Annotated in this window: 52 protein-coding genes, 3 tRNA genes and 3 rRNA genes (2 of these 58 cut by a window edge); 11 read left to right on the forward strand and 47 right to left on the reverse strand. The window is 58.7% G+C overall.

The genetic code is table 11. The annotated features are described in order from the left end of the window. From AAY81_RS10465 to AAY81_RS07505, 6 genes are all read right to left on the reverse strand, one after another. Positions 1-15,962, reverse strand: the 5' end (the start) of a protein-coding gene (locus AAY81_RS10465; RefSeq protein ID WP_066663396.1) for a BspA family leucine-rich repeat surface protein. It extends 16,669 nt beyond the left edge of the window; the window shows 15,962 of its 32,631 coding nt (coding positions 1-15,962); its start codon is at positions 15,960-15,962; its stop codon lies beyond the left edge, outside the window. Positions 15,963-16,901: 939 nt separating this feature from the next. Continuing rightward, positions 16,902-38,780: an LPXTG cell wall anchor domain-containing protein gene (locus AAY81_RS07485; protein WP_143117347.1), complete on the reverse strand. Its 21,879-nt coding sequence runs from the start codon at positions 38,778-38,780 to the stop codon at positions 16,902-16,904. Between the two features lie 340 nt (positions 38,781-39,120). After that, positions 39,121-40,620: an ATP-binding protein gene (locus AAY81_RS07490; RefSeq protein WP_066663400.1), complete on the reverse strand. Its 1,500-nt coding sequence runs from the start codon at positions 40,618-40,620 to the stop codon at positions 39,121-39,123. A 723-nt stretch (positions 40,621-41,343) separates the two neighbouring features. Continuing rightward, complete coding sequence (locus tag AAY81_RS07495; RefSeq protein WP_066663402.1) at positions 41,344-42,690, reverse strand: citrate/2-methylcitrate synthase; 1,347 nt, start codon at positions 42,688-42,690, stop codon at positions 41,344-41,346. A 180-nt stretch (positions 42,691-42,870) separates the two neighbouring features. Beyond that, complete coding sequence (locus tag AAY81_RS07500; protein ID WP_066663405.1) at positions 42,871-44,202, reverse strand: NRAMP family divalent metal transporter; 1,332 nt, start codon at positions 44,200-44,202, stop codon at positions 42,871-42,873. A 3-nt stretch (positions 44,203-44,205) separates the two neighbouring features. Next, entirely contained in the window at positions 44,206-45,555 is a 1,350-nt protein-coding gene (locus AAY81_RS07505) for a magnesium transporter (RefSeq protein ID WP_066663407.1), read from the reverse strand. A 324-nt stretch (positions 45,556-45,879) separates the two neighbouring features. Here AAY81_RS07505 and AAY81_RS07510 point away from each other — a divergent pair. Beyond that, positions 45,880-45,956: transfer RNA gene (locus AAY81_RS07510), tRNA-Arg, on the forward strand. 616 nt (positions 45,957-46,572) lie between these two features. On the opposite strand, the gene AAY81_RS07515 is transcribed toward AAY81_RS07510, so the two are convergent. Continuing rightward, on the reverse strand, positions 46,573-47,265 hold the full coding sequence (locus AAY81_RS07515) for a queuosine precursor transporter (RefSeq protein WP_066663410.1): 693 nt from the start codon (positions 47,263-47,265) through the stop codon (positions 46,573-46,575). Between the two features lie 505 nt (positions 47,266-47,770). On the opposite strand from AAY81_RS07515, the gene AAY81_RS07520 reads away from it, so the two are divergent. After that, positions 47,771-47,847 (forward strand) — tRNA-Arg (locus tag AAY81_RS07520). A gap of 96 nt (positions 47,848-47,943) precedes the next feature. On the opposite strand, the gene queC is transcribed toward AAY81_RS07520, so the two are convergent. The 13 genes from queC to AAY81_RS07585 form a co-directional block, all read right to left on the reverse strand. Continuing rightward, positions 47,944-48,648 (reverse strand): 7-cyano-7-deazaguanine synthase QueC, encoded by a 705-nt coding sequence (gene queC, locus AAY81_RS07525; RefSeq protein ID WP_066663413.1) that lies wholly within the window; start codon positions 48,646-48,648, stop codon positions 47,944-47,946. Continuing rightward, positions 48,645-49,136, reverse strand: coding sequence for a preQ(1) synthase (gene queF, locus AAY81_RS07530; protein ID WP_066663418.1), 492 nt, complete (start codon positions 49,134-49,136; stop codon positions 48,645-48,647). Before queF ends, queC begins: the two co-directional genes overlap by 4 nt. Positions 49,137-49,228: 92 nt before the next feature. Then, complete coding sequence (gene gatB, locus AAY81_RS07535) at positions 49,229-50,794, reverse strand: Asp-tRNA(Asn)/Glu-tRNA(Gln) amidotransferase subunit GatB (protein WP_066663421.1); 1,566 nt, start codon at positions 50,792-50,794, stop codon at positions 49,229-49,231. Further along, positions 50,794-52,281, reverse strand: coding sequence for an Asp-tRNA(Asn)/Glu-tRNA(Gln) amidotransferase subunit GatA (gene gatA / locus AAY81_RS07540; protein WP_066663424.1), 1,488 nt, complete (start codon positions 52,279-52,281; stop codon positions 50,794-50,796). Before gatA ends, gatB begins: the two co-directional genes overlap by 1 nt. Then, positions 52,282-52,587, reverse strand: coding sequence for an Asp-tRNA(Asn)/Glu-tRNA(Gln) amidotransferase subunit GatC (gene gatC / locus AAY81_RS07545; protein WP_066663427.1), 306 nt, complete (start codon positions 52,585-52,587; stop codon positions 52,282-52,284). Between the two features lie 226 nt (positions 52,588-52,813). Further along, positions 52,814-53,878, reverse strand: a complete 1,065-nt coding sequence (ychF, locus tag AAY81_RS07550) for a redox-regulated ATPase YchF (RefSeq protein WP_066663430.1) — start codon at positions 53,876-53,878, stop codon at positions 52,814-52,816. Between the two features lie 135 nt (positions 53,879-54,013). Beyond that, entirely contained in the window at positions 54,014-56,536 is a 2,523-nt protein-coding gene (locus tag AAY81_RS10610) for an InlB B-repeat-containing protein (RefSeq protein ID WP_205630818.1), read from the reverse strand. A gap of 557 nt (positions 56,537-57,093) precedes the next feature. Then, entirely contained in the window at positions 57,094-59,220 is a 2,127-nt protein-coding gene (locus AAY81_RS07560) for a HelD family protein (protein ID WP_240480571.1), read from the reverse strand. A gap of 217 nt (positions 59,221-59,437) precedes the next feature. Beyond that, positions 59,438-61,990 (reverse strand): EAL domain-containing protein, encoded by a 2,553-nt coding sequence (locus tag AAY81_RS07565; RefSeq protein ID WP_066663435.1) that lies wholly within the window; start codon positions 61,988-61,990, stop codon positions 59,438-59,440. A gap of 210 nt (positions 61,991-62,200) precedes the next feature. Then, positions 62,201-63,334, reverse strand: coding sequence for a branched-chain amino acid aminotransferase (locus tag AAY81_RS07570; RefSeq protein WP_338030608.1), 1,134 nt, complete (start codon positions 63,332-63,334; stop codon positions 62,201-62,203). A 784-nt stretch (positions 63,335-64,118) separates the two neighbouring features. Continuing rightward, positions 64,119-64,838, reverse strand: a complete 720-nt coding sequence (locus AAY81_RS07575) for a LutC/YkgG family protein (protein ID WP_066663440.1) — start codon at positions 64,836-64,838, stop codon at positions 64,119-64,121. Continuing rightward, on the reverse strand, positions 64,835-66,331 hold the full coding sequence (locus AAY81_RS07580; protein ID WP_066663443.1) for a LutB/LldF family L-lactate oxidation iron-sulfur protein: 1,497 nt from the start codon (positions 66,329-66,331) through the stop codon (positions 64,835-64,837). Before AAY81_RS07580 ends, AAY81_RS07575 begins: the two co-directional genes overlap by 4 nt. A gap of 3 nt (positions 66,332-66,334) precedes the next feature. Beyond that, on the reverse strand, positions 66,335-67,084 hold the full coding sequence (locus tag AAY81_RS07585; protein WP_066663447.1) for a (Fe-S)-binding protein: 750 nt from the start codon (positions 67,082-67,084) through the stop codon (positions 66,335-66,337). A gap of 294 nt (positions 67,085-67,378) precedes the next feature. On the opposite strand from AAY81_RS07585, the gene AAY81_RS07590 reads away from it, so the two are divergent. Beyond that, entirely contained in the window at positions 67,379-67,927 is a 549-nt protein-coding gene (locus AAY81_RS07590) for an HdeD family acid-resistance protein (protein ID WP_066663450.1), read from the forward strand. Positions 67,928-67,975: 48 nt separating this feature from the next. On the opposite strand, the gene AAY81_RS07595 is transcribed toward AAY81_RS07590, so the two are convergent. From AAY81_RS07595 to AAY81_RS07630, 8 genes are all read right to left on the reverse strand, one after another. Then, on the reverse strand, positions 67,976-69,535 hold the full coding sequence (locus AAY81_RS07595; protein WP_066663453.1) for a LuxR C-terminal-related transcriptional regulator: 1,560 nt from the start codon (positions 69,533-69,535) through the stop codon (positions 67,976-67,978). 94 nt (positions 69,536-69,629) lie between these two features. After that, positions 69,630-70,328: a TorD/DmsD family molecular chaperone gene (locus AAY81_RS07600; RefSeq protein ID WP_066663456.1), complete on the reverse strand. Its 699-nt coding sequence runs from the start codon at positions 70,326-70,328 to the stop codon at positions 69,630-69,632. Between the two features lie 47 nt (positions 70,329-70,375). Next, the gene (locus tag AAY81_RS07605; RefSeq protein WP_066663459.1) at positions 70,376-71,251 is read right to left on the reverse strand and encodes a 4Fe-4S binding protein; all 876 of its coding nucleotides are present in this window, start codon (positions 71,249-71,251) and stop codon (positions 70,376-70,378) included. Between the two features lie 5 nt (positions 71,252-71,256). Further along, on the reverse strand, positions 71,257-71,871 hold the full coding sequence (locus AAY81_RS07610) for a 4Fe-4S dicluster domain-containing protein (RefSeq protein WP_066663462.1): 615 nt from the start codon (positions 71,869-71,871) through the stop codon (positions 71,257-71,259). 104 nt (positions 71,872-71,975) lie between these two features. After that, complete coding sequence (locus AAY81_RS07615; RefSeq protein ID WP_066663464.1) at positions 71,976-72,776, reverse strand: dimethyl sulfoxide reductase anchor subunit family protein; 801 nt, start codon at positions 72,774-72,776, stop codon at positions 71,976-71,978. Continuing rightward, a complete protein-coding gene (locus tag AAY81_RS07620; RefSeq protein ID WP_066663476.1) occupies positions 72,776-73,363 on the reverse strand; it encodes a 4Fe-4S dicluster domain-containing protein in 588 nt (195 codons plus the stop codon). The genes AAY81_RS07615 and AAY81_RS07620 overlap by 1 nt, the downstream gene beginning before the upstream one ends. Further along, on the reverse strand, positions 73,353-76,148 hold the full coding sequence (locus tag AAY81_RS07625; protein ID WP_066663479.1) for a molybdopterin-containing oxidoreductase family protein: 2,796 nt from the start codon (positions 76,146-76,148) through the stop codon (positions 73,353-73,355). Before AAY81_RS07625 ends, AAY81_RS07620 begins: the two co-directional genes overlap by 11 nt. Positions 76,149-76,307: 159 nt before the next feature. Then, entirely contained in the window at positions 76,308-77,183 is an 876-nt protein-coding gene (locus AAY81_RS07630) for a hypothetical protein (RefSeq protein ID WP_066663483.1), read from the reverse strand. 392 nt (positions 77,184-77,575) lie between these two features. Here AAY81_RS07630 and eat point away from each other — a divergent pair, with 392 nt between their 5' ends. The 4 genes from eat (at position 77,576) to AAY81_RS07650 (ending at position 81,827) form a co-directional block, all read left to right on the forward strand. Next, the gene (gene eat / locus AAY81_RS07635; RefSeq protein ID WP_066663487.1) at positions 77,576-79,015 is read left to right on the forward strand and encodes an ethanolamine permease; all 1,440 of its coding nucleotides are present in this window, start codon (positions 77,576-77,578) and stop codon (positions 79,013-79,015) included. A gap of 66 nt (positions 79,016-79,081) precedes the next feature. After that, the gene (locus AAY81_RS07640) at positions 79,082-80,443 is read left to right on the forward strand and encodes an aspartate aminotransferase family protein (protein ID WP_066663494.1); all 1,362 of its coding nucleotides are present in this window, start codon (positions 79,082-79,084) and stop codon (positions 80,441-80,443) included. A gap of 12 nt (positions 80,444-80,455) precedes the next feature. Next, on the forward strand, positions 80,456-81,454 hold the full coding sequence (locus tag AAY81_RS07645) for a phosphotransferase enzyme family protein (RefSeq protein ID WP_066663496.1): 999 nt from the start codon (positions 80,456-80,458) through the stop codon (positions 81,452-81,454). Positions 81,455-81,485: 31 nt separating this feature from the next. After that, positions 81,486-81,827 carry a P-II family nitrogen regulator gene (locus AAY81_RS07650; RefSeq protein WP_066663499.1) on the forward strand — a complete coding sequence of 114 codons (342 nt, stop codon included), beginning with the start codon at positions 81,486-81,488 and terminating at the stop codon, positions 81,825-81,827. A gap of 151 nt (positions 81,828-81,978) precedes the next feature. Here AAY81_RS07650 and AAY81_RS07655 read toward each other — a convergent pair whose 3' ends face one another. The 13 genes from AAY81_RS07655 to AAY81_RS07715 form a co-directional block, all read right to left on the reverse strand. Further along, on the reverse strand, positions 81,979-83,421 hold the full coding sequence (locus AAY81_RS07655; protein WP_066663502.1) for a glutamate synthase subunit beta: 1,443 nt from the start codon (positions 83,419-83,421) through the stop codon (positions 81,979-81,981). Beyond that, positions 83,414-88,120, reverse strand: a complete 4,707-nt coding sequence (gene gltB, locus AAY81_RS07660) for a glutamate synthase large subunit (RefSeq protein ID WP_205630819.1) — start codon at positions 88,118-88,120, stop codon at positions 83,414-83,416. The genes AAY81_RS07655 and gltB overlap by 8 nt, the downstream gene beginning before the upstream one ends. A gap of 191 nt (positions 88,121-88,311) precedes the next feature. Continuing rightward, positions 88,312-89,103 (reverse strand): N-acetylmuramoyl-L-alanine amidase, encoded by a 792-nt coding sequence (locus AAY81_RS07665; protein ID WP_066663504.1) that lies wholly within the window; start codon positions 89,101-89,103, stop codon positions 88,312-88,314. 241 nt (positions 89,104-89,344) lie between these two features. Continuing rightward, a 5S ribosomal RNA gene (gene rrf / locus AAY81_RS07670) occupies positions 89,345-89,458 on the reverse strand. A 114-nt stretch (positions 89,459-89,572) separates the two neighbouring features. After that, positions 89,573-92,542 (reverse strand): 23S ribosomal RNA (locus AAY81_RS07675). A gap of 257 nt (positions 92,543-92,799) precedes the next feature. After that, positions 92,800-94,305: ribosomal RNA gene (locus AAY81_RS07680) — 16S ribosomal RNA — on the reverse strand. Together the 16S, 23S and 5S rRNA genes form the textbook arrangement of a ribosomal RNA operon. A gap of 571 nt (positions 94,306-94,876) precedes the next feature. After that, positions 94,877-96,817: an MDR family MFS transporter gene (locus tag AAY81_RS07685; RefSeq protein WP_082867923.1), complete on the reverse strand. Its 1,941-nt coding sequence runs from the start codon at positions 96,815-96,817 to the stop codon at positions 94,877-94,879. 227 nt (positions 96,818-97,044) lie between these two features. Then, the gene (locus AAY81_RS07690) at positions 97,045-99,600 is read right to left on the reverse strand and encodes a DEAD/DEAH box helicase (protein ID WP_066663510.1); all 2,556 of its coding nucleotides are present in this window, start codon (positions 99,598-99,600) and stop codon (positions 97,045-97,047) included. A 178-nt stretch (positions 99,601-99,778) separates the two neighbouring features. Then, on the reverse strand, positions 99,779-101,071 hold the full coding sequence (gene eno / locus AAY81_RS07695; RefSeq protein ID WP_066663513.1) for a phosphopyruvate hydratase: 1,293 nt from the start codon (positions 101,069-101,071) through the stop codon (positions 99,779-99,781). 131 nt (positions 101,072-101,202) lie between these two features. Continuing rightward, positions 101,203-101,670 (reverse strand): GNAT family N-acetyltransferase, encoded by a 468-nt coding sequence (locus AAY81_RS07700; protein ID WP_066663516.1) that lies wholly within the window; start codon positions 101,668-101,670, stop codon positions 101,203-101,205. Between the two features lie 47 nt (positions 101,671-101,717). Continuing rightward, positions 101,718-102,290, reverse strand: coding sequence for a manganese efflux pump MntP (locus AAY81_RS07705; protein ID WP_066663518.1), 573 nt, complete (start codon positions 102,288-102,290; stop codon positions 101,718-101,720). Positions 102,291-102,403: 113 nt separating this feature from the next. Beyond that, complete coding sequence (locus AAY81_RS07710; protein ID WP_066663521.1) at positions 102,404-103,318, reverse strand: hypothetical protein; 915 nt, start codon at positions 103,316-103,318, stop codon at positions 102,404-102,406. A 72-nt stretch (positions 103,319-103,390) separates the two neighbouring features. Then, positions 103,391-104,440 (reverse strand): inorganic phosphate transporter, encoded by a 1,050-nt coding sequence (locus AAY81_RS07715; RefSeq protein WP_066663524.1) that lies wholly within the window; start codon positions 104,438-104,440, stop codon positions 103,391-103,393. 113 nt (positions 104,441-104,553) lie between these two features. Between AAY81_RS07715 and AAY81_RS07720 the strand changes: the two genes are divergently transcribed. Further along, positions 104,554-106,635 (forward strand): YgiQ family radical SAM protein, encoded by a 2,082-nt coding sequence (locus tag AAY81_RS07720; protein WP_066663531.1) that lies wholly within the window; start codon positions 104,554-104,556, stop codon positions 106,633-106,635. On the opposite strand, the gene AAY81_RS07725 is transcribed toward AAY81_RS07720, so the two are convergent. The 4 genes from AAY81_RS07725 to AAY81_RS07740 all read right to left on the reverse strand — a co-directional run bounded on the left by AAY81_RS07725 (position 106,565) and on the right by AAY81_RS07740 (position 109,293). Beyond that, on the reverse strand, positions 106,565-106,960 hold the full coding sequence (locus AAY81_RS07725; RefSeq protein ID WP_066663533.1) for a guanylate cyclase: 396 nt from the start codon (positions 106,958-106,960) through the stop codon (positions 106,565-106,567). The two genes, AAY81_RS07720 and AAY81_RS07725, sit on opposite strands and share 71 nt — an antisense overlap. Positions 106,961-107,013: 53 nt before the next feature. After that, the gene (locus tag AAY81_RS07730; protein ID WP_066663540.1) at positions 107,014-107,565 is read right to left on the reverse strand and encodes a LemA family protein; all 552 of its coding nucleotides are present in this window, start codon (positions 107,563-107,565) and stop codon (positions 107,014-107,016) included. 174 nt (positions 107,566-107,739) lie between these two features. Further along, entirely contained in the window at positions 107,740-108,720 is a 981-nt protein-coding gene (locus AAY81_RS07735) for a 4-(cytidine 5'-diphospho)-2-C-methyl-D-erythritol kinase (protein WP_066663543.1), read from the reverse strand. 24 nt (positions 108,721-108,744) lie between these two features. Next, positions 108,745-109,293 carry a nucleoside deaminase gene (locus tag AAY81_RS07740; RefSeq protein ID WP_066665135.1) on the reverse strand — a complete coding sequence of 183 codons (549 nt, stop codon included), beginning with the start codon at positions 109,291-109,293 and terminating at the stop codon, positions 108,745-108,747. 66 nt (positions 109,294-109,359) lie between these two features. On the opposite strand from AAY81_RS07740, the gene AAY81_RS07745 reads away from it, so the two are divergent. From AAY81_RS07745 to AAY81_RS07755, 3 genes are all read left to right on the forward strand, one after another. Continuing rightward, a tRNA-Ser gene (locus tag AAY81_RS07745) sits at positions 109,360-109,447 on the forward strand. A 582-nt stretch (positions 109,448-110,029) separates the two neighbouring features. Then, complete coding sequence (locus AAY81_RS10615; RefSeq protein WP_205630820.1) at positions 110,030-110,773, forward strand: alpha/beta fold hydrolase; 744 nt, start codon at positions 110,030-110,032, stop codon at positions 110,771-110,773. Positions 110,774-110,810: 37 nt separating this feature from the next. Continuing rightward, positions 110,811-111,449, forward strand: coding sequence for a class I SAM-dependent methyltransferase (locus tag AAY81_RS07755; protein ID WP_066663546.1), 639 nt, complete (start codon positions 110,811-110,813; stop codon positions 111,447-111,449). 193 nt (positions 111,450-111,642) lie between these two features. On the opposite strand, the gene AAY81_RS10620 is transcribed toward AAY81_RS07755, so the two are convergent. Together AAY81_RS10620 and AAY81_RS10260 are read right to left on the reverse strand one after the other, a co-directional pair. Next, complete coding sequence (locus AAY81_RS10620) at positions 111,643-112,938, reverse strand: hypothetical protein (RefSeq protein ID WP_205630821.1); 1,296 nt, start codon at positions 112,936-112,938, stop codon at positions 111,643-111,645. A gap of 205 nt (positions 112,939-113,143) precedes the next feature. Beyond that, positions 113,144-115,343: the 3' portion of a leucine-rich repeat domain-containing protein gene (locus tag AAY81_RS10260; RefSeq protein ID WP_082867924.1), read on the reverse strand. It continues 2,129 nt past the right edge of the window; only the last 2,200 of its 4,329 coding nucleotides appear in the window; its start codon lies beyond the right edge, outside the window; its stop codon occupies positions 113,144-113,146.

Below are 115,343 nucleotides of genomic sequence, written 5' to 3' on the forward strand. Positions count from 1 at the left end.
TAGTACACCGCCGGGCTCCAACGTGCCTCCAGGTAGACGGTGTCACCCTCGTCGGTAGCCAGATTCCACACGTATTGCGCGTTCACCAGCAGGCCATCGCGATCCACACGCACACCGCCCACCATACGGTAAGCCTTCCAGCCCAGGAAGATGTAACCACTCTTCTTGGTACCCTCGGAAACAGCAGGCGTCGAGCTGTCGTCGTCGATGGTGGTCAGGCGCTCCTGAATGCCGTACTTGAACGTCTGGTTGGTCATGTTGAAGTAGTCTTCAGTCATGGCGCCACCGGTGCTTTCGCCCTCGTACATGTAATGCACCGTGTAGGTATTCGGGGCGAAGCGGGCCACGTACACGCGGCCGTATTCCCACATCTTGTCGCTGTCCTTTGAAAGCAGAAGCGTGGGGTTGGTGGTCATGATATCGCCGGTCTGCTCGTCGATCCAGCTCACGAAGTGATAGCCGTCATGCGCCACAGCCGTGACCGGATCGAACGTACCCGTCACAACACCCGTGGTGAAGTCATGTTCAGACGCCTCATGCGTGCCCGCGCCATCGGTCCAGGTAATGTGGCCATTGCTGTTTTCAGATTTGAAGGTGTAGGTTACAACGCTTTGCTCCCACTGAGCGTACAGCGTAACCACGCCGCCATCCACCGTAGTCAGGTTGCGGAACCAGTCGCCTTCGCCGATGCGCACCTCGCTGGCTGCACCCGTGGGATTCAGCGCCGTATTCCATTCCTTGAACACGAAACCAGGCTTGCTCATACTACCCGCGGCAACCGGAGCCAGCGTCCATACGTCATACACACACAGCAGGTCGTCCATGACGCCCGTGCCGGTACCAGGATGGAACTGCACGCGGTAGACGTTCGGCGCAAACACGGCCGTGAACGTCACCGAACGATACAGCCCATCGGGACCAAGGGATATGGCCGCGATGTCCGCCGCGGAAAGCGTAGGCGTATAGAAGCGCGTGGTATTTAGCGAGTTAATCCAGTACACCAGGTGATAGCCCGTGGAAACGGCACCCGAGACGGAGGACACCGAACCGCTCACGCACGGCACGAGCGTGCGAATGAGCTGCTGGTTGATCTGGTTGGGGTCGGTAGAGCCATCCACCGAGATGAGGCCCTTGCCCGCAGCAACGAAGTTGATGGACGCGTCGCGTTCGATCCAGTTGATCCACAGCACGATGGTATCGGCAACATTATCGCTGCCATTGAAGCGCGCGAGATCGCCCAGGCGCGTCGTGGTGGTAACCACGTGGTCCATGCCCGAAATATCGGTGAACATCACCTTGTAGTCATTGCGATAGCCATGCTTGGTCGGCCACACGCCGTCCCAGCCAAACAGGTTGGTGTCGTTCCAGGCAACGTTGGTGCGGCTGGCCTTCGCAGGCGTTCCGCCCTTCACATCGTACGTAACCGTATAACCCGTCTTCTGTTTCCAGGTGGCGACCAGCTTGTAATAACGACCGGTCGTGCCCGTAAGGCCATACGCGGAAAGGTCTATGATCTGGCGACCCGCCTGGTTCGCCATGCGGAACAAGCCACTGTCGGGCGAAATGACGCCCACCAGATTGCCATCCGCATCTTCCAGCTGCCAACCCACAAAGGTGTAGCCCAGACGCGTCCAGGGAATGGCAGGCACGGTCACATCGGCGCCCGACATGTACGGAGCGTACGAGATGTAATAGCTGGCAACTTCGCTGCCGCTCATAACGGCCGTCGTGCCTGCAGGCGACGCGACAATGGGATCCACCGGGTCGTCAGTGGAATCGCCGGGGAAGAACTCCACGACGCTATCCATAGCCTCGATCCAAATGGCGTACAGCGTTTCCAAACCAGGCTCGCTCTTTAGCACCTTCGGATACGTCTGACCCACACGATATTCGCCCGTAGGCTGTTTATTCGGATCCTGCGCATCGGGAATGTACGTGGGGTCGGTTACCCACCAACGCAGCACGTAACCGTTGCGATAGAAGTAGTTCGACGCACCCGTACGCGAAGCGTAGTCGGAGGAAGGCGACGTAAGGGAACCATACGTGCCATCGCCGGGCAGAATGAGCGATTCGCCCGCCGGCAGGTACACGTCGTCCATGGTGCCCGTAACGCCCGGGGTGCCGGCCAGCGTTTCGAAGTGCACGACCCACACGCCCACACGCTCCCACTGGCCCGACATGTTGGCACCCACGGAAACGGCCGCGGAGCCATCGTACGTACGCATGAGGCTATCCACGCCACGCACGTACGCCTGGTCGCTCTTGCGGCGCCACATGTACAGGCCTGCTTCGGCCAGAGCGGCACTGGCAACCGTACCCATAGACGTCTTGTAGCTCACGAACACCTGGAAGCCATTGCCGATGCTCGCGTCTTCGTTGCTGTACAGACGCAGCGTGACCCGCGTGGCGCCTGCAAACTCCAGCGACAGAATGGAGTTATCATCCAGGCCGGAAAGCGGCTGGTTGCGGTAAGTGGTCACGGGACTGCTAATGCCATCGTCATAGATATAGCGATCGCTATAGAAGGTATACGTCTCGCCGTTGTTGCCCGCTACCACCAGGTAATCGCCTGTACCAAGCGTGCTTCCGCCCGTAAACGTGCCGCTCGTCATCTGTTCGATCTGCTTGTTGAAGTCGAGGACGATAGCCGAAGACCCCGCGGGAGCATTGATTTCCCAGTAGCTCTTGTCGGCAACCGTACCATCCAGGGCACGCGCATAGCCGCCATTCTTCCTACCCCAGAACTGAGTGTGGATGGAATTGGGGGCTACCGCGTTGTTCTGCGGATTAAAGCGCACATCGGGACCAAGGTCCATAAGCTCCAGGCTATCGGTGTAGCGCAACATGTTATTCGTGGAAGGCGTGCTGGTAAGCATATCCCACGTACTCATATTCAAGCGCGTCAGGCTACGACAGCCATCGAACATGCTGTCCATGTTAGTTATCCTGCTGGTATCCCAGCCCGCGCAGCCCACGACGCTCGAAGACGACACGTAATCGGGATCCAAGTACTTGTCCACCGCCTCGTCGTCGTAATCGGGGTCATAGCCCGTGCCCAGCAGCGTAACCATGCTCTTGTCGTTGCGGAACATGTTCGCCGCGCTGGTCGCCTTGCTCGTATCGATGTTCGCCACGTCGGCAATGACCATGGAACCCATGTCGTCGAACCAGCCATCCAAGTTCAGCGGCTGAATCTTGTTGCCCGCCGAATCGGTCTGCACCTTGATGGCGGTCACATGACCGGCGATGTTATTGCTGATAGTACGCCACGGGACCGTCCACGTAAGCTTGTCGGCGTCGGAGTCGCCCGTATTATGCTCGGTTACCTCGAACGTGGAGGCACCATCGTTCAACCAGATGGTAAGCACGCCATCAGCATCCAGCTGCCACCACGCATAGCTATTGCTGGGGAACGAACCGCTGGTGATACCAGGCGTCCAGACCCACTGCCCCGCATCGATGGCGCTCTTGCCCACATAGCGCGCGAAGTCACCCGCGGAATACGCACGGCCGGTAGTCTGGTTCACCCACTGACCCGTATCGTGCAGATACGTGTCATGATTGGGAATCCACGCCCAATCGTACTCGGCGTTGTCGAACGTCACATTGCCAATGAAGCCACGCGGAATGCCATGGCCCCACGTGCTGTACAGACTAAGGTACACCTCGTCGGTCGCGTAGGTACGCGTCGCGCCCGAAATGCTATCACCCCAGATTACATCCAGTATCGTCTGGCGCGTCTTATCCCACACTACAATGGCGTCGCCGCCGTCCATGAGGCTCTGGATATCGAAACGCAGCGTCACCCTCTGCGCATTCTGCTTGCGGAAATGCCACCAGGAGATGCCGCGCATGCTCGTGGTCCACGTAGGAGCATAGTTTGTCTTCGCCATGAGCGTACCGGGATACAGGTTGTACTTGTTCCTATCGGAATTCATATCCGAGTCGTAGCCGCCCGCATGGCCATCCTTGTTGATCATCGAGCCAGACTCCCAATAGCGGCTGATGATGTTCATGTCGCTATTCGACCAGTCATCGACGGTGCCCTTGTCGAATACGGTATGCTCGCCAACCCACATGGTCTTCAGGCTCGTATCCCCAGCGAACATCTGGCCCATCTTCAGCACGGAACGAGTGTCCCAGCTGCTCATATCCAGATTATCCAACTTCTCGTCGTAGAAGAACATCTGCGTGGTGTCTTCCAGGCTGTTGGTATGCCAACCGTACTTGCCGTCGCCTTCCCAGTCGGTGCTCGTGGTACCCATAGTGGTATCGAGCGTGTAGGCGGTGCTGTTGGTGGCCGTACTGCTGGAAACCACCGTCGTCACGGTGTTCTGCCCGCCCGTGCCCGTAATGCTGGTAAGCGTAAGGTCATCCGCAAACATGCGACGGGTGCTCTGCGTGTCGGACAGGTCGAGGCCCGTAACATCCGCCCACAGCAAACCGCGCGTATGCCACACGGTGCCGTAGTTGCCACGATGACGATACTCCACGTTATCCTGGCGACAGCCGGAGAACCAATCCTCCAGGCGCAGCGCCTTCAGGCCGTTGTACGCCGTAATGGTGATGATCTTGCTGCGCACCGAATTGTTGGCGCTCGTAGCGGAATCGTTCGGGCGACCCTTGTCCCAGTAGCCAACGCGGAAGCGACCATCCCAGCCCGAACCATCGGACGCATAGTGGTTGGCCGTGCTCACGTTGTACGAGCCATTCCAGGGAACGTCGGTGCCGTATTCGGTAACCACCTTGTTCGTAGCCCACGGCGTGGCACCCACGGTGAAGTTGCCACCATGAAGCGTTGCGTAATGATGGTCGTTCCAAAACTCGTTCGGCGCATACTGGAAGGTGTACGTACGGTTATCGTCGAGAGCCCACCAGGCATCGTCATTGGAAACGAAGCGGAAGCCCACGCGATCCGTCCATACGTACTTGCCCACCATGGCGCTGTTCGCGGGGTTGTAGTAGTACGCCAGCTGTTCGCCAGTGTACGGAACGTGATTGTCTTCCACCCAGGTATTGGTGGTGGGATCGAGCACGTAATGCACCCAACTACCATAGCCAAAGCCGCGCAGCTTCGCCCAGTCAGGCGTCATATAGGCGCTCGTGCTATTGTCGAACACGGTCAGCTTGAAGCCAGAGCCGTAACGCGAATCATCCGTGCACAGGCGCACGTAAATGGTATCACCCGAAACGATAAGCGGAGCAGTAGAGGTGTAGGCACGCATCGACGTACCACTCAGGGCCGCCTGCAGCACCCAATTCTTGTCGTAAATGTAGACCGTGTCGTTTTCCAGACTGCTGTTCTGGTCGAACACGATAGCCAACTGCGTAGCGCCCGTGATGCCCGTATACCAGTAGCTCTTACCCGGCAGCCAGCCGTCCAGGTAGGCGCCATACGTGCCGTTCGCGGTGCTGCCATCGTTCCACTCGGCCGTCTGGATAACGCGCTGCGTAGCGTAGCCGCTATCGCCCACGAACTTGAAGCCATCGCCCAGAATGATGGTAGTCAGGTTCCAAGCGCGATGCAGCATGTCCGACATGGTCGTGCAACCGGTGGTGTTCCACCACGTGAAATCCAGATACGTCAGAGCAGACGAATTCTCGAACATACTCGCCATATTCGTCACCTGGCTGGACCCAGAACCCAGCACGGGCCAGCACACGAACGTATTCAGATAGCTCTGATTCTGGAACATGCCGCTCACGTCGGTGCAACCAAGCACGTTCATGGCCAGCGAGGAAAGCGTAATGGTGCGGTTCACGTAATCCAAATCGGTGGTAGGCGGCGTGGTCGCGGTGCCACCCTTGGTGTTGGTGCCATACGTACCATTCGCATACACGCCATAGAACTTAGCCAAGTGCGGGGCGTATTTGAACAGCTGAGAGAAGTTGGTGGCGTTGGTAACCGTCATGCCCGCGCCCACGAACTTCACCAAGCCATACGTGAGCTTGTCGGCGCTCGTGCCGAACATGCCCTCGATGGTGCTATACGGCACATTCATGGTGTTGCCCCAGAAGGTAAGCGAACCCTTCTGCGTGGTAGAGCCATTGCTGGTGTAGTTGCCGCAGTTGTTGAACATGCCCGCCAAGCTGGCACCCGAATCGATGATGATGCCCGTGGCATCGAAGTCCAGGTTCGAATAGCAGTTGGTGAACATCTCGGACATATCGGCATCGGAGCAAATGCGCATGCCCTCGGCGCGGTACACGAAGCTACCTGCGCAGCCGCCGAACATGTTCTGCACGGTATCCCAACCCGTAGCGCTCGTCTCACTTACCGTGAAGCCCTTAGCGTTGAAGGTTTCCAGGCCGTAGCAATCCTCGAACATGTAGCCCAAGTCGATGGTATGTGATGCCAGGAATCCATCCCAGTTGAAGATAAACTGACCGCCGCAATTGCGGAACCAATCCTTCAAGCTGGCACGCGCGTTAATGTAGAAGCCCTTGGCGTTGAACACCGTGAGGCCCGTGCAATGCTGGCTATTGGTAGCGGGATCCCAGAACATGTCGGCCAGGTGCGTGGAGTCGTGAATCTTCATACCGTCGCCGTTGAAAACGAAACCGCCCTTGGTCAGGTTGATACCGCAGAACATACCGATAACCGTAGCCGCAGGCGCCACGATCTCGAAGCCGGCACCATTGAATTCCTCAAGCCCATGGCAACGCGCGAACATGTAGTTCAGGTTCGTGGCCACCGGCAGGTACCAGTTCGTGAAGTCGGGCAGATGCAGCTTCGGGCAGTCGGCGAACATGTACGCCAACGTGGTGGCGCTGTCGAATTCCCAGCTGGAACCCGTTACGCTACCCGGATGGGCGGTACCAGCCGTCAGGCCGTCCACGTACACCAACTCGGGGCAGTTCTGGAACATGTAGGAAAGATCCTCGACGTTGTTGGTCTGCCATCCGTGCATATCCACGGTGGGAAGCACCAGGCAGTTCTGGAACATGGACGATACGTCGGTAAGACTGGAAACATCCCAGTTGTAGATGTTAGTGATGGTGGTAAGCGTATAGCAGTTCTGGAACATCTCATGCATGGACGTCACGTTACCCGTGTCCATGTTCACGCCGTCCATTGCCTTCAGCCCGCGTGCGTTCTGGAACATGCTGTCCATGCTCGTGACGTCAGCGATGTCGAAGTTGATGCCGTGGAACGCCTGCAGACCCTGCGTGTAATCCAGGCCATCCATGTCGTAGGAGTTCTGGAACATCTCAACAAGCGTGCAGCCATTGTCGAGCACCATGTCCTCGCCCTCGAAGACCCAGCCAGTGCCCGAATAGGCAATGTCGCCGCCGCCGTTATACAGACCCGAGCAATTCTGGAACATGTTCGAAGTGGTAACGCCCGTACCGTCCAGCAGCATGTCCTTGCCCACGAAGTAATCCAGGCCCGTGGCATCGTTGAACATGTTCTCAAGGCGTGTGGAGCCCTTGATAATCATATCCTTGCCCACGAATGTGCGCATGGAATCGGTGGCGTTGAACATGTACGCCACCGTGGCAACGGCAGAAGTGTCACCGTTCTGGCCATTGATGGTTACGCCCTGACCCAGGAAGCGCGGCAGCGCGCGGGCGCCGCTGAACATGTAATTCATGTTCTGGATCTTGTCGAAGTTGAGCACCGTGACCACCGTGGGGTCGGTGAATGCATCGATGTAGGAAAGCACCGTGGTATCACGGAACATGTTTTCCGCATTCAGCAGCTCGGTCACGTTCCAGTTGTAAATCTGGTCCACTGTGGTAAGCGCATGAGCACGATAGAACATGTTGTTCATGTACTTGATGGCGGTGTCATAATCCACCATGCCGCGGCCATTGAAGGAAACGATGCCCTGCGTGCAGTAGTACTTGCCGCTCGCAAATTCGATTTGGGCATCAGAGCCCATGAACATGCCGATCATGCTGTCGACGCCCTCGGTGATGTCCATGGTGTTTTCCGCGTCGAACGTCCATGCGCCCTTCACGTCACGGAACATGTAGTCGAGCGGCGTGTTCTTCACCGTGAAGCCCGCGCCATGGAACGTGAAGGCCGCCGAGTTGTTGCGGAACCAGTTGGCGGTAACCACCGTTTCGGCGGGAACGGTTTCCGTGGCCATGGGCGAAAGCGCCATGCTCGTGGTAACGGTCATCGTGCCGCCATCAATGAGCATGCCGTTGCCGTACACGTCCACCAAATTATTCGCATCGTTAAACATGTCGGCCAACGTAATGTAGCCCTTGATGGTAAGGCCGTCGCCATAGAATGTCTGAATGCCGCTATGGTTGAACATGTAACGCGTCATGGCGCGCGTGGTGGTGTCGTAGTAGTTACCCGTGATGGTAACTCCCCAGCCCTTCCACTCGGGAAGCGCCCAGGTATCCTGGAACATCGAGCGCATGTCCTTCACGGATTCAAGATCCCACGTCGTCGTGGGAGTAGTTGCGGTGAAGGCGTCGATGTACGTCAGGGTACGCGCGTCATTGAACATGCCATACAGGTACTGCACGGCTTTCATATCCCACAGGCTAATGCCCTCCACGCGCTGCAGGTCGCGCGCATGGTTGAACATAAAGGCCATGTTGGTGACCTTCGAAACGTCCATGCCCAGACCGTTGAAGTACACCAAGCCCTGCGTGGCGCCGATGCTGTCCAAGATCTGAGTGCCATAGTAGCCACCCATATGCCAGGAACGGGTAACGCCATCTTCGCGACCGGTGTAGTAGTACCCGCCAATGTTATGGCCCGTGCCACCACCTTCGATGCTGTAAATGCCGTTGAACATGCCATACAAGCTGGTTACGCCATTCAAGTTCATGGTGCCTTCGGCGTCGAAGCTATAGGCGCCCTTGCAACCCTGGAACATGAATTCCATCGTATTGTTGCGGATCTCCATGCCGCCACCGTGGAAGTAGAACGGAGCGGTGTTGTTGAAGAACATATCGTACGTGAGAACGCTGTTGCCCGGCGTGGTAGACCCCGTGTCGGGGTCGGTGTACAGGCCACCATCAATGAGCATGCCGTTGCCCCAGAAATTCTGCAGGTTAGCAGCATCGGTGAACATGTAAATGAGATCAATGTCGCCATCGATAATCATCTCGTCACCGTAGAAATCGGTCATGCCGCTGTTGTTGAACATGTACTTCACGCTGGCGCGGCGCCCGTTACGCGCGGTACCCGTAATGTGCATGCCCTTGCCGCGGAAGGTCGTCATAGCCGTAGTGCCCTGGAACATGTAGTCCATATTGTTAATGACGGGTAGGGTCCAGTTGCTGAAGTCCTGCGTCAGCAGGCTCGCGCAGCCATTGAACATCGACTCGGTGGTATACAGGCTATCCAGCTGCCACGTGCCAATGCCCGTCACCTCTTCCAGCAAGGTGCAGCCATTGAACATGGCATGCATATTCTCGATATTGCTCGTGCCACCCGTATACGTGTAGGGATTGCCAGCGGCATCGAAGCCACTGCCAATGCCCCAATCGGTCAGGTCGAAACGGACCAAGCTCGAGCAATTCTGGAACATGTACTCGACCGTCTCCAAGCTGGAAAGGTCCCACTGCTTCATGTCGTACACGTTCACAAGGGACGTACAGCCATTGAACATGCCCTCCATGCTGGTAACCAGCGAGGTGTTCAGGTTGGTGCCATAAAAATGCGTCAGGCGCGTGCAGCGATTGAACATGTAGCGCATGTTCACAACGCCGGGGCTGGTAATGCTTGCCGTGCTGTAGTACACCAGGCCATCGCAATCCTGGAACCAATAGCTAAAGTCGGTCGGACCATTCAGCTTGACGATCATACCCACGCCATCGAAACGGGCAAGCTTGTGGCAATTCGCGAACATGTTCGCCACCGTGGTGCCCTCGGGGCTGTCAATGGTAATGCCGTCTCCCTCGAAACGCTCAAGCTCGTAACAGTTCATGAACATCTCGTCCATCTTGTTGATGGCATTCAGGTTCCAGACGGTCGTCTGATACCCATAGAGCGCACGATCGGAAGGCATTACCGTAAACGCATCGATGGTCTTCAGCTTGTAGTCGTTCTTGAACATGCGGTACGTAGTGGTGACCTTCTCCACATTCCAGCGCGCCAGGCCATCGGCCTTCACCATCTTGGGATCGTTGTAGAACATGCCCTCGAAGGTGAGCACGTTCTCGGTATCGAACGCCTCGCCATGGAACTCGGTAAGCCCCGCGCAGTTATTGAACATGTAGCTCATGTCGTACACGCCCGTGGTCACGATGTCGTCGGCATTGAAAATCGTAAGACCAGGGCAGCCATTGAACATGTACGCCGCCGTAATCTGCGGCTCGTTGGTTGCCATGCCCGTGGTAGACGTGCCAACGGGCAAGCCCGTGCCCACCGAACCGGTCAGTCGCAGATCGCCCGCATTGAACGTGAAGGGACCATCGCATCCGCGGAACATGTTAGCCAGGTTCGCCTTGCCGGAAATGACCATGCCCTTGCCCTCGAAGCTCACCAGGCTGCTGCAGCCGCTGAACATGTCGGCGACGTTATCCAGGCTACCCGAGCCATCCACCACGCCCGTGGTAATGGTAAGGCCCTTGCCATAGAAGTTCGTGATGCTCGAGCAGCCGTAGAACATGCCCTCCATGGTGGTGATGTATTCGAGCGTCATGTTCGCGGAAAGCGTGGGATCGGTAAAGGCGTCGATGTAATTGAGCTGCGAGCAATTGCGGAACATGAAGCTCATGTCGCGGCAGCTATCGGCACTCCACATGGTGATGCCCTGCACCGAAAGCAGCTTCGGGCACAGGTCGAACATGCGACTCATGCTGAGTACCTGGTTCACGATGAGGCTGCCGCCATTGAACGTCCTGAATTCGGGGCAGTTATAGAACATGCCCTCCATGTTGGTGCAGCCCGCGCTGTTCACACCCGCGCTATTGAATGTTTGCAGCCCCAGCGCGCCGCTGAACATATAGGAAAGGTCGCTCGTGGTAAGGGTGAAGCCCGCACCCGAGGCGAAGAAGCCGATGTACTTCGTGGTGTTCTTGAACATGTACTGCATGCGAGAGCCCGTTACCGTAAAGCCATTGCAGCTGAAGTTGTACAGGGTCGTCTTCCCCGCCGCCGTGGCTGCGAACATGTAGTCCATGTTGCTGTCGTTGATGGTGATGCCATTGCCATCAAACTGCCATCCAAGACCACCGACCGTACAGCCATTGAACATGTACGTCATGCTCTTGGCGCCGTCCACCTGCATGCCATAGCCCTTGAACATGATCATCGACGTGCAGTCACTGAACATGTAGTCCATGGCCGCATCGTAGAAATGCACATCCTGCATGTCGAAGGTAGTAATGCCCGTGCAGTGGCTGAACATGTAGCGCGCATCGGCGTTGGCCTTCATGTCCCATGTGCTGAAGCTGGGGAACGAGGTGAGGCCCGTGCAGCCGTAGAACATGCGATACGTGCTAATCACGTAGTTCACGTCCCATGCCAAGTTGGTAAGGCTCGTAAGGCCCGTGCATGCCTCGAACATGCGCGTCATGCTGGTAACGCTGCTGGTATTCCACGTGCTGCCATCGAAGGAAGGCAGGTTCGGGCAGTTGAAGAACATGTAATCCATGGTGTCCTGCACGCCCGACGCATCCCATGCGTTGCTCGTAAACGACGTAAGGAAGTAATCGTTCGCAAACATGTAACGCGTATCGCTTACGCCATTCCAGTCGGTCTGCGCATCGGCATCCACCTTGAACGTGGTAATACCGCAGTAGCCGCTCCAATGTACGTGATCGTAGCTCGAGCGATTCCAGAACGTGTAGTACAGGCAGTGATACAGCGAGCTGCTCCACTTTCCGCTGTTATGCGAAATGCTCACGTTGTTGTCCTCGTACCACGTACCAGAACCGGTCGCCTGGCTGTACGAATAGAACATGTACGCAGCGGGACCCTCGAAGTGCATGCCCGTGCCGTCAAAGGTGAAGCTGCCCGTAGTGCCATCGTTCGTACCGCAGAACATCTCGGCCACGTTATTGCCAATCATGGTCAGACCCTTGCCATTGAAGAGCCAATTCACACTCGTGGTGCGCCAGAACATATGCGCCAGGGAGCGGTTCTTGATGGTCATGCCATTGCCAATGAATTCCTGGAAGTTAGTCAGCACGCCAAACATGCCATCCACGCCATAGTTGCCGCTGGGACGCGTGGTGGAACGCGAAGCACTGCCATCGATGACCATGCCATCGCCGTAGAACTTCTGCAGACCGCTGCTGCGGAAGAACCACGCCAGCGTGGCGTCGCCGTACAGCTTCAGACCATAGCCATGGAATTCGGTGAGTGCATACGTGAGGGCGAACATTTCGTCGAGCGTATGGCAGGAAGCCAAATCCCAGTTATCGAACGCCAGGCCCGTAGTGTAGGTAAGGCTCTGGCAGTTGTAGAACATACGCTCCAGGCTCTGCACCTTGCTCATGTCCCACGTCTTGATACCCGTTACGGTAGCAAGCGCCGTGCAATTCATGAACATCATCTTCGCGTCACGCACCTGATAGTAATGCGGGTAGCTCCAATACCAGCCACCATCGGGAACGTCGTACTCGCGTGCGTCGTTTATCGCGAAGGTGCCGTTCTTGCCCATGTAGAAGCCGTTACCGTTAAACGAGGCGAGAGCCGTGCAATCCTTGAACATGCAATACGTGGTGGACGCCCACAGCGTCATGCCCATGGAGTTGAAGCTACCCAGGCTCGTGCAGCCGCGGAACATGGACGCCATGGAAGCAGGAGCCGCTTCGGTGCCAATCTTCAAGCCCGGAGCCACGAAGTTGCTCAGGCTGGAATTAGACACGAACATCTGAGATACGTCAGTTACCTTGCTGGCGTTCCAGTTACTCATGTTCACGTTCATCAAGCGCGAGCAATCGCGGAACATACGCGTCATGTTCGTAACGGAAACGGCCTGCATGCCGCTGCCGTCGAAGTCGGTCATGTTATATGCGTTGCGGAACATCTCGTACATGCTCGTAACGCCTGCGGTATCGCTGGAGGTAAGGATAAACTTGCGCAGGCCCGTAGAGTTGCCGAACATGCGGATGAGGCTACCCGAAAGCGTAACGCCCGAACCCTGGAAGATCAGGCTGCCGCCGTCATTGTTGAACATGCCGTAGCGATTGTAGTTGATGTGCTCGTACGTCTCGCCCGTGGTGCAGTTCGCGATGGTCATACCCGTCGCATCGAACGTCCAGTTAGCGTTAATGCCCGTGAACATGTTACGCAGGTCCACGCCAGAAAGCACCATGCCATTCGCAGTAAACAGATTCATAGACGGGCAATTCTGGAATGCGTACTGCATACTACCGCCCGTCACCATCAGGCCATCGCCATCGAAGTTGGCGAGTGCCGTGCAACCCGTGAACATGTAATTCATGTTGCAGTTGTAGAAGCGCATACCCGTAACCGTGATATTTGCCAGACTCGTGCAGCCCGCGAACATGCGCTGCGCGTTGGTGAGCTTGCGCAAATCCCAACTGGTAAGCGCACCCATGCTCGTAAGGCTCGTGCAGCCCTCGAACATGGAATACGCGCTCGTCACATTGCTCACGTCCCAAGCGGAAATGCCCGAAACCGTGGTGAGGTTCGTGGCGTCCTTGAACATGTTGTCCATATTGGTAAGCGCCGCAGTAGAAATACCGGAACCCTCGAACGTGGTGATTCCCGTAGCGCCATTGAACATACCGTTCATATTGTTCGGATACCACTTGAAGGTAGATGTGTTCAGGGAAACAAGCGTGCTGTTCTCGAACATGCGCGACATGTTCACCGTGCAATCGGGAGCGCCCAGCGTGAAGTTCATACCCGTAAGGCTAAACGGCGTAGCAGGCGCGCTTTCCGCAAACATGTAACGCGCGTCGGAAACGCTGCTGCCATCGAAGTTGTCCATGCACACGTTGGAAAGCGAATCGCAGTCGTAGAACATGGCGTACGTGGTGGTTACGCCCGTGGCGTCGAACGCGCTGAAGTCGGCCGAAACCAGGCCGCTGCTGCGGAACATGCCCTGCAGCGAGGTCACCCCGCTCGTGTTCATGGCGCCATTCGCGATGAAGGTGGTAAGGCCGTTGGCATTGTAGAACATGCGATACAGCGAACCCGAGGCCGTGATGCCATTGAAGTTAGCCGTCACCGAGCCGCCACAGTTGGCAAACATGCTGTCGGTATTGTTGTTCTTGAACGTAAGGCCATCGCCTAGCCAGATGAAGGTGGCATTGGTGCCGTTGAACATGTTCGACAGGTTGGCATCGGTAATGGTCATGCCGTTGCCGTTCCACACCAGCAGACGTGGGCAATTGGTGAACATGTACGCCGCCGTGCCGCCCTGGAACACGCCGCCATCGCACGCATAGTTCTTCAACTCGGTGCAGTTAGCGTACATGTAGTTCTTATTGCAGTTGTACAGCTTCAAGTCGGGCATGGATACCGATTCGAGCGCATAGCAGTCGGCGAACATGTAACTCGCATTGGTGATCTTCGTGGTATCCCACTGCGAAAACGCCGTAGTTAGCGCGCTGGCGGTAAGCATCTCGCAATGTTCGAACATGTGCGAAACATTGGTGACGTTGCTCGTATTCCAACCCGGATACGTGCCGCCGTCAATGTAGCCCGAACCATTCATGAGCACCAGAGCCGAGCAGAAGTAGAACATGTAGCTCATATCCTGCACCAACGACGTGTCAATACCGCTCATGCCCACATTGGAAAGCGCCATATCCATGTCGAACATATGCGTCATGTTGTTGGCAACCCACGAGCACTTCGCCGAGGCGAAGGTGATCAGGTTGCTCTTGTAGAACATGTACGACAGATTGGCACCACCCGTAGACGTGCTACCCAGCTTCATACCGCCGGCAAACTCGTCCAATGAGCTATTCCAGTACGTGAGCGCAGTTGTTTCCGCAAACATGTAGCTGGCATCGGTGACGTTCGAGGCATCCCAGTTCTTGAAGTTATCAACCTTCAGCAACGTGGTGTAACGGAACATCTCCTTCATGGTAGTAACCTGGGAGACATCCCAATACTGGATGCCCTCGACGGTATCCAAGCGCGTGGAGTTCTTGAAGAAGCCCTCCAAGCTGGTAGCCGCCGACATGTCGAAACCCACGCCATCGAAGTACGAAAGTTCCTCGTAATTGGCAAACCAGAAGGCACACGCATTGCCCAAAGGCTTGATAGCGCCCGTAACGTATACCTTCGTAATGCCAACCCAATCCTCAGCGGCATTGGCATTGCGATACGCGTACCACGGCAGCGCCGAATACGTAGTGCTCACCGTGTCAACGCCATCAATGGAAAGCGTGCCAAACACGCCATCGGTTTGCAGCGTCCACGTAAGCGCGTTGTTGTCGCCAAACGTACCACTCTTGTAAATGGTGTCGGCCATCGGGCTCAGGCTCGTTGCCTTGGCGGAGTTAGCCGCACTGGCAGCGGCCTGCGCCGCCTCGAGTGCATCTAGAGCCGCGTCTTCGCTGGTAGCGTACGTGCTACCAGCGGCTTTGTCGCCTTGCAAAGACGTCGAAGCCGCAGCGCCCTCGCCTGCCGACTTCGCAGAATACACCGCGTAATAGGTTACGTTCGCGCTTACCGTAATAGTCTCGCCCGGCTTCACGGACGCCTTCGTGGCGCCCTTTTCCGTAGCCCAGCCTTCGAAGGTCTGGCCTTCGAGCGTGGCTACGGGAGCCGTGATCGTTGCGCCCGCAGCAACCTGCTGCGTGGCGCTTCCGGAGAGCGCGCCCGCGCCGGCGTCGAACGTCACCGTGAAGGTAGCGGCGTCGGCAGCGGATGCGCTTTCCCGGGCCTTGCTTTCAGACGCACCCGCAGCGGAGGTATCGCTTGCAGCCGCGCTGGAAGTCGAAGAGGAAGAGGCCGCGGCTTGGGCAGCAGCGGCAGAATCGTTGGAGGAAGAGGCGCTCGCGGCGGAGGTATCGCTCGTGGAGGCGGAAGGTGCAGAAGACGCAGAAACCTCAGCCACCGCTACCGTGGTGGTTGAGGGAGAAGTTTCGCCTTTGTCTTCTGCGTTGTCGGCGTAGGCTGAAACCGGCAACGCCAATGCAATCGCGGCAAGCGCTCCGGCTGCTACCGCCGCCCACCGCACACTACGTGGCGGAGCCGTTTGCGCATGAGCGCAAAACACCCCATACATTTTTTTCGTGCCCATAATCGATACCTCCGATATACGAGCTGACCCCATAACGGTCCCCAATATGACTCCGCGATCGCAGGCGCCCAAACCTGCAAGCGCAGTCGCGTACGCGACCTCGACATCGCCGCCCTAAAGCGATGTCGCGGATATTCCGTGGTGCATTTAAATTGGTAGTGGAATAGAACCATTTTATATAATATGGCACCTTCGCGCTACCCTTTAAACCGCCGCTGATACATTAGCGGTTTAAAAACCTACCCAATTCCACGGACATGCCAGGCTCCCAAAAGCGCCCGGCACAACGCATTGCGCAGGTTAGGTACGCCGACAGATCGGCGGACCTGGCCTAAGCAATGTATGCGGGAAACGGCCCCACAACGAAAAGCAGCAAAACGGCTACGCCACTTCCCCAGCCCCATGCGGACACCCCATCCGCACCTTCGCAACGCACGGCAAGCTGCACGCCGCAAAACTGGGCAGACAGGCGGGGAAAAGGGGGCTGCACGTCTCCCCGCCTGTCGAACGCCCTATGCTCCAAGGCCAGCCAAAACCGCAAAGCCAGCCTCCAGCATCGCTCAGTGTGCGGGGCCGATGCGCAAGGCACGCATGAGCGCCCTTGCGGTTCCCGCCCCGCCGGGCAAATGAGCCCGGCGGGTGGTTTCGGCCCCGGTTGTAAACCTTCATACGCCACACGCCGCCACGCGATGGACGGCACGGCCTCGGCGCGACGCGCACAAGCGTACGCGCCACGCCGTTTTACCTCTTCAGCTACCGCAGACTCTTCATGCCGTAGTGATGCACGGACGGTTGCGTCACCGCCGCGCCCACAGGGGCACACGCCACATCGCCTGCATAATCAGCGAACGAGTCTTCCTCGTACACAGCCATCTGCGGCGCCACGGGCGCAGTGGCCTCGTAGCCCGCGCTCAGCATGGCGCGGAAGCGGTCGGTCTCGTCGGCGGCGCGCTTGCCGCCAGCCGCCGCAGCGCTCATGCGATCGGCCATGCGTTCTGCCGCCGCGCTGATGCGATCGGCCAAACCCGCAGCGGGATTGGCTACGCCAACGGGACGCGCCACGGAATCGGCCGTCATCCGCTTCGCCTGAGCCTTACGCTCGGCCGCGCGCTCGCGCGCATCGCGCAGGGCATCCCTACGCTCGCGCACGGCTTCCGCCATGCGAGCAGCACGCTCCTTCGCGCCCTGGACGACTTCGCCCATGGCCTCCGACGCGCCATCCAGCGGATTGGGTATCGTCTGAGGCTTGGCTACCGCTGCGCCCGCTGCGGCCATGGGGGTAGGGGTACCCCCACCCACGGCGAACATGGCGCCCGGCCCCTTCGGGCTGGCCCCGTTACCAGAGCCACCCGGAGTAGTGGGGTCGTCATCCTCTTCGCGACGACGCTTGGCTGCCGCCAGCGCCATGAGGCCCATGGCCGCCAACATCGCGATGATGAACGGATACGTGGTTTCCTCGTCGCCCGTCTTCGGCAGGCCGCCTCCGCGGCCGTAAGTGGTGGTCACGACGGTCGTGGTGGTGGTGGTCTCCTCGCCGCCCTTCGTACCGGTGTACTTGAAGATCGGGGTCAGGGTGGTCTCACCCCAAATCGGGATCTTCGTGTAATCCGGATCGTAGGTGGTGTAGGTGTGCTTCTCGCCCGTTTCGGGATCGATCCATTCCACAACCCAGCCGGTGGGCTCGTAGCCGTCTTCCGGCGTAACCGTGATCCAGCCTTCAGGGATGTACGTGCCGTACGGCAGCGGATCCGTGCCGCCAATCACCGTGCCACCCGTGGGCGGATTCTCGGTGCTTACCGAGTACTTCTTGGGAGCCCAATGCGCGTACAGGGTGGTTTCGCCCTGCGGCATCGTGACGCCCTCTTCCAGCCAGTAATCCGGCGTGGACGGGTAATCGGCATCGCTCGGGTCATGAGGCTCCTTATCCCAGCCGATAATCTCGAAGCCAGCGGTGGTCAGGACGGAGCCCTTCTCGCCCGTGCCATCCGACAGGTTCACGCTGGAACCCCACGGGGCTACGGTATCGGGCACCGGGCCGTTGTAGACCTTCTGCTTCTCGGTGGTACCCGGCTTCAGCGGCGGGTTCTCATCGTAGTGGATGATACCGTCATCGTTCTTCTCGAAGTTAGCCGTGTACACAGCCGTGATATACAGGCTGGAGTTCGTGCCAACACCAGGCAGGATAGCCGTCTCAGTAGAGTACTCCGCACCATTGGCAATGGTGGTCGCCTGAGTGGTCATGCCAGCGCTCTGCGTGATCATGCCACTGGGTACCGTACCGCCATTGCTCTCCATCGTCGGGCTCAGCTCCAGCTGCTCGTTGCCCACCGGACGCTGCGGCTGCACGAACTGCACGTCATCGGCAGCATCGTCGGCAAGCGCGTCAGAGATCTCGTAGTTTACGGTCCAGTTCACGAAGTGCCAGCCAGGCAGAGCCACGGCCTGCGCGCCCTCCATGCTATTGCCGGTATACGTGAGCGCGCTCTGCGTGTTGTCGTACTCTTCGCCATCCACCGAGGTGATGAACTCCTCGCGCTGCGTTACGCTCAGGTCGCTGGCGGTCTCGCTCTTGTTGAAGCGAATCATGCCGCCGTAGGAACCGGCACCCGTGCCATCGCTATCGCCATTCACGCGGTAGATGATGTGCGAGCGCTTCTGAGCCCACTGCGCATACAGGGTGGTGTAGCCGCGGTACTCGCCCGCGCTGTCCAGCTTCACCGTAGACGAGCTGGAAAGCGGGTCTACCTTCACCCAGTTGCCGTCGGCGTCCTTCGCATAGGTCAGGTCGCCATACTGGTTGGTGTCGTCGGCGTTGCCCTCGGTGACGCCGTCAACAGTACCGGAGCCATCGGCTGCAGTATTCCAGCCGATGAAGTCGAAGCCGGTACGCTCAGGCGTGACGTAGGTATCAACCCAGCTGTCAACGTGGTCGACACTCGTCCAGCTCTGGACCGTCTGGTCGGGAACCGTGGTGGCGCCATTGGTACCGGGCGTGTAACCAGGGTTCACGCTCGAGGGAACCACCGCAGAGCCCTTGGCCAGGTTCACCGGGTCGTCGGCATTGCCGTTGTATTCGACGATGTAGTTCGTGTTCTCCTTCCAGTAGCGCACGAAGTGCGGCTCGGCGGCAGTGCCGGAAAGCGTTACGCCATCATTGATTCCCAGCGTGCCGTAGCTGCTCGTGGGCGTAATGCCCGTCTTGTAGCCGCTCTCGTCGAACGTATCGCCTGCGTAGGTGTAGCCCGCGAAGCTCGGCAGCGTGGTGGCATATGCCGTGGTGCCTTCCACCATGCGGCGGGTCACCAGGTAGCCGTCGGCTTCAGCCGTAGCGGCATTGTAGCTGTCCACATACGTGGTGCCGTTGTAGTTGAGCAGATGATACTCGTCGTAAACGGGAATCAGCTTCAGCCACTTGGCGTATACGTGCACTTCGTTGTTCGTGTCGTCAACCGCCAGGTCGCCATAGGTTGCGGTGGTGGCCACGTTGGTGGTCATGGTTCCCGCATTGGTATCCGTCAGGTTGGACGGATTAAAGTCGTAGCGGTCGAACTGACGCGTGGTTCCGTCGGTCGGCGTGTAGGTAGCGTACACCGGCGTATCCCAGGTGACCGTTTCCGTATGGGTGGCCACAGGCGTGGGAGTGTCGGCATCCACGTCGTAGTACACCAGCGTGTAGGTCTTAGGCGTCCAGTGCGCAACCAGGGTGATGCTGCTCGGGTCGGCGTTCGGGTTGTCCGGGTAGGCAATGCCAACCAGGTCCTCATAGGTCATGCCAATGGTGGCATAGACCGGGTCGCCGTTCGCGTCGACCGAAAGCGTGCCATCGCCCAGCTTCACCTGCCAGCCATCGAACGTATAGCCAGCCTTGGTGGGAACATCCACCGCGCAGGCATTCTTGCCATCGGCGAACTTGTCGTTCGTCCAGGCCACGTTGCTGATGGTCTGACTGGGCTGGTCATACGTCCAGCCGTAGTTCATCACATACGCGGGCAAGTCGGTACCGTCGATATCGCCGTCATCGTAAATGACCTGGTAGTCGCTACGCTCCTGCCAACGCGCGTGCAGCGTGAGGACGTTGGGCGTGCTATCCGGCAGGTTCATCTTCTGGAACGTGTAGGTGTTCAGCGCCTCTTCCCAGAACGACGGATCATCGTACACCTGGTCATCAGTCATGGCGCTCGGCGTAAGCTGCGTCTGGTAATCCCAGCGCACGAACGTGTAACCGGGACGCACCGTGCTGGCGCTCGGCAGCAGATTCGTGTCCGTAAGGGCCAGAACGGCCTTGCGGTTCAGCGGCGTGCCGCCATGCGTGTTGTATTCCACGAAGTACGTGCCATAGGCATCCCACTGCGCCGTAAAGGTAGTGGGGCCAAGGATGGCCAGGTCGTCAACCTCGTATACCCAGCCAGTAACCGGCGTGGTGGCAATGGAGCCATCAGCCTGAACCGGCCACATCTCGTAACTCCACGGATACGGAGACTTGGGAACGATTTCTGCCGGGTTGTTGGAAACGGCGTTCACGATGGTCTTGTCGGCCGTGTCGTTGTACTTCACGGTCTGCACGTTCACGTACGGGTTGCTCGTATCGATATAGCCACCCGTGGCGCTCACGAAGTTGACCTGGTACTCGTTGGGCTCGAAGTTGGCCACGTAGGTCACGCCATCCACGAACACACCGTCAGCGTTATGCGTGGGCGTGATCTTGTTGGTGGTTGCATCCACGGTACCCAGCAGCGTGCTGCCATCCTTCATGGTCCAATTCACGAAGTGGTAACCCGTATTGGCCGTGGGGGTAGACCCCAGCACGTTCGTGGACGTGGAGATGACCGTCTCGCTCGTGGGCAGGACCGAACCGAACAGCGGATCGTTGGGCTCGTACTTGATGGTTACGGGTACGGGCTCCCACACCGCAATGAGCTTGGCATTATGGCCCGGCATCGTAAACGTGCCACCCGACGGGTAGATGTACCCGCTCTCGTCGCCATCGAGCTTCCAGCCTGCCAGCTGGTAGCCATCCTTCTCGGCCGTGGCAGTAGCATTATTGGGAATGCCCACATGCGTGCCCGTAGCGTATTCGCCCGACGGGTCGGTGGAACCCGTAGTCCAGCTGCCGCCATTGGTATCGAAGATAAGCGTCTGCTTGGTGGGCGTCCACTGCGCCGTGAACGTGACGCTGCTGTTGGTGAACGGGGTGCTCACGTTCGTCTTGGACGTGCCGGTAATGGTGCCGGTATCGCCCGTATCCAGGTTCTCCCATACCCATCCGGTGAACAGGTAGCCCTCGATGTGCGCAGGCACGTACATGCCGATGTCGCTCTGCCATACCGTCTCAGCGCCGTACTGGTAGTCAGTGCCGTTTACGCTGAAGGGCGAGGGCACGGCCACGTAACGCGTAGCACCGGAAAGCGTGGAGCTATCGGTGGCGCTGTAGGCCTTCGAGACGTCGGTCCAATCGCCAACCGTCTCGCCATTCACGCCCGTGCCGCGCAGATAGGAGATGATCTGCTTCTGTACCAGCACTGCGGTGAAGGTGAGCGGGCCGGTTACCTGGATGCTCTCGGGATCCATGGTGGTACCCGTGACACCCTTATCGGGGCCATCGGTGTACTCGTACTCCCACATGACCACATAGCGCGTGGGATCGGGATTCACCACGGTAATCGGGTCATTGGCGGTGCCGTCGTAGTTGGCGTCGCTCAGGCTCGGGTACAGGTCGGTGGGCACGTACTGGATATAGCTCGTGCCGCTCATGGAAGCGCCATTTACCTGCACCTCAGGCGTGGGGCTAATGGGCCCCGACACCGAAGGATCGATCTTGACGTCCTTGTTGTAGGTGACGGGCTGCTTTTCGCGCGTCCACTTGCCCGTTACCACCACATTGCCCTTGGGCATGGTGAACGAGGTGTGGGTAGCGTTCCACGCATCGTTGGGCAGGGTGAGCGCCGTGCTCGTGCCAGCCGGGGTGTAATCCACGGTTACGTGGGCGTAATCCCAGCCGTCAAACGTCCAGCCGAATACCGTTGCCGGGGTATCGGTGCGCAGAGTATGCGTACCACCCGGGGCCACGGACTGGATGGGGTTCGTGATGGTGGGCGCGGGGCTCGGGCACTCGTCCGGGTCGCTGCTGAACTGGTAGGTAACGGTGAACGGGCTGGTCTCGTAGTAGAGCTTCAGAACCGTAGTGCCGTCGCCTGCCACGGTTGCGCTGGCAATGGTGCCGGTAACGCCCGTGTTCAGCATGTAGCCGTCGGCAATGTAGCGATTCACATCATCGGGGCTGCTGGTGGAATAGGTCACCGTGCTGCCCGTGGTGGCAGTACGCGTTTCGGTCTCGTCGGGCACGGCGGCATAGGTGCCATCGGGCAGCTGCTTGTAGAACTGCACCGTGTAATTCACGTCTTCCGCTTCGGTGAGAGCCGTATAAGTGGCGCTCACCCACCCGCCGTTCAGGTTGCCAACGCTGGCCATCTTCGACAGGTCGAGCGTCCAGCTGCCATCAGAATTCTCGGTGAGCACACCAGAGGGATTGTTGTCACTGCTGGTGCCAACCGTATAGGTTTCCTCACTAGCAGCGCCCACAACCGTGGCCTTCCAGCCAACGATCTTATAGCCGGTAAGAGGCATTGCGGTAACGGGAGACAAGCCCGCACCGGTAGCTCCGCCAACCAGCTGGGTAACGCCGCTCACGGCCGTACCGCTTGCCGTAGCCCCGTCGTAGAGCTGAGCATGCGCGGTATCGTCCACCGCGTAGTTGATGGGCGTGGTGACTTCCTTCCACTTCGCGTAGATGGTCACCGTACCGCCATCGGCGATGGCGGCGGCACCGGAAGCGGCGTCGACAGCCTTCAGAGCCTCAGCAAGATCGCCATAGCTCATCGTAGCGCCACTCGTAAGCTGGCTGCCCGCCTTGTAGTCGCTCGTGAGCCACCAGCCATCGAAGGTGTAACCGCTGCGGTCGACGTCGTAGTCGCCCGGAACCAGCGTATAGCCTGCTGCAGTAGCGTTATCGGTCCACTTCAGCGGCGTTTCATCAGTACCCAGGAACTGGTTGCCAGCCACCGCGGCGATCGAACCGCCCTTCAGGTCGTACTTCACCGTGTAGTTGCTGTTCTCAATCCACTTGGCGTACAGATCGTAGCTCGTGGTGGTGTACTTGCCGGTGCCGGAGCCCTTCAGGGCAGCCTGCAGGTCGGCCAGCTGCTTTACCGTCCACGTGCTCTTGTTGGCGTTGTAGCCATAGATTGCCGGGTAGTTGAAGGCAACGGAGCCATTGCCCGCGAACCAGCCGTCGAACGTGTAACCGTCACGCGTGGGGCCAACATCGTAGGAGGCGCCAATGTACGTATCGGTATTCCAGTCCAGGCCGGTCTTCTGAATCACGTCGCCAAGAGGCGTGCTCACGGTGTTCTGCGGGTAGCTGTAGCGGCCCGCAGGATCGCTGCCGGTATTCAGGTTGTAGTTGACGGTGTATTCCATCTCCTTGTACACCACGCGAGCTTCCAACGTGCGCGTGCCGCTGTAGAGCGCGCTTGCCAGAGCGCTCTGGATGGCCGGGTCGTTGTACGCCACCACGCCACTGCTGGGCACGTACGTATCGGTGCCATTGTAATTGCCGGCGCTATCGAACGAGAAGTCGAAGCTGCCATCGGCATCGGTGTCGATGACCCAGCCGTCAGGCGTAAAGCCATCATAGGTGACGAAGCTAGTGCTCGGCGAGGTAATGTCCACATTGGATGCAGCCGAGATCTTCTTTTCGGCACGATTCGCGTCGCCCACGGGCTTCGGGTCGGTACCCGGAGCCACCTGGTAGTTCACGCTCCAGCCGGTCTTCGTCCACTTCGCGTACAGGTACACGTAGCTCTTGTCAGACTGCGCATTGTAGGCAGCATAGTTATCGCTGCTCGCGGCAATCTCCTGGATGGTCTTGTCCCACTTGCCACTGGTATCGGCGTCTTCGATCTTCACGCCGCCGCCATCCTTGGCGGTGTACCAGCCCTCAAAGGTGTAGGTACTGGTATCGGTACCCACCGACTTGCTCGGGATAGTGGTAATGGCCGTGGGATTCTCGGTCCACTTGAAGTACTGGTCGGTAGCGTGGACCACATCGCTTGCGCCCGTGGTGTCAGACGGATCGTAATCGGCGATGTAGCGGACCTTGTAGTTGTCCACCTCGCTCCAGACCGCGTACAGCGTTACCTCAGCCGGCCCGCTATAGCTCGTCAGTTCGCCATGCGTACCGGTGTTGTAGCTCACCACGCCAGACGGAGCCGAAAGGTTCGCATCAGGTGCGCTGGCCAGCGGGTTCTTCGACCAGCCAAGGAACGTGTAGCCATTTACGCTGTAGATATTCTTGTTCAGGTCTTCGGGGGTACCCCACGTGAAGTCCTGGTCGGGGCAGCTACCCGAATAGATCGTGGTGCCCACGGGCAGGTTCGGGTCGAACTTCACCGTGTAGTCGGCCAGTTCGTAAACCTCCACCAGGCGCAGCGGGCGCGCGGGGATGGTGTAGCTATTGCCATCGGTGCCCGTGGCGCTCGTCAGGCCATTCGTAACGCTTACGTTCAGCGTCTCGCTGGCAGCAGCCACGGCCGAAGCCAGGGTGGTATTGCCCGCGGCAACCAGGATCGGCGTGCCAGAGGCATCGCACACCGCACCCTGGGCATTGGCGTTCGGGTCACTCGGATCGTATTCCGCCCAGCCCTTGAAGGCGTAGGGATGGCCCGAAAGCGTCTTGTCAGCGCGGCTGCGATAGATGTTCTGGTCGCTGGCGAAGGCACCGTAGTTGGTGGGCGTGGCGTACACTTCCGCGCCGGTTCCCGTGGAATCCAGCAGGTTCGCGCCATCCTCGTTGTAGTACACAACGTAGTAACCTTCACCCGACATATTGTCATAATCCCAGTTCACATACAGGGTAACGTCTTCCTTGGCAACCGATTCATCCACCGAAGGTGTAGAAGCGGAATCCTGGACGCTCTTGAACACGGGGTCGGATCCAACGGTCACGGTAATGCCGTTATTCCACAGACCCTTGTACGAACCCGTAGCACCCGATCCGGTAGCGGAATCGCTCCAATGCAGGAAGCTATAGTTGCTGCTGGGCGGATTCCAGAAGTCGTACAGGTTCTTGCCATTACTATCGGTCTCAATATTGCCGAAGCTGTCGTAATCGAAGATGTAAGGCAGCGTAAGCGTATCGCCGTACTCGTACGTGGGCAGCGGCGTCTCGTACTGCCACACGCCCGAAGTGCTGTACGTAGCCGTGGTCGTGGTGCATGCGCCATCGGTGCCCATGTTGCGATCGAGCGTAACGGTGTACTGGCGGTTCTTATAGATGGCGTACAGCGTGGTGTCCTCCGTGGGAAGCGTAAAGGAGCTGTTGGCGCCTACCTGGATGGAACCGGTACCGTTAGCATTGCTCGCCCACTTGTCGAACTCACGCGCGTACGGGGGTACCACACCATGGCTGTTCGTACCGGGGCTCGGCGTGAACGTGTCATCGTCCATGGAGGTGCCGGAGCCGCTGCCATACGTGTACGTCTGCGTGTACGACGTCTGGCCGGCGGGCGTCTCGCCGTTGTTGGCATTGCCCGAGCCACCATTGCACACGTACGTAATGGTGATGGTCTTGCCCACCCACACGGCCACCAACGTGGCATCCGAGCCAGGCATGGTGAACGTATCGTTCGTAGTATCCGTGTCGTTGGCATTGTAGATGGTTACCGCACCCGTGCTGGGGTCGGTGTACTTCCAACCGCCAAACGTGTAGCCATCGGGAATATCGGTGGCCTGAATCTCGGGCACTGTATCCACCGTGCCAGTTGCAACGTTATTCTTCACCACATCGGGCGAGGTGGAGATGTCGTAATCGTAGGTAAGCGTATGCACGCTCGCCTTGATTACCGGACGGAACGTCGTATTGCCGCGAATGGCAATGGTGCTCGGGTCGGTGGTTTCGCCCGTGATGGTCTTGGTGTCGGCATGCCACGTCTCAGCCGCAGTCGCCAAACCGCTCATGCTCGCATCGCCAATCTGAATGGTGTATTCCCACTTGCCGCCATCTTGCTCGTAACCCGTGGCAACGCTCGTCACCTCGTAGTTGGCGGAGCTACCCGTCATAGCCACGGGGTAACCTTTGTAGGCAACGGTCTGCGTGGTGGCCAGACCACCCACCGTGGCAAGGCCGGCAAGGTCGGGCAGGAACTCGACCGTGTAGTTCTTGGGCACGAAGTGCGCACTGAAGGTATCGCTCTCGTACGCCTGAACGGTCGTGCTCGTAGCCGGGTCGGTCGTAACCGTGACCTTCTGCGGGATGATGCTCTGTGCGCCCATTACCAGGCCAGAGGCGGTGGACCAGCCATCGGTCTCCAGGTCCTTAGCGGGATAACTCGCGCTCGTCCACTTCTCGAACTCGTAGCCGTAGTTCGGCAGTGCGTAGGCGCCCGTGGGGCTCGTGGGAGCGGTCACCCCATCATTGTGCACCGTTTCAGGATTGCTCACGCTGGCCAGGTTCATGGCCACCGTGCCACGAGCTTCAGGGGTAAGGGATGCAGAATCCACGACGTACGTATACGTGGCATCGGCGGGCTCCCACACGGCCTTCAGCTTCATGCCGCCGTAGCGCATGGTGATGACCTCGGTGGTGGTAAAGGTCTTGGCAGCCGCGGGAGCCGCGCCATTTTCCTCCACCAGTTCCCAACCGGTCAGCTTAAAGCCGGTGCGCGCGGCAACGGGCTGAGAGCTCAGGCTATTGCCCACGCCATCGTTCCAGGTGACCTTCGTGTCACCCGTACCGCGCGTGAGCGTGGCGGAAGAGGAAACCGCCGTGCCATCGCTCGTGATAGTGCCGCCATTGGCGTCGAATTCGGCATCGAACTTCTCGGCATCGTACACGGAATCGAGCGTGAAGTTGCCAAGCACGTTCATGTTGTACAGGTCGGACATGCTAATGATCTCGTACTTCTTGGTACCAGCCGCCACTTCGGCCGCCGTACCGCCGTCGGGATCGAGTGCCCACGTGGTGTAGTAGTACGGATCGGGAGTTACCGGGGCATAGCTGGAATCCACGCGATCGGTGTTGGTCACGTGCCAGCCAACAAAGGTGTAACCGGTCTTGTGCTTCGGCGTAGTTTCAGTAGCCGAAGCGCTGCCCGTTACGCTCGTGCCCGGATACGGAATGGTATCGGAAACGCGCAGGTTCTGATATACCTTCGCGGGCGTGAAGTCGTCGCCCACGTTATCGTTGTTGTACGTAACGGTGAAGATCTCGTCGAAGTTCGCCGTGAGCAGGGTATCCTGCAGGATTATCGCATCGGCGCTGGTGGCCGGATTGGTGGAGTACTTGGTGGCACTATCGTAACCCGTCCACGTCCAGTTGGTAAATGCGAAGTCGCTTGCCGAGCCCGTCGCGGCCGTATCACCCGTGGCAGACACCGTCTGGCCACTTACGTCCACGCCGCCAATAGTAGACCCCGCATCCAGCACCAACGTGGGTTTGTCAAACGCACGCACCGTTTCCTGGTACACAACGGTACCAGCCGAAGCTTTCTGCCCGCCTGCAGTAAGGAAGCCGTTCGTATCGGCAACATACGTCACCGTAAACGGATGACGCACCAGCTCCAGGCGCAGGGTCACGTCACGGTCGGGCATCGTGAAGGGGCTCAGACCTGCCACGTTGCCCAGCGTAGTGGCACCCGTATCGGTGTCCACCCACACGAGCGCGGTACCCGTGGGCAGGTCGTAGACATCAAGGCCCTTACCAGCGTAATACGCAGTGATATCGGCCTCGGTAGGCATGTCAAGAGCCTTAACCGTCTGGCCCGTACGATACGTGTTGTCGCCAGCAATGCCGCCCGTATCGGTAAGAAACGCGGGATTAGTAAGGCCAGACAGCGTGCCAAGGTTGCCATACTCGTACGTTACCGTATGGGTATTGCGCTTGTAGTACACCTTGAACGTGGTGCCCGAGCCAGCCAGCGTCTTCGTCCAATCGGCATTCTGGGCCGTATCGAGCGAGTAATCGCTGGTCACTACGGACGACGCCGTGTACTCGGTGGTATTGCTTGCCGAGGGGGCTACCGTGTAGCTCGTAGCCGTCTTCAGCGCCGTGGAGCCATCGCTTTCTTTCTCGATGGGAACCGTGTTATCGGGATTCGTCTGATACGTGCCATCTGCCAGCATCAGATACTCTTCGACATTGACATCCTGGGCGGCCGCAGGCTCCCAAATGGCGTACAGGTCGGTGTTGCCCGTAATGGTGCGAGCCGTGTTGATGTACGCCGTATCGGCCACACCAGCTGCACTGTACGTGGGATTCGTAGCGCTTGCATTCGTATCCCAACCCTTGAAGACATAGCCAGGACGCGTCATGGTAATGCCAACGGCAGTGCCAGTGCTCTCGTCGTACAGACCATACGTGGTGTTGTTGCTGCCATTGTGCACGTCCATGGTGTACGAGCCAGAGCTTTCGTTCTTCATGATGTTCTCGCTGAACACCACGTCGGTTCCGCCACCGGCAATGATGTCGGCAACGGTCTGCGGCGTAGCCGTGCCCACCTGGATCTTGGCATCATTGGCATTCGCGTGGTAGTTCACGGCAAGCTCGTCGCTCCAGATAGCCGTCAGCGTAAACGTGGTGCCGTCGGTAATGCGCCACGTGGGGCTGGCCGCCTGAATGATAGAGGCAAGCGTAGCGCCCGTGATGGTCTGGGTAGCCCCACCCACCTGTACGTTCGCGGTGGTGCCAGCCGTGCCCAGCGACACGTTCCAACCAGCAAAGCTCTTGCCAGCGGCAGCACCCGCTGCGGTCAGCGGAGCAGGAATCGCGTCCAGAGTAATGCCCGTGGTGTAACCAATATCAGTGATGGAATCAATGTTGTAATTCTCAGTGCCAGGCGTGTTCGTAGCATTGTAAATCTCATTACCCACAGCAGGCGTGTAGGGAATGGTTCCCGAGGAGAACTGAATGTTGTACTCAACAGGCTTCCAGACCGCGTAGAACGTATTGCCCGAGCTCGTGCTGTCATCGGAAGGATCGGGCTGAATGGTGTACACATCGTTCACCGCGTAGTCCATGACCTCGCCCGAAGCGCTCACGTGGCTAGGATCGCCAAATGCGGCGATATACGCGTCGGTCAGATCGCCAATGTTCGTCTTCGTCCAGCCCACGAATACGCGGCCCGCATGAGTGCTGTCGGTCTCCCAAGTTGCCGCACCCGTGGTTGCCTTGTCGAGCACGTTGTAGCTTGCGCCCGTCACAATGGCCGAGCCGTTGTCGGTATACGTGTTCGCCGTATTCAGCGAGTCAATGTAGGTGATGTCGAGCGTCTTGGGAGTGTACTTAGCGTACAGCTTGATAATGCCGCCGGTGCTACCCACGCCCGTGGTACCCAGGTTAACGATGTCCTCAACCGTGGTCGTAGCATGCGGCTTCGACACTTCGGTAATCTTAGTCGTCGTGTAATCGGCGGAGTTGTACCAGCCATCGAACGTGTAGCCGGGCTTGGAAACGCCGTTGGTGTACACGGTACTTGTGATGGAGTTAGCGAAGATCTTATCGGTATACGTAAGGTCGCGGTCGAAGCCAGAACCCTGCGTCACGCCATCCGCGGTGCCCAGCTGCGTCCACGTAGTGGAGCTGCTGTTGGGGGAATCCGGGACGCGGTACTCAACGCTGAACTTCAGCTGCTTGGTAACCGTGGTGAACGTGATGTCAGCCGACTGATTACCCGTTCCACGCCCAAACGTGATCTTGGCAAGGACCGCAGCCCACTGCGAGGTGGCAGAAGCGCTCGAGGGATCGTACGCCGCCTTCGCGGTAGAGGTGCCCATCAGGTTGATGAAGTTCTGCTCTGCCGTGCTGGTGGTCGTGTCGTCGCCGTCGCTGGTGGCATACGTCGTGCCATCAGAGGTCGTCCACGTCCAACCAACGAACTGGTAGCCCGAACCGGCCTTGGGGACGGCATTCGTCATGCCGGCACCCGTAGTAGTGGTGCTCCAGTCGGGAATCTGGGCGGTACCCAGCGTGGTGCCGCTGGCAATGCCCGTATACTCGGCGGTTTCGCTTGCCGTAAACGGCGCGCCGCCCGATGACCAAGAATACGCGCTCGTATTGTCAATCGCATACGTGACCTTGTACTCCTTGAGCTTCCACGTAGCGTAGAACGTGGTATCGCCATTGATGGTCACATCGGTGGGGCTCTTGCCACTCATGGACGTTTCCGACGTCACCGTGGTCGGCGAGCTATCGCCGGGGAACGTTACCGAACCCACGAACGTCCAGCTGTCGATCTCGTAGTCATTCGTGCCATCCTGGCTCGTGTCGCCATAGGATGCCTTGGTGGGGGTACCACCCTGCGAAACCAGTTCGGTGGCGCTATACGGGCTCGTAGTCTTCACGGAAACGCCCGTAGCGTCGCTCGGGGAAGCCGCATACGTAACGGTGTACTGCTGGAAGGCCCATTCGCCCGTCAGGGTTACCGCACGTGCGGGCATAACCTGAATGTAGTTAGCGCTCGTCACGGTTACCTTGTCGGTAGTAGCCGCATCGCTCCAACCGCTGAAGTAGTACGAACCGGCGTTGTAGCCCGACTTCAAGGGCAGGCCACCTTCGCCAACGGGCGTAGAGGAAGAGCTGTAGTTCACGTTGCCGCCATTAGCAGTGCCCGCGGCAAACGGAGCGCCCCAACGCGCCTTATCAGTGTAGAACGACGTCGTAGAGCCGTTATCAATCGGAATGGTCGGATACGGGTTCGCAGACACGCCCGTGGCCAACGTAGGCTTGAACGTGATCTCGAACGTGGGACGCGTGTACGGCACGCAAATGACGGAGGCTCCATCGCCTGTAATGCCACCGCCAGCCATCACGACGCCGCCATCCACCACGGAGGGAGTGCCCATGGTCCACAGGCTCGTGGGAGCCACGCTACCAGCCGCCGTCTTGTCGTCGGCAGTGATGTTCGCGGCCTTCGTCCAGGAAGACGCAGCCGTAGCATCGCTGGAATCCTTGGCCTCGGCCTTCGCACCCGTCAGGCTGACAGGCTGGAAGGCGTAGCCGTCGGCGTAGTACGTGCTCGTACCGTTGGTGGCGTACGCGCTGGCACCGTCGGTAGTATCCACGACGCCCGCATCAGCCGTCCCGTCATTGGCACCGGGGTTCGCGGCATCCATAAGAGCCGCCGTACCGTCGGCGCTCTGGTAGTAACGCACGATCTGGTACTGCACGGGCACCAGGTCGAACCAGATTTCCACGACGTTCGTAGAGGTGGTCGCGGTAATCGTGGGCGTCACGAACGAGGTCGGGTGCGAGCCATCGGGGAACTCGATTTTGCTGTTGGTACGCGGATCAGCGTAGCCATCGGGCATAGTGGGAGTCGTGCTCGTGAAGTCGGCGTCGGTCAGCGTGTTGTCGAAGTAGGAGCTCACGTTCCAACCACTCGTACCGAACTCAGTGTTCTGGATGGTACGGGCCTGGGCAAACGCCTCATCGCCAATCTTCATCTGCGTACCCACAACGCCATTGCTGTACGTCTGCGTGCTGTCCTTATAGGTAAGGTTGCCAGCCGCGTCAGCCACCTGCACATGCACCTTCACCGTGTAGTCGATGGTGCTGGAGGGGCCATAGTACGCCGTGAACTTCGTGGGAGCGGTGATGGCCTCAGCCGTGGGACTGCCCGAAATAGGCGTCTCGGCCGACCAGGTGGTGCCATCATACGTGCTAATGGTCCAGTGGTCGATGGCGTAGCCCGGGTTCGACGTGCTAGTAACCAGGCCAGTCATGGTCGGGTTGCCATTGTGGTCGACCTGCTCGCTCGTGGTGCCGCTCACGCTAGCCGTGGTGGTATCGCTCGAATCAATGAGCGTGGTATCCATGGCAGCTGCGTAATCAACCTGGTACTCGGTGATCTTCCAAGTACCGGTAATCACCAGGTTCTTCGCGGGAACCGTGTACGTGTTCACCGGCGAAGCAGCCGTGCCATCGGTAACCGTGGTGGGCGTGGTGGAGTCATCGGTGCTCCAACCCACGAAGGTGTAGCTGTACGAGGTACCACCCACGGTGCCCGTAGCCACGTCACCCACGATGGGCACGCCCACGTAGCTGCCAGCGCCATTGCTATCGGCGATGTTCATGGTATCGCCGAAGGCCCGGCCCGTGGCATCCAGCGCATCCACATCCATGGTGGTGCCAGCATTGGCGTTGCTGCCGCCAATGGTGAAGGAGCTATAGTTGCCGGTAAGGGCAGCAATGCTGTCGCCGCTATCGCCTGCATACGTGAAGTCCACGTCGTAGGAGTCATGCGACCAGATGGGCACGATGGTGCAGCTAGTCGGGCTGCCCACGTACACCTTCCAGGGATTTGCACTGGTGATTTCCGAACCAGTGACCGTTCCATCAAAGTGCGTGTTCAGCGGCGTGGTGCCGTCGGCCGCCACACGAGCGCTATCGCCCAGCTGCGTTGCGTTCTCCATGAACTCGTAGCCCACGAGCGTATAACCCGTACGCTTGAGCTCGGAAGACGTGGGCAGGGTATACCACGTATCGGGCTGAACCGTAGTAGGCATACCCGAGGCCGAGAGCGTAACATCAAGAGCCGTGTAACCAGAATCGATCTTTATGGAGCTCTCGTTGGCCACTAGCGGGTCGCCTTGATAGTCGTTGCCCGTCTTAGTACCCCAAGCTAAGAACGTAACGCTCTGGTCAACAGGCTTCCACAGAGCCGTCAGGTCGCGATTGGCGCTACCGTCGGGCAGAGTGGCCGACCACGTATACCCCGTGGGGGTACCCCCGGGTACGTAACCCGCACTGTTGGTAATGTAATTCGTGGTCCCCTGCGGCCACGTCCAACCCAGGAACGTGTAGCCCGTCAGGTAGTCGCCCGTATCGGGCGTGTTGTCAGTATCGTACAGAGGCATATCGGCCGCCGCCGTAGTGGGGGGAACCGAATGCGTATGGTTCGTCTCGTTCCACAGGCCAACGGTCACCGTGGTGCCCGTCTTACCATCGGAAGCGGAGGACGGGTTGGCGTAATCGCCGCGTACGTACTTCACCTGGTTGCCATTGCCAAAGGCGGCATACAGGTTCACGGTAGCTACGCTGCCGGAAACCGTACCGCCACTCGTGAACGTGAAGTTCGTGGTGTTCAACGCCTTGGGCAAGGAAATGGTGGTCACCGTACCCGCGGCCGTCTGATCGGCATTGATCCAGCCCTGGAAGAAGTACGGGCTGCCAGCGTTCACGGTAATGGCATCGTCAACGTCGTTGGTGCCATCCGTCTTGATGACGTTCTCGCCATACTTCATCGTCTGCGTGGTCAGGCCCGCAATGCTGCTGAAGGTAGCGTTCGACGAGCCCAGCGTGGAGTTCTGGAATACAACGTCGATGTTATCGCGATACCAATAGCCCTTGATGACGGTATCGGCCGTGATGGTCACCTGATGATTCGAGGCGACATTACTAGCCAGAATTACCGTGTCCGTGCCATTCTGCGTAACCTTCCAACCCAGGAAGTGCACGTAGTTGGTGCCGCCAACACCACCAGGCAGACCAGCGGGAATCGTTTCCGTACCCGTGCTCAGCGTAGTGCCCGTGCTGTTGTAGTACGGCAGCTCGATGGTGGTGCCCACCGTTACCGTTCCCGACTGGTTGGTGGGCAGCGGACGATCGGACGTGGTCACGAACGTGGTATTCGTAGCCAGATCGGCAAGCGAGGTATTCGTGCTGTCGGTATCAACCCAGTTGTACGTAATGCTCAGGCCGCTCGGGCGATCATAGTACAGGTTGATCACGTTGTTGCTGGGGTTGCCCGAAACAACGTCGGTGATGGTCAGGCTGGGGTTGGCCCCCGTAAAGCTGGTGAAGTCATTCAGGCTCGTGCCCGCGGCAGCGCCATTGCTCTGCGCGCCATAGCTGGCATACGCAGGATTGGTAACCGTGCTGAACGCCGACGTATCGGCAGCAGGCTCGCCCGAAGGACGCGCCGTGGAAAGCCCAGCGGTCACCATATCGTTGTAGGTCACCGTGCTGCCCACCGTGGCCGTAGAAATGGCCACGGGGCTGCCTTCGGCCGTGTACGTAGGCGTAGCGCCAATGCTCGTGGGAGCATCCTGATAGTAACGCTGCACGTAATACGTCACGGCACCTGCGGTGTAGTTCTCACGGAACCAGGTATCCTGCGTAATGGTCTGGCTACCCGGAGCCACGAACGCGCCTCCCGAGGTACCCAGGTTCGTCCAGTTCGTACCGTCAGTCGACATATCCCAACCATTCTGGTCAAGCGTCTGGCCCGCCGTGGGCGTATAGGCAACGGCGGTGTCGCTATACGCGCTGCCATCAGCCGTGCTGGTGTAGGTGGTCAGCGGCTGGCCATAGTAACCTTCGTACGTAAGCGCCGAGGTCAGCGTACAATTCACGCCCGCCGTGGGGAACGTGACCGTGTACTTCTGCAGCTCGGGCACGAACACGAAGTCCTTCTTCGTATCGGTGACGGTGACCTGGATGCCCGGCGTCGAGGTATCCTCGTCGGTTACGGCAACCCAGGTGCCGCCATTGTTCACGTACCACGTACCCGTGGGGGACGCAGTCGTGGAAGGCTTGTAGATATCGTCGTTGTTGCTGGTGCTGTTGGGGGTATACCCCGGCAGCGTTACCTGCGTACCGGCTTCTGCCGAGCCCGAGGTGGAGGTCAGCGTACCAGTGCCAGTGAAGTCGTTGGTGCCACGCGCGTCAGAGCCGCCCGCGCCATCAGAGCCCGTAGTGGAGCCCGACAGGCCATACGAAGTCGTTACGGGAATCTTCTCGAACACGGCAATGAACTTGGTGTAAGCCGTGATGGTTTCGCCCGTAGGATTGCCAGAAATGGAGGTAGGCGTGCTCCAGGAGCCCGTAGGAGTCGTACGCGTGCTCTTGTACCAGCCCTTGAACTGCCAGTTCGAGGCAGGCGTCGTTGTGTAGGAAATCGTGCCGCTGGTATAGTGGCTCGTGTCGTGCAGGCCACTATCGTGCTGCTCGCCGTAGTATTCCTCACTCGTGAAGGTGCCTGCCTGGTCGGTAATCGTCGAGGTTGTCAGCGAGGTATCCGTGGTGTCGACACGATCGGTAATCGTCACACTGTTGCCTGGGTTGGTGCTCGTAGTCTCGGTAATCGTCGTGCTACCGCCCGACATCGTGCCTACCGCATAGGTAATCGCACGCGTCACGGGAATCCACGTGTAGGTCGCCGTCACGTCCTGCGCGGGCATGGTGAAGCCCGTGGCGGAATACGTAGTGCTGTCGGCACCCTTCACCGTAGGCGCATTGCCCGTAGCGGTGTTGGCACCTTCCCACTCGGGATCAACGGCGGAAGTATTCGAAGGATTGTTCTTGTTGATGGGCGTGGGGAATGCCGCAATGGTCTGGCCCACGCGCTTCGTGCCGCCCAGAGCCGTCAGGCTGCTCGGCGCAGTGCCGACCTGCTTCAGGACCGGGGATTCGGTCGATGCATACTCGATGTTCAGCGTGTAGGTGTTCAACGTGTAGTAGATATGGACCACGTTGTTAGCTGCAGAAGCGTCGGAAAGCGTCACCTTCACGTCGGTATCCAGAGCCGCCAGGCCCATCATCGTCCTCTGCAGGTTCGCATTGCCCGTGTTGTTGGTGATGCCGCTGTTGGTCGTGCCCGTGTAGTTAGCAACGGCATAACCGGTCGGCAGACCCGAAGTGCCAGCGGCGGGAAGCGCCAGTTCAGCAGCCGTCAGCGTGATGGTGTCGCCCACGGAACCCGTCTGAGCGCCCGCTTCGCTTACGACACTGGAGCTATAGGCGGTTGCAACGGCGTTGCTGGTGGTACCCGAGGGATAATCGGCCAACTCGAAGTGCTTCACGATGGTGTAGCCGATGTTCGTGAGCGCCGGCAGCGACACCTCGATGGTGATGTTGCCCGTAGCGTTCTTAACGATGTCGCGGATAGCATCGCCAGCGTTAGCCGTAGTAACGCCACCGCTACCAACCGTCACCGTGCCCTGGGTAGATCCACCCCAAGATATGGTGTAGGTGGGGGTAGTATCATCGTACCCACTGGTAGCCGTAATGGTAGGCGTCGTAAGCGTAGAGGTCGCATCCCCCGCCAGCCACGAAGTGCTACCACCACTCAAACTCGTCACGCCCGTACCAGAGGTCCAGGAGATGGGATACTCAGCGCCAAAGTTAGCCGTAAAGGTAATCGGCCCCGTAATCGTCTCATTAACAGGATCGGTCACGGCAGACCCACCAGCCGTCCAACCAGTAAAGCCATAGCCAGAAGCAGCGACAGCCGTTGCGCTCGAAATGGGGGCAGCTACGTGATTGCCAGCAGTAGAATCAAACGCATAGACGTTCGTTCCGCTAGCCGTGCTCAACTTGCTACCCGGAGTTACGTAGCGCACGATATTGGTCTGGCTCGGAGTAGAAACGCCATCATCGGGATTGACGGTGGTAATCGTGCCACCCACGCCGCTCGAAGGATTAGCGGCCAACGTCACAGCATACGCCTCGGTGTAAACGGGACGGAACGTCACGTCAACGCCACCGGTGTAATACAGGGGCTCGTTGAGGATAGACGGATTGGTCGTGTCATCGTATTTCGAATTGTCCAGCGCGACATACGTGGAACCGCCATCTTCAGAAAGTTCCCAACCGGTGAAGATGTAATTCCCACTTATATCCGTAACGGAAAGCGTAGCCGCGGGATACGCATCAATCGGCATATCCGTCGAGGTAATGCCAGTAAGCGCAGTCGAGGGTGCGGGAGTACCCGCCCCACTGGGCGTAGTAGGAGCCGCAAACGAAACGTCATACGTAGTCACCGCAGGCACATACTTCGCCGTCACCGTTGCGTCTCCTGTAATAGACGCAGAAAGCAGAGCCGTCGTCGCCGCAGACTGCGAACCGTACGTCGCAACGTCAAACGAGGTTACCGTACCCCCGATATCGAGGTCCCAGCCGTCGAACTCGTACGCGGCGCTGTGCGATTCGCTCAGCGAGGTAAGGGCTGACAGCGCGCCGCCAGACCTCGTACCCGTGCCCGTATTATTCGCGCTATTGAGAGATTCATTCTCGGCAACCCACCACGTCGGAGTAGCAGCGCCAGTGGCACCGTTCAGGCTGATCGTAGCGCTGGCAGCCGCCGGATCACTTGAAAAATCGACGCGATAGTCATCGGTCGTGGCAGCCGGCGGAGTATCCGAAGAAGCGGTGAGCGGAATCTTATTGCCATCAAGCACAATTGCCGAACCGTTAACCGTAACGTTTCCGGACGAATCGGCGGAAATCGTCAGGGTATCACCGGGGGTGATGGTTACCTTACCCCCAGAGGTAGTGGGGATGGTCCAGGCGGTCATTCCGGTGAGGTTGAGACCACCCAGCTCGGAAGCGCTCGATGTCAGTGAGGTGACAGTGGCATCAGGCGTGGACGTCGAAGACGAGGAAACCCTTGCAGCAACGCTGGCGGAACCACCAGACGTATCCTTATACTTAAGCATGAAATTGGGCGTCACCGAGATATGCCCAAGCGCTCCATCTTTATGGAACGAACCCGTGTACTGGGGGTCGCTGTTTAGAGACGCAGGAACCGAACCAGTACCGTCAGCGAGGAACTCCCAGAAATGCGTTGGGCTCCCCGAAAGGAATTGAGCCGCATGGTTTCCGTCGGCAGTCACCCACCATACGGCATTGTTCTGATATGCAGGCTTAATAATAGAGGAGTTATATGCAACGTCCGTAACGATATCGCCGGTCATTGCATCCCCAAAATAGGGAACCTCGCTGTCCCAATTCAACTGGGAGAGCTTATAACCCGTGGTTGTTCCGAGGGCATCAAGGAACACAATACAATACGACGTTTTGGTCCAAGCGCCCGTAACGGACGCTTGGCCTGCAACTGCCGTATCCATATCGCCCGACAGCAAGTTGCTATCTACAAGAGCAGTGCCCGTGTTGTATACCTGCTGGCTCATGTCAGAAACCCAGCCATCCTGGTCGCCCATTCCAGCATCTACGTAAATATCCTGAGGAATGATGCCTAAAAATGCAGTGAGGGTGTACCCCAACATCCAAAACGGGGTATCGCTTACGTCAAGGACCAGCAGCGATTCGTCGCCCGTGGCCACATACGTAGAAGAGCTACTCAAAATCGATCCGTCACTCGTGCTGAGAATCGTACCGAATTTTGAAGTGGAATCATACGTGACCTGCGTTACGTCGGTATCGCTACCGTAGAGAATGTACGTATCGCCATCATTCTCACTTACATATTCAGTATATGGAGTGTAGTACCACGTATACGTGCCATCACCATTATCATCGGTCTGGGGGGTAAGACCGCCATTTTCATCGCCCTGCGCCGAGAGACCAGACTTGGCGCTGGAGGAGGTACCCTCCCCCGTCGTAGCGGAGTCATCGTCGTCAGAGTCTGCGCTCGCATTCAGACCCTGGGTGCTAGACCCCCCATTCTTGCCAGAAGACGAAGAATCCGCTGAGTCCTTGTTTCCTGACTCAGCGGATTCATCCGTCGCATTCGCTCCCGTATCAGAGCTAGAGGATATGTCAGCGGCTGTGGGTAGGGTGACACCACCCGCTTCCAGATTATTCTGGAGGACTTCGTCACCCCATGCGAATGAAGGCACTTGCCAAACAAGCACCAACGTTAGCAATAACGCTAACGCATTCGATCCAGTTTTGCGGATTTTTTTCCGGCGTTCGAAATTCGACTTCTTCGTAGAAGCGTAGCCGGTTTTTGCGGCGCACGAAGCCGCCGCTCCCTTTTGCGAGCCCATAATGACAACCCCCTCGATCGGTGCAGCTATTGGATTTAACTGGTCTTTTACGCTGCAACTGATGTTTGGACCCCAACCTATGCGCACGCATGCATAGATGGTTAATGCTGATTATTAGCACATTTGCAGTAGCATAACAAGGGATTGCTACCCGAGGTGATTCATTTGAAACCTGGCGGTTACTATCGAACTATGCCCAGGCCGGCACGTAACGACGGAATTTAGCGCCCGATTTTTCGTTCTCGACCTTGATGAGACCCACGGTTTGGCAGTCGCGAATGAGACGAGACATGGCAAGCACGTTTTTCTGCTCGTTGGGCAGGCCAAAGCGCTCACGGAGCGTGGTGTTGCTGAACGATTCGCCCTGAGCGTAACGCAAACACGCATGCCAATACACGGCAGATTCCCTATCTGACCTGGTCATTGCTTCATATCCACCACAACGGCGAAGCGTGACCACGGTACCGCCCTCTTCGGTGCTCACCGTCTTCGGTGGCAGCATATGCGCCTCTTCGCACGCTTGGACCACCATATCCCAGCCAACACCCCACTCCTCGCAAATACCCATGTCACGAAGCTGCGTCGAGAGGGCTACGTTACGCGTTTTCGGACGGGCGTTAAGCATCTGATTAGGAGGAACGAGGCTGCTGCCCGGATTGCTGAATTCGATGCGATTGTCGTAGATGCTCACCAGCGGACCTGGCGTAAACGCCTGAATGTCCTGGTGCAACACCGAATTGACCAGCAGCTCGCGAACCGCGCGTCGAGGATATGCATGTCCCACGCGCAGGTAAACGCCGCCTTCAGCCAGATCGCCCGTGGGCGTATTGCTGGCAATGTACGCTTCGGCCTTGGGCAACGCCGTGGCATAGCCCTCGTCGAATACTTCCTGATCTGCGATTTCATATGCGCCCCGCCCGGCGAAACGCACGATGCGAATCATGCGTCGGGCCAGCTCATCAAAGGCGCTGAGCTTCGTGGCAAGCAAGAGGGCACCCATTACGGTAATGGCATACGACCCGCCTTCCTGAGCGCGGATGATCTCGCGTTCTTCCAGGTCGGCCAGCAAGGCATCTTCACCGGTGAGGTTCCCCACATACGCGAGCCCGCCATTGGTGCGCCCGCTGCGCATGAGCGCTCGATAGGCCTCGAGATTCAGCAATTCATGCAATTGACTAGGCGATACACCTTCCATGGCAACGGAGAGCTCACGATTCGGCCCTTGAACGCGATGCCATAGCTCTACCTCGCGCGGGCTTCCCACCTGCAGCTTCTTCGTCTTGTTGCCATGGCGCAGATAGGGTTTCCCATTGAAACGTACGGGATGACCTGCGGCAGCGTTGACCTTGAGCACAACGAATCGCTTACCCCACGCATCGAGCACATCGAACGAGAAGCGGGTGCCTTCCGAAAGGTTCGCCTTGAGCCAGGGAACGATCCTTTGCCCAGATGGAGACTTGGTTTCCGTAGGGCTGAACGTTGTGCCCACGAACTTATGCGAATTCGGACTAACGCCCCAGACGCAATAGCCATTGCCCCGGCCATGAAAGGCCGCGGAATTGGCGACAGCACACACGTCTTTCCCGATCTGCTGAACGTCGATTTCCGAGCCAACGAAGGCCAGCCATTCCGTATTGCTGGGATACCCCACAAGCGAATACAGAAGGTCCTCTGCATGAGTCGTCGTCACGATATAACCCCCTGCGGCGTTCCTGCACCTAGACATTTCGAGTAGATACGTGCGCAAACCCACCAGAGCCGTTCTAAGGCCCGTTTTTAGGTAAAAAGGTCTAGCACATCGTACCTACAAGGAAATAGCCCGTAGGAACGACGAGAAGGCCTTTGTATGTGCGCGGTGCACCCCACCAACCCCCGATGAGCTATTTGCGTGCGCCCATTTGCAAGTGGGATGCGGGCTATCTACCCAACCGGGTGATTGGGGCGGTTGTCATTTCAGGGACCCCAAGCACCGCGTTTGATAAATAAGCGATAGTTAAGCCACAAGTAGATGATACATTGCTGATTACTAAATGACAAGTAAAATTTGATGCAAATACTATCTCATTTCAACTATGCTTCTGAACAGGCCTTTTATCCAAATTCTTTATGAGACGGCTTCTAACATGCCGTAACCCCCACGCAGCGAATACGTACCCGTTTTTACTTAAAACATGGGCTTAGAATCGATGGATATCACAGGATTTTGTATCGTTTCATGCATGATGTTTTCATTGACAATTTCAATATTCCCTCAATTGGAAACACCCTCCCCTACCCCCTCGAAACGCAAAAAGCCCCGCGGAATGCAACCGCGGGGCATAAGAAGACTTCTTGATGCGCTTCAGGGAGCGAGAAAAGGCTTATTTACGGCCAGAACCGTCCGAGCATCTTATCGACCCAGAAACGAAGTCGTCTAGCGCTCCTGAATGGGCACGTAGGGCGCTTCGGTCTTCTGCGTACTCTTGTAAGCAGGACGAATGATGCGCTTGCCGCTTACGATCTCTTCGAAGCGATGAGCGCTCCAGCCCGCCATACGTGCGCAGGCAAACAGCGGCGTGAACAGGTCCTCCGGAATGCCAAGCATGCTATACACGAAGCCAGAATACATATCGACGTTCGCGCACATATCCTTGCGCGTACCCTTCTCGCGAAGAATGACCTCGGGAGACAGGCGCTCGATGGCTTCGAGTAACTTGAACTCAGCCTCGAATTCGGTGCCGGCAGCCAGCTCGGAAGCATATTTCTTCAGTACCACGGCGCGCGGGTCGCTCTTGGTGTATACCGCATGACCCATGCCGTACACCAGGCCACTGTGGTCATACGCCTGCTTGTTGACGATCTTTGCCAGATAATCGGCAACTTCGTCGTCATTTTCCCAGTTCGAAACGTTCTGCTTGATTTCGGCCTGCATAGCGCGCACCTTGTGGTTCGCACCACCATGCTTGTGGCCCTTCAGCGAGCCCACAGCCGCCGAATACGCAGAATACGGGTCGGTATCGGCGCTGGAAAGCAGGCGCGACGTAAACGTGGAGTTGTTGCCGCCGCCATGTTCCGCATGCAGGCAGAGCATGATGTCGAGCATGCGCGCTTCCTGGGGCGTGAATTCGCGATTGGGGCGCAGCATGGAAAGGAACGTTTCAGCAGTGCTCTGACCAGGGATAAAACGATGCATAATCATCGACTCGTGATGATAGCGCGCGCGGAGCGCATAGTAAGAAAGCACGGCGACGCGCGGAAGCTTCGAAATAAGCGAGATGGCCGTGGCGATCTCGTGCTCGTAGCTGCGATCTTCCGCATGCTCGTCATACGCATACAGCAGCAGAATGCAGCGCTGCAGGACGTTCATGACGTCGAGCGGCGTGTCCTTCATGATGATTGAAGCCGTAAAGCCATTGGGCAGGTCGCGGTTCGCATCGAGCGCGGCAATGAACTGGTCGAGGCGCTCCTGCGTGGGAAGCTTGCCCATAAGCAGCAGATACGCCACTTCCTCGTAGTTGTAGCGACGTTCGCTGCCCGCATCGCCAATAAGGTCGTAGATATTGTAGCCACGGAAGGTAAGGCGGCCATCGTCGGCGATCTTGTCGCCATCGCTCATAACGTAGCCATGTACGTTCGAGATGTTGGTAATGCCAGCCACAACGCCCGAGCCGTTGGCATTTCGCAGGCCACGCTTTACGTCGTACCTGGTGTACCACGACGGGTCAATGGAATTAATGTCCGTGAAGTGGCGGTATAGTTCCAGCTTCTGATCTTCGCCCATAAGCATCCCTTCATCTACGGCGCTCCCTTGCACCGCGCATGCCAGCGTTTCAAGCCATTCTAACCGTTTCCCGGCGCACTTTACCGCACTATAGTAAAACGCAACAATGCTACACGAAGATACAGAAAGCCCCGCTTAGAGAAACTCTAGGCGGGGCAAAAGAAGCAGGCGAATGGAGCGCTACGCTAAGCCAAGCGCCTGCATGACCAGCAGAATTACGGTAAGCACCACAACGATGGCCACCAGGAGCCACAAGAGCACCCGCATAACGGGACCTACGGCATATTTGCCCATCACATACTTATCGGCGGCGATGATGGCCATAAACGCCAGCAGAATGGGCAGGATGACGCCATTGATGAACTGAGCCATGATCATGACGCCCATTAGATCCAGGTCGGGAATAAGCACGATGGCCGCAGAGAACACAATGATGCCCGTGATGAGGCCCTTGAAGATGGGTGCCTCCTTGAAGCTGAATTCCACGCCCGCTTCCCAACCAAATGCCTCGCACACGACAAACGCGCTGGTGAGGGGCAGCACGCAAGCCGCCAGGAAGCTCGCACCCACCAAACCCACGGCAAAGAGAATCTGAGCGTACTGGCCGGCGAAGGGGACCAGGGCGCTTGCCGCATCGGCAGCGCTATCCACGTGCACGCCCGCCGGGAACAGCACCGCACCCGTAGTTACGATGATGAACCAGGCCACAATACATGCCGCCACCGATCCACTAACGGCATCGGCCCTGATGGCGAGCATTTCGTCTTCTTCCGTGCCCGTGCCCTTTTCCACGATATTGCTCTGCGCGTAGAACATCATCCACGGAGCAATGGTAGTACCGATTGTAGAGATGACCAGGCTAATGAAGTTCTGCGACTGGACGATCTGCGGCTGCACGGTAGAGAGGAATGCGCTGGGCCAATCGGGGTTCGCCATGAACGCGGCAATGATGTACGTGACGAACACGAAGGAAATAATGAGGAAGATGCGCTCGACACGCTGATAGTTACCACCGCTTACCAGCAGCCATACCGCCAACGCGGAAACGACAACCGACACCCACGTGGGGATGCCGAACATGCCGCAGCCGGCAGCAATACCCGCGAACTGGGAAAACGTGGTGCACACGTTGCCGATGAGCAGGGCCAGCATGGCCAAGGCCGTGGGACGAATGCCAAAGCGCTCGCGCACGAGGGCCGCGAACCCCTTGCCTGTTACAGCGCCCATGCGACCGGCCGTGAGCTGCACGACCACCAACAGCACGCACATGACGGGGATGATCCACAGGCAAGCGAAGCCGAATTCGGCGCCCACCGTGCTATACGTGGCAATGCCACCTGCATCGTTGCCGGCCATAGCCGTAATGATGCCCGGGCCCATGGCGGCCAGAACAACCGCCAGACGGCTTTTCTTCTTTATGGGAGAAGCAGGCGCATTTGCATCGCGCAAGATTTCCTCGCCGCGCTCAGCGCGTTCGGCCAGTACTTCTTCCGTAGTCTTGCTTGCACTCATACCCTACCCCGCATATCCCGCGATATGCAGCACCACCAGGGTGTATGCAATAAGCGCAACGATTCCGATGATGGAAAGAAGCGCACCGCGGGTGAAATTGTCGCTCTTGGTTTCCTCGACATCGTCCTCGATGACGTCGATGGCGTCGTCGAAGGTAACGATGCCCAGCATTTCGCCGCGCTCGTCGACCACAGGAATAGCCCACAAGTTGTACTTCGAAATGCTCTCGGCAACCTCGTCTTCCGATTCATCAGGTAAAACAGTAATGAGGTCGTCGCTGAACATGATGTCAGCGAGCTTCGTTTCGGGCTGGGCAAGCACCAGGCTACGCACTGAAAGCACACCTGCAAGCTTGCCGTACTCGTCGTTCACGTACAGATAGTGAATGCTGGGAAAATCCTCGGGCAGATGGCGCAGGGCTTCGATCGCATCGGCCACCGTGTCGCCAGCCTGCATGGCAACCACCTGCGTAGTCATCATGCCACCTGCGGTTTCATCGCGATAGCCCAGCAGGTTGCGAATATCGGCGGCGTCCTCCATACCCATGAGTCGCAGCAAGCGCTCGGCCTTTTCGTAAGGCAAATCGCGCACGATATCGGCGGCGTCGTCGGGCTCCATGCTGCCCAGCAGCTTACTTGCACGGGCGTCATCGAGGTCGTCGAGGGTGTCGGCCTGATACTCGTCTTCCATTTCCGAAATGGCATCGCTAGCACGCTCGTCGTCGAGATGCTCGAACACCGCAGCGCGCTGAGCAGGATCGAGCTGTTCTAGAATGTCGGCCACATCGGCGGGATGCAGCTCGTTCAAACGCGTGTGCGTAACGGAGAGCTGCACCTTCGAAAGGTCACGATCGAGCAGGTCCATGTAATTCCAGGCAATGATGTGCTCGTCGATACGCTTACCCACGAGCTTCGCGCACCCAGCGGCCGCGCGTTCGATCCAGGGGGCCAAGCCGCGAAGAATGCCACGAATGCCAACTTCAGCACCCAGGAGACGAAGCTGAGTACCGCTTTCCGACAGCTTGAGATCGTTTACGCGCACGACTTTCATGCCATGCGTGTCGACGATTTGACGGTCCATGAGGTCGCGCGCTAAGAGCACTTCCTGAGGCTGCAGATAGCTAAAGCGAATGCCCGTAGAAGGCACGGCAAGGCGCACAGCGTCGCCATCGTAGCGATCGACGTACTTGCGCCAACTAATCATGAATGGCACGTTACCTGGCCCCTTGAAAGCCAGACTCGTGACGCGAGGAAATACCTCGCCCGTTTGGATTGCCAGATCGGAGATAGATCCGATACGCTCGCCATCTTCATCGAAGACAGGGCGACCCAGCATCTGAGAAAGATAGAGCACGCTTCCTCCAAATGTCGTTTATGCGGCTGCCGCTGAGGCAGCCACGGAGGGCGTGCCGGAGCGGCTAACTACTAAGAGGTTTGGATTTTCGAACCTTCAAGTAATAACCTTCCATTGTTCCAATACATGCAGGTATGAGCATTGAGCCCCTACCTAGAGGCCGCTGCCATAATCGCGTGCCGCCTACCACCTGGCAAGACGACGTGCGGTTCGCACCCGCGCAGGAAACTGTAACAGATGCGCTTGTGAAGTGCAGCAAATATTTCCAAAAAGCGTGTTGACTCCTTTTCGCGAACTGTTAATATACCTTTTGCTGCTTCAAATGCGCCGTTACCTCAGCTGGATAGAGGGACTGACTACGAATCAGTACGTCGGGGGTTCGAATCCCTCACGGCGCACCATTTAGCATTGTAAAGCTCCTGTTCGCAGGGGCTTTTTTGTTTTCACAGACAGCACTGGGGGCATGGGCCCGTAGGAGCACCATCGGCCGGGGCCCGCCCGCATGCGCCCCGCCGGACACCCGCTCCGCTGCTCGCGTGGTTTCGGCCCCACACGGGCCGAAACCTACGCTCGTGCGCTCGCTGGTTCATGACTTTACTTTGCGCTGCCCGGGGTTGTCCGCGGATTTGCGTGAGGCCTTGCCTCCCGCTCTCCGCGGCAACCCCGGGTTCAGCGCTATTTAGTGTTTTCACAGTGGTCCTGCGGGGCGCATGCGGGCGGGCGCGACCCGTTCATGCCAATCACAGTGCCTCCTACGGGGCCCACGCCCCCAGCGCAACCCGATCGGAGAAAAGCCCGGGAACGGAGCTTGCAAGTCTGACTGAACGCGGGGATTCGAACCCCCGCCGACTTGTGGGGACCTGGGGAAAGTGTGTGAGCTGGCCGGCTGCGCCGGCGTCGCTGTCACGGGTAGGGACGATCGCGGTGGAAGCCTGGACGGAACATCGCAGACACAAATAAAACGCCCTCGTCGCGGTGACGAGGGCGTTAAAGGGCGAGCTGGCAGGTGCGCGATTGCTACGCCTCTGCTTGCTGCATGGCGCCGGAAGTGGGCATGCGACGCGTAAGAAGGTAGAAGAAAGGCGTATCGCAGGCTGCAAGGAGCAGCTTGATAAGGTACTGGCCCACCATCATGGCGCCCAGAGCGGGGAGCATGGCGGGGTCGAAGAGCCAACCGAAGCCGATGCCGAAAGCGATGCCCACAAAGACAACCGTGTCGATGATCTGCGACGTCATAGTAGAGGCGTTATTCCACATGAAGCGAAGCTTTTCGTTGCTCGTGCGCGCGAGCACATTGTCGCGGATCTTGTGGAAGACCCACACGTCCCAGGATTGGGATAGGAAGTACGCCGTCATGCTACCGATAACGAAGATAACGTTCTGGCCGAGGAGCATGTCGTAGGATACCTGCATCTCAGCATTTGCCGCAGGCAGATACTGGGTAAGCAGAATAAGGCCCGTTGCCAAAAGCTGACACACGAAACCCCAGTTTACGACCGTCTGAGCGGCCTTGCGGCCCCAGATTTCGCCGATAACGTCGGTCATGAGAAAAGTAATGGCGTAGCAGAGCGCTGCGCCCGGTAGCGTAATAGTGCTACCGAACAGGGGAATCCCCGTTTGAATGGTCTTTGCGGTCACGACGTTGCTCACCACGAGCGACACCGCGAACACCATGCCGCAAAGCATAAGGTTCTTGTTCGTCTTCTTCACTTTTCATTCCTTAGTTTTGATGTAGCTGGATAATTGCGAACAGCTGCTCGTCGAAACGAGCCTGCGAAGTATAGCACTCGCTTATGTAGGCGCTATGTGCTCCCCTCCCACTCTATGGTTATCCCGCTCGCGCATGCGCCCGGGCCCGCCATCTGGACATCGCTCCGCTGCTCGCGTGGGTAAGGCCCCGCACGGGCCTTGCCCTACGCTCGTGCGCTGCGCTGGTTCATGCTTTTATATGGTCGCTTGGCTGAGCCAAGCGACTTTTTGGTTTGCTTTCACAATGTCCTGATGGCGGACCTGGGCGCATGCTGGGACGGAGGGCAGCGGTATGACTCCATCCCGCTCGGCGCGTGGCGCCTCGCCTCCTAGCATGCGGGCGCTGTTCGCAATTTATGCGCGGGGACCCTTGGGAAGTGTCGGAAATTTGAAGGTCTGAATAAATCGGCGAAAGCCGTTGACACAAGCGGATAGAACGGGCATTATATTCCTCGCTGATTTACTTGCGCCGTTACCTCAGCTGGATAGAGGGACTGACTACGAATCAGTACGTCGGGGGTTCGAATCCCTCACGGCGCACCATTTAGCATTGTGAAGCCCCTGTTCGCAGGGGCTTTTTTGTTGCTATAAACTAACGACGCCCGGCTTTACTGCAAGTCGGGCGTCGTTTTGCATCGCTTATTCTGCGTAAGGAACGGGATCCTCGGTCCCGTTAGCACGAAAAGCGGCAATGCGATCGAGACACGTGGCACACGTACCGCAGGGGGCCTCCCCACCTTCATAGCATGACCAAGTAAGCTCATACGGCACGTCGAGCGACAGACCACGCTCGACCACCTGGGCTTTCGTGCAATTAACGAACGGCGCAACCAAATGCACGTTACCATAGGTACCCACACTGAGCGCCTCGTCCATAGCCTGGGTAAACGCGGGCGAACAATCGGGGTAGGCATCCCCCGCCGCATCATCTGCGTGAGCGCCTAGGTATATATCGCACGCCTCATCCGGGAACAAAGACATGGCTAGAGCACCCGCCGCAGAAAGCATAAGGCCATTGCGGAAGGGGACGTAGGTGTTCGGGCGACCATTCTCGTCAATCTGCTTCGCATACGTGCCATGCGGCACTTGCTGCGAGCTATTAGCCAGCATGGCACTGTCGGAATACTGCATGATACCCGCCAGATCGAGCGTGTAATGGCGCACGCCATAGTGTTTGGCTACAGCATCGGCTGCACGCAGCTCGCGATCGTGGCGCTGCCCATAGAAGAACGAGACGCTCGCCACGTTTTCAGCACCCAGCTTTTCTACCGCCAGGCCCAGGCACGTAGTGGAATCTACCCCGCCGCTAGAAAGAACGAGCGCCCGCTTCGCCGCAGGACTCATCGGGCACCATCGCCCTTGTCCAGGTCGGACAGCTGCGCAAACATGCGCTCACGCGCGATTTCCTGATAGCCGAAATCGGGATGAGCCCAGTTCGCAAACGGGTAAATGGAAATGCCTCCACGCGGATAGAACATGCCACGCACCTCGATGTACTTCGGCTCCATGAGCTTTACCAGGTCGTTCACGATAATGTTGCACACATCCTCATGAAAATCGCCATGGTTGCGGAAGCTGAACAGGTACAGCTTCAGCGCCTTGCTCTCGACCATGCGCACGTTGGGAACATAGTTAATGTAAAGCGTGGCGAAATCCGGCTGACCCGTAATGGGGCACAACGTGGTGAATTCCGGGCAGCGGAACGTGACCATGTAGTCACGATCGGGATGCTTGTTTTCAAACGTCTCCAATACCGAAGGGTCGTAATCGGTGGCGTACTTCGTGCCCTGGTTACCCAGCAGCGTGATGCCCTCAATTTCCTTTTCGCGCATATGCGCTCCTTTCAAACGCAGAGCGCGCAGCCGCGGTTATTCCCGCACGCTGCGCGCCTATCTCAATTCCGCTATCTGCGGAAACCGTTACATTAACCGAGCTTCGAGGTGAGAAGCTGGTTGATGAGCTTGGGGTTACCCTGCCCCCGCGTTGCCTTCATGCACTGTCCCACGAAGAAGCCAAGCAGACCCGTCTTTCCGCCACGGTACGCCTCGACCTTGTCGGGGTTGGCAGCGAGCACTTCGTCGACAATAGCCTCCAAGGCACCGGTGTCGCTTACCTGCTTCATGCCGCGCGCTTCCACAATGGCAGCCGGGTCGGCGTCTTCGTCGAGAATGGCCTGCAGCACTTCCTTGCCCTGCTTGCTAGACAGCTCGTCGGCTGCAAGCATGCCAACCAGTGCAACCATACGTGCGGGCGTGAGTACGCTCGCGTCAATCTGCTCGCCATTGTTCAGGCGGGCCGCAATGTCATTGATAAGCAGGTTGGCCAGGGGCTTCGCGAACTCAGGCTTGCATTCCGGCAGCGCCATGCAGTCCTCGAAGAACGCCGTGGTGGCACGATGCTCCACCAGATGACGGGCGTCGTAGCTGGAAAGGCCGAAGCTCTCCTTGAAACGCGCAGCCTTCTGATCGGGCAGCTCGGGGAGCTTGGCGCGCACGCGCTCGATGAATTCGTCGGAGAGGTCGTAGGGAGCCAGGTCGGGGTCGGGGAACATGCGATAGTCGTCGGCCGTTTCCTTCACACGCATGACGATGGTGCGCTTGGCGGACGGATCCCAATGACGCGTTTCCTGGTAGATGACGCCACCCTCTTCGAGCACCTCTGCCTGACGGCAAATCTCATAAGCCAGGCCGTCGTGCAGGCTCTTGAAGCTGTTGATATTCTTGAGCTCAGTCTTCGTACCCAGCTGCGTGGTGCCACGGCGACGCAGGCTGATATTGCCGTCGGCGCGCAGGCTACCCTCTTCCATGCTGCAGTCGGAAATGCCAATGGCAAGGAAGATCTGACGTAGCTTCTGCATAAACAGACGCGCCTCTTCCGGCGTGCGCAGGTCGGGCTTGGTAACCAACTCGATGAGCGGCGTACCTGCGCGGTTGTAATCAACCAGGCTCTCCTTCGCGCCCTCGATGCGACCTTCCGCACCACCCACGTGAATCATCTTGCCAGCGTCTTCCTCCATGTGGATGCGCTCGATGCCCACGTGCGCACGGTAGCCATCGGCCGTACGCGTGATGTTTTCGACCTGCTCGCCTTCCGCAAGCTCTTCCAGGTTGTAACGCTCGGAGGCACCGCGACCATCGACATCGAGGTCGAGCCAGCCACGCATGCAGAAGGCCTTGGGGCCCTGCGTGGTCTGGAAGTTCTTGGCCATGTCGGGATACATGTAACCCTTGCGATAGAACATCGTGTGCTTTTCGATATCGCAGTTCGTGGCCAGGCCAGCCAGCACGATGTTCTCGATAGCAGCCTTATTGGGCACCGGCAGGGCACCCGGCAGGCCCAGGCACACCGGGCAGGTATGGGTATTGGGTTCTGCGCCGAATTCCAGCTTGCAGCCACAGAACATCTTGGTTTCCAGCTTGGTGAGCTCACAGTGCACTTCCAGGCCGATTACGGCTTCCCAGTCGCGCAGCACTTCTTCCATGCTCTTCATTAGCGACCACCCTCCTCTTCAGCGAACGCAGGCGCCACGGGAGCGGGGCCATAGATGGATTCAAGCGCGGAAGCTACGCGCAGCATATTGGCATCATGGAACGCCGGGGCGATAAGCTGAGCGCCCACCGGCAGGCCCGTGTCCTCCCCCAGCCCGATGGGCATGTTCATGCCGCCATTGCCAGCAATGTTGATGCTGATGGTGAAGATATCGGACAGGTACATGGTGGTGGGGTCGCTTACCTCGCCGAACTTGAAGGCAGTACGGGGAGACACCGGCGCGAGGATGCAATCGACCTGCTCGAATGCACGCGTGTAATCCTGCGTGATGAGCGTACGCACCTGCTGCGCGGGATAGTAGTACTTGTCGTACACGCCCGAGGAAAGCAGGTAGCTACCCAGCATGATGCGGCGACGTGCCTCGGGACCAAAGCCCTTCGCGCGGCTCGCCTCATACTGGCTGCCCAGATCGTGATGACCGGGGTCGCGATACCCGTAACGCACGCTGTCGAAGCGAGATAGATTGCTAAATGCCTCGCACGGACCCAGCACGTAATAGGCGCTCATGGCCGCCGCAGCGTTGGGAAGCTCGACTTCCACCAGCGTGGCGCCCGCGGCTTCCAGCTTGGCAGCTGCGGCCTCGATGGCGCTGCGTACTTCCGAGGTAAGGCCCTGAGCCTGCATGAAGGCGGGCACGATGCCGATGCGCATGCCCTGCACGCCCTGCTCGAGGTTGGCCGTGAAATCGATGGTGCATTCCTGGCTGGTGCAATCGAGGGGATCGCGGCCGGAAAGCGCATTGAGCGTAAGCGCCGCATCGCGCACGTTGCGCGCGAAGGGACCCACCTGATCGAGCGAGCTGCCGAAGGCGACCACGCCGTAACGGCTTACCACGCCATACGTAGGCTTCACGGCAACGACGCCGCAGAAGCTGCCGGGCTGGCGGATGGAGCCACCCGTGTCGCTACCCAGCGTGACACAAGCCATGCCCGCGGCCACTGCAGCCGCGCTACCGCCGCTACTTCCACCGGGAACGCGCTGCAGATCCCAGGGGTTCTTCGTGGTACCGAAGGCGCTCGTTTCCGTAGAGCTGCCGAACGCGAACTCGTCCATGTTCAGCTTGCCCAGGGGCAGGCCACCCGCATCGAGCACGCGCTGCACGCACGTGGCCGTGTAGGGCGACACGTAGTTTTCGAGCATGCGGCTAGAGCACGTGGTATGAGTACCCAGCTGGTTCATGTTGTCCTTGAAGGCAACGGGCACGCCAGCCAGGGGACCCAGCTCGTCGAAGGTGCCCGCGGCGATGGCGGCATCCACGCCGCTTGCGGCTTCGCGCGCAGCGTCGGCCGTTACTTCCAGGAACGCGTTCACCTGAGCGTCGACGCGCTCGATGCGCTCGAGCGAGCTATCTGCAATCTCGCGGGCGGAGAACTCACCCGCACGCAGACCCGCCTGGATTTCGGCGATATTCATGCTAGAAAACGACATTTAGGCCTCGCCTCCCAGAATAGAGGGGATGCGGAAGGAGCCATCCTGCTGCAGGGGCGCATTAGAAAGCGCCTGTTCCTGCGTGAATCCGGGCACCTCCACGTCTTCGCGCATCACGTTGGAAAGATCGCCAATGGGATGGAACGTAGGCTCCACGCCGTCCAGGTCGTATTCCGTGATGGGCTTCAAGCTCTCGATGATGGCATTGAGGTCCTGCGTCATCTGCGGAAGCTCTTCATCGGTTAGCCCGATGCGCGCATATTCCGCAATGGCGCGGACGTCTTTTTCCGTGACATGCTGGGTCATAGATGTCCCTCCGATGCAAATTACATTCGGTGGAAACTATAGCAAAGAGGGCAGCCCAACGCCGCAAATCCAGCGAATCGCCCCAATGTAAGCGCCTTGCGCAAACGCAATGCGGTGCGCCCGGCAAAAGCAGGGCGCTCAAACGGCGCACGAGGCACGAAAATGGGCCGCCCAGTGCGACGCACCAGACAGCCCAAAAGCTAGTGTTATACGGGATTCTACGCGCTTAGACGTTGAACTTGAAGTGCATGACGTCGCCGTCCTGCACCACGTAATCCTTGCCCTCCTGGCGCAAGCGACCCGCAGCGCGGCAACCTGCTTCGCCACCCAGCTCGCTATAGTCCTCGAAGCTGGCGGTTTCGGCCTTGATGAAGCCGCGCTCGAAATCGGAATGAATAACGCCTGCGGCCTGGGGCGCCTTCGCGCCCACGCGCACCGTCCATGCGCGACTTTCGGTTTCGCCGCTGGTGAAGAAGCTCTGCAGGCCCAGAAGCGCATATGCCTCGCGCACCAGGCGCGCCAGGCCGCTTTCGGAAAGACCCATGGCCTCCAGGTACTCCGCAGCCTCCGCCTCATCGAGTTCGGCCAGGTCGGCTTCCACTTTCGCGGAAATAGGCACGGGCACCGTGCCGTCGATTTCGGGCAACTCGGCATCGAGGGCGTCTTCGTCGACGTTGGCGATGTAGAGCATGGGCTTCATGGTAAGCAGGCACAGATCGCGGATGCTGTCGGCCTCTTCGTCGGAAAGGCCCAGCGTACGCGCACGATGCCCCTCATTCAGGCCCTCGTAGACCTTCTTGGCCGTTTCCAGACGCAGGGCAAGGCTCTTATCGCGCTTGGCTTCCTTTTCCAGGCGGCTCATGGCCTTTTCCAGCGTGCCCATGTCGGCCAGGATGAGTTCGGTCTTGATCGTTTCCACGTCGCTAGCTGGGTTTACCTTGCCAGCCACATGCACGACGTCGGGGTCGGAGAAGAAACGCACGACCTCGCAGATGGCATCGGTCTCGCGAATATTGGCCAGGAACTGATTGCCCAGGCCCTCACCCTGGCTTGCGCCCGCAACCAGACCGGCGATATCGACGAACTCCACCGTGGCGGGCACGATGCGCGCAGGATGGTCGATTTCGGCCAGACGATTCAAACGGCTGTCGGGAACAGGCACGATGCCGACATTGGGCTCGATAGTGGCGAACGGATAATTCGCGGCAAGACCGCTCTGATTGGTAAGCGCGGTAAACAGCGTGGATTTGCCAACGTTGGGCAGGCCCACGATACCGATGGAAAGCGACATGTGTACTCCTCTGTTGAACGCAATGCGCCCATGATAGCACGCAAAACGAGTGCACGAGGATTCCGGCGCGTCTCCTGCGCGCCGATCACATGGATTCGGATGAAGGGTGGCCGCGCGGCACGTCCGCGCCGTCTATCAGCTTGGAGCGAGCGCGTACCAAACGGAGGCACCGGCGCGCCAGCCAATGCTCAGCAGATAGTCGTTTTCCGTCTGAGAGACCGTGTAATTGAATGCTCCCACATCTGCATTGGGGTTGACCTGGCATAACACCTCTACGCCATGCGCGTCGTCGGAATACCAGCCAATGCCCTCATCGTTGCAGCCCGCAGCGATATACGCATCACGATCTGCCGTGCTCGTAGTGTAGAAGTGCTCGCCTGCCGTGGCATCGTACAGGCGATATACGGGCGTGGCGCTCGAAGTGGGCGCCGTCCAGCCAATGCCCTCGTACGTCCAGCCCGCAGCCTCGACTTCAGCGGCCTCATGCGGGTCGGCTGTGTAGAAATGCTCGCCCGAATTCGGGTTGTACAAACGGTGCAAAGCGACAGGCGTCGAATCGTATTCACCTGCAGAAACGATTTGGAATTGCCCCTTAAGCGTACCAGTGTAGTTGCCTTCGCCCGTAGCCGTGACCGTAGCCGTTCCAACGGTGTTGTTGCCAGCATACGAAAGCTCGAAATCGCCTTCTCCCAGGGCGCCCAGCGCGCCATCGGTAATGGAAACGGTCGGCGTAACTGCAGATCCGGCATACGTTTGGGGAGCGATGGTGGCCATGGTGCACAAACCAATGTCCCTAGGCGACACCGTGAAGGTCAGCTCTTTCGCAGCAGTTGCCGCGGCACCTGCTTGACCTGCCCAAACGTAGCCTTCATCGAGTTCCGCAACCAACGTGTACGAACCAGCATTCACCGCCGTGGCATTGCCGGCATCGTCAAACGTGAGCGTGGCGTTTGCGGAGGGCGTGGAGCTTCCCGCACTTCCCGACGAAGGGTCCGTCACGTAATGCGCCTGATCGACATCCGCCCAAAGATGATAGCCCTCACCTGCGGAGACGCCAATTTGAGCCTTACCGTTGTACACGAGGTCACGCACGGCAATGGGGACTTGGGCCGTCTTGGGCTCGTCAACCGGAGCGCTATCGAGCTCGAACGTCGCGCCCACCGTAACGTCGCTAGCGGGCATGCCAAACGACCAGGCCCCAGCCGTTTCGGTCACCTGATGAGTGCCCGTGCTATCCGTATACGTAACGCTGGTAACCTTGTAGTTTTCATACGGCTGAGCGTCAACCGTGATAGTTGCGCCCTCCGCGGCAACCACGGGGCTCGCCTGGATGGTTCCATAGGAAACCGCAGCTAAACGCACGTTATACATGGTCGGTGGCGTTTCGGCGACCGTGAAGTTCACCTGCTTGATGCCCTTGAAGTTGCCCGTTGCGCCCTGAATGTTGTCGGCAACGAAGACCGCCGTATACGAACCGGGCGTCGTGGGGAACGTGGTCGACTGCACCGCACCATTGTTGGTCGTATACGTTACTGTGAAATCGCTGGTGGGAACCGCAAGGGGCGTTCCCGTGCCCGTGGTGTAGGTAAGCTGCGGAGCATGCGCTGCAGCAGCCTGGGCCTCTTCAAGCGTGTAGCTGGAGGCCAGCGTAGTGGTGCAGCTGGAAATGTCGGCAGGCGAAATGGTGAACGAGAGGCTCTTCGCTGCAGACGTCCCATCCGACCAGGAGAAACCCGAGCTCAACGTAGCAGTAACCGGATACGTGCCGGCATTCGTCCCAATGGCATCGCCGCCAGAAATAGTTGCCTGGGGCATTACGCCAGCAGGAGCCGAAAGCGTATAGCCCGTGCCACTGCTCATACCTACCTGAGCTGCGCCATTGTACGTTAGGGAATTGGGGGAAGGAGGATCGATCTGCCTGGTGGCGTTCGACTTAAAGGTGGCGGTCACCGTGACGTTATCGGCCGGCATAGAGAACTCATACAGGCCAACTGCGTTCACCCCGCACTCGATAGCGCCAACATCGTCGCCCGCAACGGAAACCGAATCCACAGCGTAATTGGTCTGGGGAACCACGGAGAACGTAATGTCATCTTCCGGATAACCTGACGTGGGCAAATTCTGAATGGTGCCGCCCGTTCCAGCTTGCGACGTAATGGTGTACGACGTTCCGGTACGCGGGATGTACGTAGGCGTAACGATCGCGTAAATGGAGCCAGCCGCCGCCTGATCTGCGGCACTGTTACCAAGCAATGCGTAGCAATCGGGCATCGTGAAGTGGAAGAGGTTCGTGGCGTCCTTCACGATGGGCGAATCCAGATGGGGATCCAGCGTGGCTTCCTTCATGCCCGCGAAGGAGACCCTGATGCAGTCGTACGCGTCGGTCAAAGTGTAGCCCTGAGTAGGCGTTACGTGCATGTAAACGACTTCGCCTGCGGCCGCAGCGGCAATGGGATGCTCGCCCGCAAGGTCGCTCGAATATACGATGTCGCCATACGCGGAGCTACCCGACGTCATGGTGTAGAACTTGAATTGCGTCGCGTTATCGGTAACCGTCTGACCTGCGTCAACATACGCATATGCCCGTTCCGCCGGAACGATGGGCGTCATGGCAACGGCCATGATTATCGCCAGCAACGCACCTAGAATGGCACGCACAAGGCGCTGGCTCGAAAGGGAGTCACCCACGGTTTCACAGCTAGTACAACCATGCGAAGCCGCAGGTCGCACGGGGATATAGCTCGCACAGGAAACATGGCGCAATCGACGCCGACCACGCCTTTTGCGCACGTCGGACGACTTTTCCGAAGCAGCATGAGCGAACGTGTTCATTACGTCCCCCTATTCCCCCAAACGCATTGCGGCATACACCCCACACAGCCGCACATGCGGAAATTACTACCGCAATTCTATCAAATTCGAAGGTGAGCTTCTAGGGTTCAATCAGGCAAAAGACCAGGTGGGAAGGCATGTTTGGTTCAAGCGGGGTGGATGACCCAAAAGAAAGGCACCTCCCCTCTCCCCCACGTTTTCACAAAAATGCGCTGATAGCTCGTTCCCATACCCACCAATTTGAAAAAGTCAAAACAACGAAAATAACGATTTGATTACCACTCGTAAAAACGCACCCCTCCCACCCCCTGGGGAGGCTCAAAAGAATCGCCCCGGAAAATCCGGGGCGAAAACGCAAAACACGGTATAGATTGCGGGAGGATTTACGCCAGCAGCGGCGTAAGGGGACCCTGCGAAAGCACGGATACGAAATGAGTTGCACGCGAGATGGCCGTGTACAAACGGCGGCGCGCAAGCGGCGTATCGGGATATACCGAATCCTGGGCATCGGGCACGATGACGGCGTCGAATTCCAGGCCCTTGGCCAGCGGCAAGTCGATAAGCACCACACCCGCGGCCGGCAGGCTGGCATTCGGACGCATAAGCACGATATCGCCCTCGTCTGCCTCGTCGGGCTTGCGCGCCCCCAGTTCACGAGCGAGCCAACGTACGCGATCGTGGCTTTCCGCAACAATGGCCGTAAGGCCACCACGCTCTCGTGCAGCCTCGATCTGGGCACGCAGCGCAGCCAGATACTCAGCGGCATCTCGCGAACACGCCTGGATGGTGGGCGCCTGCCCCTCGCGTTGCACCGACGTCGCCTGGATATCGCTGCCATGCACCAGCCCACAGAACATGCTGGTGATTTCGGGGGTTGAACGATAGCTGGTGAGCAGGCGGCATTCGCTCACCTCGCCTTTGGCCCGCGCGAAAACCTCGCGAATCTCGGGGAAGGTAGCAGTGTGCTCGCGAATGGCCTGGTGCTCGTCGCCCAGCAGCAGAAAATGCGCGTTCCCAAACCAATGAGCCAAGACCATGAGCTGGGCTTCCGTATAATCCTGGACCTCGTCGACCATGACGTAGCGCGCGCTACGGCACCCCGTGCCCGCAAATCGCGCCTTCAGATACAGCCACTCAACGGCACTCACCGTGGGCTGCCCCGTAACGCGCATGCCAATGCGATCGAAACGCAGCCACTCCAAGTTCTCGATAGCCTCGTGCGCTACGGCATAACGCGCCTGCACGTACTCTTTAGCCAGGTTGACGGTCTCTTCCTGCGTGGAGGGTGCAATGGCGCTGCCAAAATAGCGCACCATGTCGTCGACGTCGAGCGAGAGCATTTCGTCGTGCAGTGCTTCGTCGTGAGCCATGGAGTCGAACCTACGATCCAGGCGATCGTGCAGTTCCTCGACCATGAGGCCGCTAAAGCGCGGGCCTACAGGAACATGCTCGTACTTGCGAGCAGCCGACTGCACTTGCGATGCTTTGAGCAGCACCGTTCCATCGACGGCGATTTCTCGGAAGTCATGTGGGTCGAGCGTAAGGCCCGGCAGGGCATCGGCAATGCCCTGAAGCACCGCGGGGGCGGTACCCTCGCCCATGCCGCGATCGGCAAGCCCCTGGTTCTCCACGAAAGAGCGCCAGGTGAAGATCTGGGGGTTCTTCTCGCCCATGCTGGGCAGCACGTCGTCGATGTAACGACCAAACACGGGATTAGGAGTAAACAAGTACACCTGATCGGGCGTCAGGTTCTCGCGGTTGCGATACAGCAGGTAGGCGATACGCTGCAGCAGCACCGACGTCTTTCCGCTGCCGGCAATGCCGTTTACCACCAAGGCCGGTACGTCCTCATGACGCACGACCTCGTTCTGCTCGCGCTGAATGGTGGCGGTGATGGCGTGCAGCTTCTCGGAGTGACGCGACCCAAGCGCCTTCAACAGTAGGGGATCCTCGATAGCCACCGTAGTATCGAAGTAGGCGTTCAGCGTGTCGCGCGTGATATCGAACTGACGTCGCAGCTTCAGATTGGCATGAATGGTGCGACCGTTCGCCTCGTATTGCGTGGCGCCGTTGCTCTGGTTGTAGTACACCTCAGCCACGGGGCTTCGCCAGTCGACGATAAAATGACGGCGCGTCTCGTCGGCGATGCCCACGCTGCCCAGGTAGATGCTACGCGCAGGGGCGCCTTCCTTCAGCTGCAAGTCAATGCGCGCGAAATACGGCTGCCGCATGAGCATTTCCGCGCGACGCAGGGTTTCCTCGGCAGCGTTCGCCGTGCGCTGGTACCCCGCAATGATGCTGTTCATGGCCTCGAGCTCAATCATCGTTTCGGCCGTATGGTCAACCTCGGCGAAGTCGAGCGACCGCTCGTCGCGCATGCTGCCCAAATCGCGCGTTGCTTCCTCGCTCGTTGAGCGAATCTTCTCGAGCTGCGCATTGCGAATGCCACACAGCTTTTCATAGGTGTGCGTAAGATGCTCTTGCTCTTCGGTAAATACGGCGTCGTCCACGAGAACCGTCCTTTCAGAAAAATTGAGCATACTAGTGTATCGAACGCTCTCGCGGCGCGCAAACGGACGTAGTTAGAGTTAGTCGAACATAGCGCAATATGAGCACAATAGGGCCTTAGACGGCCCCAGGTGGCCGCTGACACCCTGCACAATGCCGGGGGTCAGCACCCCAAACGCCCAGCACCAAACGGGACGCGTCAGGGAACATGCAGGATTCTTACTCCCCGTCGAAGAGATTTCGAATGCCGATGACGACCTGTTCGCTATCCGCGTTCAGGCGGACAACCTTCACGCCCACGCGTCTCGTAGGATCGTCCGCACGACGATACGCAATGGTCCACACGCCATGCTCGCCCAATTCGCGCCTCACCCCTTGAAGCGAAAAGTCGGCAAAGAACGAATCGATATCATCCGCGTAAATGCGCGAGGGAGCATCGGCTCGCGCCGCCTCGAAGAACCGTTCGCCATGACGCTGCACCGCCAACTCTTCGCCCTCGGTATTCAGGCTGTACTCGATAAAGCCCTCCGAAGCCAAGTCGACGTAGTAGATTTTGAAGTAGTCAGTCGCCAACGCACGCACGACGCCCGCATAGGTAGCCCCTTCGCCCGCTTCCGACACCGACAAGACCACGACAACAATGGCAGTTTTCCCCGTTACCGGGTTCGAGCGCATGTACCGAATGAAGGCATGCACGGTGGAGCCATCGGCCATCGTCTCATCGAAGAAAATACGACCCCGTTCCCTGCAGCATTGGCGGACGACGTGAACGAACGGCGAGTCAGAGTCGAAGGGATTCCCCGCATATCCCGGCATGGGATTGCCAATGTCGAATCCGTAGAACCGTTTCAAGAAATCGCGGTACGATTGATTGGATCGCGCATACTCGATAGTATTTTCGCCCACCTCGATAACGCCCATGGGAAGCACGTCAAAGTACTTGCGTAGGGCATCTTCCTCATTCGCCATAACAGCAAGGTCGTACAAATTCAAACGACCGATGGTGTCGTAATATTCCGACTCTTCGGGGTTTTCGAAGCCAATCTGAATGCCCCGATCGTACCGTTCGCGTATTTCCGCGAACGACACAGGACGGCAAAACAGAAAGCCCTGGAGCTTGGAGCACCCCACTTCCTGCAAGAACCGCTTCTGCTCTTCCGTCTCTACGCCCTCGCAAAGCGTATCAACGCCCAAAGACGTGGCCATCTTCACGAGCTCCGCTAGCACGGTTTTCGCACTATCGCCTTCGCTGAGGCGACGCATGAAACTCATATCGAATTTTATAAGGTCGAATTCCACACTTTGCAGCACGTCCATAGAGGAATAGCCACTCCCAAAATCATCTAGCCACACGGGGAATCCCAGCGCGCGCAGGCGCTTGACCTGCTCGTTCATAAATTCGAAGTCGCTCCCAAGAATGCTTTCCGTAACCTCGATGGCAATCATGTCACGCGAGAAGCCCGAGGCATCTACGCGCTCCGCTATCTCCCCCACGATGTCGCACGCCGTGAAATCCGCTCTTGAAAGGTTTATCGACGATGGCACCACGTACAAGCCAGCCTGCTGCTGCAGACGCATCTTCCGTAACGTCTGATCGAGCACATACAAATCGAGCTTGTATATCGTGCCCGCCTCCTCGAGCACCGGAATGAAATCATCGGGCGATATGACGCCGTATCGAGGGTCGACCCAACGGGAAAGCGATTCTTCATTACACACGTGCCCATTCAAGCCCCGTACGATCGGCTGGTAGAGCACCTTAATCCACCCCTGGTCAATTGCATTGTCTATATTGGCCAAGATATGCAACCGCCGTTCGGCATCTTCCCGCATGGCGCTGTCGTAATACCCATAGCTCGAGGCGAACTGGGTACGCAGCGCATCGCAGGCAAGCTTAGCGCCATCACACGCCTCGCTCACCGAACCGTCGCCCATTTTGCGCGGGAATACGCCCACACGAACGGGAAGGCTGTTTCCGGCGTTAATCTGGGCGCATTCGTCGAAGAACCTTTGCAGTACCTCGTCGAGACCCGCCTCTTCCGTGCAGACCGCAAAATGGTCGCCCGAAATGCGACAGCAGCTATCATGGGAAAACGTAGCCTTCAGAAGGTTGGCAAATTCGCGAATAAGCTTGTCACCCGCGCCGTATCCGTTCTGCGTATTGAACACCTGCATGCCGCTAAGGTCCAGGTACAGCATCACGGGTTCCCCGCCGCGCTCTTCGATGGCGCGCCTACCCGCTTCGGCAAGCTCGAAAAAATGCGTCATGCTAGGCAAACCCGTGAGGTAATCATACGTACTGTGACGAACGAAGCTTTCCTCGCGCAAGGCTTCAGTGAGAGAAAGCGTTAGGTCGGAACCTCGCAAATCCCCCCGCTCGCCCGTAAAAGAACCCTCGTCTGTATACGAAACATAGGCAAGACGCACGCCCTCTTCCGTGTAGCGATGCTCACCCTTGGCATGTATGATGCGATAGCCGTCGCTACGATGGTCCTTGGTACGGTAGACAACGTCGTATCGATCACCCTGCGTGGCAAAGCGAACGGCTGCTTCGGCGATGCGGGCAACGTCATCGGGATGCGTATCCCGGTACATATCATTGTCCATGTCGAAATAGGCCTGCTTGCGATCTTCGTAGCCGAACACCTCGCAGAAGCCATTAGACAGAATGAGCGTCGAAACGCGCTTGTCGATAAATTGATATATAGCAAGAGGCTGGGGCAAGCCCTCCAGCACCTTGCGCTCCCCATCGGCAAACTGATATCTACCCACGGTAGCCCCCTTCGCACCTTGGGCATCATGGCCAGCACGCCTAGCCACGATCCCCCAGGCTCACGCCCCCGATAATGAGACTTAGGGACTATTATATTTCTTTGTATTCCCCCGAGCGCTTGAACGGCTACCCTTTACCAAGCCGATAACTTAAAACAAAAAGGGCGGAGGAAACCTCCGCCCATAACGTTCGTGCAATTGCTGCCTGCACTAGGCAATCTTCACGACCCAGCCCTCGGGGCCTTCGATTTCGCCACTCTGAATGCCCGTAAGGGTGTTACGGAGCTTCGTCATAACGGGGCCAGCAGCTTCCATGCCACTGATCTCGATAACTTCGTCGCCGTTGGTGATCTTGCCCACGGGGCTAATCACGGCAGCCGTGCCACACAGACCCGCCTCGACGAAGTCTCCCGCTTCGACCTCGGCAAACTTCACCGGACGCTCCTCGACGTTCATGCCCAGGATGTCGCGCGCAACCACCACGAGCGAACGACGCGTGATAGAGGGCAGGATGGAGTCGGTATGACTCTGCGGCACCACGAGCGTGCCTTCCTTGTTCACGAAGATGATGTTGGCGCCACCCGCTTCTTCCACGTACGTACGGCTCTGAGAGTCGAGATAGAGATTCTCGGCGAAGCCGTTGGCATGCGCTTCCACGTTGGCCTGCAGGCTCATAGCGTAGTTCAGACCGGCCTTGATGTTGCCGGTGCCGCGCGGTGCAGCGCGGTCGAAGGGGCTCACGCAGATGGAAATGGGCACAGCGCCACCCTTGTAGTAGGGGCCAACCGGCGTAACCAGGATGCGGAACTGGTATTCCGTAGCAGGCTTCACGCCAATGACGACGCCCGTGGCGAACATGACGGGGCGAATGTAGAGCGTAGCGCCACTGCCGAACGGGGGAACCCATTCCAGATTGGCCTTCACGACCTCTTTCACGGCCTCGACGAACTTATCCTTCGGGAAGGGCGGCATGCACAGACGCTCGGCCGTTTCGTACATGCGATCAGCATTCAGATCGGGACGGAAGCATACGATGTCGCCAGACTCGGTGGTATACGCCTTCAAACCCTCGAAGCATTCCTGGCAATAATGCAGAATGCCCGCGCACTCGCTAATGGTGACGGAATGGTCGGCCGTAAGACCGCCCTCTTCCCACGCGCCATCGCGCCAATTGCACACATAGCTGTACGACGTGGGCATATAGCTAAATCCGAGGCTGCCCCAATCCAAATCCTTCTTTTCCATGCGCCGTCCTTCCACGCGCTTGCGTTGAAATGTTCCATCGATTGTACTACTCCACCACGCTAAAGCACGACATTTCACAGAATTGCAAACCACCCACACCCAACCCCGCAATCATCGCCCCCCCACATCAAGGCGCGAGCGAAGCAAAGCGCCCGTACGAATGCCCACGACCCAGCAGGCTGCACCCCTCGCAGCAGGGCGCGCAGCGAAGCGTCCGCGCCCGTGAGGCAGCATGCCGCAATTGGCACACCTCGCAGCAGGGCGCAAGCGAAGCAAAGCGCCCGTCCCACACCCCACGACCCGGCGCGCAAGATCATCTCGCGGCAGGGCGGACAGCGAAGCGCCTCCGCCCGTGAGGCCGCCCAAGCCAAGCGAACTCCCCTCGCATCAGGGCGCGCAGCGAAGCGTCCGCGCCCGTGGCACACCCCACGACCCGGCGAGCGGAACCCACTCGCAGCAGGGCGGACAGCGAAGCGCCTCCGCCCGTGGGAACGCCCACGACCGGACCAACGGTTTACAACCACCGGCACCTTGCACGCGTACTACGCCGTCAAGAGGAATATCCCAGCCCGGTACACCCCAGAGGGCGGGGCGATGGGCCTTGAGGGGCACTGTGAAAGCAAACAAAAACGCGCTGTACCCGGGGTTGCCCGCGGAGAGCGGGAGGCGAAGCCTCACGCAAATCCGCGGGCAACCCCGGGCAGCGCGCAGTAAAAGCATGAACCAGCGAGCACACGAGCCCGGCGCACCCGCCCGCAAACAAAAGAGGAACGCGGGGGATGTCCTCGCGTTCCTCTATGAGTACAACAACACGCCGGGCGAGCAGCGGAGCGGGTGCCCTCAAGGCCCATCGCCCCGGCCTCGCCAGGCCGAACCGAGTGCGTTACTCCACAACCACGTAGTACACGTACATGGGGCCGTGGACCCCCTCTACGCGCACCAGCTCGATGTCGCTGGTGACGGAGGGGCCACTGATGAAGCACACCTGGCTTGCCAGCTTGTCGCCGGCCTTGCGGGCGGCGTCCAGCTCGTCGAGGGCTTCGCGCATGGTGGGCTTCATGGTGGAAGCGTCGATCAGCACGATGTGAGCCAGCGGCAGCAGGCTGACAGAACGACCGCAGTCGGCCGTCATGGGCTGCACGATGGTGCCCGTTTCGGCAATGGCACCAGCGGCGTACGTTACGCCAAAGCGCGCCTGGTTGCATGCCTGCAGCATGGCGTCGTGGCCAGCTTCAACATCCCAGCGCACGGCATCTTCGCCCAGAACAGCGGGGATGCCCAGCTCGGCGAGCTTTTCCTGCGCGGAATACACCGCAGGGCCCACCTGCACGGTAGCGCCTTCGGCGGCGTCGGCTGCACGGGCCTCGGACACGATCTTGGCAACGGCGTCGGCAGCGCCTTCCGCCGTGGTGCGTACTACACTTACGCGGATGGCCTGAGCCTGCTCCACGAACATATCCACCAGCGCATCGTGCGAAAGACCGTCGGTCACGCGCACGGGACGCTTTACCTGCTTGCCCTGCGTGGGGGCTTCGGGCACTTCTTCATGGCCCAGGCGCGCGGAAATGGGCGCCAGAAAATCATCGAGCGAGCAGCGGCTCATCGGGCATCGCCCTCCCCTTCTTCATTGGCATCTGCGGGGGTGTCCACCCCATCTTCGGAAGCCGCAGCAGCGGCCTTGTGGTCCTTGAACCAGTCGCGGAATCGATACGTGCTGAGCACGTCGACATCGCGGAACGACGTCCAGCCCTTCAGGATGGGCACCCACTGCGTACCGGCATCGAGGCGGCCCTCCTTGCCCGCCATGAGGTTCATAACGGGACGACCCACCTTCATGATGCCCTTGTACAGAGGCACGTGATTCCACATCATGGAAGCGCCACGGAACAGGGGCACCTCCCATGCATGTCCATGACCAGCTTCGATCATGTTCATGCGGTGGTCGCGAATAAGCTCGTGCAGCGGAATCTTCACGGGGCAGCGGTCGGTGCAGGCACCGCACAGGGTGCAGGCGAACGCCAGCGTGTCGATGTTTTCGTAGCCTTCCAGAGCGGCCGTGAGCACGATGCCCATGGGGCCCGGGTAAATGGAGCCGTAGCCATGACCGGTGATGTGGCGATACACGGGGCAGATATTCAGGCAGGCGCCGCAGCGGCAGCAACGCAGCATAGAGTCGAACTGGCTGCCAATCATGTTGGAACGACCATTGTCCATGATTACGTAATGGACTTCCGCGGGGCCGTCGATCTCGCCCTCGCCACGTGCGCCCGTGTCGACGCTGAAGTACGCCGTCATCTGGGCACCCACGGCGCTACGAGGCAGCAACGCCATGCTGGCGTCCAAGTCAGCCAGCGTGGGAACAATGCGGTCGATGCCGATGAGCACGACCTGAACGGGCGGGCACGTATCGACCATGCGGCCGTTGCCCTCGTTGGTGACCAGCGTTACGGAACCGGTTTCGGCAACGGCAAAGTTGCAGCCGCGAACGCCGACTTCGGCTTCCAGGAACTCCTCGCGCAGAATCTTGCGCAGGAAGTGCGTGATGTGCTCGGGAACGGAATCGCCCTCGTAGCCACGTTCGCGCTCGTAAATCTTTGCAATGGCGTCGCGGTCGAGGTGCAGAGCCGGAACCACAATGTGGGAAGGACGGTCCTTCGCGGTCTGCAGAATGTTCTCGGCGCAGTCGGTCTCAATGACCTTCACGCCCGCATCTTCCAGAACCTCGTTCAGGCCGATCTCCTCGGTCATCATGCTCTTCGACTTCACGGCCGTGGAAGCGCCCTTGGCCTCGAAGATATCGAGGATTTCCCAAAGCGCGTCCTGATCGGAAGGAGCGTAGTGCATGATCACGCCGTTTGCTTCTGCGTTCTGGGCGAACTGACGCACATAGTAGTCGAGGTTATCGGTAACGTTCTGGCGCATGTGCTTGGCCACTTCGCGCATATCCTCGAAGCCAGGCATGGCGTCCACGACTTCGGCGCGCTTGTTGAAGAACGTCTCCTGCGCGGTTTCGATGGCATTGTGCTTGAAATCGTCTTCCAGGCACGTGGCCACGCGCTCGCGCAGAGTTACATCGGTATCGTACAGGATGGCCATCGGTTACTCCCTCGAATCCAGAATCTGAGCGATGTGCATAACGCGGATATCGCGATCGAGCTTGCCTTCGGTACGCAGGCGAGCAAGCGCACCCTTGATGTTCATGAGGCAGGGCACGTCGCCGCCGCACAGAACCTCGGCACCCGTGTCGATAATCGTCTGGCACTTTTCGGCAACGATGGCGCTAGAGATTTCGGGCTGCTTCACGCTGAAGGTGCCGCCGAAACCGCAGCAGCGATCGGCATGCTCCATTTCGATGTACTGCAGGCCCTTCACGTTACGCAGTAGCTCCATGGGCTGCTCTTCCACGCGCAGGAAGCGCGTGACGTGACAGCTCTTGTGATAAGTAACCGTATGGGGGAAGCTGGCGCCCAGATCGGTTACGCCCAGCTTGTCGACCAGAAATTCGGTGAACTCGAAGAAGCGGGAACGCACGGAAATGGCGTCGAGCTTCGACTTGTATTCGGGATCTTCGATGATGGCCGGATAGTCGTCGATGATGGCGCTCATGCAAGAACCCGTCAGAGAAACGATGGCATCGTAATCCATGTTGTAATAGGAGTCGATGATGCGCTGCGCAACGGGCACAAGCTCTTTCTTGTAGCCCGAGTTCGTGAGCATCTGACCGCAGCAAATCTGCTCTTCAGGCATTTCGACTTCACAGCCGAGCCGTTCGAGCACGTTGACAGCGGCAATGCCCACTTCCGGGTAGAACATGTCTACCAGGCAGCCAGGGAAAAATGCAACTTTCATTCGGGTGGCGCTCCTCACGTCGTCTCTCATTCTCGTCCTACCCATTTTAGGTATTTGCCCCACGATTCCCGCGCACGCGCGTAAACGCAGGGAAATGTACACACCATTTGCAATCTGTGGGTGTACGCCTGTCGAATGAAACGACAATTGCGCCTGCTTTACCAGAGTGGAGTATTCGTTCCCACGAAAAAAACGAGAGGTCACCATACTCAAAAACGAGGCGACCGACCACGTGAAATGAGCCCAAAAGCGTTACAATTCAACCCAGGGATTATTTGGGGATAGGAGCTCATCATGGGCAGCATGTGGCAAGACTTTGCGCGCAATCGCATCATCGTGGCAATTGCCGGCATTATCCTAGGTGCCGTATTCCTATTCTTCCAGTCACGCGCCCTCGATTTCCTCGTGTGGATCATGGGCATCATCGCCCTCGTTACCGCAGCGGGCTACGCCCTGACATTCGCATTCGGTTCGACCCGCAACCCTGGGCTCATTGGCGCCGCCATCTTCAGCGCACTCGTAGGCATACTGTTCATCAGCGTGCCCATGGCCATCGTAGACTTCCTGCCCTTCCTCATTGGCATCATTCTGCTCGTTAGCGGCATTACCAATCTCATGCGCAGCTTCGCAGCCGCAGGATTGTTCGGAGGCATTGCACTGGGGCCGGCTATTCTTTCGGCCATCATCGCCATCCTGGGATTGCTCGTCATTGTGCGCCCCGGAGCACTGGCCGATGCGGTCGTGCTATTTATGGGCATCAGCCTAATCGTAAGCGGCATATTCGACATCTACCTCATCATCGTCGATCGTCGAAAGCAGCCCGTGGATATCTACGTGCGCTAACAGGTAGGGGGCAAACAGGCCCCCTACACTTTCAAAACGTGACGTTCCCTACTCGCGCTCGCGCAGGTATGACTCCAGACCATCGATAAGATCCTGCTGAGAATGCGCGTCGCATTTCACGTATATGTTGCGCACATGGCTACGTACGGTGTTGTACGAAATGCAGAGCTCCTCGGCAGCGCGGTTCTTCGTATACCCCTTCAGCAGGAGTTCGAACACATCACGTTCGCGTTCGGAGAGATCGCAGTCGGCAGCCATGGAGGCAACCGCCCTACGCCAACGGCCAGGCTTTCGCTCCCCCTCTTGATCGGAGACGCGAACGGGCTTCATTGCTGGGCACGAAGAGCAATCGGAGCAATTGGAACTCTCCTTGCGCATGAGCTCGTCTTCGAGCATCTGATTCGCCTCGCGCGAACCGCCAATAGAGATAGAAACGGCCTCGTCGTCGCCGTCGACCGGGCGAAACAGACCATCAATTACCCCAGGATTCACGACAATGATGCCGCACACGAGCATGACCGCAAGCAGCAAAACCTCGATGGTGGGCAAAACGGCGCTATCGACATCGAAGGCAAACAATCCAAACCCGATGAGCCAACCAACAACCGAGCAAAGGGCCATAGTGCCCCACCCCCAGCCAAATATGCGAATGGGAGATCTACCCGATTTGTAGGCGATGCCATTGAGCAACGTCCAAACCACCAAATTGAGCAAGGCGTTGATGCAACCAAAGCTCTCGAGCGTAGCTGAGGACCCCAGCCCAACGATGGGAAGCGGCAACGTCGCGAACGCCAGGGCCAAAAACGCGTAATAGCACAAGCGCGACAAGTTGGTACGCAACGGTAGGGCGGCAATGACGAAGCAAACGACCAACTTCACGAAGAAGAAGATGACCGAAGAATTGCCACGCGCCTCGGCAAAGGTATCCATCTCGATCATAGAGGGATAGAAACCACGCACGATATTGATGGCGATGGAGAACACGCCAATGGCCAGAACCAACCGCAAGAACGAAAACCCACGGTCGGAGTATTTCTCGTCGCCCACGCTGTCATACCGCAAACGTCCGCCGTCGAGCAAACTCGTAATGCCGCCCAGCAAGGGCAGCAACGCCATGAACACCGGGGGCCAACCCGCAGGCAGCATGAGCACGTACCCATAGATAAAGGAAGCGAGAATCTGCACCAGCGCGCAGGATAGCATGATTTCCTTGGGATTCACCTGGGCAAGCAAAAAGCTGAAACGCGCTGCGAGCAGCGAGGTGAACACGCCGGTCAGGGCCACGAACACCATGCTCCCCAACTGCATATCAAGCCACGTGGAAATAGAGGCGAGCGCACCAGCACCCGCAATCCAGGCCGGCTTTTGAATAATGGCCTGCACCTTGCGGTGCGCAAAGCCAAACGCAATGAGCATAAGCGACATGGCCGTAGTAGAAACGCAATACGCAATGATGATCTGAAGCGAATCGGGTTCAACCGGGCCTAGGTATATTTCGCCCGAATAGATGAGCTCGATCCATGCCACCCAGAACGCCTGAGACATCAGGGCGATGGCGGGCATGATGTTATCGAACCCAAGTTGGGCATTCTTTGGCGTGATACGCATGGATCCACTCCTCCTTGGTTTCCGTGCGTTTCGCATACGATGTGGAACACTGCCGCACCCCACGACATTTCACAGGATGCGGCAACGGGGCACGCTACGCCGCCTGGCTCACCGCGCTCCCCGCCAGCTCTTCCATGAGAACGGCGTCGTCGGATGCATAAGCGATGATAATGCGCATCATCGCGGGATAGAGCGGCAATTTCGCGAACTCGTCCACTTTCGCGGCAAGCCGATCAACCCAGTTCAGAATATGCACCTTCAGAAAACCCGTCTGCACGCGGGCAAGGCGCGCCAATTCGTCGCGATCAAGTTCGCTTGCACGCAGAACCTGGGCCGTACGCGTAGCCATAACCGACATGAATTCCAATTCCAAACCCAGATGATCTTCGGGCATGCGCAGGCTCGCGTCGACATCTACGCCATTCGCGCGATAGATACGCAGCGCATCGTCACGGGCATCCTGCATGAGCAGATGCTCTTCGCTCGTGAAGACCGACTCATAGGGCTCGGCCGTAATGCCATCGTTGACGCCCGCCGACAAGAAAATACGGGCGTAATCGCATGCCAGATCGGTACGCGGATCGCTTCCCGCATGCGCCAGATACCGACGGATGGACGTAATGGCGGCGGCCACTTCCTCGGACGCCCCCTCATCGGCCGCAAGCGATTTTAGCTGCCCAATTTGCTCGACCGTGAACTCATGCAGCAGCGCGTCGGAGAAAAACTTGTACGACGCTGCGCGCCCGTCCATCATCTGGGCGATTTCCTCGGTGGTAAGAGTTTCCTGTTCCATGATGTGCCTTTCTACGTAGCGGCCACGCAAACATGGCCGCCACACTCTTATGCTTCAGACGCGGACGCTTCCTGCGTCGCCTCGGTGTTTTCAATGTTGGAGGCTGCCTGCAATTCGGCTTTCTTCGCAAGCAGCGGAATACTAATGGCGCCCGACGGGCATGCTTCCACGCACTCGCCGCATCGAGAGCATTCGGGAATGGACATGGCATGCGGGTCAACGCGCTCGGGGCATATGTTTACGCACGTCGTGCAGCGCTTCCCCTTCGCATGCAAGCACGTATGACGCTCCACGACCGGCCTGAGCACGCGGCTCTTCGATGCCACGAGCGAAAGCAAGGCGCTAATGGGGCAGAAGGTAGTGCACCATTTGCGGAAGAGCACAACCTCGGCAATAAGCACCAGGGGAAACACGATAAGACCCCAGCTCGCTTCGTTGAAGCGAAAGAGATTCCAAATGCCGATGGTGACGGCAAAGGACAAACCAACGGGGCACAGCAGACAGAATACGGGGAACCCGAACGCGAACGAACTGGCGACCGTGCCCAGCAGCACCACGTGACGGCTGTCGATGCGCGTGCCATTTCGCGTGCCCGCATCCTTCGCGTCGCCCTCTTCGCGCGCTTTCTTCGCGCTCTTTGGACGGAAGAAGGAACGCACGTGAGGAACGGGGCACACCCACGAGCAAAACGCCTTGCCCACGCAGAAGCCCACGATCAGGATGACCACAAGCAACACGATGGGATGCACCAGGAATGCCTTCGCACCAGCAAGTACCTCCAGGGCGCCAACCGGGCAGATGGCGGCGATATCGCGCCAGCCCAAGGCAGACGGCGTACCCGTACCCGTATGAATAACCAGGCCGACGATAACGCTCAAAAACACAATGAGCGAAACGAGCCCGCGTTTAGTACGCATCTTCATGGCGCTTACGCCTCCTTCCAGACTTCGACGTTGATGCCGCGAGCATGCGATCCCGTATAGGCACGATACGTTGCCGATGGGCAGACGAGCTCGCACTTGCCGCAGCCATTGCAGAGCTCGGCGTGAACCACGGGCTTGCCCGAATCATTCAGCTCGATGGCCTCGTATTCGCAGGCATCCACGCAGATATGGCAACCCGAACCCTGGTAGGCAATGCACTCGTTGACGTCCACTACGGCTACGCCGATCTTTTCAGTGGAGGGGTCAAACGGAACAAGCGCCTGCGTCGGGCACACTTCGATGCACTCGTTGCAGAACGTGCAATAGCCCTTGCGAAAGTCAATGCGTGGGGTGCGGTAGTTAACCAGCCCATTTTCCAGAACGCACACCGTCAGGCAATTCTCGGGGCAGATGCTGCGGCACTTATCGCACTTCAAGCAGCGCGCAATGAATGCAGCTTCGTCCTGCCCTCCCGGAGGGCGCAATAGGTTTCCATCGCCCGCAAGCGCCACGCCCACGCCTCCCACAGCGCACAGTCCAGCCACGCCTGCCGCACCCAAGGCAAATGCTCGGCGCGAAACAGCAGGCGAGTCATCGCGCGGCTTCTCGTCTTCCGACATCGATTCCTCCTCGTCATAACGCTTCCCCACCCGCGGGGGCGGGCGGTAACCCACCCCCGCGAGCATGGTGCGGCACCCCGTCTGCGAGCGCCGCACCTTGCGACCTACATGGGGCTAAAGAAGTTGTACAGAGTACTCATGGACACCCACATGAATGCGCGGTACGCGATGCAGCCTACGATGGCGCATACGGCAGCCGCCGATGCAAGCGCCAGGGCGCTTTCGGGCTTCTTGCCCACGAAATAGCCCATAACCGCAGGCAAAACGCCGCCCACGATCACAGCAAGGACCCAGCCGAGCAGCACGGCATCGGCAGAGGACACCGTCGCCGTGTAGATGCCCGCCAGAACGGCGGCAACGATGCCGCCCGCGAGAAGCAGCTTCGGAAACGCATCCAGGTTGGAAGCGTCGCCCTTTACGCAAACGCAGGCAAGGTAGCAGGCAATACCAGCCGGAATGGCGGTACCCAGATAGCCCAGGGGCAAGAGAATCGTATTCCAGGAAACGCGCGCGGCCATCATGTACGAGGCACCTGCCATGAACGACAGCAGCACGCCGAACACCGCAGCGATGATGATCAGGCCCTTGCGGGCAGATGCCCCGCCTTCACGCTTGAGCATAATCAGGTAGATGATCGCGAACAGGGCGGTAACTCCAACCAGGGCGGCTTCGGTGAAAATGCCGCTGGTGGGATGACCCAGAGCAGCGAGCATGCGCTCGGGGTGGGCCAAGTGCGTTACCGACGCGCAACCACCCACGATCAAAAGGACGATCGCAATAAGCGTCGCTGGAAATGCGGCATTACGCTGAATGCCCTTTACCTCGGCATATGCCAGCGATGCAAGCATCCAGCCAGCCGCGCCGGTAAGCGTGGTGAAGATAACGAGAGACCATTGGATTGCCATTATTCCTCACTACTCCTCCAGGTCGCAATGCTCTTGCGCAGGATGTATGCCGTAGAGGGGCCATTACCCACGTCCGTAAGGTGATGCACGTCCTGCGGGTCGGCGGCCGCAATGGCCTTGGCGGCATCGGACGTGGGATCGTCCAGGTCGCCATAGAAACGCGCCTCGCCACAGCACTTCGCCACGCAAACGGGCTTCTCGCCGTTGGCGGTAAGGTGACCGCACAGCGTGCACTTCTCAACGCAGCTTTCCGAGCTATTCCACGAACGCACGCCGTAGGGGCAGGCCATCATGCAGTACTTGCAGCCGATACACTTACTTTTGTCCACAAGCACGATGTTCGTTTCCGGGTCGCGATAGCTAGCGCCCGTGGGGCACACGTTCACGCAGGGAGCGTCCTGGCACTGCTGGCACATGGTGGGCAGCCAATACTGCTCGATGTCGGGGAAGGTGCCATGGGGCCCTTCGATGATGACCTTGTTCCACTGCTCGCCCAAGGCAATTCCGTTTTCAGCCTTGCAGGCGACCTCGCAGCTAAAGCAGCCGATGCAGCGGTTGAGGTCGACTACGATGCAATTACGCGTCATAAACGGCATCTCCTCCTCCGGTGTTATCAGAGGGAACGGGCATCCAGGGCTCGAACTCCTCCGGGTCCTCCCAAACGCCTTCGGGCTTGGTGGACTTCTCGATGTTTACTTGGAACCCGCGCAGCGTGTACGTGCCATACTCGTCGTTATACGGCTCGTCATGCTTGGTGAGCAGGTTGATGTTCATGGCCTTCCATGCCTGGCTGGGATCGTCGGAATCCAGCAGCTCGGGATTCCAGAAGCGTTCCTGGTACAGCACGCCAGGAGCAATGCCCTCGGTAACCAGCACCTTGCCGTGCGTCGAATCGCGACGGCTCGTGAGCTTGATCCAGTCACCCGTTTCCACGCCCACTTCTGCAGCCGTCTTCGGATTGATCCAGGTAAGGGGCACAGGATAGATCTCACGCAGATACGGAACATTGCGCAGCGTGCCGTGGTGGTACATGGGCACGCGGCCCTCGGTGAGGGTGTACGGATACTGCGCATCGTAGCCATCATCGCCAACCACGGGGCTCTCATGCGGCTCGCGATAGTACGGCAGGGGCGGATAGTCCACCGAAGCCGCAGGGAACGAGAAGCCCATGGAGTCCTTGCCCGCGGAATTGCCGGTACGGCCCAGACGAATCATGCCCTCGGCGTACGGCTCGCAACGCAGGCTCGTAGTGCGGCTGAAGCCATACGGCTTGCCCGTGGTAGGGCTGATCTGCTTGTAATAGCCGTACGAATTCTGCACCCAGGCCTCTTCCTCGGTGATCTCCATCGGCATGAGTTCCTTGCACTGTTCCCAGGTAAGCCCCTCGGGATACTTCTTCGTGAAGGAACGGCTGATGACGGAAGCCAGGAATTCCTCGTACTCCTCGTAGGTAAGCCAGTTCTTGGAAAGCTTTTCCACGTTGCTGAAATCACCCGTAAAGGAGCGCAGACACTTGGGATGGCCCTTGTCGGCGAGCTTCTTGGTAAGCCAGCTCCACATGAGGGTCTCGTCCACGCACTCGAACAGCTGCACCACGCGCTGGCGAATGAGGAAGACGTTGCAGCGGTCGCAAGCATAGCTGGTTTCCAGCCATTCGGCCGCAGGTAGAATGATGTCCGCCATCTCCACGCTCATGGCCGTGGGGTACATGTACATGTGAACGATGAGCTCGAACTTCTTCGCCGCCTCCAGGAAGTGGCGGGCGCCGCCGAGCATGGCGGGCTTGTTGCCGGAACGGTCGATCCACACGCGCGGCAGATACGGCTCGCCCGTTTCCAGGGCCGTGCGGATAGTGCCGATGTGGCTTGCCTTCCAGAAGCCCAGGCCCTTGTGCTCGATGTACCCCAAGCGGCGAAGCTCCGTTTCGTACGTGGGACCCATCTCGTTGTAGCCGTACTTGTCGTACGCAGGCACCAGGTAGGTGCCAGGGTTCTGAGCCGGACGCTGCTGCGTCAGATTGCCAGGGTTATCGACATTGCTCATGATGATGTCGATAATGGTGGTACCCATGGCGGCCTGAGCGCTCTGCTCGTACTGGTCAGTTGCCACGCCCAGGCTGATGCCGGCGTTGGGGCTGTTCTCCACGTACAGCTTGATGGCTTCTTCGATCTTGTCCTCGTCAAGCCAGCAAACTTCGGCCGCCTTGGCCAACGTCCACTCTTCGCAGCATTCCTTCAGCGCGCGGAAGCCCGTCTTGATGCCGGTAACGCCGTTGTATTCGAACTCGCCGTCCATCTGGGCATCCAGCGTCTCATCCCAGGGGAAAGGAGCTGGACGCGGGGCATTCTGCGTCTTGTCCCACACTACGAACGTGTACTTATCTTCCGCCTCGTCCACTTCGAAGCCCAGCTCGGAGGCCTTGTAGGTGTACTTCGTTTCCGGGTTGATGAGGAACGGAAGATTCGTCCACTTCATGCAGAACTCTTCGTCGTAGAGCTTGTTATCCAGGATGTACTTGATCCAGGCAAGCTCGAGCGCAACGTCAGTGCCCGGGCGAATGGGCAGCCAAATGTCAGCCTTGGAGGCATCGGGCGTGAAGCGCGGGTCGATGACAACCGTCTTCGTGCCGTTCTCGCGCAGGTTGCACAGCGCGCGGCCACCCGAAGCGGGGCAGCTCTGCGAGGGGTCGGTGCCCCACAGGACCAGGCACTTGCACATGTTGTCGCCATACTGGTTACCCGAGTAGTAAATCTCATAGGCATTCGAGTCAGCGATGGAGTTGTCGGTCTGGCCGTTCATTACCGGCTGAGCATGGTTACGCGGCAGGTAGCACTGAGCGCAACCGGGCTCGAAGAAGTTACCGCCATCAAACGCCTGCAGGAAGCGCATCTGCGAATAGAACTGCGGGTTACCACCGCCACCACCAGAAACGATGAGCGTCATGGGGTCCTGCTCGTACAGGTCCATGAGCTTGTCGGCAATGGTGTCGAGCGCTTCTTCCCAGGTGATGCGCTCCCAATTGTTGGTGCCGCGCTCACCCACGCGCTTCATCGGGTACTTCAGGCGATTGGGGTTGTACAGCGCCTGAATGCCAGCTGCGCCCTTTGCGCAGATGCGGCCCTCGCTCATCGGGTCGATCTCATCGCCCACGATGCGCACGACGCGCCCATCTCGCACGGTCACCTTTACGGCGCAGTTCGAGATGCACGCGCGACAAGCGGTATGTACCACCTTTTCTTCGCCGGAGGAACTGGTGTCGGCATGAGCTGCTTCCACGAAATTCGTGTCAGACTGCCCGGCAACCGCGCAAACGGCGCCAGCAACTGCAGCCGTTTTCACGAAGCTCCTGCGCGACATATTCAATTTCTCCATCCCTACCTCCTTCTTTCTTCCTCTTGCATTGGATGTATCTCGTCTAGCAGGCACATGCGCCCGCAATAGACCCATGGGAATACGGCATGTGGCCGCACGGGGAGAGTGCGGCGCGCGCTGCAATAGGGAGGAGGGTGCAACGCGCGTCGCCGGAAATGGCTATGCAGTATGGCTGGCCTTGCGGCTACTTGCGGCGATTCGCCCTTCCTGCGTGGTAATCCAAGCATGTTCCCAGCGAATGCCACCAGCATCCTTCAGCAGATTTCCGTACAGGCTCGGCCAGATGGTGGGAATGTCAGTACGCGGATCGCGGAACAGGAAGCCCTCGGCGTCAAGCAGACTCTGTAGGTCCTTCGTGCTTAGACCACCCTCGCGATCGCACAGCTCAAGCGTGCGTAGCAGGGCGCTCGCAAGGTGCGGGCGTTCCAGAAAGAGAGCGTCGAGACGCGTTGCAGGCTCGAACAGCTCGGCAACGCGCTCACCCTCGGGTGTAGTGATGTACCACTCCTCGACCACGTCCTCTTCGGTAAGCGATTCGTCAGCGATGGCGTCCTCGATGGAGCCCTCGTATGGTTCGCCATTCACCTTCACCTGGCACGCAAGCGCGCCACGACGTACCAACACGTCAGCAACGCTGGACAGCGCCTGCACGGGCTTTGCGCCCGCAGCTTCCAGCTGGGCGTCCACCTGGGCAAGCAGTTCACTCCCCTCGCGCTCTTCGCGACATGCCGCAAGCAGAGCGCGCGCGGGCTCGATGAGCGTGGGGTTGTCGCGCAAGGACTGCGCCAAGGCATCAACCTGGTCGACGGGCTCCTCGGCGCAGGCAATCACGGGCTCGGACTCATCTTTGCTAGGGGAATCGACATAGGCAGCATGGGGCACGGGAGGAATGACAGCAGACTCCTCCAACACCGTGCCTTCTTCGGCAGCACGCGCCGCGCGTTCCCTTATTTCCTCGACGCTCATAGAAGGCTGCAGGCCGCGTTCGACCTTCCAGCCAAAGCTCGTTATTTCGCGCTTGGGACCGCGTTTCATGTGATGCTCCTCTTCTACAAAACCAGATGCCTCTCCGGGGCATCCGCTCCTCCATCTGCATCGCAGAATAGGCAAAGAGGGGGTGTAAATCTCCGTCCATGGCGGCGTAATTTAGCGCGCGAATGGGCTCACCCGCCTAGTCCGCTGCGGACGGATTCGCTTCATAACCGCAGCTAGAAGGGTTGACTAGGCCCCCTTTTGTTCACACGCCCGAAACAAACGAACGAAACGCATGAAGGAAATGCGCACGCTTGATTTCAGGCATGTAAACGCACGAACCAGAAACAAATTCGAAACCAGGGCAAACCTATACTCGCCGCATACCGCCGACGGAAGCGGTCTTGGCCAGACCGCACCTCGTACCCCCTATCGCAGAAAGGATGTGGTCGTCCATGACGCCACCATCTAGCGCAATCGCAATCGGGCCCGAACGCGCCGAATCCAGCGAGTACTTCGAGAAGAGATCGCTGAAGAAAGGCGCCGTTAATTGGGTGCTTCTTATGAGCCTGGGCGTCGCCTACGTTATCTCGGGTGACTTTTCGGGCTGGAACTATGGAATCGGAAATGGCGGCTGGATGGGCATGGCCATTGCCTTCGTGGTAATGGGAGCCATGTACCTCTTCATGGTGCTGGGCATTGCGGAAATGTCCTCGGCCATGCCCACCGCAGGTGCCGGCTACGGCTTCGCCCGACGCGCCATGGGGCGCATCGGCGGTGCGCTCACAGGATTCTCCATCCTGATCGAATACACTATCTGCCCCGCCGCCATTTCCACGTTCATCGCCGCATACGTACATGACCTGGGACTCTTTGCGGACGTTCCCTCGTACGCCATCATCGGGTTCTTCTTCATCATCCTGGTAGGCATACACATCTTCGGTGTCGGCGAAGCCTTGAAGCTCATTCTGGGAATCACCGTCGTGGCCATGATCGCCCTGCTCGCGTTCGTATTCGGAATGATTCCGCATTTCGACGCCGCCAACCTCTTCGACATTGCCCCCGCCGTAGCCGACGGAACCACCATGCTGCCCTACGGCGCAAGTGGCATCCTGGCAGCGCTGCCTTTCGGCATCTGGCTGTTCCTGGCCATCGAGGGCGTACCCCTGGCCGCCGAAGAATCGGCTAACCCCAAGCGCGACATGCCCCGCGGCATCCTGGCCGCCATCGGCGTGCTCATCGTGACCGGTACGCTCGTTCTGTTCCTGTGCGCTGGTGGCGCAGGCGCGGAATTTGCCGGCGCAGCTCCCGCTCCCCTGGTAGACGCCCTGAACGCCGTTGGCGAAAACAACCTGGCCCTCTTCGTGAACTACGCGGGCTTGGCCGGCCTAATCGCCTCGTTCTTCTCCACCGTATTCAGCAGCTCCCGCCAGGCATTTGCCCTTTCCCGCGCTGGATACCTGCCCAAGTTCCTGTCCGTAACTGGCAATCGCAAGACCCCCTACCTGGCACTCATCATCCTGGGCTTCATCGGCTACGCACTTGCCGTGTTCGTGCAAGACGGAGACGTACTGCTGAACATGGCCGTATTCGCCGCATGCGTTTCCTACGCCATGATGAATCTGTCGCACATCCTGCTGCGCAAGAAGGAGCCCGGCATGGAACGTGGCTTCAAGGCCCCTGGCGGCATCGTGCTCACTTCCATCTCGCTGGTGCTCAGCATCGTCGCCATTGCCTCCACCTTCGTCGTGGATAGCTTCGCTGCTGGCTGCACCCTGCTCGTACTCGCCGGGCTCATGGTGTACTTCTTCCTGTATTCCAGCAAACACCTGGTAGGCAATGCCCCCGAAGAGGAATTCGCCGCCATGGAACAGGCAGCGGCCGAGCTCCGCTAACACCCACCCTACGCCGCGGGCCAAAAAGCCCGGCCCGCGGCACCTTTCGAACTACGAGGAGACGCCATGACGCACACACCCCTAGAAACATCAACCGACGAGAACGTGGGCATTCTGGCTTCGAACAGCTTCGATATGAACAAGCTGGACACCCTGCACGGAACGCTGCACGACCTGGTAGCCCAACGTGAGGTACTGGGCCCCTGCTATCGCCTGTTCTACCAAAAGCCCCTGCACTTGGTAAGTGGGCGGGGTACCCGCCTATTCGATTCAGACGGAACCGAATACCTAGACATGTACAACAACATCCCCTCCATCGGACACAGCAACCCCTGCGTTACCAAGGCCGTTACCGAACAGCTCACCAAGATCAACACGCATACGCGCTACGTGCATCAAAACATCCTGGCCTACGCAAACGACCTACTTGCCACGCTTCCCCCATCGCTCGACCGCATCATGTTCATGTGCTCAGGCTCGGAAGCGAACGATCTGGCCATCCGCTGCGCGCAGCTATACACCCTTGGCGAAGGCATTATCGTTACCGCCGAGGCATACCACGGCAATACCGCTCTCGTATCGGGAGTATCGCCTTCCATCGGCAAGGACGTTCCCATGAGCCCCACTATGCGCATGATCCCCACCCCCGACACCTACCGCCTGGGCACCGACGACATCGGCACCTGGATGCGCGATCGCGTAGCGGAACAGATTGCCGATATGAAGCGTCATGGCATTCGATTTGCCGGCGTCCTCTTCGACAGCATCTTCTCGTCGGATGGCGTCATCCCCGGCAAGCCGGGATTCCTGCAGCCCGTTATCGACCTGGTGCACGCCGAAGGCGGCCTCTACATCGCCGACGAAGTGCAGCCCGGGTTCTGCCGCACGGGTGATACATTCTGGGGCTTCCAGCGCCACGACATCACCCCCGACATCGTGACGATGGGCAAACCCATGGCCAACGGCATTGCCTGTTCGGGCATGGCCATTCGCCACGACGTGCTCGAAGCATTCGCCGAACGCAATCCGTACTTCAATACCTTCGCAGGGAACCCCGTGGCAATGGCCGCCGCACAGGCCGTATTGGACTACCTGCGTGAGCATGACATGCTTAGCCACGTCAGCCACATGGGAAAACTGCTCGTAAACGGCATTTCGAACCTTGCGAAAGAGCATCCCTGCCTGGGCGACGTTCGCGGCGCGGGCCTTTTCACGGGCACCGACATCGTTATCCCCGGAACGAAAGACCCCGACCGCGCCACGGCGGTAAAGCTCATCGAAGCACTGCGCGAGCATCATGTGCTCATTTCGCTGTGCGGTCCTTATGGCAGCGTGCTGAAAGTACGCCCGCCCTTGGTATTCAGCGAAAGCGACCTTGATTTCTTCCTGAGCGCACTCGACGCATCCCTAACGGACATCGGCAAATAGAACGGACCCATCATGGCAAACAATTTCGAAAACCCCGAGCTGTTCCAGCAAGCTGCAGCTATGGCCGCACGTCGCTACCCCTTCGAGCGAAGCGATGCAAAGCTACTCGCCTTCTCGGAAAACGCCACGTATCTCATCTTCGACCCCGAAACGAACGAGCGACTTTGCGTCATGCGCGTAGGCCGCCCCGGCTACCACACGCTCGAGGAATACGAGAGCGAAATCGCCTGGCTTCGTCAGATTAACGACTACACGCCGTTGAAGGTAGCCAATCCCATCCCCGCCACCGACGGCAGCTACATCCAGCAGGTAGAGCTGGAGGGCACAACGTATTACTGCGTGGCAACCGAATTCCTAACGGGCACCACGCTGGAACAGGACGATAACCCCGCCGCCGCACCGCAGCACTTCGAAATGCTCGGCGAGGTAACCGCATACCTGCATCGCCAAACCGAAATCTGGAACGGGACGAAAGACATCAAGCGCTTCCATTGGGACACCGAGAACATGATTGGCGAGAATGCGATCTGGGGCGACTGGCACGCCTACCCCGACATGACGGACGAAGAAGTAGCCAAGATCGAGCAGTGCTGCGAAATCATCAAACGCCGTCTCGATCGCTATGGCAAGACGCCCCAGAACTACGGCGTCATCCACGCCGACCTGCGTGACACGAACATCCTGGTAGAGGGGGACGCCATTAAGGTCATCGACTTCGACGACTTCGGATTTGGATGGCACGTGCACGACCTGGCAAGCGCGCTTACGTTCATCGAGGAACGAGACGAAGTCCCCGACCTGGTGAACGCGTGGCTTACGGGATACCGCAAAGTCCTACCCTTCACCGACACCGACTTCGTGGAAATCGACACGTTCATCCTGCAGCGCCGCATCCAGATGCTCGCCTGGATGGCAAGTCACCAGGATTCGACGCCCGTGCAAGGCTACATGCAAGGGTACATGGAAGGCACGATGGGCCTGGTCGACCGCTACCTACGCCTCTTTGGCTAAGAGCAAGCGATCGAAGAAAGGAAGAACACCGATGAAGGAAATTGAAATCATCATCAATGGCGACAAGCTCGACCGCGTCAAGCGCATCCTGTCGGGCTTCAGCGATAACGGCATCTTCGTCACGCAGGGCTTCGGCTATGGCCACCAGCATGGCTTTCACCAGGTATACACCCGCGACGACTCGCGCGGCGTGAACCTGCTGCCCAAGGTTTCCGTGCGCACCGTGGTCGCAGACGACCTAGTAGACCCCATTGTGGACGAAGCGGTAGCCAGCATGAACAACGCCACCTTCGGCGATGGCAAGATATTCATTCGCCCCATCGAGGATGCCATCCGCGTGCGCACCGACGAACGCGGAGACGAAGCGCTCTAGCATCCTCTCTTGCCATCCATCCAGCAAAAGACCCCGCTTGCGGGGTCTTTTCATGCCTACGACAAGGGGCGCACTACAATGCTTCGCGCATTCAAGGCGCAAAAAGGAGCCGATTCCGTAGAATCGGCTCCCCCATCGAGCACCGGAGATCCTAAAGTAGGATGTTGGCAATCTCTCCGGCGCAAACGATAGCATCAGCCATGGCGTTCGCAACCAACGACGACCCCATATGGGCGTCGCCCGCAACGAATACCGGTTTCGGCAAAGCGGATTCCGCCCTGTGCGTACCGCCTACGGTAACGGGAATTCCACGCGCCTCGTCGACGGAAACGGAGAAGGCGTCCATGAGCGGCGCCTCCACGCCCGTGAAGCCCTTGGCCACAAGAACCAGTTGAGCAGGAAGCTCATAGGGCTCACCCACATGGGCGCCCGCATCCTGCCGCGCCTTCAGACGAGCAGCACGCACGGCGCCATTCTCGACCAGGAACTCCAGGGTATCCGTGGCAAACAGACGGGGGTCCTCCCCCTGCATGGCCTGCGCTTCCTCATGGCCATATTCCATAACATCGATACGGGGCCATTCGGGCCACGCATTGGATTGGCCACGCTGCGTCGGCGCCTGAGCCGCACGAATAACCTGATGAACGCTGTGGGCCCCCTGGCGCAATGCAGTGGCCACGCAGTCGCAACCCGTATCACCGCCGCCGATTACCAACACGTCTTTGCCCTGAGCGCTCATGGCGGGGACATGCCCATCGAGCACCGAACGCGTAGCCTCCGTAAGATAGGCAACCGCCGGGTATACGCCCTGGGCATCCTCCCCAGGAACCCCCACCGTACGGGCACGCGTTGCACCACAAGCAAGGGCCACGACATCGCAATCGTCAAGCAGCTTGCTGGCAACCGTCGGGTCAGCGCAATCGCTCGAGAGCACGAATTCAACGCCACTTTCCCGCATGAGGCGGATGCGACGCTCAACAATATCTTTGGGAAGCTTCATGGCGGGAATGCCATACGTAAGCAAGCCGCCCACGCGATCGGCACGTTCCACCACGCGTACGCGTAGGCCAAGGCGCGTAAGCTCCCATGCAAGCGCAAGGCCAGCCGGCCCCGAACCCACGACGCCAACCAGCGGAGCAGTCTCGGCTGCGCGCGGCAGGGGCTTACGCAGGCCCACAGACCACGCGTGTTCGTCGACTGCGAGCATGTCTTCTCGAATGCTCACCGGTGCATCATGCTCACCCAAATTGCACGCCTTCTCGCACATGGCCGGACATACGCGCCCCGTAAATTCCGGGAAGGGATTGGTAAGCGACAACCTTTCAGCCGCATCTTCCCAACGGCCTTGCCACACTAGGTCCTGCACCTCGGGGATGAGGTTATGCAACGGGCACCCCACCGCACGCGTTCCGCCAAAGGAAAGACCAGCCTGACAAAACGGCACACCGCAATCCATACAACGCGAGGCCTGCACGCGCTGCTCTTCTTGGGTCAGCGATACGGCAATGGCTTCGAAATCCTGTACTGACTCTTCGCACGGGCGACGCAAGCGCCCCACGCGTTCCTGCGTGAGAAATGCTCCTGGCTTACCCACGATGCGCTCCTTCCCTCATGCGCTCGAGCGCGATCTCCACGGCCTCGTCGTGGGGAACACCCTGCGACTCGGCTTCTTCCACATACGCGAGCACGCGCTCGTACTCAACGGGAATAACCTTTGCGAATTTGCCCGCAATATCACGGAACTTGTACGACATCATGATGCCCAGCGGACTCTGCGTACGACGCACGTGCTCCGAAATGAGCTCCTCGATGAGGGCGATATCGGCCTCGCTTGGCTGCGTAATGCGCACCATGTCGCGATTGCAACGCGCTTCGAGCGTGCCCTCTTCGTCATATACATACGCCACGCCACCACTCATGCCGGCGGCGAAGTTCATACCCACCTCGCCAAGCGAGAGGACCGTACCGCCCGTCATGTATTCGCAGCCGCATGCGCCCATGCCTTCCACGACCAACGTAGCGCCCGAGTTACGCACGCCAAAGCGCTGGCCAGCGAGGCCATTCACGAAACCCTTGCCACCCGTGGCGCCATAGAAGGCAACGTTGCCCACGGCCATATTCTCGTCGGGGCGATAACGCGCGCCACGCGGGGGCGCAATGGAGAGCACACCACCAGAAAGCCCCTTGCCAAAATAGTCGTTCGCATCACCGGCAATGGAGAACGTCACGCCCGCAGGCAGAAACGCGCCGAAACTCATGCCCGCCGAGCCCTCACACTCCACCAGCAGGCTATCCTCGGGCAGACCTTCGGGATGTGCAGCGGTAACCGCACTGCCAAGCATGGTGCCCACACAGCGATTCACGTTGTCGATTTCCACCTTGAACTGACTACGAGAAAGCGTATCGCGCGCATCCTGCGTAAACGGTAGCAACAGCGTTGCGTCCAACGTGGCACCCAAATGATGGTCGGGGGCCATAGCAGGCAGCGAACGCGGCGCATCGGCACCTTCGATGCCGGCGCCAAACTCGATGCGCGGCGTCGTAAGCAGCGGAGAAAGGTCGACGCGTTGCGCCTTCCAGCTGTTCGTACGCGCATGCTGGCGCAGGCAATCGACGCGGCCAACCATCTCGTCGACGCTGCGGAAACCAAGCTGGGCCATGATTTCTCGCAGTTGCTCGGCAATAAACAGCAGATAACGTTCCACGTATTCCGGCTTACCCGCAAATCGATTGCGCAGGCAGCAGTTCTGCGTGGCAATGCCCACAGGACACGTATCCTGCTGGCAGTCACGCTGCATGAGGCACCCCAGCGAAACGAGCACGCCTGTGGCGAAGCCGAATTCCTCGGCACCCAAAAGGGCCGCCATGGCCACATCGCGACCGTCGAGCAGCTTGCCGTCGGCCTCGAGCACCACGCGACTGCGCAGGCCATTGCGCACGAGGGTCTGCTGCGTTTCGGCCAGGCCAAGCTCCAACGGCAGGCCCGCATGGTAAATGCTATCGCGCGGAGCGGCGCCCGTGCCGCCATTGCTTCCCGAGATGAGAATCTTCTCGGCGCCACCCTTCGCCACGCCCGTGGCGATAGTACCTACGCCTGCTTCGCTTACCAGCTTCACGCTTATACGCGCCTTCGGATTGGCGTTCTTGGCGTCGAAGATAAGCTCGGCCAGGTCTTCGATGGAATAGATATCGTGATGCGGCGGAGGCGAGATGAGGCCCACACCCGGCGTGCTGCGGCGCACGCGCGCAATCCACGGCCAGACCTTCTTTCCCGGCAGATGACCGCCCTCGCCGGGCTTCGCACCCTGGGCAAGCTTGATCTGAATCTCATCCGCACTCATAAGATAGCGACTCGTAACGCCGAAACGGCCCGAGGCAATCTGCTTGATGGCGCTGCGCTTGCTGTCGCCATTCGGAAGCAGCGTCTCGCGCAACGGATTTTCGCCACCTTCGCCGCTATTGCTGCGTCCGCCCAGACGGTTCATCGCAATGGCGATGCATTCATGGGCTTCCTGGGAAATGGAACCATAGCTCATGGCGCCCGTATTGAACCTGCGCACGATATCGCTGGCGGGTTCTACCTCGTCGATGGAAATGGCCTGACCAGGAACGAATTCCAGGAGGTCACGCAGCAGGATGCTGCGCCCTTCGGGATGAATGGCATGACTAAACTCCTTGAACAGCGCATAGTCGTTGTCGCGTACGCAACGCTGCAATAGGTAGATGCTCTGCGGGTTCAAGATATGGCTCTCGCCACCCACGGGACGCCATTTCGTAACGCCCGAAGAAGGAAGCTGGCCCGGCGCGGGACTCTGCTCCATATTCAGGGCGACTTGATAGCGTTCCTCGCACTCACGCTGAATATCCGCCAGACCCAAGCCACCAATACGGCTTACCGTACGTGCAAAGCAGCGATTCACCACCGCTTCATCGAGTCCTACGATTTCGAATACCTGCGCGGAATGGTAGCCCTGCATTGTGCTGATGCCCATCTTGGCCATAATGTGCACGATGCCAGCGACGCACGCGCGATTGTAGCGCTCAACGGCCTCATCGACGCTACCCTGCAACGCGCCCGATGCCACCAGGTCGGCAATGCACTCATGCGCCACATACGGGCAGATTCCACTCGCCGAGTAGCCCACAAGCACCGCAAAGTCATGAGGCGTGATAGCGTCACCGCTCTCTACGATGATATCGGTACGCATGCGCAATCCCACGCGCAGCAAGTGATTGTGCACCGCACCAACGGCAAGCACGGAAGGAATGGGCATCTCGCCTTCGCCCACCCTGTCACTGAGAGCCAAGATATTCGCACCCTCGCGCACCGCCGCCTCTGCCTGCTTTTCCAAGGCAGACAGCGCCGCCTCCAAGGCATCGGGGCCAGCATTTCGCTTCACCACGGCACTCAAACGCACGGCTTTGAAGCCCTGCCTACGTACCGCACACAAAGCGTTGAACTCGCGCTGAGTAAGCAGGGGCGTCTGCAGGCGAATAACGCGACAGTTCGCGCGCGTGTCCTCCAGGAAATTGCCGCGATTGCCCACGTACAGCATAGTGGAGGTAATGTAACTCTCACGCAACGCATCAATGGGCGGATTCGTTACCTGCGCGAACAGCTGATTGAAGTAGTCGTACAGCCGACGACTCTTGTCTGAGAGCACCGCCAGGGCCACGTCGGTTCCCATGGAGGCAAGCGGGGTCTTGCCGTCGCGCGCCATGGGCAGCAGCGCCTCTTCGATATCATCGTAGCGAAAGCCATGAATGGCCATCTTCTTCGGAAGGGGCAGCGCTTCATCACGCTGCGCCTTCGGCTCATCCACATCATCGTTCAGAAGATCGCCCATCTCCAGCGCGCACGCATCCAACCAGGCACGATAGGGCTTCTCGTTGGCGAAGGCGTCTTTCACCTCGTCGTTGCGCAACACGCGACCGCGCTTCGGATCGACCATAAGCACTTCGCCCGGCCCCAGGCAGCCTGCCTCCAGAATGTCCTGCGGCTTGATATCCAGGGCGCCCACTTCGCTCGACAGGATGAGGCGGTCGTCGTTCGTAATGTAAAAACGCGCCGGACGCAAGCCATTGCGATCAAGCGCCGCACCCGTGATTTCGCCATCGGTAAACGCCAGAGCAGCAGGACCATCCCAAGCTTCCATAACCATCGACTGATAGGCGTCCCAGTCGCGACGACGCTCGGAAAGGGCATCGTTGTGATCCCACGGTTCGGGAACCGCCATGGAAACGCTGCGCATGAGCGAACGTCCGTTCATGACCATGAACTCGATGACGTTATCGAGCATGGCCGAGTCGGACCCCTCCGACTCGATAATGGGCAACACGCTCTTCAAATCCTCGCCCAGTACCGGGGAATACAGGCCTGGCTCGCGCGCGCGAATCCAGTTCACGTTACCGCGCAGCGTATTGATTTCGCCATTATGAACCATAAACCTATTCGGATGCGCACGCTCCCACGAGGGCGTAGTGTTAGTGGAATAGCGCGAATGGACGAGCGCGACAGCCGTTTCAGTAGAGGCATCACCCAGGTCACGATAGAAACGACGAAGCTGTGTGGAGAGAAGCATGCCCTTGTACACGATGGTACGCGCGCTCATGGAGCATACGTAGAAGATCTTGCCATCGAGCGCCGCCTGCCCATGAGCCGACTTCTCGATATCGCGACGGCAGACGTACAGCATGCGCTCGAATTCCATGCCGCGGCTTGCGCTCTCGGGGCGCGCCAAAAACGCCTGCAAAATGGTGGGCATGCACGATTTGGCTGTTTCACCCAGATCGTGGGCATCTACGGGCACCTCGCGCCAAAACATAAGCCGCAGGCCATGACGTGCGCAGCCATCCTCGAACAGGCGCTTGGCATCCGCCACGCCCTGCTCGTCACGCGGGAAAAAGAGCATAGCCACACCATAGTCGCCTTCTTCGGGAAGGATGCAGCCGCACTTCTGCGCTTCCTTGCGGAAGAACCTATGCGGCACCTGCAGCAAAATGCCCGCGCCGTCACCCGTGTTGCTTTCCAGGCCCGTGCCACCACGATGCTCGAGGTTTACAAGCGTAGAGAGCGCATCATCAACCATTTGATGCGAACGCACGCCATTCAAATGCGCAAGCGCGCCAATACCGCACGCATCATGCTCGAACTCGCTTCGATACAGAGACGGCTCCCCTACGCCGCCCTCGCGCGATTTGCGCGCATCACGCATTCCACCCCACGATGCCACCTGAGAGTTCGCCCCGCAATCGGCAGCGCCCCCGCTAGCCTGGTATTGGGTCATGTCCATTCCACCTACTACTCGTCGTATGTACAGTTGTCCGAGTATCGTACCTACGCCGTGTCACAGGAATGTTTTAGGGAGGTTTCAAACAGGTTAAATGGAGGCGTTAGACGTACGTCGCCACAAACGTTTGCCGCGAATCAGCGACATACGCGTATGTCGAAGCGAAAACATCTGGAAAGGAGGCCACGCGAACGCTAACCATGCGTGCGATGATCGCGATAATTAGCCAGATAGGTGGCAAATTCTTCGCTTGTATCGGAATTGCCCTCACGCCACATCTTGTGATCGATTATCTCCCCAGCAGAACCGCCATAGTAAGCATCGAGATAAGCGATGAGAGAGTCGAGCGCCGCAAGTTGAGCTTCGGGATAGTCGCCTTCCCCTCCCACATGAATCATCTCGATGCCAATCGACCACGCATTCATACCGTAATCCGTGTAATGGCTGGTAGACTTACGCCCCAGTAAATCATCGCGGCCGTCCTCGCTGATTCCGAAGCGATCATTTGCGTTCCCGCTCCCCCACCCTGCATGATGAGCAATCTTGTCCAGCGGAACGCACTGCACGATGCTGCCATCCTTACCAATCACGAAGTGCGCGGCAATAAGATTGCTGCTATTCTCCCAGGATGAGACAACCCCCTGAGGCGTGCCGCCACCCTCGGTGTCATGCAGAACGATATATCGTTGATATTCAGAGCCCTTGTCCCCATGCTGCAGGTCATCGTAGTAGATTTCAGTGATTTCGGGCTTTACGCCCTCGGAGCTTGAAGCAATGTTTTCTTGCGGGGCAGGTTCTTCCGCGACGGTAGGAGCGACATTCTCATTGGATTTTGTCTGAGCATCCTCGTCGACGAGCGCATCCGATACGACTACCTCTTCCATCGAATCAGACGAGTTACCCGAGGCTTCCTGAGTTTGAGCACTAGAGCAACCCATCAATAACGCAAGCGACAGCGACAGAGCAAGCGCAAGAACGTGTTTCATAACAGAACGATGGCCTCCGAGTTGAAAGCGAACATGTACTACGTCAACAATAGCAAGAGCATAACGTTGGCGCGCTCATAATCGTGGAACGATGTATTTACAATCGCATTGTCAGGTTCCATCCCGTGATACCAGTTTCAAACCCGCCCCGTCAAAAGACCGGTTCTTTAATGCAAAAAAGAGCCGCCCGGCGGCACGGGAGTGCCAGCCAGGCGGCCCCATGGCATGGAAATGCCCCCCATGAGCGCGACGCCCTATCCTCCCACGGACTACACCGCAGTACTTTCGGCGAGGAGGGGCTTAACTGCCGAGTTCGGAATGGGATCGGGTGATCCCCCTCTCCATGGTCGCGCTCATGGGGGGCGTTCCCCCAAATCGCTCGTTATGCGATTGTCAGGTGCTGGCGGGAGCCGGCTACCCTGGGTGCCGCATAGCGTTCGGTTGATCCTTGACTAGATATGCGCGATGTGAATAGAAGAGCTCGGGCTATTAGTACCGCTCGCCTGAACGCCTCGCGGCGCTTGCAGCTGCGGCCTATCGACCAGGTAGTCTACCTGGGCCCTTACCGAAAGGAGAACTCATCTTGGAGACGGCTTCCCACTTAGATGCTTTCAGCGGTTATCCGTTCCGGACGTAGCTAGCCGGCCGTGCCGTTGGTCGACAACCGGGACACCAGAGGTCCGTCCACCCCGGTCCTCTCGTACTAGGGGCGGATCTCCTCAATTCTCCTGCGCCCGCGGAGGATAGGGACCGAACTGTCTCACGACGTTCTGAACCCAGCTCGCGTACCGCTTTAAATGGCGAACAGCCATACCCTTGGGACCGACTTCAGCCCCAGGATGCGATGAGCCGACATCGAGGTGCCAAACCTTGCCGTCGATGTGGACTCTTGGGCAAGATCAGCCTGTTATCCCCGGAGTACCTTTTATCCGTTGAGCGACGGCCATTCCACGCTGTGCCGCCGGATCACTAGAACCTGGTTTCCCATCTGCTCGGCTTGTGGGCCTCGCAGTCAAGCCCGCTTGTACTCTTGTGCTCTGCGAACGGTTGCCGACCGTTCTGAGCGGACCTTGCGCACGCCTCCGTTACTCTTTGGGAGGCGACCGCCCCAGTCAAACTACCCACCTGGCACGGTCCTCGCGCCGGATCACGGCCGCGAGTTAGGCCGCCAGTGCGCCGGGGGTGGTATTCCAAGGATGGCTCCACCGGGGCTGGCGCCCCGGCTTCGAAGCCTCCCACCTATCCTCTACGCGCCGCACCAACGGCCAATGCCAAGCTGTAGTAAAGGTTCACGGGGTCTTTCCGTCCTTCCGCGGGTAATTCGCATCTTCACGAATAATACAATTTCACCGGGTCCATGGTTGAGACAGCGCCCAAGTCGTTACGCCATTCGTGCAGGTCGGAACTTACCCGACAAGGAATTTCGCTACCTTAGGACCGTTATAGTTACGGCCGCCGTTTACCGGGGCTTGGCTTCGGTGCTTCGCCTTGCGGCTAACACCTCCGCGTAACCTTCCGGCACCGGGCAGGCGTCAGACCCTATACATCGCCTTGCGGCTTCGCAGAGTCCTGTGTTTTTGATAAACAGTCGCTTGGGCCGTTTCGCTGCGACCCCCATGGGCTTGGGGAGCAAGTCCCTTCACCCTCAGGGGCACTCCTTCTCCCGAAGTTACGGAGTCAGTATGCCGAGTTCCTTAACCATGGTTCTCCCGATCGCCTCGGTATGCTCTACCCGCCCACCTGTGTCGGTTTTGGTACGGGCACCGTGTGCCTGCTTAGGGGTTTTTCCAGGAAGCATGGACTCGGCGGCTTCACCCATTCGCTTCGTCTCGCGTCTCGGGCTCGATGCGTCGCTGGTTTCCATGCGACGCGCCCTACGCGCTTTCACGGGGACGTCCAGAACCCCGCCCGCCTATCCTTCTCCGTCGCCCCATCGTCGTGACGGCAACACGATGGTACGGGAATATCGACCCGTTGTGCATCGGCTACGCCTGCCGGCCTCGCCTTAGCTCCCGACTGACCCTGGGGGGATTAGCCTTCCCCAGGAAACCTTGGGCATACGGCGGCAGAGTTTCTCGCTCTGCTCTCGTTACTCATGCCAGCATTCTCACTTCCGAGAAGTCCACAGGGCGTTACCGCGCCTGCTTCGCCCCTCTCGGAAAGCTCCCCTACCACTAGAAATCTAGTCCGCCGCTTCGGTGCCGTGCTTAGCCCCGTGAATTGTCGGCGCATGTCCACTTGACCAGTGAGCTGTTACGCACTCTTTAAATGCATGGCTGCTTCTAAGCCAACATCCTGGTTGTCTAGGCAAACGCACATCCTTTGCCACTCAGCACGAACTTGGGGACCTTAGCGGGCGGTCTGGGCTGTTTCCCTCTCGAGCACACAGCTTAGCCCACATGCTCTGACTCCCGGACTCTGGTCCGCCGGTATTCGGAGTTTGGTTCCCCTCGGCAGGCGGTGAAGCCCCCTTGGAGATCCAGTGCTCTACCTCCGGTGGATAACGTCCGAGGCTAGCCCTAAAGCTATTTCGGGGAGAACGAGATATCTCCGGGTTTGATTGGCCTTTCACCCCTATCCTCGGGTCATCCCCTCCGTTTTCAACCGAAGTGGGTTCGGCCCTCCACGCGGTCTTACCCGCGCTTCAGCCTGCCCGAGGATAGCTCACCCGGCTTCGCGTCTGCGGCGCGCGACTCATCGCCCGTTTAAAGACTCGCTTTCGCTGCGGCTCGGTTCCTCCTTAACCTCGCCGCGCACCGCAACTCGCTGGCTCATTCTACAAAAGGCACGCCGTCACACCCCCGTAGGGATGCTCCGACTGCTTGTGGGCGCACGGTTTCAGGTACTGTTTCACTCCCCTCTCGGGGTGCTTTTCACCTTTCCCTCACGGTACTGGTTCGCTATCGGTCACAGGAGAGTGCTCAGCCTTGGAGGGTGGTCCCCCCTGATTCGCACCGGGTTTCACGTGTCCGGCGCTACTCGGGTACGGGACTCGCGGGGGATGCTGATTCGGGTACGGGGCGCTCGCCCTCTTCGGCCCGGCTTCCCAGCCGGTTCCCCTTCAACATCCCTTTATGACCGCGCCAGGCGTCTAGGGCCGCCTGGATGTCCCGCCCCACAACACCGCATGCAGCATCGCCCCTGGGCTGTAACGCATGCATGGGTTTGGGCTGGGTCCGCTTTCGCTCGCCGCTACTCGCGGAGTCTCGGTTGATTTCCTTTCCTCGGGGTACTTAGATGTTTCAGTTCCCCCGGTTGCCCCCGTCCGGCCTATGTGTTCGGCCGGCGGTGCGCGGGTATGGACCCGCGCGGGTTGCCCCATTCGGAGATCCGCGGGTCATAGGCCATTTGCGCCTCACCGCGGCTTATCGCAGCTTGTCACGTCCTTCGTCGACTTCCTGTGCCAAGGCATCCACCGTGCGCCCTCGATATCTTCTTTCCATCGTTCGGATAATCTATCCTATGAGATATAAAAAGTATCTCGGGTATTGCATATCTAATCGTATGCGATCGTGATGCGAATCACCCGCTAGCTTTTCCGCATTGAATTGAAAATTCGATTAGGAGAATCTAGTTTGATGATTCGTCAAAATAGAACGCTATGCAGCTCTCAAGGTGCCGGCGGGTCTCCCCGCCTCCGGGGAGGGCCCCGGAAACCGGATGCTGCGATTAGGAATTGTATTTGAATCTCCCTAGAAAGGAGGTGATCCAGCCGCACCTTCCGGTACGGCTACCTTGTTACGACTTCACCCCCCTCACCCTCCACACCTTCGGCCCCTCCCTCACGAGGTTGGGCCGGGGACTTCGGGTGCAGACGACTCGGGTGGTGTGACGGGCGGTGTGTACAAGGCCCGGGAACGTATTTACCGCGGCGTGCTGATCCGCGATTACTAGCAACTCCGGCTTCGAGGAGGCGGGTTGCAGCCTCCTGTCCGAACTGGGGCCGGCTTTGGGGGATTCGCTCGACCTCGCGGTCTGGCAGCCCTCTGTACCGGCCATTGTAGCACGTGTGCGGCCCAGGGCATAAGGGGCATGATGACTTGACGTCGTCCCCACCTTCCTCCGGCTTGACGCCGGCAGTCCCCCATGAGTCCCCAACCTAATGCTGGCAACATGGGGCAGGGGTTGCGCTCGTTGCGGGACTTAACCCAACATCTCACGACACGAGCTGACGACAGCCATGCACCACCTGCGCGGGCTCCTCTCGGCCACCGGGTTTCCCCGGCTTCACCCGCATGTCAAGCCCTGGTAAGGTTCTTCGCGTTGCTTCGAATTAAGCCACATGCTCCGCTGCTTGTGCGGGCCCCCGTCAATTCCTTTGAGTTTTAGCCTTGCGGCCGTACTCCCCAGGCGGGGCACTTAATGCGTTAGCTGCGGCGCGGAGGAAAGGCTCCCCCACACCTAGTGCCCATCGTTTACGGCCGGGACTACCAGGGTATCTAATCCTGTTCGCTCCCCCGGCTTTCGCACCTCAGCGTCAGTCGCGGCCCAGAAGACTGCCTTCGCCATCGGTGTTCTTCCCAATATCTGCGCATTTCACCGCTACACTGGGAATTCCGTCTTCCTCTACCGAACTCGAGCCGGCCAGTTCGGGATCCGGCCGGAGGTTGAGCCCCCGGATTTGAGATCCCGCTTGGCCAGCCGCCTACGCGCGCTTTACGCCCAATGAATCCGGATAACGCTCGCTCCCTACGTATTACCGCGGCTGCTGGCACGTAGTTAGCCGGAGCTTCTTCTGCAGGTACCGTCATGTTTCTTCCCTGCTGAAAGCGGTTTACAACCCTAGGGCCTTCATCCCGCACGCGGCGTTGCTGCGTCAGGGTTTCCCCCATTGCGCAAAATTCCCCACTGCTGCCTCCCGTAGGAGTCTGGGCCGTATCTCAGTCCCAATGTGGCCGATCGACCTCTCAGTCCGGCTACCCATCGCGGGCACGGTGGGCCGTTACCCCGCCGTCTACCTAATGGGCCGCGACCCCATCCCCCGCCGCCTGGGCTTTCCCGGCCCCTCCATGCGGAGGGCCCGGAGTATTGGGTATTAGCCGGGCTTTCGCCCGGTTATCCCCATGCGGGGGGAAGGTTGGTCACGTGTTACTCACCCGTTCGCCACTCTATGACCGCCCGAAGGCGGGTTATTCGTTCGACTTGCATGTGTTAGGCACGCCGCCAGCGTTCATCCTGAGCCAGGATCAAACTCTCCGTTGAAATGGAGCGGAAGCGAACTTCCGCGTCAAGTCTCCGTGTGAGTCGGATCTTGTATGTGCGAATCCTGATGGATTCAAAAAGTTAGAATTGAATTCGAGCTCGCCTCCCCGTTGGAGGCGAACATGCTCGCTAGCTTGATTCTTCCTATCGCAGTATCCGGTTTTCAAGGTCCTCCGGCGGCTTCCGCCGCCGCCGTTCCGAACTTGCTCCGTTCGAAGCGGCGAGTTGATATATTACGGATACCCCGCCCCGGATGCATTCCTTATTTTCAGGTACACGAAGCGTGCACAAACACCCGGGGGCGTGGTATGTACTTTCCTGGGAAAACAGCCTTTTGACCTGCGACGCTGTTTTGTGGACGACCCATGAACGCGCCATTTGCGGTAGCAAAAGGCGCAGGGTTCGCCCCTCTGTACGCCCCACTTTTCGCCCTAAAGGAATCTCGCTTTCTGGCTACCCGCATCTATCTATATATAAGTAGAGCCCTGCACATGCCTATCGCACATGCAGGTCCCTATCATTTGGCAACGGACCTACGCCGATTGCCTACCTATATATGTATAGCCTTACGCTACGCACCCGCAGGTTCGAGTTGACAGGAAGACGCCTCATGGGCATCGGTCTGCATCGGCTCGAAGTGAGTGAGCATACTAATTATGTTCCTACGGGAAATTGCACCTACCAGATGGCCATCATGCACAACGGGGAGCTTCTTGATACGCTTCTCGGATAGCGTCTTGAACGCAGCCTCGGCCTCGTCGCCATCCTGCACGCTGATAACGTTCTTGGTTGCAATACGCATGACGTCGAGATCAATAAGGTTACGGAAGCGATCATGCAGCTCTTGCAACTCAACCGGTTGGAAGTAATTGGTGCCATCGGTGTAGAAGCCGCTCTGCCGCGACAGATACTTAAGGATGTCACCGTCGGAGACGAATCCAATAACGGCATTCTGCTGATTCACGATGGGAAGGCCGCTCGTTTCGGTGCGCGCCATTTCGACAATGGCGTCGCGCACCGTAGCGCCTTCAGACAAAAAGGCGGAACCGGTATTCATTACATCGGACACGAGCCACGGACGATCGATACCCGGCACATCCCCCACCTGCGTAGAAACCTCCGGGGCTTTTTCGCCAGCACGATCGCGCACGAAGACAAGAATGGACGCGGCAACAATGAACAACATGACGCACATGCCCATGAAGCCAACGTGCTCACCCACATACACCGTAGCAAGGGCATCGGAACCCGCGGGAGCCATCGCGGCACCCACACCCGTAAGGCTTACAATAAGCGCCGTGCCGAACGAAGCACCCACCTGGTTCGTGGTGGACGAAAGCGAGTTGCCATGCTGGATGACCTTGTTATCCAGCGAATTGACGCCCCAGGTATTTAGCGGCGTAATCAGGAACTGGATGCCAATGACCATGCACGTGAAGGCGAAGGTAACAAAGAGGAACGACGTATCCCTGGCGTACGTGGTGTACATGAAGCCCGCAAGTGCGATGATGATGGCACCGGGAACGACCACGCGGCGGACGCCGAAGCGGTCGAACAAACGACCGGCAGCCAGTCCGCAGAACGCACCGATAATCGCGCCCGGCAACATGATGAGACCCGAAATAGTTGCAGTGCCACCCAGCACCTGCTGTACGTAAATGGGAACGATGACCTCGCCGCCCACAAGCGATGCCTGAAGCATGGCAATGAGAATCACGACCGTACGGAACTTGCGCGACTCGAACACCTGCACGCGCAACATAGGTACATCAAGCTTAAGCTGCCTGCGAACGAAGAAGCCCAGAAGCACGAGACCAGCCACAACCAACGCCCCGGTAAGCACGAGATTCTCGCTACTGCTGAACGTGGACAGGCCATACAGCAAGGACACCATGCCCGCGGCCATAAGCAGGACCGAAGGCACATCGAACGGAGCATGTTCGAACTCGCCGCTGTTCTCGAGCGCAAAACAGGCCAGCACTACGACGCACACGGCAAGCGCCGTGACAATGACGAAGAGCATACGCCATCCCACGTTATCGACCAGGACGCCGGAAAGCGAAGGGCCAATAGCGGGAGCGAAGGCGATGATAAGGCCAATTACGCCCATGGCACTACCGCGCTTCTCACGCGGGAACACCAGCAGAATGAGCGTGAACACCATGGGCATTACGACGCCCGTTGCCATAGCTTGTATGACGCGACCCAGTAGCAAGAAGGGGAACGCCGGTGCAAGCGCGGCGACCAAACTGCCCAAGGCAAACCACGCAATGCCACCGATAAACAGCTTACGCGTGGAGAAACGCCCCACTAGATAGGCGTTCATGGGTATGACGCATGCTTCGACCAATGCATATCCGCTGGTCAACCACTGGACGGTTGTGGCGTCGACCTGAAGATCGGCCATAATATGCGGCAGCGCAGGCGAAAGCAGCGTCATGTTGAGCACCGTAATCAACGCACCCGACAGCAACACTGCCACCATCATTTTTTTCTTACGAGTTAACCCCATACACGATCCTTCCCGTACGCATCCCAAACGTGCGCATTAAAAAAGGCGGCAAACGCCGCCAAAGGTTCTATGTGTACTCTAACCCGATTGTGAATGGATGCGCCACCCGTTGCTCGTCTGTCATATTCGCCATATCCGCTCCATCATGGAACAACATTTGGCACAAATGCCCCTGCTGTCTGCAACAGGGGCATTCGAAAAGGATCCATTGCAAAGGAAGAGCAAGCCTACGCAAGCAGTTCCTCGATGAAGCCTACGCGGTAATTCGCAAACACAGCTTCGCCCGCTTCCTGCGTGGCATCCAAGTCGACATCGCACCAGATGGCAAAATCACGGTCGTCGTTTTCATCGCGAAACGTCTGACGCATATGCCATACGTGATCGGTACGCTCATCGGCATCATCAAGCTGGAAATACGCCACGCTCCGCGCATCACCATCAAGCAAGATCTCCTCATGCGCATCAAAGTACGCATCAAGCGCCTGCTGCCACGCGCGGGCGGAATACCCCCAGTCGCCATCGAGCGCACCCAGGTCCTTCACGCGCTCGGCCGCAGCCAGGCGCACGCGCATGAACAGCGCATTGCGCACGAGAAGTGTAACGGCACGCCTATCGGCAACTACGGCATCGGCTGCCAGGGGCGCGCCCATCTCTTCCCCATCGAGCGTGCCAGCGGCTTCCCACTCGTCGACCAAGCTGCTATCAATAGAGCGAACCATGAACCCAAGCCAGCTAATGATATCGATGAGCTGGTCATTGAGCTTATCCGAGGGAAGCGTGCGCGCCATGACGCGATACGCATCGGAAAGATAGCGCAATAGCAGGCCTTCGCTGCGAGCAATTCCCAAGCCGGAAATGTACCCCTTGAAATTCGCAGCTGTTTCCACCATGTCGCGCAAGATGGACTTGGGTGACAGCGAAAAGTCACGCGCCCAGGGCACGTCCTCGCAGTACCGCGCGTACGCAGAGTCGAGCAGTTCCTCAAGCGGCTTGGGATACGTAACCTCGGCGATGCGCTCCAGGCGTTCCTCGTATTCAATGCCCTCGGCCTTCATGGCAGCCATGGCCTTGTCGCGAGCCCGACGCTCTTGTGCGCGCAGCACTTGGCGAGGGTCTTCCAACGTGGCCTCGGCCATGGAAATGACGCCAAGCTCATAATCGGGGTCTTCGGGATCGAGCAACTCGAGAGCGGCCAGCAAAAACGGAGATAGCGGCTGGTCAAGCGCAAAATCATCGGGAAGGTCCACCGTCGTGCGCCATTCGTTTGCGCCGTCTTCGCCCTTGACGCATTCCACGACGCCCGCCGCCTGGAGCGTAGCGAAGATCTCGCCCGCACGCGTCATGAGGTCCGCCTTCTCCTGCGGCGTCTGCAACGATCGTTCCACCATGTCCGAAACGCGCGCCCACGCGTCGCCACCCTGCATAACCTCAGCGAGCACGATGGAATGCGTAATGCGCAAACGCGGGGCCAACGGCTCGGGCTGAGCTGCAATAAGCTTTTCAAACGTGCCCTTGTTCCAGTTCACGAAGCCTTCGGGCGGTTGCTTCTTCTTGATCTTGCGGCGCTTCCTCTCGTCATTGCCCGCCTTCGCCATAAGCCGCGCATTCTCGATCTCGTGCTCGGGCGCAAGAGCGATAACCAAACCCTCGGTGTCGAACCCTGAACGGCCAGCACGACCGGCAATCTGATGAAACTCGCGGGCGCGCAAGCGACGCATGCGATGACCATCGAACTTGGTGAGCTGCGTAAGAACGACCGTATGAATAGGCACGTTAATCCCCACGCCCAGCGTGTCGGTACCGCAGATAATAGGCAGAAGCCCCTGTTGAGCGAGCTTTTCCACGAGCAGGCGGTACCGCGGAAGCATACCCGCATGATGCACACCCACGCCGCAGTCGAGCAGGCGTTTGAGCGTCTTGCCAAATGCCGTGGTGAATCGCGTGCCCTTCGACGCCTCGCGAATGGCGGAACGTTGCTCCTTCGTAGTAAAGCCCATGGAAGCAAGCGCCTGCGCACTCGTGAGCGCTGCATCCTGCGAAAAATGAACGATGTAGAGCGGCGTTTGCCCCTCACGCATGGCAATCTCAACGGTACCCTCGAGCGAAGTGTCAACGTACTCGTATTCCAAGGGGATAGGACGCTGCGCATTCACGACAGAGCTGACCGCACGCGTTTCATGCGCCTCGAGCGCGCCGCGAATATGCGCAGTGTCACCCAACGTGGCGCTCATCAGCAAAAACTGCGTATGCGGAAGCACGAGCAGCGGCACCTGCCACGCCCAGCCACGATCGGGGTCGGCAAAGAAGTGGAACTCGTCGGCGGCTACGCGGGCGATATCGGCATCGGGACCCAGGCGCAGCGCGTCGTTCGCCAGGATCTCCTGCGTGCAACAGATGATGGGCGCTTCCGTGTTGATGCGCACGTCGCCCGTAATCATGCCCACGTAATCGCGCCCAAAGAAATTCACCAGATTGAAGAACTTCTCGCTGACCAGCGCTTTGATAGGAGCCGTGTAATAGCTGCGCTCATCGCGTGCCAGCGCCAGAAAATGCTGGAAGAGCGCCACCATCGATTTGCCACTGCCCGTAGGCGTACCCAGAATAACGTGATCGCCCGCAGCAAGAGACAGCACCGCCTCTTCCTGATGCGGCCACAATTCAAGGTCCTCCTCGGCGCACCATTCGAGAAACGCCTCGAGAATGTCATCCTCGGTGGTATCCGGGTTATTCCACAAGCGGTCGGCAAGCCGTCCCAACGACCCCGTGCGATCGGCGTCTTCCATCATCGTTCCTTCCCATCTACGGGGATACCCCAAAAGCAGCGCATTGCGCAAAGCGAAACCGCCGCATCACACGCAAAAGCACCCCGACGACCGTGCCGTCGGGGTGCCCAGTATAACAGGTGACCGCTAAGCCCATGTGCATGCTCGCGCATAAGCGCAAGCACCGCGCAGGGAATCTTTAGCGCTCGATGTTGTAGAAGGCGTTGATGCCAGCGTAACGAGCCTGCGTGTCGAGCTGCTCTTCGATGCGGAGCAGCTGGTTGTACTTGGCAACGCGGTCGCTGCGGCAGGGAGCGCCCGTCTTGATCTGGCCGGTGTTGCATGCAACGGACAGGTCGGCGATGGTGGTGTCTTCCGTTTCGCCAGAACGATGGCTCATGACACAGGCGTAGCCAGCTTCCTTGGCCATCTCGATGGCTTCCAGGGTTTCCGTGAGGCTGCCGATCTGGTTCACCTTGATGAGGATGGCGTTAGCGCAACCCAGTTCGATGCCCTTGGCCAGACGCTGGGAGTTGGTGACGAACAGGTCGTCGCCCACCAGCTGGACCTTCTTGCCGATGCGCTCGGTGAGCATCTTCCAACCATCCCAGTCTTCTTCGGCCATGCCGTCTTCGATGGAGATGATGGGGTACTTGGCAACCAGGGCTTCCCAGTAATCGACCATTTCGGCGCTGGTGAACTCGCGGCCTTCGCCAGCCAGCACGTACTTCTGCTTTTCGGCGTCGTAGTATTCGCTGGACGCGGGATCCATGGCGAACATGATGTCTTCACCGGGCTTGTAGCCAGCGGCTTCGCACGCCTTCACGATGTACTGCAGGGGCTCTTCGTTGGTCTTGAAGTTCGGGGCAAAGCCACCTTCGTCGCCAACGCCGCCACCCAGGCCAGCCTCGTGCAGGACCTTCTTCAGCGTGTGGTAGATTTCAGCGCACCAACGCAGGGCCTCGGCAAACGTGGAGGCGCCAACGGGCATGATCATGAATTCCTGGAAGTCGACGTTGTTGTCGGCATGGGCGCCACCATTCAGGATGTTCATCATGGGCGTGGGCAGCGTATGCGCATGCACGCCACCAACGTACTTGTACAGCGGAAGCTCGGCGCTTTCAGCAGCAGCACGAGCGCAGGCAAGCGAAGCGCCCAGGATGGCGTTCGCGCCAAAGCGGCCCTTGTTGTCGGTGCCGTCGAGCTCAATCATAGCCTCGTCGATAGCGCGCTGATCGGTGGCTTCGGCACCCACCAGCAGATCGGCGATTTCGGTGTTCACGTGGTCGACGGCCGTAAGCACGCCCTTGCCCATGTAGCGATCCTTGTCGCCATCGCGCAGTTCGACCGCTTCGAACTGGCCGGTAGAAGCGCCCGAGGGAACCATAGCGCGACCCATGGAACCGTCTTCCAGCAGGATTTCGACTTCAACCGTGGGATTGCCGCGCGAATCGAGAACTTCGCGACCGTATGCATCGATGATGATGCTCATGTTCGTCTCCTAAGAATCGAGAACAGGTAACAACCCGCCCATGATAGCACACGGAGACAATGAAAAACCGCTAAGCGGATGCTTGAGACGGGTGAACGGATGTCACCCGAGCACAGTACACAAAAAGTGCGTTAGAGCTGGCTTAACGCTTCGCCATGAATGCGATAGAGCGTCCAGCCATTCAGCTCTTCGGCGCCCAGGCTATTGTAAAAACGACCCGAACCAGGATTCCAATCGGGAGCACAGCCTTCCACGCGCACGTAATCACGCTCGCGGGCAATACGGGAAAGCTCGTGCATGAGTTCGGTGCCTACGCCCATGCCACGGTACTCGGGCAGTACGTAGATGCATTCCAAGTAGATGGAGGGACGACCCTTATGAGCCGAAAACCCGTGATTGAACAGCACGAAACCGATTTCCTTTTCGCCTTCCATGGCGAAGAAAGCCTCGGCGGCCTTGTGCTGGAACATCCAGGTGCGTAGCAATTCTTCGGTGGCCACAACGGAATCACCCGACTTCTGAAAGTCGGCGAAACGCTGTATGAAATACAGGATCTTACCTGCATCCTTCTCTTCCGCAAAGCGAAACTGCGTCGCCATGTCTACCACCCGCCCACATGAACGTGCCATCAATTCATAAATGTACCCTATAGCACCAAAACCCCCAGGTGTTCAAGAAGTATCTTACATCCAAGGAGAATTAGCACAATACCTCCCGCAATAGTGGAGGGACGCTCGTAACGCGCACCGAAGCGATTGCCCACCACGACGCCCACAAGCGAAAGCGCAAACGTTATGCAGCCAATGATGGAAATGGCCGGCACTATATCGACGCGAAGGAAGGCAAAGGAAACGCCCACGGCCAGAGCATCGATGGACGTAGCGATGGCCAGCATAAACAGTTCGGGGATATCGAGGCGGAACTCTTTCTCGTCCTGGTCGTCGTCTTCGTGAAAAGCATCCCACAGCATCTTGCCGCCCACGAACGAAAGCAGGCCAAAGGCAATCCAATGGTCCACCGGTTCCACAAGCGAAGCGAACTGCGTGCCCAGTGCCCAGCCCAGAAACGGCATAAGAGCCTGAAAACCACCGAAGAACAGGGCGATCACCAAGGCATGGCGCATGTTGACGCGCTTCATGCCCAGGCCCTTGCAAATGGCCACGGCAAATGCGTCCATGGACAGGCCCACGCCTATGAGGGCAATCTCGACAAAACTCACCGTGCATTCCTTCCGTATCCCATATGTCTTGCAACGGGGTATTATCCCCCACGCACAACGAAAAGCGACGGGCGTGCCAATCAAACAGAGGGAATCCGAAAGGCAGGCAAGGCTTACTGGTTGCTGAACGGCTCTTCCCTATTGGCAAGAATCTCGCTCGCGCGCTTCCAGCCAGGCAACATGGACGCAAGGTATTCCTGCTGCTGCGGCTCCGGTTTGGTGGCAAGCGGCGCCAACCCCGTCCAAATGGCCCACACCAGACAATCGACCGGATAGGCCACGAGCTCGTCGGAAAGCCAAAGACAGCCATTTTCATAATGCGACCAGCCATGACGCAACGGCTTCATGCGCACGGCAATGGGCTGGGCGGGCGGTTCTTCCGCCAGGCCCTGCATGCACGTGCCCACCAGGCCCACTGCGTTATTCATGATGACGCGATTGGCGTACGAAAGAAACGCGGTGCGCACCTGATCGTAGCTACGTGGGTTTACTACATAGAGCGTGAGTTTGCTGATGTCGGTATTGGCCTCGAACTTCACCGTAGCGCGTCCACGCGTGGCACGATGCTTGCCGCTCATGCCACCACCCATCTTCAGCGGGTTCACATGCAGCATGAACGGACGTCCCATGACGTAGGCTACGTCGCCCGTGCGATACAGGCACTTCATGGACGGGCTCTTCTGGAATCGCTTGATCATCTTCGCGCGCATGTCCTCCACTTCGGGGACATGGGCGGCAAAGAAATCCACGATCTGCTGAGGAGGCATGCCATGGGGCGCCATGACGTATGGCAGCGCCTGCGGAGGTTGGAGCGCTACGAACAGGTCGTTGCTTGATTGGCGAAAGATGGGAATGTCCATGCCGGCATACCCCAAATGCTCGATGCCCGGCGTTCCGGACGCGGGAGCTTGCGCAGATGCCTGACCAGGCTGATTGAGAGCATCCCGCTGCGACACGTCAGTCGCGGGAGACTGCCCCTGGCCATCGCCAGGCTGCTGAGAAGGTGAAGCGGTTTCAGAATTCGACATGGTTGCCCCCTTCGTCGAACTATCCCTGCTACAAGGATACCCCAAACGAGAAGAGAGCGGAGGCTGGGCGCACTAGAAGAAGAGCATGAAAACGCGCGCGAGCGCGAAGCCAATGATGCCGCATGCGGGGAACGTAATGACCCAGGCGAGCACCATGCTACGCGCAATGCCCCAGTTCACGCCACGCAGGTTCTTGCCCGCACCCACGCCCATGATGGCCGACGTGGAACAATGCGAGGTAGAAACGGGCATGCCCGTAATACTGGAGATGAACAGCGTGATGACGGTGGAGGCAGAAGCAGCAGCGCCCTGGTACTTTTCCATGGCCACCATGTCCATGGCGACCGACTTGATAATGCGCTTGCCACCGATGAACGTACCCAGGGAAATAGCGGCCGAGCAGACGATCATGAGCCACATGGGGAAGCCATCGGACCCCGTAGATTCCATGCCCATCGCCATGGCCATGCCCATAAGGCCAATGGACATGAACTTCTGGCCATCTTGTGCGCCATGCAAAAAGGCCAGCATGCACGCGAAGATATCCTGCAGGATATCGGCAACGCGATTGCCCTTGCGCCTATCGACGCCCGAAAGGAACTTCGCAGCGAGTTTCGTGTTCAACCATCCCAGGAAAAAGCCAGCAAACAAGGAAAAGAGCAGGCCGTACACGACCTTGGCCCATTCGGAGGGAACCACGCCAGCCCAGCCGTTCACGGCGATGGCGCCACCGGTGATGCCCGCAATGAGCGAGTGCGACTTCGAACACGGAATGCCGAAGAACCAGCAGAACACGCCCCATGCGATGGAGCCAATCATGGAAGCCATTAACGCCATGAGCGCCTGATGCGTGTCGCCCGAGAAGTCGACCATGGAGAACATGGTGTGGGCAACGGCAGTGGAGATGTAGGTCATGCCGATGAGGCCGATGAAGTTAAAAACAGCCGCCAAGGTGAGCGCGACGCCAGGGCTAAGGACGCGCGTGGCAACGGCGGTAGCGATAGCATTGGGCGCGTCGGTTGCGCCCGAGACGAGCGTCACGCCAATCACGAGAACGATGATGATGGCGAGAGCAGGATAAGTTGCCATAAGGCCAATTACGGCCGCTAGAGATAAATCCAACGTTTACCTTTCGCATATTGCCGCGCCAGCGGCAAATATCTGAGAGCTGCATTAGTATAGCAAAGCGAAAGATTCGTCCAGTGCCTTTCGCCGAACAGACACGAAGGAGAAGCATGTTCCTACCTATGACGTACGCCGATATGCGCGAGCGCGGCTGGGATGCCGTGGACTTTGCATACGTATGCGGCGACGCATACGTTGACCACCCGTCGTTCGGCATGGCCATCATCTCGCGCCTGCTCGAAGCGCATGGCTATCGCGTGGGCATCATCTGCCAGCCCGATTGGCGCGACCCCAAAAGCATCAACGTGTTTGGCGAGCCCCGTCTGGGCTTCATCGTTTCCGCCGGCAACATGGATTCCATGGTGAACCATTACACGGTGGCAAAGCGGCGTCGCAAGAACGACTTCTACTCCCCCGGCGGCGAGATGGGCCTGCGCCCCGATCACGCCTGCGTGGTATATGGCAACCTCATCCGCCGTACATATAAAGAGACGCCCATCATCCTGGGTGGCATCGAGGCAAGCCTGCGCCGCCTGGCCCATTACGACTACTGGTCGGACAAGCTGAAGCGATCCATCCTGCTGGATTCGGGTGCCGACATCATCTCGTACGGCATGGGCGAGCATTCCGTGGTGGAAATTGCCGATGCGCTGGCATCGGGGCTTTCCGTACACGACCTCACGTTCATTCCTGGCACCGTATTCCGTACGCGCAGCCTGGAGCATCTGTACGAGCCCGTTGTGCTGCCCAGCTACCAGAGCATGCTGGACAACAAGGAGGAATACGCGCGCAGCTTCGGCGAACAGTGCCGCAACTTGAACCCGTATTCGGCCCACACGCTGGTAGAACCCTACGACCACGACGTCTACGTGGTACAGAACGCACCTGCCACGCCGCTTACCACCGAAGAGCTGGACGCGGTGTATCGCCTGCCCTACGAGCGCACGTATCACCCCAGCTACGAAGCTGCTGGCGGCATTCCAGCTATCCGCGAGGTGAAGTTTTCGCTGGCCAGCAATCGTGGCTGCCTAGGAGAGTGCGCATTCTGCGCGCTCAACTTCCATCAGGGGCGCATCATCCAAGCACGCAGCCACGAATCAATCCTGGAAGAAGCGCGCGAGATGACGAAGGATCCCGAGTTCAAGGGCTACATTCACGATGTGGGTGGCCCCACCGCGAATTTCCGCATTCCCGCATGCGCCAAGCAGGAAAAGGCCGGAGCCTGCACGAACCGTCGCTGTCTTTCGCCGAAGCCCTGCAAGCAGCTACGCGTAACGCACGAAGACTACGTGCAGCTGCTGCGCGAACTGCGCGCGCTGCCTGGCGTGAAGAAGGTATTCATCCGCAGCGGCATCCGCTTCGATTACGCCATGCTCGACAATGACCACACGTTCATCCGCGAACTAGCTGCCCACCATACAAGCGGGCAGCTGCGCCTGGCCCCCGAGCACATCAGCGAAACGGTACTGAACGTGATGGGCAAGCCACCGCACGCCATGTACGAGCAGTTCGTACGCGAGTTCAACCGCGCAAGCAAGCAGGCGGGCAAGGAACAATACGTACTGCCCTACCTGATGTCGAGCCATCCTGGCAGCACGCTAAAGGAAGCTGTTGAACTGGCAGAATTCTGCCGCGACCTAGGGTTCAACCCCGAACAGGTAAGCGACTTCTACCCCACGCCCTCTACGGTGTCCACGTGCATTTACTATACGGGTCTCGACCCGCGCACCATGGAACACGTGTACTGCGCCACGAGCCCTCACGAAAAGGCGCTGCAGCGCGCGCTCATTCAGTACCGCAACCCAAAGAATCACGCCCTCGTGCGCGAGGCGCTCGTGAAAGCGGGGCGCGAGGACCTTATTGGGTTCGATGCGAAATGCCTGGTACGGCCTGCGGGCGCAAAGGGCGGCAAGGGCGCGCAGCATGGCGGAAAGTCCGGGCAGGCAGGGCATGCCCGCAGCAAAGGCAAGGGTACGCAGGCCAAACGCGGTAGGTCGCGCCACGAAAACGACTCGCGTGGCGAGCAGCGTTCGGGCAGCACGCGCAACGACAAGCGCACGTCGCGGAACGCGAATACGAAACCAGGAGGCAAACCCCAAGGCAACCGCCGCAATGGCGGAGCTAGCGGCGCAGGAAAGAAGCCAGCAGGCGCTGAAGCACGGCGCGGAGCAGGCCATCCGAAGAAACGGTAGTCGTAGGAACGGCTTCCTGCTGATAGTTGGGATGATGCCGCAAGAACACCCAGCGACAAATAAGCGTAATGGCCAGGCCGATGAGACCCACGGCCAAGAATGATGCGGCGATCTCGACTGCCGTCCAGTTTTGCTCGAAGGCGGCATAGGCTGTCGCCAGAACGAAGAAGCCCGAAATGACGCCCGTGATAACGGTGAACGCGCGAATGAGGATGACCTTCGCGCGATTGGGCGAATAGCGCCACGCAGCCACAAGGTAAATGACCGCCGCGACGACTGCCAGAATAATGAGAAGCGGAATGATCCGCGATAGACGTGCAACCATTCCGCTTCCTTTCTCTTATGCGGCCAGCATGCGCATGGCCATGAACGCTTGACCTAGCTAAAGCTCACCTGGGGAGCAACATCGGCGCCAACGTTGGCGATGAAGCTCTGGCGCTTCGTGAAGCCCATAGGGCCCGCCACGAGCACGCCCGGGAACGTCTGGATGGCGTTGTTGTACTTCATGACCGTGTCGTTGAAGCTCTGACGCATGTAGCTGATCTTGTCTTCCGTTTCGGAAAGCTCATTCTGCAGCGCAATGAAGTTCTGATTTGCCTTCAGATCGGGATACGCTTCGCTCACGGCAAACAGGCTCTTCAGGGTATCGGAAAGCGCATTGCTCGCTTCCATCTTTTCCTCGGGCGAACTGGCATTCATGCATGCCGTGCGCGCTTCAGTAACCGCCTGCAGCGTCTTGCTCTCGTGCGCGGCATAGCCCTTCACGGTTTCCACCAGGTTCGGAATGAGATCGAGACGACGCTGGAGCTGGACGTCGATTTGCGCCCAAGCGTTGTCAACGGCGTTGCGCAGCTTCACCAGGTTGTTGAACAGCCCGATAACGATAAGCACCAGAACAACGACAACGACCAGAATGATAATTGCCACCATGAGAGACCCTTCCCTCGAATTACATTGAGGCCATTTTAGCACGTGCCAACTGGGATGATACGGAAATCTAAAAGCGCTCGCTCAAAACGAGAATGCATGCTTCCAAAAGCACCCGAAAACAAAAAAGAGCCGCACCCCGAGGGGCACGGCGCATGATGCGATATGCAGCTTCGCCTAGCGCTGCGGCAGGAGCGCTGCGCGGACCGGCGAGAACGACGTGGTACGCGTCCAGTAGCCCTTCACCTGCGCAGCCGAGGAAAGCGCCGCAGCCGCCTGGTGGGACTCGCATACGGCAAACGTACCCGAGCCACTGCCGCACAGCAGCACGTCGGCAACACCCGGCGCCTGCGAAGCGAACTGGGCAATCTCGGCAAGCTCGGGAAGCAGCTTCTGCGCCGGAGCCTCCAAGTTATTGAACAGCGGAACCTGCGTGGCCTCCGTCGCCGCGCGCACAGCTTCCAGCTGAGCGGGTTCGGGATACACCGGGCTCTCGTCGAACGTACGGTACGCCTCCGCCGTGGACACACCGCCTTCAGGACGGATGATGACCACGGAATCGCGACGCGGCGCCAGCGTAGCCACCGGCTCGTCGCCACGACCCTGCAGCAACATGCAGCCACCATGCAGGAAGAAACGCACGTCGGCGCCCAGCTGCTGCGCCACATGAGCAACAGCCTCATGATCGGCGGGAATGCCCCACAGGTGAGCCGCGCCCAACAGCGCAGCCGCGGCGTCGGCGCTGCCGCCACCCAGGCCCGTCTGATGCGGAATGTGCTTTTCGATAACCAGGCGAATGCATTCGTCCTCTTCGCGGCCCAGCTCCTGCGCCAGCGCATGCACCGCCTTGCATGCCAGGTTGTCCTGCGAGGGAATGTCGAGAGGCTCGATGCCCTCACGCCAGATGACCGTGGCCTCAACCTGCAGGCCGCTGCCCGCATCTACGTCAACCTTCACTTCGCGCAACGGCTGAGCGGCATCGCAAGGCTCCAACAGCGTAACGTGCTCGCCCGCACCCACATGCGTCATACGCACGCCATCGTGCATGGACAGCGCATGCATAACCGTAAGCGCATTGTGGTATCCGCCTTCCTGGCGTTCGCCAATGCCCAGGTAGAGGTTCACTTTCGCAGGAGCGATAAGATTGATGGTCTTCACGGTAATCCTTCGTTCGTAGTCGGGTTACTTAGTTGATGGTTCACTATTCGCGGCAGCCGCTTCGGCCTTCGCCGCCTTACGCGCGGAACGCCGTGCGGAGAAGAAATCCTTCAGAAGCTGCGAGCATTCCTCTTCGCATACGCCCGCCGTAACGGGAAACGCATGGTTCAAGCGCTCGTCCTCATTGATGCGATACAGCGTACCCAGCGCACCAGCCTTCGGATCGCTTGCGCCATACACGCACCGCGCAATGCGCGCCTGGTGCATAAGGCCCGCGCACATGATGCACGGCTCGAGCGTAACGTACACCGTGCAGTCGGAAAGACGCCACGCTTCCAGTTCGCGCGAAGCCTGCAGCATGGCCAGGAATTCGGCATGACCCGAGGGGTCCATATCACGTTCGCGCCGGTTGCACGCCTGCGCGATAACGCGCGGTTCTGCAAGCGGCTTGCGCGTACCCTTGTCGATGGGATGGTACACGACCACCGCACCGATGGGCACCTCGCCCGCTGCACCCGCCAAACGCGCCTGCTCCAAAGCAAGCTGCATGTATTCGATATCGCGTTCTTCCATAACGTTCAGAATTATATGGTAAGCTAACGCGAGCGGTATGCGCATTCGCGCATGTCCATCGAATACGGAGGAATGGCCGAGTGGTTTAAGGCGGCAGTCTTGAAAACTGTTGAGCTGAAAGGTTCCGTGGGTTCGAATCCTACTTCCTCCGCCATACATGTTCTCGCAGGTCCCGAGAGGGGCCTGTTTCATTCCATCCCGGCATTCATCCCCATCCGCCCTGCTGGGCACTCGCTCCGCTGCTCGCGTGGTTTAGGCCCTTTACAGGCCTAAACCTACGCTCGTGCGCTGCGCTGTTCATCAGTTTTTACTTCGCGCTTTGCTGAGCAAAGCGCTGGTTTTAGTGGTGTTCACAGTGTCCCTGCAGGGCGGATGGGGATGAATACAGCATTGGAAGTTGAGCCCTCCCCCGGACCGCAGATGCATGGCGATGGAAGGACTCAGGCCTTGGGGTCTTTCCGACGCAGCCTTCAAGACGCCTATGGGAGCGCTCAATGCGGAAGAAGCGCGTTGCCCAGGAGAAGACGCACAAGGCAAACGCGTGCAACCACGCAATCTTCCACGCGCACGATACCGAGCAATAGGTAAGCGCAAACAACCCTCCCCCTATTCATCGATGTGTGATGCTTGGGTGTCGATTGGAGCTGATGGGATGAAGAGTTCGGCTGATTCGTGGTTCTAGGAGTAACCTCGGAAGATAGAGAGTTAGACATGCCAAACTGATTGGACCTGCACTATGTTCGTACATGAATATGGAAACCCCGACGACCCCACTGTTATCCTGCTGGCACCCATGATGATGTCGGGAGAAGACATCTACCGCATGATGAGCCCCCACTTCGCGAACTCCTACCACATCATCGCGCCCGACCAGGGAGGTCACGGCGATGCTGGCGCATACGTAAGCGCCGACGACGAATGCGCACAGCTGAAGCACTACCTGGTAAAACAGGGCATAACCGATATCGAGCTGGTGTACGGCTCCTCGCTGGGCGTTGCCGTTGGCTGGCGCCTCTTTCTGGACAATGGCTTCACCATCCATCACGCCTGGTTCGATGGCGTGCTCTTCCGCGAAAGCGCGCCATTCTTCGAGTTCGCCTTCAGGACCATGTTCAAGCAGAAGAAGCGCTCGCCGGCCAAGCGTTCCGTTGACGCATCAAAGGGACTCGAAGATAAATACGGACACGAGCGCGCCGTAATGATGACCAGGAACTTCAACCGCATCACCGAAAGCGACATCGACGCCATCTGCCACACCTGCTGCAATTACCCCCTTGCGAAGCTCACGCCCGATCAGCAAGCACGCTTGCATCTGGACTACGGCAGCAAGGACCCCACATTCCGCCAATCCCGCCGCGGCATCGCCACGTGCATGCCGAACGTTGGCATTACCATTCGCAAAGGCTATCCGCATTGCGGATACGTTGCCGCACACACCAAGGAATACGTGAAGGAAATCGAGGAATTCATCCGCGCGTAGTCCCCGTCGAAACGCACCGACCCCACAACCCGCCTGAATGCAGTATCCTGCTTGCACGACGAAGGGAGCAACGCTGGATACGACAAGGCAAACAATCGAGTATTACGAGACGCACGCCGGGGAATTCGCATCGAGCACCCTGGATGTCGATTTCAGCGAAACGCAACGCGCTTTTACCACGCTGCTTCCCGAAGGCGCGCGCATACTCGATTTCGGCTGCGGGTCGGGGCGCGACGCAAGGCAATTCCTTGCGGCAGGGTTCAACGTCACCGCCACCGACGGAAGCGCCGAGCTCTGCCGCGTCGCCTCCGAGGCAGCCGGTATCCCCGTACGACATGAGCGATTCGAAGACCTGTGCGAAACAAACGCTTACGACGGCATTTGGGCATGTTCTTCCATACTGCACCTACCGAAGAACGAACTAGCCCAGGTCATTACCAAGATGGCCAATGCACTGCGCACCCACGGCATTGCCTACGCATCGTTCAAGTACGGCACGAGCGAAGGCATGCGCAATGGCCGATACTTCACCGATTTCACCGAAGAGACGTTTCGCGTATTCCTGGAATCCATCCCCCATCCGGGCCTTGCGCTTGAACGCACCTGGATCACGCAGGACGTTCGCCCCAACCGCTCCCACGAACGCTGGCTCAACGTCATCTTGCACAAAGCATAGCCCTCCACGCAAAGAAGGATAGCAAGCACAGCACGAACATACCTCCGCCCCCATTCGCCCTTGCACATGCATGGCCAACAAGACGCTAATGGTGACGCAAACAAAATCTCCGTCCCCTGTTCCACAGGGCATAAGGAAAGGGCCCCGAAGGGCCCTTCCAAAGTGATAGCCATTGCGCAATTGGCAAGCGGGACTAGCCTTTTACGGCAACGCCATACCAGGCAGTGCCCTCATCATTCCAACCAAGCGAAACGAGGTTCTTGTGCTCGCTTTCGCTGGTGGTGAAGTTATGCGCACCCGAGGTGGCATTCGGATTGTACTCACGCAGCACCTTCACACCTTGGGCGTCGTCGGAATACCAGCCGATGCCCTCGTATTTCCAACCGAGCCCACTCAGCCAATCACGCTCCTCGGCGCTCATCGTGTAATGATGGTCGCCGCCATTCGGGTTGTACAGGCGGTAGACCGGTACCGAGCTGCTGGAAGGCGCATACCAACCGATACCCTCATAGGTCCAGCCCAGAATCGTGAGGCCATCACGCTCTTCCTCGGAAGCCGTGTAGAAGTGCTCACCCGAATTGGGGTTGTACAGACGGAACAGCGCCTGAGCCGAAGCAGAATCGGAAACAATCAGGAACGTGGCGCTCTGCTCGCCCTCGTAGCTGCCCATTCCGGTAACGGTCACCGTAGCGGTGCCAAGCTCGGTATTGTTCTTGTACTCCACCGTGTAATCGACGTTCTCCTCGAGCGTGATATCGCCGTCGGTCACCGTCACTTCAGGCTCGATAGCCTCGCCCGTGAAGACCTGGTTCGCAATCGCGGAAATAGTGCACTCCGAGAGGTCGCCCTTATGAACAACGAGCAACGAATCGGTCTGGTTCCACAGACGCTTGCCAGCAATCGTGGTGCCGGATCCAGCCAGGTACTCATCGATGAGGGAACCCATTACCGTACGCACTTCGTTGGTGGTAGAAGCATTAGCAACGTTGTACGTAACCGCATCGGAAGCAGTCGTCTCAACCGCCGACGTGCATTCCGTAATGGAAAGCACCATAGGAGCGGCAATGAAGCTCGTGGCATCCGTTTCCGAAGACGTCGTGCTGGGGAAGAACTTCAGCTGCGAATTCGCCTCGTACGTCAGCTCGTTAGAAGCCTTGCCCTGGGAAGCATCGCCACCCCAGGTAACATAATCGCCACCGCCCCACGCCACGCCCGCGTCGCTCAGCAGGTCGGTCAACGACACATACGTCACTGCCGTCGTCACGTTCCAAACGTCACGCTTGTAATAGAGGCCCGAAACAGGCGAACCGCTGCTCTGCAGCGCCTCGAATTCTTCTTGGGTATAGCTCTTAGCCAACGTCGCCTCATGATTGCCCGTCTTCTGATAGACGGAAATCAACGACGTGCTCTCGGCATATGCCTGAGCAGGCTGTGCAACCGCACCCGCCACGGCAAGCGCCAACACGCCCGCCGCAAGCAATCCCACCACCTTTCGTATTGAGCTCGATTTAAGCAACGCACTTTGCACGCGTTCTCCCATCCTGCAACTCCTTCCTTTATTCTCATCCGCGTTTCTTCTTTTTTGCGGATAATTACCAATGCACGAATGCCTAGGTCCTCAACACCCCCTGCAGAGAATTACCTCTTCAGAGAAGGCAATCAATCCATGCTAGGCCACCGTGATGACCAAATCGCTACAGGCCGTACCAGCCAATACCCTCGGCACGCCAGCCAACCTTCACGAGCATGTCATTCTCTTCCTTACTCGTGGTGTAGTTATGAGAACCAGACTGGGCGTTGGGGTTGTACTGCCTGTACAATGCAACGGTCTTGGCATCGTCGGAATACCAGCCGATGCCCTCGTAGACCCAGCCGACCTTCACCAAGCCGTCGCGCTCCTCCACGCTTGCCGTGTAGTGATGGTCTCCCCCATTCGGGTTGTACAAACGATACACGGGCGTGTTGCTACTCGAGGGCGCCGTCCATCCAATGCCCTCGTAGACCCAGCCCAGCTTCACCAAGTAATCGCGCTCGGACGCGCTTGCCGTATAGAAGTGCTCGCCGCCATTGGGGTTGTACAGACGATTCATGGGCACTGCTTCCGCCACGATGGTGAACTGCGCCGTGGCGCTTCCCGTCCACGACCCCACGCCCGCAACGGTAATCATGGCGGTTCCCACGTTCACGTTGTTGGAATAGGCAAGCGTATAATCCGTGCCTTCGGCAAGAACCGTGCCGCCCACGCTTACCTCCACCGTAGGCTCGATGGCGCTGCCCGTATAGTCGTACGTAGACGCATCGAAGGAAATCTGCGCGTCTTCCAGGCTAAACGGCACCAATGTAAAGCGCTTGCCGCCATTCGTGCCAGCCACATCGTCACTATTCGCTACAACAAGCTCACGCACGGCAGTCGCACTCGGATAGCACGTAACCGAAACGCCATCGCAATCTGCAAACGCGCCCTTGGTCCTGCTCGTCGCAATGTTCGAAGGCAGAGAGGAATCCTGCGTAAGGAACGTGAGCGAAACGAGCCCCGTGCAGCCCTTGAATGCCGAAGAGTCCAAAACGTCAACGTTCTCGGGCAACGTAAGACTCGTGATACCCGTGCAATATGCAAACGCGTGATCGCCAATGGTGGTGAGCTTAGAGCCCTCGGCGAACGTCACCTCGCTCAACGTACCACCGTAGCTGGTGTTCGCCGAGCCAAACGCGTAGTTTCCGATGGCCGTTACCGTAGCGGGAATAGACACGGCATGAACCTTCAGCTTTGACGTATTGGCAAGGTCGCCCTTGTAGTTGGCCTCGAGCTCGCCGCCAAAGGCATTGCTGGCGATAGACGTCACCTCGTAGGTAACGCCATCATGATCAACCGAAGCGGGAATGACAATGTCCACGGAATCGCGCTGCGAATTTACCTGAAGGCCCGTAACGGCCGCCGTTGCGGTTACATCGTCGTAGCTATAGAGCAACTCGTACACGGGAGCATCGATGATCTGGAACGACCCGGAAATCGTGCCCGTATAGGAACCCTTGCCCGTAGCGGTAAACGTTGCCGTACCCGCTTCCACATTATTCTGGTACTCAATTTCGTAATCGGTTCCACACGTAAGCTCGGCCCCACCGTAATACAGGGTCACAGGCGTAAACGCCGTTCCATCGTACACCTGATCGGGGGCGCTGTAGGTGGCATACGCCAGATCGAGCGCCTCGCCCGAGTCGGTGATATTGAAGAACATGTTTGCGTAATTCGAGAAGTTGGAATTCGCCACGAAGCGAACCGTCACGGAGCCAATCGTCGTACCGCCGGCAACGCCCACGTTATTCGCATGCGCAGAAGACGCGCCCTCATCATCGGAATTCGCATTGCCGTACACGAGTCGATAATCCACGCCCTCTACCAGCGTATGCTCTACGCCGTTTATCGTGCACGTCACGCCCGACACACTGGGTTCAACAGGCGTTCCGCCCGCGTACGGAAGCGTTGTAGAAGGATGAAGCGCTTCGTCATTCAACGTGGACTTTACCCACGGATACGTTTGCCCCGCATACTCCAACACGACGTTGTCGAAATCGCATTCGGTCATGATGCTTATGGGCTTGATGCGATACGTGCCCTTGGCCTGCGTACCCGCCTGGAACTTGGTAGACCCCTCAGCAGGCTCGATAGTCACGGTATACGCGCCCGCGTTCGTGGGCGCATTCACCTCTTCGCCCTTGGAGTTCTTCACGCTCACAATGCGATATTCGGAAGGATCGAGCTGAACGCTGCCCGACATTACCTTCAAAGATGCCTCCGTGGGCATCTGGGATTCGTAATTGAAGGTCACCGCATCAGCCGTAACCTTGCATGAGGCAATGCTGCCGGCAACAATGCCATACGACACGCCCGAGATG

Origin of the sequence: Denitrobacterium detoxificans (assembly GCF_001643775.1) — a bacterium.
GTDB lineage: Bacteria > Actinomycetota > Coriobacteriia > Coriobacteriales > Eggerthellaceae > Denitrobacterium > Denitrobacterium detoxificans.

Excerpts from the sequence above, each read along its gene's own strand:
- AAY81_RS07640 (WP_066663494.1), top strand. The coding sequence starts at position 79,082 with ATGACGCACACACCCCTAGAAACATCAACCGACGAGAACGTGGGCATT.
- AAY81_RS07575 (WP_066663440.1), bottom strand. The coding sequence starts at position 64,838 with ATGAGCCGCTGCTCGCTCGATGATTTTCTGGCGCCCATTTCCGCGCGC.
- AAY81_RS07610 (WP_066663462.1), bottom strand. The coding sequence starts at position 71,871 with ATGTCGGAAGACGAGAAGCCGCGCGATGACTCGCCTGCTGTTTCGCGC.
- gatC (WP_066663427.1), bottom strand. The coding sequence starts at position 52,587 with ATGACCCAGCATGTCACGGAAAAAGACGTCCGCGCCATTGCGGAATAT.
- AAY81_RS07630 (WP_066663483.1), bottom strand. The coding sequence starts at position 77,183 with ATGAAACGCGGTCCCAAGCGCGAAATAACGAGCTTTGGCTGGAAGGTC.
- gatA (WP_066663424.1), bottom strand. The coding sequence starts at position 52,281 with ATGTCGTTTTCTAGCATGAATATCGCCGAAATCCAGGCGGGTCTGCGT.
- AAY81_RS07755 (WP_066663546.1), top strand. The coding sequence starts at position 110,811 with ATGCAGTATCCTGCTTGCACGACGAAGGGAGCAACGCTGGATACGACA.
- AAY81_RS07595 (WP_066663453.1), bottom strand. The coding sequence starts at position 69,535 with ATGCGTATCACGCCAAAGAATGCCCAACTTGGGTTCGATAACATCATG.
- AAY81_RS07495 (WP_066663402.1), bottom strand. The coding sequence starts at position 42,690 with ATGGGCGAAGATCAGAAGCTGGAACTATACCGCCACTTCACGGACATT.
- AAY81_RS07685 (WP_082867923.1), bottom strand. The coding sequence starts at position 96,817 with ATGGGGTTAACTCGTAAGAAAAAAATGATGGTGGCAGTGTTGCTGTCG.
- AAY81_RS07620 (WP_066663476.1), bottom strand. The coding sequence starts at position 73,363 with ATGACGCGTAATTGCATCGTAGTCGACCTCAACCGCTGCATCGGCTGC.
- AAY81_RS07625 (WP_066663479.1), bottom strand. The coding sequence starts at position 76,148 with ATGGAGAAATTGAATATGTCGCGCAGGAGCTTCGTGAAAACGGCTGCA.
- AAY81_RS07725 (WP_066663533.1), bottom strand. The coding sequence starts at position 106,960 with ATGGTTGCACGTCTATCGCGGATCATTCCGCTTCTCATTATTCTGGCA.
- AAY81_RS07645 (WP_066663496.1), top strand. The coding sequence starts at position 80,456 with ATGGCAAACAATTTCGAAAACCCCGAGCTGTTCCAGCAAGCTGCAGCT.
- AAY81_RS07730 (WP_066663540.1), bottom strand. The coding sequence starts at position 107,565 with ATGGTGGCAATTATCATTCTGGTCGTTGTCGTTGTTCTGGTGCTTATC.
- AAY81_RS07740 (WP_066665135.1), bottom strand. The coding sequence starts at position 109,293 with ATGGAAGAACGCGATATCGAATACATGCAGCTTGCTTTGGAGCAGGCG.
- AAY81_RS07710 (WP_066663521.1), bottom strand. The coding sequence starts at position 103,318 with ATGTCGAATTCTGAAACCGCTTCACCTTCTCAGCAGCCTGGCGATGGC.
- AAY81_RS07590 (WP_066663450.1), top strand. The coding sequence starts at position 67,379 with ATGGGCAGCATGTGGCAAGACTTTGCGCGCAATCGCATCATCGTGGCA.
- AAY81_RS10615 (WP_205630820.1), top strand. The coding sequence starts at position 110,030 with ATGTTCGTACATGAATATGGAAACCCCGACGACCCCACTGTTATCCTG.
- AAY81_RS07650 (WP_066663499.1), top strand. The coding sequence starts at position 81,486 with ATGAAGGAAATTGAAATCATCATCAATGGCGACAAGCTCGACCGCGTC.
- eat (WP_066663487.1), top strand. The coding sequence starts at position 77,576 with ATGACGCCACCATCTAGCGCAATCGCAATCGGGCCCGAACGCGCCGAA.
- queC (WP_066663413.1), bottom strand. The coding sequence starts at position 48,648 with ATGAGTCCTGCGGCGAAGCGGGCGCTCGTTCTTTCTAGCGGCGGGGTA.
- AAY81_RS07700 (WP_066663516.1), bottom strand. The coding sequence starts at position 101,670 with ATGGCGACGCAGTTTCGCTTTGCGGAAGAGAAGGATGCAGGTAAGATC.
- AAY81_RS07615 (WP_066663464.1), bottom strand. The coding sequence starts at position 72,776 with ATGGCAATCCAATGGTCTCTCGTTATCTTCACCACGCTTACCGGCGCG.
- AAY81_RS07585 (WP_066663447.1), bottom strand. The coding sequence starts at position 67,084 with ATGAAAGTTGCATTTTTCCCTGGCTGCCTGGTAGACATGTTCTACCCG.
- AAY81_RS07690 (WP_066663510.1), bottom strand. The coding sequence starts at position 99,600 with ATGGAAGACGCCGATCGCACGGGGTCGTTGGGACGGCTTGCCGACCGC.
- AAY81_RS07720 (WP_066663531.1), top strand. The coding sequence starts at position 104,554 with ATGTTCCTACCTATGACGTACGCCGATATGCGCGAGCGCGGCTGGGAT.
- AAY81_RS07600 (WP_066663456.1), bottom strand. The coding sequence starts at position 70,328 with ATGGAACAGGAAACTCTTACCACCGAGGAAATCGCCCAGATGATGGAC.
- AAY81_RS07580 (WP_066663443.1), bottom strand. The coding sequence starts at position 66,331 with ATGGCCATCCTGTACGATACCGATGTAACTCTGCGCGAGCGCGTGGCC.
- gatB (WP_066663421.1), bottom strand. The coding sequence starts at position 50,794 with ATGAAGAGCATGGAAGAAGTGCTGCGCGACTGGGAAGCCGTAATCGGC.
- eno (WP_066663513.1), bottom strand. The coding sequence starts at position 101,071 with ATGAGCATCATCATCGATGCATACGGTCGCGAAGTTCTCGATTCGCGC.
- ychF (WP_066663430.1), bottom strand. The coding sequence starts at position 53,878 with ATGTCGCTTTCCATCGGTATCGTGGGCCTGCCCAACGTTGGCAAATCC.
- AAY81_RS07500 (WP_066663405.1), bottom strand. The coding sequence starts at position 44,202 with ATGAGTGCAAGCAAGACTACGGAAGAAGTACTGGCCGAACGCGCTGAG.
- AAY81_RS07665 (WP_066663504.1), bottom strand. The coding sequence starts at position 89,103 with ATGAAACACGTTCTTGCGCTTGCTCTGTCGCTGTCGCTTGCGTTATTG.
- AAY81_RS07605 (WP_066663459.1), bottom strand. The coding sequence starts at position 71,251 with ATGAAGATGCGTACTAAACGCGGGCTCGTTTCGCTCATTGTGTTTTTG.
- queF (WP_066663418.1), bottom strand. The coding sequence starts at position 49,136 with ATGCGCGAAAAGGAAATTGAGGGCATCACGCTGCTGGGTAACCAGGGC.
- gltB (WP_205630819.1), bottom strand. The coding sequence starts at position 88,120 with ATGGACATGACCCAATACCAGGCTAGCGGGGGCGCTGCCGATTGCGGG.